Origin of the sequence: Nocardioides exalbidus, from assembly GCF_900105585.1 — a bacterium.
GTDB lineage: Bacteria > Actinomycetota > Actinomycetes > Propionibacteriales > Nocardioidaceae > Nocardioides > Nocardioides exalbidus.
Genome location: NZ_FNRT01000002.1, coordinates 624,950 through 736,774, shown reverse-complemented (window position 1 = coordinate 736,774; position 111,825 = coordinate 624,950). Strand labels below are relative to the sequence as shown.

At 71.7% G+C, this 111,825-nt stretch carries 112 protein-coding genes and 2 tRNA genes (2 of these 114 only partly in view); 72 read left to right on the top strand and 42 right to left on the bottom strand.

The annotated features are described in order from the left end of the window. A protein-coding gene (locus BLV76_RS03905; RefSeq protein WP_090967958.1) for an ABC transporter ATP-binding protein crosses the window boundary here: on the top strand, window positions 1–692 show its 3' portion. The gene continues 1,309 nt to the left of window position 1, outside the view; 692 of the gene's 2,001 nt are visible here — the last part of the coding sequence; its start codon lies off the left edge, out of view; the stop codon is at window positions 690–692. Between the two features lie 14 nt (window positions 693–706). Here BLV76_RS03905 and BLV76_RS03900 read toward each other — a convergent pair whose 3' ends face one another. Next, the gene (locus BLV76_RS03900; RefSeq protein WP_090967957.1) at window positions 707–1,597 is read right to left on the bottom strand and encodes a helix-turn-helix domain-containing protein; all 891 of its coding nucleotides are present in this window, start codon (window positions 1,595–1,597) and stop codon (window positions 707–709) included. A gap of 432 nt (window positions 1,598–2,029) precedes the next feature. Between BLV76_RS03900 and BLV76_RS03895 the strand changes: the two genes are divergently transcribed. After that, window positions 2,030–3,634, top strand: coding sequence for an MDR family MFS transporter (locus tag BLV76_RS03895; RefSeq protein ID WP_342711282.1), 1,605 nt, complete (start codon window positions 2,030–2,032; stop codon window positions 3,632–3,634). A gap of 17 nt (window positions 3,635–3,651) precedes the next feature. After that, window positions 3,652–4,119, top strand: a complete 468-nt coding sequence (locus BLV76_RS03890) for a MarR family winged helix-turn-helix transcriptional regulator (protein ID WP_175539559.1) — start codon at window positions 3,652–3,654, stop codon at window positions 4,117–4,119. 104 nt (window positions 4,120–4,223) lie between these two features. Here the strand turns inward: BLV76_RS03890 and BLV76_RS03885 are convergent, their stop codons facing one another. Together BLV76_RS03885 and BLV76_RS03880 are read right to left on the bottom strand one after the other, a co-directional pair. Beyond that, on the bottom strand, window positions 4,224–5,816 hold the full coding sequence (locus tag BLV76_RS03885; RefSeq protein ID WP_175539558.1) for a glycoside hydrolase family 13 protein: 1,593 nt from the start codon (window positions 5,814–5,816) through the stop codon (window positions 4,224–4,226). A gap of 45 nt (window positions 5,817–5,861) precedes the next feature. After that, window positions 5,862–6,659, bottom strand: a complete 798-nt coding sequence (locus BLV76_RS03880) for a hypothetical protein (RefSeq protein ID WP_217630254.1) — start codon at window positions 6,657–6,659, stop codon at window positions 5,862–5,864. A gap of 62 nt (window positions 6,660–6,721) precedes the next feature. On the opposite strand from BLV76_RS03880, the gene BLV76_RS03875 reads away from it, so the two are divergent. Next, complete coding sequence (locus tag BLV76_RS03875; protein ID WP_090967953.1) at window positions 6,722–7,402, top strand: iron-dependent transcriptional repressor DtxR; 681 nt, start codon at window positions 6,722–6,724, stop codon at window positions 7,400–7,402. A 48-nt stretch (window positions 7,403–7,450) separates the two neighbouring features. Here BLV76_RS03875 and BLV76_RS03870 read toward each other — a convergent pair whose 3' ends face one another. The 3 genes from BLV76_RS03870 to BLV76_RS03860 are packed head-to-tail and all read right to left on the bottom strand — an operon-like array spanning window position 7,451 to window position 10,450. Beyond that, window positions 7,451–8,284 carry a Sir2 family NAD-dependent protein deacetylase gene (locus BLV76_RS03870; protein ID WP_090967952.1) on the bottom strand — a complete coding sequence of 278 codons (834 nt, stop codon included), beginning with the start codon at window positions 8,282–8,284 and terminating at the stop codon, window positions 7,451–7,453. Next, the gene (locus BLV76_RS03865) at window positions 8,281–8,547 is read right to left on the bottom strand and encodes a DUF2277 domain-containing protein (RefSeq protein ID WP_090967951.1); all 267 of its coding nucleotides are present in this window, start codon (window positions 8,545–8,547) and stop codon (window positions 8,281–8,283) included. The genes BLV76_RS03870 and BLV76_RS03865 overlap by 4 nt, the downstream gene beginning before the upstream one ends. Before the next feature lie 31 nt (window positions 8,548–8,578). Continuing rightward, window positions 8,579–10,450: a beta-propeller domain-containing protein gene (locus tag BLV76_RS03860; RefSeq protein ID WP_090967950.1), complete on the bottom strand. Its 1,872-nt coding sequence runs from the start codon at window positions 10,448–10,450 to the stop codon at window positions 8,579–8,581. A gap of 62 nt (window positions 10,451–10,512) precedes the next feature. On the opposite strand from BLV76_RS03860, the gene BLV76_RS03855 reads away from it, so the two are divergent. Beyond that, on the top strand, window positions 10,513–11,673 hold the full coding sequence (locus BLV76_RS03855) for a saccharopine dehydrogenase family protein (RefSeq protein WP_090967949.1): 1,161 nt from the start codon (window positions 10,513–10,515) through the stop codon (window positions 11,671–11,673). Window positions 11,674–11,749: 76 nt separating this feature from the next. Here the strand turns inward: BLV76_RS03855 and BLV76_RS03850 are convergent, their stop codons facing one another. Continuing rightward, on the bottom strand, window positions 11,750–12,613 hold the full coding sequence (locus tag BLV76_RS03850) for a LysR family transcriptional regulator (protein ID WP_090967948.1): 864 nt from the start codon (window positions 12,611–12,613) through the stop codon (window positions 11,750–11,752). 126 nt (window positions 12,614–12,739) lie between these two features. Here BLV76_RS03850 and BLV76_RS03845 point away from each other — a divergent pair, with 126 nt between their 5' ends. From BLV76_RS03845 to BLV76_RS03780, 14 genes are all read left to right on the top strand, one after another. Next, a complete protein-coding gene (locus BLV76_RS03845; RefSeq protein WP_090967947.1) occupies window positions 12,740–14,083 on the top strand; it encodes an NtaA/DmoA family FMN-dependent monooxygenase in 1,344 nt (447 codons plus the stop codon). 66 nt (window positions 14,084–14,149) lie between these two features. Beyond that, window positions 14,150–15,715, top strand: coding sequence for an ABC transporter substrate-binding protein (locus BLV76_RS03840; protein WP_090967946.1), 1,566 nt, complete (start codon window positions 14,150–14,152; stop codon window positions 15,713–15,715). Next, the gene (locus BLV76_RS03835) at window positions 15,712–16,779 is read left to right on the top strand and encodes an ABC transporter permease (protein WP_217630253.1); all 1,068 of its coding nucleotides are present in this window, start codon (window positions 15,712–15,714) and stop codon (window positions 16,777–16,779) included. The genes BLV76_RS03840 and BLV76_RS03835 overlap by 4 nt, the downstream gene beginning before the upstream one ends. Then, on the top strand, window positions 16,776–17,678 hold the full coding sequence (locus tag BLV76_RS03830; protein ID WP_090967945.1) for an ABC transporter permease: 903 nt from the start codon (window positions 16,776–16,778) through the stop codon (window positions 17,676–17,678). Before BLV76_RS03835 ends, BLV76_RS03830 begins: the two co-directional genes overlap by 4 nt. Beyond that, window positions 17,671–18,669 (top strand): ABC transporter ATP-binding protein, encoded by a 999-nt coding sequence (locus tag BLV76_RS03825; protein WP_090967944.1) that lies wholly within the window; start codon window positions 17,671–17,673, stop codon window positions 18,667–18,669. The genes BLV76_RS03830 and BLV76_RS03825 overlap by 8 nt, the downstream gene beginning before the upstream one ends. Then, window positions 18,666–19,721: an ABC transporter ATP-binding protein gene (locus BLV76_RS03820; protein WP_090967943.1), complete on the top strand. Its 1,056-nt coding sequence runs from the start codon at window positions 18,666–18,668 to the stop codon at window positions 19,719–19,721. The genes BLV76_RS03825 and BLV76_RS03820 overlap by 4 nt, the downstream gene beginning before the upstream one ends. After that, entirely contained in the window at window positions 19,721–20,842 is a 1,122-nt protein-coding gene (locus BLV76_RS03815; protein WP_090967942.1) for an LLM class flavin-dependent oxidoreductase, read from the top strand. The genes BLV76_RS03820 and BLV76_RS03815 overlap by 1 nt, the downstream gene beginning before the upstream one ends. A gap of 33 nt (window positions 20,843–20,875) precedes the next feature. Beyond that, window positions 20,876–22,042 (top strand): LLM class flavin-dependent oxidoreductase, encoded by a 1,167-nt coding sequence (locus BLV76_RS03810; RefSeq protein WP_090967941.1) that lies wholly within the window; start codon window positions 20,876–20,878, stop codon window positions 22,040–22,042. Beyond that, the gene (locus tag BLV76_RS03805; protein ID WP_090967940.1) at window positions 22,032–23,210 is read left to right on the top strand and encodes a CaiB/BaiF CoA transferase family protein; all 1,179 of its coding nucleotides are present in this window, start codon (window positions 22,032–22,034) and stop codon (window positions 23,208–23,210) included. Before BLV76_RS03810 ends, BLV76_RS03805 begins: the two co-directional genes overlap by 11 nt. Beyond that, on the top strand, window positions 23,207–23,848 hold the full coding sequence (locus BLV76_RS03800) for an enoyl-CoA hydratase/isomerase family protein (protein WP_139306461.1): 642 nt from the start codon (window positions 23,207–23,209) through the stop codon (window positions 23,846–23,848). Before BLV76_RS03805 ends, BLV76_RS03800 begins: the two co-directional genes overlap by 4 nt. Beyond that, window positions 23,845–24,426 (top strand): cysteine dioxygenase family protein, encoded by a 582-nt coding sequence (locus BLV76_RS03795; RefSeq protein ID WP_090967938.1) that lies wholly within the window; start codon window positions 23,845–23,847, stop codon window positions 24,424–24,426. The genes BLV76_RS03800 and BLV76_RS03795 overlap by 4 nt, the downstream gene beginning before the upstream one ends. Window positions 24,427–24,472: 46 nt before the next feature. Continuing rightward, window positions 24,473–25,183: an alpha/beta hydrolase gene (locus tag BLV76_RS03790; protein ID WP_090967937.1), complete on the top strand. Its 711-nt coding sequence runs from the start codon at window positions 24,473–24,475 to the stop codon at window positions 25,181–25,183. Beyond that, complete coding sequence (locus BLV76_RS03785; RefSeq protein WP_090967936.1) at window positions 25,180–25,701, top strand: NADPH-dependent FMN reductase; 522 nt, start codon at window positions 25,180–25,182, stop codon at window positions 25,699–25,701. Before BLV76_RS03790 ends, BLV76_RS03785 begins: the two co-directional genes overlap by 4 nt. Before the next feature lie 14 nt (window positions 25,702–25,715). Further along, window positions 25,716–26,222 (top strand): flavin reductase family protein, encoded by a 507-nt coding sequence (locus BLV76_RS03780; protein ID WP_217630252.1) that lies wholly within the window; start codon window positions 25,716–25,718, stop codon window positions 26,220–26,222. 129 nt (window positions 26,223–26,351) lie between these two features. On the opposite strand, the gene BLV76_RS03775 is transcribed toward BLV76_RS03780, so the two are convergent. Together BLV76_RS03775 and BLV76_RS03770 are read right to left on the bottom strand one after the other, a co-directional pair. Next, window positions 26,352–26,427: transfer RNA gene (locus BLV76_RS03775), tRNA-Arg, on the bottom strand. Between the two features lie 65 nt (window positions 26,428–26,492). Next, a complete protein-coding gene (locus BLV76_RS03770) occupies window positions 26,493–28,004 on the bottom strand; it encodes a SulP family inorganic anion transporter (RefSeq protein WP_090967934.1) in 1,512 nt (503 codons plus the stop codon). Between the two features lie 53 nt (window positions 28,005–28,057). Between BLV76_RS03770 and BLV76_RS03765 the strand changes: the two genes are divergently transcribed. The 3 genes from BLV76_RS03765 (at window position 28,058) to BLV76_RS03755 (ending at window position 30,064) form a co-directional block, all read left to right on the top strand. Beyond that, complete coding sequence (locus tag BLV76_RS03765) at window positions 28,058–28,441, top strand: MerR family transcriptional regulator (RefSeq protein WP_090967933.1); 384 nt, start codon at window positions 28,058–28,060, stop codon at window positions 28,439–28,441. A 121-nt stretch (window positions 28,442–28,562) separates the two neighbouring features. Continuing rightward, window positions 28,563–29,867: an LCP family protein gene (locus BLV76_RS03760; protein WP_090967932.1), complete on the top strand. Its 1,305-nt coding sequence runs from the start codon at window positions 28,563–28,565 to the stop codon at window positions 29,865–29,867. Beyond that, a complete protein-coding gene (locus BLV76_RS03755; RefSeq protein ID WP_090967931.1) occupies window positions 29,864–30,064 on the top strand; it encodes a hypothetical protein in 201 nt (66 codons plus the stop codon). The genes BLV76_RS03760 and BLV76_RS03755 overlap by 4 nt, the downstream gene beginning before the upstream one ends. A gap of 86 nt (window positions 30,065–30,150) precedes the next feature. On the opposite strand, the gene BLV76_RS03750 is transcribed toward BLV76_RS03755, so the two are convergent. The 3 genes from BLV76_RS03750 to BLV76_RS03740 all read right to left on the bottom strand — a co-directional run bounded on the left by BLV76_RS03750 (window position 30,151) and on the right by BLV76_RS03740 (window position 31,602). Then, window positions 30,151–30,504, bottom strand: a complete 354-nt coding sequence (locus BLV76_RS03750) for an MscL family protein (protein WP_090967930.1) — start codon at window positions 30,502–30,504, stop codon at window positions 30,151–30,153. A 52-nt stretch (window positions 30,505–30,556) separates the two neighbouring features. Next, window positions 30,557–31,189 carry an SAF domain-containing protein gene (locus tag BLV76_RS03745; RefSeq protein ID WP_090967929.1) on the bottom strand — a complete coding sequence of 211 codons (633 nt, stop codon included), beginning with the start codon at window positions 31,187–31,189 and terminating at the stop codon, window positions 30,557–30,559. A 74-nt stretch (window positions 31,190–31,263) separates the two neighbouring features. Then, the gene (locus BLV76_RS03740; RefSeq protein ID WP_090967928.1) at window positions 31,264–31,602 is read right to left on the bottom strand and encodes an FmdB family zinc ribbon protein; all 339 of its coding nucleotides are present in this window, start codon (window positions 31,600–31,602) and stop codon (window positions 31,264–31,266) included. A 102-nt stretch (window positions 31,603–31,704) separates the two neighbouring features. On the opposite strand from BLV76_RS03740, the gene BLV76_RS03735 reads away from it, so the two are divergent. Next, window positions 31,705–34,329 (top strand): penicillin acylase family protein, encoded by a 2,625-nt coding sequence (locus BLV76_RS03735; RefSeq protein WP_090967927.1) that lies wholly within the window; start codon window positions 31,705–31,707, stop codon window positions 34,327–34,329. A 71-nt stretch (window positions 34,330–34,400) separates the two neighbouring features. Here the strand turns inward: BLV76_RS03735 and BLV76_RS03730 are convergent, their stop codons facing one another. Then, entirely contained in the window at window positions 34,401–35,015 is a 615-nt protein-coding gene (locus BLV76_RS03730; RefSeq protein ID WP_090967926.1) for a 5-formyltetrahydrofolate cyclo-ligase, read from the bottom strand. A gap of 22 nt (window positions 35,016–35,037) precedes the next feature. Between BLV76_RS03730 and BLV76_RS03725 the strand changes: the two genes are divergently transcribed. The 10 genes from BLV76_RS03725 (at window position 35,038) to BLV76_RS03680 (ending at window position 43,286) form a co-directional block, all read left to right on the top strand. Then, complete coding sequence (locus tag BLV76_RS03725; RefSeq protein ID WP_090967925.1) at window positions 35,038–36,441, top strand: UTP--glucose-1-phosphate uridylyltransferase; 1,404 nt, start codon at window positions 35,038–35,040, stop codon at window positions 36,439–36,441. Further along, entirely contained in the window at window positions 36,434–37,690 is a 1,257-nt protein-coding gene (glp, locus tag BLV76_RS03720) for a molybdotransferase-like divisome protein Glp (protein ID WP_090967924.1), read from the top strand. Before BLV76_RS03725 ends, glp begins: the two co-directional genes overlap by 8 nt. 52 nt (window positions 37,691–37,742) lie before the next feature. After that, the gene (moaC, locus tag BLV76_RS03715) at window positions 37,743–38,168 is read left to right on the top strand and encodes a cyclic pyranopterin monophosphate synthase MoaC (protein WP_217630436.1); all 426 of its coding nucleotides are present in this window, start codon (window positions 37,743–37,745) and stop codon (window positions 38,166–38,168) included. Between the two features lie 13 nt (window positions 38,169–38,181). Further along, a complete protein-coding gene (locus BLV76_RS03710) occupies window positions 38,182–38,667 on the top strand; it encodes a MogA/MoaB family molybdenum cofactor biosynthesis protein (protein WP_090972283.1) in 486 nt (161 codons plus the stop codon). Between the two features lie 5 nt (window positions 38,668–38,672). After that, a complete protein-coding gene (locus BLV76_RS03705) occupies window positions 38,673–39,284 on the top strand; it encodes a GNAT family N-acetyltransferase (protein WP_175539557.1) in 612 nt (203 codons plus the stop codon). A gap of 60 nt (window positions 39,285–39,344) precedes the next feature. After that, a complete protein-coding gene (gene sepX, locus BLV76_RS03700) occupies window positions 39,345–40,214 on the top strand; it encodes a divisome protein SepX/GlpR (protein ID WP_090967922.1) in 870 nt (289 codons plus the stop codon). Window positions 40,215–40,294: 80 nt separating this feature from the next. After that, window positions 40,295–40,367, top strand: a tRNA-Ala gene (locus BLV76_RS03695). 238 nt (window positions 40,368–40,605) lie between these two features. Next, the gene (locus tag BLV76_RS03690) at window positions 40,606–41,847 is read left to right on the top strand and encodes an acyl-CoA dehydrogenase family protein (RefSeq protein ID WP_090967921.1); all 1,242 of its coding nucleotides are present in this window, start codon (window positions 40,606–40,608) and stop codon (window positions 41,845–41,847) included. A gap of 27 nt (window positions 41,848–41,874) precedes the next feature. Further along, on the top strand, window positions 41,875–42,522 hold the full coding sequence (locus tag BLV76_RS03685; protein ID WP_090967920.1) for an AmiS/UreI family transporter: 648 nt from the start codon (window positions 41,875–41,877) through the stop codon (window positions 42,520–42,522). Window positions 42,523–42,617: 95 nt separating this feature from the next. After that, on the top strand, window positions 42,618–43,286 hold the full coding sequence (locus BLV76_RS03680) for a PAS and ANTAR domain-containing protein (protein ID WP_090967919.1): 669 nt from the start codon (window positions 42,618–42,620) through the stop codon (window positions 43,284–43,286). Between the two features lie 25 nt (window positions 43,287–43,311). Here BLV76_RS03680 and BLV76_RS03675 read toward each other — a convergent pair whose 3' ends face one another. Next, window positions 43,312–43,857, bottom strand: coding sequence for a sigma-70 family RNA polymerase sigma factor (locus BLV76_RS03675; RefSeq protein ID WP_245734525.1), 546 nt, complete (start codon window positions 43,855–43,857; stop codon window positions 43,312–43,314). 192 nt (window positions 43,858–44,049) lie between these two features. Then, window positions 44,050–44,277, bottom strand: coding sequence for a hypothetical protein (locus tag BLV76_RS21980; protein WP_139306460.1), 228 nt, complete (start codon window positions 44,275–44,277; stop codon window positions 44,050–44,052). Between the two features lie 287 nt (window positions 44,278–44,564). Between BLV76_RS21980 and BLV76_RS03670 the strand changes: the two genes are divergently transcribed. The 9 genes from BLV76_RS03670 to BLV76_RS03630 all read left to right on the top strand — a co-directional run bounded on the left by BLV76_RS03670 (window position 44,565) and on the right by BLV76_RS03630 (window position 53,501). Next, on the top strand, window positions 44,565–45,050 hold the full coding sequence (locus BLV76_RS03670; RefSeq protein WP_090967917.1) for an Asp23/Gls24 family envelope stress response protein: 486 nt from the start codon (window positions 44,565–44,567) through the stop codon (window positions 45,048–45,050). After that, complete coding sequence (locus BLV76_RS03665) at window positions 45,047–45,397, top strand: hypothetical protein (protein WP_245734524.1); 351 nt, start codon at window positions 45,047–45,049, stop codon at window positions 45,395–45,397. The genes BLV76_RS03670 and BLV76_RS03665 overlap by 4 nt, the downstream gene beginning before the upstream one ends. Before the next feature lie 109 nt (window positions 45,398–45,506). Continuing rightward, complete coding sequence (locus BLV76_RS03660; protein ID WP_090967916.1) at window positions 45,507–45,686, top strand: hypothetical protein; 180 nt, start codon at window positions 45,507–45,509, stop codon at window positions 45,684–45,686. Next, window positions 45,679–46,062, top strand: coding sequence for an Asp23/Gls24 family envelope stress response protein (locus BLV76_RS03655; protein ID WP_175539556.1), 384 nt, complete (start codon window positions 45,679–45,681; stop codon window positions 46,060–46,062). Before BLV76_RS03660 ends, BLV76_RS03655 begins: the two co-directional genes overlap by 8 nt. 57 nt (window positions 46,063–46,119) lie before the next feature. Next, window positions 46,120–46,773 carry a DUF6286 domain-containing protein gene (locus BLV76_RS03650; RefSeq protein WP_090967914.1) on the top strand — a complete coding sequence of 218 codons (654 nt, stop codon included), beginning with the start codon at window positions 46,120–46,122 and terminating at the stop codon, window positions 46,771–46,773. Between the two features lie 9 nt (window positions 46,774–46,782). Beyond that, window positions 46,783–47,364, top strand: coding sequence for an Asp23/Gls24 family envelope stress response protein (locus BLV76_RS03645; protein ID WP_090967913.1), 582 nt, complete (start codon window positions 46,783–46,785; stop codon window positions 47,362–47,364). A gap of 83 nt (window positions 47,365–47,447) precedes the next feature. Further along, window positions 47,448–47,621 (top strand): CsbD family protein, encoded by a 174-nt coding sequence (locus BLV76_RS03640; protein WP_090967912.1) that lies wholly within the window; start codon window positions 47,448–47,450, stop codon window positions 47,619–47,621. 514 nt (window positions 47,622–48,135) lie between these two features. After that, on the top strand, window positions 48,136–52,323 hold the full coding sequence (locus BLV76_RS03635) for an Ig-like domain-containing protein (RefSeq protein ID WP_217630250.1): 4,188 nt from the start codon (window positions 48,136–48,138) through the stop codon (window positions 52,321–52,323). A 74-nt stretch (window positions 52,324–52,397) separates the two neighbouring features. Next, window positions 52,398–53,501: an alcohol dehydrogenase catalytic domain-containing protein gene (locus BLV76_RS03630; protein WP_090967911.1), complete on the top strand. Its 1,104-nt coding sequence runs from the start codon at window positions 52,398–52,400 to the stop codon at window positions 53,499–53,501. Here BLV76_RS03630 and BLV76_RS03625 read toward each other — a convergent pair. Continuing rightward, the gene (locus BLV76_RS03625; RefSeq protein WP_090967910.1) at window positions 53,498–54,544 is read right to left on the bottom strand and encodes an alanine racemase; all 1,047 of its coding nucleotides are present in this window, start codon (window positions 54,542–54,544) and stop codon (window positions 53,498–53,500) included. The genes BLV76_RS03630 and BLV76_RS03625 overlap by 4 nt on opposite strands. After that, window positions 54,537–55,196 (bottom strand): Type 1 glutamine amidotransferase-like domain-containing protein, encoded by a 660-nt coding sequence (locus tag BLV76_RS03620; protein WP_090967909.1) that lies wholly within the window; start codon window positions 55,194–55,196, stop codon window positions 54,537–54,539. Before BLV76_RS03620 ends, BLV76_RS03625 begins: the two co-directional genes overlap by 8 nt. 211 nt (window positions 55,197–55,407) lie before the next feature. On the opposite strand from BLV76_RS03620, the gene BLV76_RS03615 reads away from it, so the two are divergent. Next, entirely contained in the window at window positions 55,408–56,607 is a 1,200-nt protein-coding gene (locus tag BLV76_RS03615) for a toll/interleukin-1 receptor domain-containing protein (protein ID WP_090967908.1), read from the top strand. Between the two features lie 6 nt (window positions 56,608–56,613). Here the strand turns inward: BLV76_RS03615 and BLV76_RS03610 are convergent, their stop codons facing one another. Further along, complete coding sequence (locus BLV76_RS03610) at window positions 56,614–58,251, bottom strand: RyR domain-containing protein (RefSeq protein WP_090967907.1); 1,638 nt, start codon at window positions 58,249–58,251, stop codon at window positions 56,614–56,616. Window positions 58,252–58,391: 140 nt separating this feature from the next. Here BLV76_RS03610 and BLV76_RS03605 point away from each other — a divergent pair, with 140 nt between their 5' ends. Continuing rightward, window positions 58,392–59,003: a hypothetical protein gene (locus BLV76_RS03605; protein WP_139306459.1), complete on the top strand. Its 612-nt coding sequence runs from the start codon at window positions 58,392–58,394 to the stop codon at window positions 59,001–59,003. A 17-nt stretch (window positions 59,004–59,020) separates the two neighbouring features. Here BLV76_RS03605 and BLV76_RS03600 read toward each other — a convergent pair whose 3' ends face one another. After that, window positions 59,021–60,256: an MFS transporter gene (locus BLV76_RS03600; protein WP_090967905.1), complete on the bottom strand. Its 1,236-nt coding sequence runs from the start codon at window positions 60,254–60,256 to the stop codon at window positions 59,021–59,023. An 83-nt stretch (window positions 60,257–60,339) separates the two neighbouring features. Here BLV76_RS03600 and BLV76_RS03595 point away from each other — a divergent pair, with 83 nt between their 5' ends. Beyond that, a complete protein-coding gene (locus BLV76_RS03595; RefSeq protein ID WP_090972277.1) occupies window positions 60,340–61,212 on the top strand; it encodes a LysR family transcriptional regulator in 873 nt (290 codons plus the stop codon). 75 nt (window positions 61,213–61,287) lie between these two features. On the opposite strand, the gene BLV76_RS03590 is transcribed toward BLV76_RS03595, so the two are convergent. Together BLV76_RS03590 and BLV76_RS03585 are read right to left on the bottom strand one after the other, a co-directional pair. Then, on the bottom strand, window positions 61,288–61,521 hold the full coding sequence (locus BLV76_RS03590; protein WP_090967904.1) for a hypothetical protein: 234 nt from the start codon (window positions 61,519–61,521) through the stop codon (window positions 61,288–61,290). Window positions 61,522–61,681: 160 nt separating this feature from the next. Further along, window positions 61,682–63,262 (bottom strand): dolichyl-phosphate-mannose--protein mannosyltransferase, encoded by a 1,581-nt coding sequence (locus BLV76_RS03585; protein ID WP_090967903.1) that lies wholly within the window; start codon window positions 63,260–63,262, stop codon window positions 61,682–61,684. A 169-nt stretch (window positions 63,263–63,431) separates the two neighbouring features. Between BLV76_RS03585 and BLV76_RS23000 the strand changes: the two genes are divergently transcribed. The 4 genes from BLV76_RS23000 (at window position 63,432) to BLV76_RS23270 (ending at window position 68,304) form a co-directional block, all read left to right on the top strand. Beyond that, entirely contained in the window at window positions 63,432–65,195 is a 1,764-nt protein-coding gene (locus BLV76_RS23000; protein WP_175539555.1) for a PKD domain-containing protein, read from the top strand. A gap of 13 nt (window positions 65,196–65,208) precedes the next feature. Beyond that, complete coding sequence (gene rsmI, locus BLV76_RS03575; protein ID WP_090972275.1) at window positions 65,209–66,039, top strand: 16S rRNA (cytidine(1402)-2'-O)-methyltransferase; 831 nt, start codon at window positions 65,209–65,211, stop codon at window positions 66,037–66,039. Continuing rightward, window positions 66,026–66,919, top strand: coding sequence for a TatD family hydrolase (locus BLV76_RS03570; RefSeq protein ID WP_090967901.1), 894 nt, complete (start codon window positions 66,026–66,028; stop codon window positions 66,917–66,919). Before rsmI ends, BLV76_RS03570 begins: the two co-directional genes overlap by 14 nt. Window positions 66,920–67,173: 254 nt before the next feature. Then, a complete protein-coding gene (locus BLV76_RS23270) occupies window positions 67,174–68,304 on the top strand; it encodes a resuscitation-promoting factor (protein ID WP_090967900.1) in 1,131 nt (376 codons plus the stop codon). Here the strand turns inward: BLV76_RS23270 and BLV76_RS03560 are convergent. Next, a complete protein-coding gene (locus BLV76_RS03560; RefSeq protein WP_090967899.1) occupies window positions 68,256–69,089 on the bottom strand; it encodes an alpha/beta fold hydrolase in 834 nt (277 codons plus the stop codon). The two genes, BLV76_RS23270 and BLV76_RS03560, sit on opposite strands and share 49 nt — an antisense overlap. 83 nt (window positions 69,090–69,172) lie before the next feature. On the opposite strand from BLV76_RS03560, the gene BLV76_RS03555 reads away from it, so the two are divergent. From BLV76_RS03555 to BLV76_RS03530, 6 genes are all read left to right on the top strand, one after another. Beyond that, on the top strand, window positions 69,173–70,507 hold the full coding sequence (locus BLV76_RS03555) for a condensation domain-containing protein (protein WP_090967898.1): 1,335 nt from the start codon (window positions 69,173–69,175) through the stop codon (window positions 70,505–70,507). An 11-nt stretch (window positions 70,508–70,518) separates the two neighbouring features. Then, window positions 70,519–71,394, top strand: coding sequence for a 16S rRNA (adenine(1518)-N(6)/adenine(1519)-N(6))-dimethyltransferase RsmA (gene rsmA / locus BLV76_RS03550; RefSeq protein ID WP_090967897.1), 876 nt, complete (start codon window positions 70,519–70,521; stop codon window positions 71,392–71,394). Continuing rightward, window positions 71,388–72,296, top strand: a complete 909-nt coding sequence (locus tag BLV76_RS03545) for a 4-(cytidine 5'-diphospho)-2-C-methyl-D-erythritol kinase (protein ID WP_245734523.1) — start codon at window positions 71,388–71,390, stop codon at window positions 72,294–72,296. Before rsmA ends, BLV76_RS03545 begins: the two co-directional genes overlap by 7 nt. Window positions 72,297–72,414: 118 nt before the next feature. Next, the gene (locus BLV76_RS03540; protein ID WP_090967896.1) at window positions 72,415–72,912 is read left to right on the top strand and encodes a hypothetical protein; all 498 of its coding nucleotides are present in this window, start codon (window positions 72,415–72,417) and stop codon (window positions 72,910–72,912) included. A gap of 66 nt (window positions 72,913–72,978) precedes the next feature. After that, window positions 72,979–74,523, top strand: coding sequence for a flotillin family protein (locus BLV76_RS03535; RefSeq protein ID WP_090967895.1), 1,545 nt, complete (start codon window positions 72,979–72,981; stop codon window positions 74,521–74,523). A gap of 205 nt (window positions 74,524–74,728) precedes the next feature. Then, on the top strand, window positions 74,729–76,531 hold the full coding sequence (locus tag BLV76_RS03530) for an ABC-F family ATP-binding cassette domain-containing protein (RefSeq protein WP_090967894.1): 1,803 nt from the start codon (window positions 74,729–74,731) through the stop codon (window positions 76,529–76,531). 8 nt (window positions 76,532–76,539) lie between these two features. Here BLV76_RS03530 and BLV76_RS03525 read toward each other — a convergent pair whose 3' ends face one another. Then, window positions 76,540–77,025 carry a MarR family winged helix-turn-helix transcriptional regulator gene (locus tag BLV76_RS03525; RefSeq protein ID WP_090967893.1) on the bottom strand — a complete coding sequence of 162 codons (486 nt, stop codon included), beginning with the start codon at window positions 77,023–77,025 and terminating at the stop codon, window positions 76,540–76,542. A gap of 101 nt (window positions 77,026–77,126) precedes the next feature. Between BLV76_RS03525 and BLV76_RS03520 the strand changes: the two genes are divergently transcribed. The 3 genes from BLV76_RS03520 (at window position 77,127) to BLV76_RS03510 (ending at window position 78,869) form a co-directional block, all read left to right on the top strand. Further along, window positions 77,127–77,918 carry a trans-aconitate 2-methyltransferase gene (locus BLV76_RS03520; protein WP_090967892.1) on the top strand — a complete coding sequence of 264 codons (792 nt, stop codon included), beginning with the start codon at window positions 77,127–77,129 and terminating at the stop codon, window positions 77,916–77,918. After that, window positions 77,915–78,295, top strand: a complete 381-nt coding sequence (locus tag BLV76_RS03515; protein ID WP_090967891.1) for a VOC family protein — start codon at window positions 77,915–77,917, stop codon at window positions 78,293–78,295. Before BLV76_RS03520 ends, BLV76_RS03515 begins: the two co-directional genes overlap by 4 nt. Window positions 78,296–78,398: 103 nt before the next feature. Beyond that, window positions 78,399–78,869 (top strand): hotdog fold domain-containing protein, encoded by a 471-nt coding sequence (locus tag BLV76_RS03510; protein WP_090967890.1) that lies wholly within the window; start codon window positions 78,399–78,401, stop codon window positions 78,867–78,869. Between the two features lie 86 nt (window positions 78,870–78,955). Here the strand turns inward: BLV76_RS03510 and BLV76_RS03505 are convergent, their stop codons facing one another. The 6 genes from BLV76_RS03505 to BLV76_RS03480 all read right to left on the bottom strand — a co-directional run bounded on the left by BLV76_RS03505 (window position 78,956) and on the right by BLV76_RS03480 (window position 84,260). Beyond that, the gene (locus tag BLV76_RS03505) at window positions 78,956–79,852 is read right to left on the bottom strand and encodes an amino acid ABC transporter permease (RefSeq protein ID WP_090967889.1); all 897 of its coding nucleotides are present in this window, start codon (window positions 79,850–79,852) and stop codon (window positions 78,956–78,958) included. Then, a complete protein-coding gene (locus BLV76_RS03500) occupies window positions 79,852–80,514 on the bottom strand; it encodes an amino acid ABC transporter permease (protein WP_217630248.1) in 663 nt (220 codons plus the stop codon). Before BLV76_RS03500 ends, BLV76_RS03505 begins: the two co-directional genes overlap by 1 nt. A 143-nt stretch (window positions 80,515–80,657) precedes the next feature. Further along, window positions 80,658–81,539: a glutamate ABC transporter substrate-binding protein gene (locus tag BLV76_RS03495; RefSeq protein WP_090967888.1), complete on the bottom strand. Its 882-nt coding sequence runs from the start codon at window positions 81,537–81,539 to the stop codon at window positions 80,658–80,660. A gap of 83 nt (window positions 81,540–81,622) precedes the next feature. After that, window positions 81,623–82,399, bottom strand: coding sequence for an amino acid ABC transporter ATP-binding protein (locus tag BLV76_RS03490; RefSeq protein ID WP_090967887.1), 777 nt, complete (start codon window positions 82,397–82,399; stop codon window positions 81,623–81,625). A 59-nt stretch (window positions 82,400–82,458) separates the two neighbouring features. Next, window positions 82,459–82,959 (bottom strand): 2'-5' RNA ligase family protein, encoded by a 501-nt coding sequence (locus BLV76_RS03485; RefSeq protein WP_139306458.1) that lies wholly within the window; start codon window positions 82,957–82,959, stop codon window positions 82,459–82,461. Window positions 82,960–83,036: 77 nt separating this feature from the next. Further along, the gene (locus BLV76_RS03480; protein WP_139306457.1) at window positions 83,037–84,260 is read right to left on the bottom strand and encodes a glycoside hydrolase family 16 protein; all 1,224 of its coding nucleotides are present in this window, start codon (window positions 84,258–84,260) and stop codon (window positions 83,037–83,039) included. 303 nt (window positions 84,261–84,563) lie between these two features. Between BLV76_RS03480 and miaB the strand changes: the two genes are divergently transcribed. Continuing rightward, window positions 84,564–86,102 carry a tRNA (N6-isopentenyl adenosine(37)-C2)-methylthiotransferase MiaB gene (miaB, locus tag BLV76_RS03475; RefSeq protein ID WP_090967884.1) on the top strand — a complete coding sequence of 513 codons (1,539 nt, stop codon included), beginning with the start codon at window positions 84,564–84,566 and terminating at the stop codon, window positions 86,100–86,102. 101 nt (window positions 86,103–86,203) lie between these two features. Here miaB and BLV76_RS03470 read toward each other — a convergent pair whose 3' ends face one another. From BLV76_RS03470 to BLV76_RS03425, 10 genes are all read right to left on the bottom strand, one after another. Continuing rightward, a complete protein-coding gene (locus BLV76_RS03470) occupies window positions 86,204–88,486 on the bottom strand; it encodes a PQQ-dependent sugar dehydrogenase (RefSeq protein WP_090967883.1) in 2,283 nt (760 codons plus the stop codon). 111 nt (window positions 88,487–88,597) lie between these two features. Then, window positions 88,598–89,326 (bottom strand): hypothetical protein, encoded by a 729-nt coding sequence (locus BLV76_RS03465; protein WP_175539553.1) that lies wholly within the window; start codon window positions 89,324–89,326, stop codon window positions 88,598–88,600. Between the two features lie 46 nt (window positions 89,327–89,372). Then, window positions 89,373–90,278 carry a sugar phosphate isomerase/epimerase family protein gene (locus BLV76_RS03460; protein ID WP_090967882.1) on the bottom strand — a complete coding sequence of 302 codons (906 nt, stop codon included), beginning with the start codon at window positions 90,276–90,278 and terminating at the stop codon, window positions 89,373–89,375. Further along, complete coding sequence (locus BLV76_RS03455) at window positions 90,275–91,450, bottom strand: dihydrodipicolinate synthase family protein (RefSeq protein WP_090967881.1); 1,176 nt, start codon at window positions 91,448–91,450, stop codon at window positions 90,275–90,277. Before BLV76_RS03455 ends, BLV76_RS03460 begins: the two co-directional genes overlap by 4 nt. Beyond that, window positions 91,447–92,586: a Gfo/Idh/MocA family protein gene (locus tag BLV76_RS03450; RefSeq protein ID WP_175539552.1), complete on the bottom strand. Its 1,140-nt coding sequence runs from the start codon at window positions 92,584–92,586 to the stop codon at window positions 91,447–91,449. Before BLV76_RS03450 ends, BLV76_RS03455 begins: the two co-directional genes overlap by 4 nt. An 81-nt stretch (window positions 92,587–92,667) precedes the next feature. Beyond that, on the bottom strand, window positions 92,668–93,426 hold the full coding sequence (locus BLV76_RS03445) for an ABC transporter ATP-binding protein (RefSeq protein ID WP_090967880.1): 759 nt from the start codon (window positions 93,424–93,426) through the stop codon (window positions 92,668–92,670). Then, a complete protein-coding gene (locus tag BLV76_RS03440; protein WP_090967879.1) occupies window positions 93,416–94,177 on the bottom strand; it encodes an ABC transporter ATP-binding protein in 762 nt (253 codons plus the stop codon). The genes BLV76_RS03445 and BLV76_RS03440 overlap by 11 nt, the downstream gene beginning before the upstream one ends. Continuing rightward, window positions 94,174–95,337, bottom strand: a complete 1,164-nt coding sequence (locus tag BLV76_RS03435; protein ID WP_245734522.1) for a branched-chain amino acid ABC transporter permease — start codon at window positions 95,335–95,337, stop codon at window positions 94,174–94,176. The genes BLV76_RS03440 and BLV76_RS03435 overlap by 4 nt, the downstream gene beginning before the upstream one ends. After that, a complete protein-coding gene (locus BLV76_RS03430; protein WP_090967878.1) occupies window positions 95,321–96,199 on the bottom strand; it encodes a branched-chain amino acid ABC transporter permease in 879 nt (292 codons plus the stop codon). Before BLV76_RS03430 ends, BLV76_RS03435 begins: the two co-directional genes overlap by 17 nt. A gap of 50 nt (window positions 96,200–96,249) precedes the next feature. After that, the gene (locus BLV76_RS03425; protein WP_217630247.1) at window positions 96,250–97,476 is read right to left on the bottom strand and encodes an amino acid ABC transporter substrate-binding protein; all 1,227 of its coding nucleotides are present in this window, start codon (window positions 97,474–97,476) and stop codon (window positions 96,250–96,252) included. 177 nt (window positions 97,477–97,653) lie between these two features. Between BLV76_RS03425 and BLV76_RS03420 the strand changes: the two genes are divergently transcribed. Both BLV76_RS03420 and BLV76_RS03415 read left to right on the top strand, forming a co-directional pair. Beyond that, complete coding sequence (locus BLV76_RS03420) at window positions 97,654–98,691, top strand: LacI family DNA-binding transcriptional regulator (protein WP_090967877.1); 1,038 nt, start codon at window positions 97,654–97,656, stop codon at window positions 98,689–98,691. Then, window positions 98,688–99,758, top strand: a complete 1,071-nt coding sequence (locus BLV76_RS03415) for a glycerate kinase (RefSeq protein ID WP_090967876.1) — start codon at window positions 98,688–98,690, stop codon at window positions 99,756–99,758. The genes BLV76_RS03420 and BLV76_RS03415 overlap by 4 nt, the downstream gene beginning before the upstream one ends. Window positions 99,759–99,820: 62 nt before the next feature. Here BLV76_RS03415 and BLV76_RS03410 read toward each other — a convergent pair whose 3' ends face one another. From BLV76_RS03410 to BLV76_RS03400, 3 genes are read right to left on the bottom strand one after another with little or no spacing between them, the layout of a single operon-like run. After that, window positions 99,821–100,114, bottom strand: coding sequence for a hypothetical protein (locus BLV76_RS03410; protein ID WP_090967875.1), 294 nt, complete (start codon window positions 100,112–100,114; stop codon window positions 99,821–99,823). Window positions 100,115–100,161: 47 nt separating this feature from the next. Then, window positions 100,162–100,629 (bottom strand): NUDIX hydrolase, encoded by a 468-nt coding sequence (locus BLV76_RS03405; RefSeq protein ID WP_090967874.1) that lies wholly within the window; start codon window positions 100,627–100,629, stop codon window positions 100,162–100,164. Between the two features lie 18 nt (window positions 100,630–100,647). Continuing rightward, window positions 100,648–100,869 (bottom strand): antitoxin, encoded by a 222-nt coding sequence (locus BLV76_RS03400; protein WP_090967873.1) that lies wholly within the window; start codon window positions 100,867–100,869, stop codon window positions 100,648–100,650. Between the two features lie 88 nt (window positions 100,870–100,957). Between BLV76_RS03400 and miaA the strand changes: the two genes are divergently transcribed. From miaA to secD, 11 genes are all read left to right on the top strand, one after another. Further along, entirely contained in the window at window positions 100,958–101,878 is a 921-nt protein-coding gene (gene miaA, locus BLV76_RS03395) for a tRNA (adenosine(37)-N6)-dimethylallyltransferase MiaA (protein WP_090967872.1), read from the top strand. Window positions 101,879–101,896: 18 nt separating this feature from the next. Beyond that, a complete protein-coding gene (locus tag BLV76_RS03390; protein WP_090967871.1) occupies window positions 101,897–102,418 on the top strand; it encodes a dihydrofolate reductase family protein in 522 nt (173 codons plus the stop codon). 77 nt (window positions 102,419–102,495) lie between these two features. Further along, window positions 102,496–104,349 (top strand): gamma-glutamyltransferase, encoded by a 1,854-nt coding sequence (ggt, locus tag BLV76_RS03385; protein ID WP_090967870.1) that lies wholly within the window; start codon window positions 102,496–102,498, stop codon window positions 104,347–104,349. A gap of 29 nt (window positions 104,350–104,378) precedes the next feature. Beyond that, on the top strand, window positions 104,379–105,164 hold the full coding sequence (gene dapF, locus BLV76_RS03380; protein ID WP_090967869.1) for a diaminopimelate epimerase: 786 nt from the start codon (window positions 104,379–104,381) through the stop codon (window positions 105,162–105,164). Window positions 105,165–105,209: 45 nt separating this feature from the next. Further along, window positions 105,210–105,986: an SDR family NAD(P)-dependent oxidoreductase gene (locus BLV76_RS03375; protein WP_090967868.1), complete on the top strand. Its 777-nt coding sequence runs from the start codon at window positions 105,210–105,212 to the stop codon at window positions 105,984–105,986. A 42-nt stretch (window positions 105,987–106,028) separates the two neighbouring features. Next, window positions 106,029–107,030 (top strand): thrombospondin type 3 repeat-containing protein, encoded by a 1,002-nt coding sequence (locus BLV76_RS03370; protein WP_139306456.1) that lies wholly within the window; start codon window positions 106,029–106,031, stop codon window positions 107,028–107,030. A gap of 28 nt (window positions 107,031–107,058) precedes the next feature. Continuing rightward, complete coding sequence (locus BLV76_RS03365) at window positions 107,059–107,940, top strand: hypothetical protein (protein WP_139306455.1); 882 nt, start codon at window positions 107,059–107,061, stop codon at window positions 107,938–107,940. A 135-nt stretch (window positions 107,941–108,075) separates the two neighbouring features. After that, complete coding sequence (locus tag BLV76_RS03360) at window positions 108,076–108,927, top strand: NYN domain-containing protein (protein ID WP_245734867.1); 852 nt, start codon at window positions 108,076–108,078, stop codon at window positions 108,925–108,927. Window positions 108,928–108,992: 65 nt separating this feature from the next. Then, window positions 108,993–109,784: a thrombospondin type 3 repeat-containing protein gene (locus tag BLV76_RS23420; protein WP_090967864.1), complete on the top strand. Its 792-nt coding sequence runs from the start codon at window positions 108,993–108,995 to the stop codon at window positions 109,782–109,784. Between the two features lie 146 nt (window positions 109,785–109,930). Further along, on the top strand, window positions 109,931–111,463 hold the full coding sequence (gene hflX, locus BLV76_RS03350) for a GTPase HflX (protein ID WP_090967863.1): 1,533 nt from the start codon (window positions 109,931–109,933) through the stop codon (window positions 111,461–111,463). A 104-nt stretch (window positions 111,464–111,567) separates the two neighbouring features. After that, window positions 111,568–111,825 carry the beginning of a protein translocase subunit SecD gene (gene secD, locus BLV76_RS03345; protein ID WP_090972266.1) on the top strand. The gene runs 2,025 nt beyond the window's last position, so 258 of the gene's 2,283 nt are visible here — the first part of the coding sequence; it begins with the start codon at window positions 111,568–111,570; the stop codon falls past the right edge of the window.

The window sequence follows — 111,825 nt, the reverse complement described above, 5'->3', positions numbered from 1 at the left end:
CCGGCCTGTCCCTGGTCGCGGAGCCGGGCAGCACGGTCGCGATCGTCGGACCGACCGGCGCCGGCAAGACCACGATGGTCAACCTGGTCATGCGGTTCTACGACCCGCAGTCGGGGCGGATCCTCATCGACGGCGTCGACATCACCTCGATCCCGCGGGGCGTGCTGCGCAGCCGGATCGGGATGGTGCTCCAGGACACCTGGCTCTTCGCCGGGTCGATCCGCGACAACATCGCCTACGGCCGGCCGGACGCCACGGAGGAGCAGATCCTCGAGGCAGCCCGGGCGACCTTCGTCGACCGCTTCGTGCACTCCCTGCCCGACGGCTACGACACCGTCATCGACGAGGACGGCTCGAACCTCTCCGCCGGGGAGCGCCAGCTGGTCACGATCGCCCGCGCGTTCCTGTCCGACCCGGCGCTGCTGATCCTCGACGAGGCCACCTCGTCGGTCGATACCCGCACCGAGCTGCTGCTCCAGCAGGCGATGGCCGCGCTGCGCTCGGACCGGACGTCGTTCGTGATCGCGCACCGGCTCTCGACCATCCGCGACGCCGACCTGATCCTCGTCATGGAGGACGGCTCGATCGTCGAGCAGGGGTCCCACGAGGAGCTGCTGGCGGTCGGCGGTGCCTACGCCCGGCTCTACCGCTCCCAGTTCGAGTCGGCCGCCGAGGAGGTCGTCGTCGGCTGACCGCTCCCAAGCGTCTAGCGGGCCAGCGGCTCCTCGGCGAGCATCTCGGCCACCAGCTCGAGGCACCGCACGCGAGCCGGGGAGAAGTCGTAGGGCATCTGCTCGACCGCCGCAAGGACGCCCGTCGAGCCCTGCCCGGACCCGGGTCCGGCGTCGACGTCGCCGGCCTGCGAGGCCTCCCAGGAGTCGAAGAACCTCTCTTCCTCCTCCGCCTGGCCGGACTCCTCGATGACGGCGTTCAGCGCCAGCTCGAAGGCGTGTCGTCGCTCGGCCACCTCTGCCACGCGGGGGTCGTCGACGTCGACGGTGTCGTCGAGCGCCTCCTCGGCGGCGTCCACGCTGTCGGACTCCTCCTGCAGGTCGGGGTGGGCGGCCAGGGCGACGAACCGGCCGGCCTGGATGGCCGCGCCGAGCGGACCGAAGATCCGTTCGGTGACCAGCAGGGTGTCCAGGTCCGCCTGGCGCAGTGAGCCCTCGGGGACACCCGCGAGCCGGGTGGTGACGAGGTCGGAGAGCAGGCCCCTCCTGCTGCCCGCGGCGAGCATGCGCTGCACGGCGCTCCGCTGCTCCCGCAGCTCGGCCTCGCGGGCGGCGAGGGTCCCCTCCAGCCGCTGCAGGATCGCTGCGAGCTCCTGGTCGTCCGTGCCGTCGGACTGTGCCGGAGCCGGATCGGTGAACGCGGCACGGATGTCGTCGAGCGCGATCCCGGCGTCGGCCATCCGGCGGATCCACAGCAGGCGGATCATGTCGTCGTACCCGTAGCGGCGGCGGTCGTCGCTGCCCCGCTCGGGCTCGGGGAGCAGGCCGATCTCGTGGTAGTGGCGGATCGCCCGGGGCGTGGTGCCGACGAACGCTGCCGCGTCACCGATCTTGACCTGGCGCGGGATCGCGAACGGCAAGCTCATGGGTGGTTCCTCTTTCCGTGTGGCTGGGGTGTGGGCGTGGGACCACCGGACCACATGACGCTGCGGCAGGTGCAAGTCCGGGAGTTAATGCGTTGAGCCCCCGTGCCTGCCGACGTACGCTCGAGGCACACAGAAGGGAGGTGATCCGAGGAATGAGTTCTTTTCGGATGAGTGAGGTGGCTGCCCGCTAGGCAGCCCGGTCCGCCGACAGCTGCCGGCGAATCCACTGCAGCCACCCGACCCGCAGGCGCCCGGTCTTCATCCACCGGGGCCCCTTCTCGAAGGGGCAGCACGCCTGCGGGTCGCTGCATGTCCGGGCGACGTCGGTGTGGGCCAGGTCTCGTCGTCGTCGGCTGGCCTGATGGTTGTCGGAGGCGTAAAGTTGTGGTCAACAACTATTGCGGACGGCAACCAAGAATCGTAGGCAACGCAGTGACCCAGGCTCCCACCATCAGCGCCGAGCAGAACGGCCAGATGACCCACCGCGAGGTGCTCGAGGCCCTCAGCGGCCTCCTCCTCGCGATGTTCGTCGCGATGCTCTCCTCCACGATCGTCAGCAACGCGCTGCCGACCATCGTCGACGACCTGCAGGGCAGCCAGACCGGCTACACGTGGGTCGTCGTCGCCACGATGCTCGCGATGACCGCGACCACCCCGATCTGGGGCAAGTTCGCCGACCTCTTCGACAAGAAGATCCTGGTGCAGTCGGCGCTGGTCATCTTCTCGATCGGCTCCGTCGTCGCCGGCTTCGCGCCCTCGATGGAGGTGCTGATCAGCGCCCGCGTCGTGCAGGGCCTCGGCGTCGGCGGACTCACCGCACTCGTGCAGGTCGTCATCGCCTCGATGGTCTCCCCGCGTGAGCGTGGCCGCTACAGCGGCTACATCGGCGCCGTCTTCGCCCTCGCGACCGTGAGCGGCCCGCTCGTCGGTGGCGTGCTGGTGGACACCGTCGGCTGGCGCTGGTGCTTCTTCGCCGGGCTCCCGGTCGCGGCCCTCGCCTTCGTGGTGCTGCAGAAGACCCTGCGGCTCCCGGTCGTCAAGCGCGACGACGTGTCGATCGACTACCTCGGCGCCTTCCTCCTGGTCGGCGGCGTCTCGATCCTGCTGATCTGGGTCTCCCTCGGCGGCCAGAACTTCGACTGGGTCTCCACGACCAGCGCCCTCCTCGTCGTCGGAGCCCTCGCGGTGATCGGCGCGGCGATCTACGTCGAGGCCAACGTGGCCAAGGACCCGGTCATCCCGCTGCGCCTCTTCAAGGACCGCACCCTCACCCTCGCCACTGTCGCGTCGGTGCTGATCGGTGTCGCGATGTTCGGCTCGACGGTCTACCTGAGCCTCTACTTCCAGCGCGCCAAGGACATGAGCCCGACCGAGGCCGGCCTGATGTCGATCTGCATGGTCGGCGGTCTCCTCGTCTCGAGCATCACGAGCGGTCGCATCATCTCCGCCACCGGTGTCTGGAAGCGCTGGCTCGTCGCCGGCATGGTCGCGGTCATCCTCGGCATCGGCCTGCTCTCCACGATCGACGCCGACACCCCGCTGTGGCACACCGGCATCTTCATGGCGGTCCTCGGCCTCGGCCTCGGCGCCACGATGCAGAACCTCGTCCTCGCCGTGCAGAACACCATCGCCCTCTCCGACATGGGCGCCGGCTCCTCGGTGGTCGCGTTCTTCCGCTCCCTCGGTGGCTCGGTCGGCATCGCCGCCCTCGGCGCCGTGCTCTCTACCCAGGTCGCCGACTCGGTGAAGGCCGGGCTGACCGAGCTGCTCGCCGCGCACCCGGAGTACGCCGACGCCGTCAGCCACAGCCAGGGCGGGATCCCGGACGTGTCCGGGATGCCGGCACCGCTCCGCGCGATCTTCGAGAGCGCCTTCGGTGACGCGACCGGCCACATCTTCCTGGTCGCCCTGCCGTTCGCGATCGGCGCGCTCATCGCCGTGCTCTTCATCAAGGAGGTGCCGCTGCGCACCTCGGTGAAGCGCGACGACGAGCTCATGGCCGAGGTCAGCCCCGTCTCACCCGCTTCTCAGGTGTGAGCACCACAATGACCGCCGTGAGCACCACGAGGAGCACGACCACCAGGTCCCGCTACGACGACCTCCGCGCCATCGAGGCCGAGGTCGGCACGCTGATCCGCCGCGTCAAGCGGGTCATCGGCGAGCGCGCTCGTGAGGTGCACCCCGACCTGCACCCGATGACGTTCTTCATCCTCACCCACCTGGCGAAGGAGGGGCCGATGCGTGGCGCCGACCTCTCCGACGCCTTCGGGATGGACAAGGGCGGCGTCAGCCGGCAGGTGCAGGCACTGGTCGACCTCGGCCTCGTCGTGCGGATGCCGGACCCCGAGGACCGCCGCGCCATCCTGCTCGACGCCTCGGACGAGGGCCGCACGCGCCTCGACGCGATGAGCCGTCGCCGCAGCGACCGGTTCGACGCGCGGCTGTCGGACTGGTCCGACGAGGACCTCGCGACGTTCTCCGCCCAGCTGTCGGCGTACAACACCGCGCTCAGCGACGACTGAGGCCACTCAGCTCGAGCACCGCACCCGCCTCCGGGCGATCTGTCATCTGAAGTCGCACTCATCTGCGCGGATCGGGATGACGGATCCCCGGGGGCGGAGCTGCGTCAGTGGAGCCAGGCGGCGGTGTCGGGCGGCAGCGTGCCGTCGACCGGACCGCTGGCGAGCAGCAGCTCGCCCTCGGGGAGCTCGACCGGGGTCGTGCCGCAGTTGAGCACGACGGTGACCGGGCCGCGGGTGAAGGCGACGACGTCGTCCCCGGCGTCCAGCATCGTCACGTCCTCGCCGGCCGTCCATGCGAAGTCGCGGCGGATCCGCAGGGCGTCGCGGTAGAACGCCATCGTCGACGACGGGTCGGCGGCCTGCGCCTCGACGGTGAGGGGCGCCCAGTCCGCCGGCTGCGGGATCCACGGCTGCGCGGTGCCCGGCCCGAAGGCGTACGGCGCTTCCGTGCCGCCCCACGGTATCGGCACCCGGCAGCCGTCGCGGCCGACCTCGCCGGTGCGCAGGTACGACGGGTCCTGCCGGTCCTCCGGCGCGACGTCGACCTGCTCGAGGCCGAGCTCCTCGCCCTGGTAGAGGTAGCTCGACCCGGGCAGCGCGAGCATGGTCAGCGTGGCCGCGCGGGCCCGCGCGAGGCCCTGCGCGCCGCCGCCGTAGCGAGTGACGTGGCGCATCACGTCGTGGTTGCTGAGCACCCACGTCGGGGCCGCGTCGATGCTCTCGACGGAGGCGAGCGTGCTGGTGATGACCTCGGAGAAGGACTCGGCCGACCAGTCGGCGAGCAGCCACGCGAAGTTGAAGGTCTGGTCGAGCTCGTCGGGTCGCACGAAGGCCGCCATCGACTCGACGGTCTGGGTCCACGCCTCGGCGACGGCCATCCGGTCCGGGCCGGCCTCGTCGAGGATCCGGTGCCACGAGCGGTAGACCTCGTGCACCTCGGGCTGGTCCCACATCGGCTCGTCGGTGACCTTGCGCTCGACCATCTCGCCGGCACCGCTGACGGGCGTCCCGCCGGGCTCGACGACCTGGTCGCGCAGCGAGGCCTCCTTGAAGAGGCCGTGGGCGACGTCGACGCGGAAGCCGTCGACCCCGCGGTCGAGCCAGAAGCGCAGCACGCCCTCGAACATCGCCGGCACCTCGGGGTTGCGCCAGTCGAGGTCGGGCTGGGAGGAGTCGAAGAGGTGGAGGTACCACTGGCCGTCGTCGACCTGCGTCCACGCCGGGCCGCCGAAGACCGAGCTCCAGTTGTTGGGAGGAGTGCCGGCGGGCTTGCCCTCCGGCGAGTCCCGGAAGAGGTAGCGGGCCCGCTCGGGGCTGCCCGGACCGGCGGCCAGGGCGGCCCGGAACCACTCGTGCTCGTTGGACGTGTGGTTGGGCACGAGGTCGACCACGACGCGCAGGCCGAGCTCGTGCGCGCGGGCGATGAGGTCGTCGGCGTCGGCGAGCGTGCCGAAGAGCGGGTCGACGTCCTCGTAGTCGGCGACGTCGTAGCCGTGGTCGTGCTGGGGAGAGGTGTAGAACGGCGTGATCCAGAGCGCGTCGACGCCGAGGTCGGCGAGGTGCGGCAGTCGCGCCGTGATGCCGGGCAGGTCGCCGATGCCGTCGCCGTCACTGTCGGCGAAGCTGCGGACGTAGACCTGGTAGACGACGGCGTGGCGCCACCAGTCGCTGCGGATTGGATCGTTCACATCAGCCATGCGCCCCATCGTCTCAAGTCTCGTCGAGGACGTCGAAACCCCGGCTCACCGGCTGGGAACCCGACCGCCGAACATCGCCGGGTCGACGGCGATCCAGATGTGCTCCGCGGTGGCGACGACGCGGCCGTCGGCGTCGTACAGCGTCGAGGCGGTGAAGGTCTTGCGGCCGTCCTGGCCGCGGCCCTCGCCGACCACGACGTGCGGCTCGCCGATCACCGGCAGGTCGTCGACCCGCGCGGTCATCCGCCCGAGCACCATCAGCCGCTCGGTGAGGTCGCCGGCCCAGCCGCCGATGCAGTCGAGCGCGGCCCAGGTCACCGCCACCGACGCGCGGGGGACGTCGTCAACGTAGGTGTGCCAGTCCTCGTGGAGGCTCGGGTGCGGCGTCCAGGCAGCAGCGACGAGGTCGCCGGCTCCCTCCTGCCCGGCGTCCCCCACCTTGCCGGGGAAGATCCGCAGCCCGTCGCCCTCCTCCCGCGCCGTGCCGCAGGCGAAGCAGGTGGGGAAGGGGTGGAACGTGAGTCCCGGATACGACGACGAGGCGGCGGCCGCGACCTCGGGGGAGACCGGCTCCACCTCGGCCAGGTCCCGGTCGCTGCGCTGCGCCGTCGCGATCGGCGTACCGCCGAAGGACGCCGTGGTCACTCCGCCGTCTTGGCCGACGAGGAGGGGCGTGTCGAGGGGCGGCGGCTGGCGCAGCGAGACCTCGATGGCGGGCCAGCTGTCGCACCGGTTGTCGGGTGAGTCGGGCTCGTCGAGGGCGGCCAGGGCACCCGCCGTCCAGCCCCCGTTGCCCGAGTCGGGAGGCCCGCAGAAACGTCGCGGCACGATGAGTTCGCTCACCCGGGCCACTGTGCCACGGGCGGGTGGAGCACCGCAGTTGCCGGATGGGACACAATGACCTCGTGAGTGACCTGATCGACACCACCGAGATGTACCTCCGCACGATCTACGAGCTCGTGGAGGAGGACATCGTCCCGCTGCGCGCCCGGATCGCGGAGCGGCTGCACCAGTCCGGCCCGACCGTGTCGCAGACCGTCGCCCGGATGGAGCGCGACGGACTGCTGACCGTCGAGGGCGACCGCCACCTCGAGCTCACCGAGGAGGGCCTGCTCCTCGCGACCCGCGTGATGCGCAAGCACCGGCTCGCCGAGCGGCTGCTCACCGACGTCATCGGCCTCGACTGGGAGCTCGTGCACGCCGAGGCGTGCCGCTGGGAGCACGTGATGTCGGAGACCGTCGAGCGCCGCCTGCTCGACCTGCTCGACCACCCGACCGAGTCGCCCTATGGCAACCCGATCCCCGGTCTCGACGAGCTCGGCGACACCGTCGGCGAGGACTTCATGGACAACGTGGAGCCACTCTCCGGCGCCGCCGTCTCCGAGGACCAGCGCGTCCACGTGAAGCGGATCTCCGAGGAGATGCAGAAGGACGAGGAGCTGATGGGCCTCCTCCGCCGCGTCGGCGCCCTCCCCGGCAAGACCGTCACCATCGCGAAGACCGACGAGGGCATCCTGATCGGCTCCGGCGGCGAGACCGCCGAGCTCGTGGTCGAGGCGGCCGAGCACATCTTCGTGCGGCGCTGAGCTGGCGCTGGAGTCACCGGATATCCGGTGACCGCCCCGCTTGTCGGCCTAGATCTCGGCCGACAAGCGGGAGACTCGGGTGCACAGCTCCGTCAGGAACTCGCTGCACCCCACCTCGAGCTTGTACGACGCCAACGCGTCGCCCCGGGTCTCACCGCGGTTGACGATGACGATCGGCGTGCCTCCCGCGGCCGCGCGCTTCACGAACCGGAGGCCGCTCATCACGGTCAGGGACGACCCGGCCACGAGCAGCGCGCCCGAGGTGCCGAGCGCCTCGACGGCGGCGTAGCAGCGGGCCACGCGGTCGGCGGGGACGTTCTCGCCGAAGAAGACGACGTGCGGCTTCAGCGGGCCGCCGCACCGGCAGCGGGGGACGACGAAGTCGTGGGTGTCGTCGAGGTCGACGTCGCCGTCGGGGCGGGACTCGACCCAGCCGTGCCGTTCGAGCCAGCCGGGGTTGAGGGCGTCCAGCTCGCGCTCGAGGTCGGCGCGCGAGGAGGTCGTCCCGCAGGAGAGGCACACGACCTCGGACACCCGGCCGTGGAGGGCGACCACGGACCGTGAGCCGGCAGCCTCGTGGAGGCCGTCGACGTTCTGCGTGATCAGCAGGTCGGGGTCGAGGGCGGCGAGTGCCCGGTGGCCGTCGTTGGGGAGTGCCCTCCCCATCCGCTGCCAGCCGAGGTGGCTGCGCGCCCAGTAGCGCTGCTGCGCCTCCGGCGTCGCGACGAACTCCTGGTAGGTCATCGGCGCCCGCGTCGGGGCGCCCGGGCCGCGGTAGTCCGGGATGCCCGAGTCGGTCGAGAGGCCGGCGCCGGTCAGCACGACGAGCGGCCGTGTGGCCAGCAGGTCGAGGGCCTCGGCACGGATCGGGGCGAGGGTCACGCGTACCGCGCCTGCGCGCGGGCCCGCGCCTTGGCCGCCTCGACCTCGCGGTTCTTCGGCGGCGCGGTGGTCACGAGGTCGTCGAGGAGGTGCTCGGTGATGTGCGCGATCTCCTTGACGGCGGCGTAGAACCTCTCCTCGTTGGCCTGCGAGGGCTTGGTCGTGCCGGCCACCTTGCGGACGTACTGCAGCGCGGCGGCCGTCACCTCGTCGCGCGTCGCGGGCGGCTCGAAGTTGTTGAGCGGTCGGATGTTGCGGCACATAGAGGTGAGGGTACGTCCGGAAGCGGCGCCGTCACAGGGCCAGGAACGAGACGTCCGAGCCGGTCACGAGCGCGACCTTGCCGGAGGCGAGCGGCACCAGGCGGACGTCGTACACCGCCTCCCCGTGCTCGACCTCGACCATCCGGTTGGTCATCCGCCCGTCGGCGAGGGAGAGGATCGAGACCCAGCCGGTCATCCCCTTCGCGCTGCTGCCGTCGACGACGGCGAGGGCGGTGCGCTGGTCGGGCAGCCAGGTGAACTGGCGCGGGTCGGAGCTCGCGCCGGCCCACGTGCCGGGGTCGTAGCGGACGACGTCGATCTGGCGGGGGTTCGCGAGGTCGGTGACGTCGAAGAGCGCGGCCTGCGCCCCCTGGACGAGTCCGTCCGCGGTGGCGTCCTGGCCGAGCCCGATGAGGCGGTGCTCGCCCAGTGGGTGGAGGTAGTCGGAGTAGCCCGGGATCTCGAGCTCGCCGAGCAGCACGGGCGCGGCCGGGTCGGTCAGGTCGACCGCGTAGAGCGGGTCGGTTTGGCGGAAGGTCACCACGATCGCGAGGTCGTCGAACCACCGCACCGACTGGATCGTCTCCCCGACGCCGAGGTCGTCGACGCGTCCCTCCTCGACCAGCGAGGAGCCGTCCTCGCGCAGGGTGATCACGGAGTTGGCCGTGCCGGTCGCCGCGCTCGGTCCGACGGCGACCCGGAGCGACCCGCCGACGGCGTCCATCGACCAGCGGTCGGCGATCGTGCCCGCGACCTCGCCGGAGGCGACGTACGACGCCTCCATCCCGTCGAGCGCGAAGGCGAAGATCGGCGTCGTGCCACGCGGCTTCTCCGGCAGGCCGACGCCGCAGTCGATGCACTCGCTCCACGGTCCCCACCACGCCGGCGCACCGGCCGCGAGGTAGAAGCGGTCGGTCGAGAAGTACGACGTGTCGGAGTCCGTCGCGACCGCCGTCGCCGTGCGGGTCGTGGGCGAGGCGGGGTCGAGCGCGAGCACCGTCGTCGTGCCGAGCGCGAGGTCCTCGTCGGCGGGCACCGCCACGTCGCCGCAGTCGACGACGGGCTGGCCGTCAACCGTCGGGAGCCAGTCGGCGAGCGTGGTGCCGCGCACCAGCGCGCGGTTGTGGAGCCGCGCCCGCAGCTCGCCGAGCGTCCCGTCCGGCGTCGAGAAGTCGAGCTGGGGCAGCTCGGTCTGCACGACGACGCGGACGACGTCGCCGGTGAGCCGCACGGCCGACGCGTGCCCGGTGACGGTGGTCGTGTCCACGATCGACGGCGACCGGGGGTCCGACAGGTCCACCGTGGTGATCGTCGTGCCCGTGTCGGTCGTCCCGAGGACGACCGCGCGGCCGTCGACGAGCAGCATCTCGCCGCCCGGGTCGTGGGGCCAGCCATGGCTGCGGGCCGCAGGCACCGGGGTCGTCGACAACAGCACGGGGGCGTCGCCGGAGACGTCGTACGCCAGCAGCTCGCCGTCGCGCACCCGCAGCAGGAGCGAGCCCGCGACCTTCACCACGTCGGCCTCGTCGACGCCGGCCTCCTGGACGTTGGTGCCGGACTCGTCGCTGGTCGTGCGCGACGTCGTCGGCATCGACCGCTCGACGCCTGCGCTCGAGGACAGCGGCATCGCCGCGTCGCCCTCCGCCGCGAAGACCCGCATCTCGCCGTCCCAGCCCCACGGGCCCACCTGCTCGACGGCCCGGTCGACGTAGGACTGCAGCAGCGCGTCGCACGAGCCGGGGCTGGTCAGGTCGGCGTTCGCGAGCCGGATGCGCGGGGACTCCGGGGTGCCAGTGGGGCCGGAGTCCTGCCCGATCGCGTAGCCCACGCCGACGGCGGCCGCGAGGCTGGTGAGAGCGGCGATGCCGGTGACGGTGGTGCGCAGTCGGAGCGGGGTGGCCATGTCGGGTGGGACGGCGCGTGCGGCCCACGGGTTCCGCGACCGCCGCGTGACACGATGGCGCGATGAGCGACAGGCCCTTCGACATCGTGCTGTTCGGCGCCACCGGGTTCACCGGAGGCCTCACCGCCGACTACCTCGCTGCGCACGCACCCGAGGGCCTGCGCTGGGCGGTCGCCGGCCGCAACGCCGACAAGCTCGAGGGCGTGCGCCGCCGCCTCGCCGACGCAGGTGCCGCGGTCGAGGTCCTCGTCGCCGACGCCACGGATCCGGCCGCGCTGGCCGACGTCGCCCGCCAGGCCCGGGTCGTCGTCACCACCATCGGCCCCTACCTCGCCAACGGCGGGGCGCTCGTCGCCGCCTGCGCGGAGGCCGGCACCGACTACCTCGACCTCACCGGGGAGCCGGAGTTCGTCGACCGGACCTATCTCGAGCACCACGAGACCGCCGTGCGCACCGGCGCCCGGATCGTCCACGCGTGCGGCTTCGACTCGGTCCCGCACGACCTCGGCGCCTACTTCACCGTCCAGCAGCTGCCCTCCGACGGGCCGATCACCGTGCGCGGCGTCGTCCGCGCCGGCGGCACGCCGTCGGGCGGCACGTTCCACTCGGCGCTCGACCAGTTCGCCCGCGCCAAGCAGATGAAGAAGACGTACGCCGACCGCCGCCGGGCCGAGGGGAAACCGGCCGACGGCCGCTCGTCACGCTCGGTCGGGGGCAAGCCGCACCGCGACCCGGTGCTCGGCTACTGGCTGCTCCCGCTGCCGACCATCGACCCGATCGTCGTGGCGCGCAGCGGCGCCGCGCTGCCGGCGTACGGCCCGAAGTTCCGCTACTCCCACTGGGCGGGCACGAAGACGCTGCGGTACGCCGCCGGCGGGGCGATCGGCGTCGGCGCGCTCACCGTCGCGGCGCAGGTGAAGCCGGTGCGCGACTTCCTCAAGGGCAAGGTGCCGCAGGGGTCCGGGCCGGACGCGTCGAAGCGGAAGAAGTCGTGGTTCACCGTCGACTTCGTCGGCGAGGCGGGTGGCGAGACGGTCCACACCCGTGTCTCGGGCGGCGATCCCGGCTACACCGAGACCGCGAAGATGCTCTCCGAGGCGGCCCTCTGCCTCGCGCTCGACGACAACCCGGAGACGTCCGGCCAGGTCACCTCGGCCGTCGCGATGGGCGACGCGCTGCTCGCCCGGCTCCAGGCGGCGGGGATCCGGTTCGAGACCGTCTGAGATCGGTCTGGCGCTACCGAACAGTCGCGGGGTGATCGGAGCCGATCGACACCCCGACTGTTCGGTAGCGAGCGGCCTAGGACGTGAGCGCGAGTCCCGAGCCGGCGAGCACGGCGGCGACGGCGTCCGCGGCCAGGGCGACGACGTCGTCCGCCAGCCCGGCGCGCGGGCAGACGTAGAGCGTCAGCGGCTCCGGCGTGGGCAGGTCGCTGACCGCGACGAGGCCGGGCGGCGGCTCGTCGAGCGCCATCAGGGCGACGCCGAGGCCGGCGCTGACCGCCGCCTGCACCCCGGCCAGCTGGGTCGCCTCAGCCCCGATCGTGGCGGGCACGCCGTGGTCGGCGAGGGTCTGGAGGGCCCGCTTGCGCAGCTCGCACGGGTTGTCGAACGCGACGACCGGCACCGGGTCGGGTGCGACGGGCAGCCGCCACGAGGCAGCGGCGTACCAGGTCAGCTCGAGCGCGCCGACGGGCACCGCCCCGGGGTGGTCGGCTGCGTTGAGGAGGAGGGCGAGGTCGACCTGGCCCGACGCCAGTCCCTCCCGGAGCCGGGCGCCGCGGTCGATGCGGTAGCGGAACGTCGTGCGCGACCCGGCGTCCTCGAGCGCCGCCGAGAGCGAGGGGAGCAGGCGCGCGGCCGCGTGCTCGGTCGAGCCGATGGTGACCTCGAGGTGGGCACCGGCGAGGTCGCGGAGCGCGTCGTCGTGGGCGGCCAGGATGCCGCGGGCCGACGCGAGCAGCCGCTCGCCCTCGGGCGTGAACCGCGAGCCGCGACCGTGCCGCTCGACCAGCCGGAGCCCGGTGGCCGCCTCGAGCCGCCGCACGTGCTGGCTGACCCCTCCCTGGCTCAGGTGGAGGTGCTCGGCAGCGCGCTGGAACCCGCCGTGGTCGGCCACCGCCACGAGGCTGCGGAGGGGGCCGATGTCGAGGATGCGTTCCATGTCGATCAGATTAGTCGACTATTGATCACGCGTCGTGATGACACGCATCACGGACCCGCGTTGGATCGTTCACGCAAAGTCGATTAACTTAGTAGAGAAAGGTGTTCCAACTGCGAGAGGGAGTCGATGGGCACGAGGCAGATGCACCTGGGAGCGGTGCCGTACGGCACGGGCGGACCGGGCAGCCACACGCTGTGGCTCGACCCCGAGATCCCGGGCGACGCGAGCGTCAACATCGACTGGTTCGTCGAGATGGCGCAGCTCGCCGAGCGCGGCAAGTTCGACCTGGTCTTCATCGTCGACAGCCAGTTCATCACCCCGTTCTCGCCGCCGCACTACCTCAACCGGCTCGAGCCGCTCACCCTGCTGAGCGCGCTCGCCACGCAGACCAGCCGCATCGGGCTGGTCGGCACGGCGACCACGAGCTTCAACAGCCCCTTCAACCTGGTCCGCCGCTTCGGCAGCCTCGACCTGATCAGCAAGGGCCGTGCGGGCTGGAACGTCGTGACCACCGGTGACGCCGGCACCGCCGGCAACTACGGCCTCGACGAGCACTACGACTACGACACCCGCTACGGCCGGGCGCAGGAGTACGTCGAGCTCGCCCGGGCGCTCTGGGACTCCTACGAGGACGACGCCTTCGTCCGCGACCGCGAGACCGGTCAGTTCCTCGACGCCAGCAAGCAGCACGTCCTCGACCACGAGGGCACCTACTTCGCCGTGCGCGGCCCGCTCAACCTGGTCCGCTCCGCGCAGGGCCACCCGGTGATCTTCCAGGCCGGCGACTCCGACCAGGGCCGCGACCTCGGCGCGAGCGTCGGGGAGGGGATCTTCACCCACGCGCCCGACATCCCGAGCGGGCAGGCCTTCTACGACGACATCAAGACCCGCGCCCGCGACAAGTTCGGCCGCAACCCCGACCACGTCGTCGTCATGCCCGGCATCAAGGTCGTGGTGGGCGACACCGACGAGGACGCCCGCGAGATCGAGGCGGCCAACAACGACCGCGACCACACCTTCGGCGCCGCCCTGCGGGAGTTCGGGCGTCCCTTCGGCTGGCACGACTTCACGCAGTACGACCTCGACGCACCGTTCCCGGCCGAGGCCCTCGTCCACGGGGAGCGCTCCTTCTACACGCAGGCCAAGGCCGTCACCCAGCGGGCGGCCGACAACGGCTGGACCCTGCGCCAGGCCGTCGAGGCCACCCGCGCCTTCCGCAAGAGCGAGTTCGTCGGCTCGGCCGCGACGGTCGCCGACAAGCTCGTCGAGTGGTGGGAGGCGCGGGCCTGCGACGGCTTCAACATCGGCCTCGACCACCCCGCCAACTTCCGCCGGATCGTCGACGAGGTCGTCCCGATCCTCCAGGAGCGCGGCGTCTTCCGCGCCGACTACGACTCCACCCACCTGCGCGGGCATCTCGGGCTGCCCGTGCCGGTCAACCGCCACACGGCGGCTCGGCAGGCCGGCTGACCCCGGCCGCAGCACCCACCCCCACCCAACCGTCGTACGACCCGAACCGAGAGGCACACGCCCACCATGACGCGCGCCAGCACCAACCCCGCCCTCAGCCCCGTCCTCACCCCGTCCCGCCGCGGTTTCCTCGGCCTGAGCCTCGCCGCCGGCCTCGTGCTCGGCCTCGAGGCCTGCGGCGGCACCTCCACCGTGGGCAGCAGCGGTGCCGCCGGCGGCACCGGCACCATCAAGTGGGCCTGGCAGCTGCCGACCACCTGGGACCCGGTGACGTCGTCCGCGGGCTCCGACGTGCAGATGCTCGCCCTCACCTACGACGCCATCACCGCCCTCGACGACCAGGGCAACGCCACCCCGTGGCTGGCCGAGAAGTGGGCCTACGACGACTCCGGCAAGGTGGTGACGTTCACCCTCCAGCCGGACCTGAAGTTCAGCGACGGCAGCCCGCTCGACGCCACCGCGGTCGCGAAGTCGATCGAGCGCGGTCGCACCCAGGACGGGTCGCTGATCGCGCCCCAGATGGCGACGATCAAGTCGGTGAAGGCGGACGGCGACCTCGACGTCGTCATCGAGCTGACCGAGGTCGACTACCAGTACCCGCTGCTCTTCGCCGGCAAGACCGGCATGGTCGTGAACCCGGCCGCCTTCGAGAAGGACGTCGACGCGCTGGCGACGCAGCCGGCCGGGTCGGGGCCGTTCACCCTGACGGCGTACGTCCAGAACGACCACGCGACGCTCAAGAAGAACCCGAACTTCTCCGCCGCCGACGAGATCAAGGTCGAGAACTTCGAGCTCTACCCGCAGCCCGACCCGTCGACCGCGGTCGCCGCGGCCCGCTCCGGCCAGTTCAACCTCGCCCGCCTCGGCGGCGCGCAGCTGCAGCAGGCCAAGGACGCCGGTCTCGACGTCCAGGTGATCAACACCATGTTCGTCAGCGTGCTCGACGTGAACGCGACCATGGCGCCCTTCGACGACCCGGCCGTCGTCGAGGCGATGAAGTACGCCATCGACCGCGAGAAGCTCAAGCAGGTCGCCGCCTTCGGCGTCGGCGACGTCAGCTACCAGCCCTTCCCGCCCGGCTACGTCGGCTACAACCCGGAGCTGGCGAGCATCTACGCCTACGACCCCGACAAGTCGCGCCAGATCCTCCAGGACGCCGGGCTCAAGACCCCGATCAAGGCGGTCTTCACCAGCAGCGGCCAGAGCGACGCGGCGGTCGAGCTGATCCAGGCGCAGCTGAAGGAGGTCGGCATCGAGGCGACGATCGACTCGATCCCGGCCACCCAGCACACGCAGCTGGTCTACCTCGAGCACTCCAAGGCGCTGGCCTACGACGGCTTCGCCGGGCGCGAGTCGCCGGTGCAGGCATTCCAGGTGCTCTTCGGCGCCGAGGGCCTGATGAACCCCGGCCGCACGACCAGCCCCGAGCTCGAGGCGCAGCTGGAGAAGGTCAAGAACACCCCGACCGACGACCCGGCCTACCCCGCCCTCCTCCAGGAGGCGACGAAGATCGCGGTCACCACCTTCCCGAACACCTTCCTCACGCTGGTGCCGGCCGTCATCGCCCGCAAGGGCGTCAGCGGGCTCCCGACCCGGCCGAGCCTGCGTCGCTTCGAAGGCGTCACGGCGTGAGCCTCACCGTCGCACCCGACACCGGCACGACCGCGCCCGACGCCCCGCCGCCCGCGCCCGGTCCGTCGACCGCGACCGAGGTCGTGCGCCCGCGCCGCGTCGTACCCCTGGTCCGTGCGGTCGCCGGCGGCCTCGCCGTCGCCGTCACGGTGCTGCTGCTCGCCTCGGTCATCGCCTTCGCGCTCGGCGCGCTCAGCGACAGCAACCCGGCCGCGGCCGTCCTCGGCGAGACCGCCACGCCCGAGGACATCGCCCGGATGAACCACGAGTTCGGCCTCGACCGCCCGTTGGTCGAGCAGTACGTCTCGTGGGTCGGCAGCGCCGTGCAGGGCGACCTCGGCCGCTCGTGGTTCACCACGATCCCGGTCGCCGACAGCATCAAGCAGGCGCTGCCGGTCGACCTGTCGATCGCGGCCCTCGCGCTGGTGCTCGCCATCCTCATCGGCGGCGGCTCCGGGATCGGTGCCGCGCTGAGCAACGGCGGCTTCTTCGACCGCGTGGTCACCCTCGTGTGCTCGGTGCTCGCCACCCTGCCGCCGTTCGTGATCGGCATGGCGCTGATCGTGATCTTCTCGGTCAAGCTGCAGCTGCTGCCCTCGGGCGGCTACGTGCCGATCGACCAGGACCCGGCGCAGTGGCTGCGCTTCTCGATCCTGCCGTCGCTCGCGCTCAGCCTCGACGTCGCCGCCTCGATCGCCCGCCAGCTCCGCACCTCGATGGTGACCGCGCTGGGGGAGAACTACGCGATCGGTGCGGAGATGCGCGGCTACGGCAGGTCACGGGTCCTCTTCGGACACGTGCTGCGCAACGCCGCCGCCCCGACCCTCGCCGTGATCGGCCTCGCGATCCCGCTCATCGTCGGCGGCGCCGTGATCACCGAGCGGCTCTTCGGCCTCCCGGGAGTCGCCCAGCTCGCCCTGCAGTCCGCCGAGCGGGGCGACGTACCGGTCGTCCTCGGCACGCTCCTGGTCACCGCCGTCGTGGTGGTCGTCGCGAGCTCGCTCGTGAACGTCCTGCAGAAGGCGCTCGACCCGACCGCCCGCCGAGAGGGGGCCCTGCGATGACCACGCTGCGCAACCTGTGGCGGATCCCGACGGCACGCTTCGCGATGGTCGTCCTGGCGGGCATCGCGTTCCTCACCGTCTTCGGTGGCGCGCTCGCCCCGCACGACCCGCTGCGGCAGTACACCGACCACGTGCTCGAGGGGCCGTCCGCCACCCACTGGCTCGGCACCGACTACGTCGGCCGCGACGTGCTCAGCCGGCTGATGTCGGGCACGCGGCTCTCGGTCGTGGGCGCCTTCGAGGCGGTCGTCATCGGTGCCGCCCTGGGCGTGCCGTCCGGCCTCGCGTCGGCCTGGCTCGGGCCGCGTCTCGAGTGGCTGTCGCTGCGCATCAGCGACACGCTCGTCATCCTCCCGTTCACCGTCTTCGCCATCGCCGTCGCCGGCACGCTCGGCAACGGCCTCCAGCAGGCGATGTTCGCGATCGGCGTGCTGATCAGCCCGATCTTCTACCGCGTGACCCGCGCGGTCGCCATGGGCATGCGCCGCCAGCAGTACGTCGAGGCGGCCGAGCTGATGGGCGCCACGGAGTGGTGGACGCTGCGCAAGCACATCTGGAGCAAGGTGCTGCCCAACGTGGCGGTCACCTCCGCCCAGGCCACCGGCTCGGCGCTGCTGGTCGTCGCGTCGCTGTCGTTCCTCGGGCTCGGCGTCTCGCCGCCGGCTCCCACGTGGGGCGGGATGCTCGCCTCCGACCTGGACTACCTCGCCCAGCAGCCGTGGGCGCCCGTCTTCCCGGGCCTGCTGATGATGGCGACGGTCGGCTCCCTCAACCTGCTCGCCGACGCGGTCCGCGAGGCGACCGGCGACGCACCCCGGCGGCGTACGCCGTCCCGTGCTGCTCGCGCTGCCACCCGCTCCGAGACCCGCGCCGCGCGGAAGGAGACCACCCATGCCTGACCAGACCTCCCGCCCGGGCAGCCCGGTCCTCGAGGTGAGCGACCTCCAGGTGTCGGTCGGCGACCACCTCGTCGCCGTGCACGACGTCTCGTTCACGATCGGCCGCGGCGAGTCCGTCGGCCTCGTGGGCGAGTCCGGCAGCGGCAAGACCCTCACCTGCCGCTCGGTGCTCGGCCTGCTGCCGAAGACCGGCGAGGTCGACCACGGCCGCATCGTGCTCGGCGGCACCGAGCTGACCGGCGCGAGCCGGCGCACGTGGAACGACGTCCGGGGCACCCGGCTCGGTGCGGTGTTCCAGGACTCGGCGTCGTACCTCAACCCGTCCCTGACCGTCGGCCACCAGCTCGCCGAGCAGCTGCGCGTGAAGCGCGGCCTCTCGCGGGCGGACGCGCACCACCGGGCCGTCGAGCTCTTCACCGAGGTCGGGCTGCACGACCCCGAGGGCGTCTTCCACCAGTACCCCCACCAGCTCTCCGGCGGCATGCAGCAGCGCGTGCTCATCGCCATCTCGGTCTCCTGCGAGCCCGAGCTGCTCATCGCCGACGAGGCGACCACCGCGCTCGACGTGGTGATCCAGGCCGAGATCCTCGACCTGCTCGGGAGGCTCCGCGAGAGCCACGGGCTGTCGCTCCTGCTGGTGACCCACGACCTCGCGGTCGTCGCCGAGACCTGCGAGCGGATCCTCGTGATGTACGGCGGCGAGATCGTCGAGAGCGGCACCACCGAGGAGGTGCTCGCCCGCCCGCGGCACCCCTACACGCAGGCGCTGATGGGCGTGGCCACGATCGGCACCTGGGAGCGGCGCTCGCTCGAGATCATCCCCGGCCAGCCGCCCTCGGTGGGGGAGCAGATGCCGGGCTGCCGGTTCGCCCCCCGCTGCCGCTTCGCCACCGATGCCTGCACCTCGGGACCGGTCCCGCTGGCCGACCTGGGCGAGGGCCGCGCCGCGCGCTGCGCCCGCATCGACGAGCTCGAAGGAGCGTTCGCATGACCGCCACCCGCGAACGCGCCGAGGCGCTCGACCACGCCGGGGCACGGGTGGTCCCGCTGCTGCGGGTCACCGACCTGTCGGTGTCCTACGCCCGGCCCCGCAAGGGCACGAACCTCGGCACCGGCGCGGCGCTCACCGACGCCAGCCTCCAGGTCCGTCCCGGCGAGATCGTCGGCATCATCGGTGAGACCGGCTCGGGCAAGACCACCCTCGCCCGGGCCACCGTGGGCCTCGTCCGCCCGCGGTCCGGCCGCATCGAGTTCGACGGCCAGGACATGGGCGCGCTGAAGGGACGAGCGCTGCGCGACTTCCGCCGATCCGGCCAGGTGCAGCTCGTCTTCCAGGACCCGCTGCGCTCCCTCGATCCCGACCTCACGGTCGCCGAGCTGGTCCGCGAGCCCCTCGACATCGCGGGCACCCTGTCGCGTGCCGAGCGGGACGAGCGGGTGGCCGAGTCGCTCCGCCTGGTCGGGCTGGAGCCGGAGTCGATGCTGCGACGCCGTCCCCGCCAGCTGTCCGGCGGCCAGCGGCAGCGCGTGTCGCTGGCCCGCGCCATCTCGACCCGCCCGCAGCTGCTCTTCTGCGACGAGCCCGTCTCCGCCCTCGACGTCTCCAACCGCAACCTGGTGCTCAGCCTGCTCGACCGGCTGCGCCGCGAGCTCGACCTCGCGGTCGTGATCATCGCCCACGACCTCAGCTCACTCGCGGGGATCGCCGACCGGGTGGCGGTCTTCTACCGGAGCCGCGTCGTCGAGCAGGGTCCGATCCAGGACGTCCTCGAGCGCCCCGCCCACCCCTACACGGGGCTGCTGACCGCCTTCGCCCCGAGCGTCACCCACGTCGACCGCCTGCGGCCCGACCAGCTCCGGCCGCCGGCCGGGGCGCGCGTGTGGACCTCGCCCGAGGCGTGCGTCTTCGCCAACCGCTGCCGCTTCGCCCACGACGCGTGCGCCACGCAGCCCCGTCCGGTCGCCCTGGCCGACGAGCGCGAGGCCGCGTGCCACGTCGCCGGCGAGTGGCGTGCCCAGATCACCGAGACCCAGGAGTCCTGATGACCATCGAGCTCATCGGCATCACCGCCACGCAGGAGACCAGCATCGCCCCGTCGGAGCACAACCGCGTCGACGGGATCTCGGCCCAGACCGAGGCCGGCGTCCCGGTCGGGCCGACCGTCAACCCGGCGTACGCCGCCCGGCTGGCGCAGGCGCACGAGGCCGCGGGCTTCGACCGGGTGCTCATCGCGCACTCCTCGGCGACACCCGACGGCTTCCTGGTGGCGTCCCACGTCCTCCAGTCGACGGACCGCCTCGGCGTGCTGCTCGCCCACCGCCCGGGCTTCCTCGCCCCCACCCTGGCTGCCCGCGCCTACGCCACCCTCGACGCCTTCCACCCCGGCCGGGTCGCGATGCACGTCATCACCGGCGGCGACGACGTCGACCAGGCTCGCGACGGCGACTTCTCCGACAAGACCACGCGCTACCGCCGCACCGACGACTTCCTCACGGTCCTGCGCCGCGAGTGGGAGTCGGAGGAGCCGTTCGACCACGAGGGCGAGTTCTACCGGGTGGAGGGCGCCTGGTCGGCCGTCCGCCCCGCGCCCGGCGGCATCCCGGTCTACTTCGGCGGCGCGTCCGAGGACGCCATCCGGGTCGGCGGCAAGCACGCCGACGCGTACGCCTTCTGGGGCGAGCCGCTCGACGGCATCCGCGAGCGCATCGAGCAGGTCCGCGCCGCCGCGGCGCCCTACGGCCGTGACCCGCGGTTCAGCGTCAGCCTGCGCCCGATCGTCGCCGACACCGAGGCCGAGGCCTGGGCGCGCGCCGAGCAGATCCTCGCCGCGACCCAGGAGCGCTGGGGCACCACCCGGCGGACCTTCGGCCTCGACGGCCGCAACGCCGTCGGGTCGCAGCGCCTGCTGGACGCCGCCGACAAGGGCGACGTCCACGACAAGCGGCTGTGGACCGCGCTGGCGAAGGTCACCGGCGCGACCGGCAACTCGACCGCCCTCGTCGGCACGCAGGAGCAGGTCGCCGACGCGCTGCTCGACTACGTCGCCCTCGGCGTCACCACCCTGCTCATCCGCGGCTTCGACCCCCTGGCCGACGCGACGTCGTACGCCCCCGTCATCGACCTGGTCCGCGCCGGCGCCGACCGGCGCCTCGCCCTCGTCTGAGAACGTCCGCGACCCCCGAGAGAAGGAACCACCATGACCACCTCGCCCACCCCCTCGCCCACCCCCGCGCCCACCCCCGCGCCCTACGACTCCGTCGAGATCCTCGGCATGATCGGCACCGCCGACTCCTCCGAGATCCGCCGCTCGTCCGGTCCCGTCGTCGACCCCGACTACACCGCGCGCTTCGCCCAGGCCCACGAGGACGGCGGCTTCGACCGCGTGCTCATCGGCTACGGCTCCGGCTGGTCCGAGGGCACCCAGGTGGCCGCGTACGCCGCCTCCCGCACCGAGCGCCTCGGCCTGCTCGTCGCGCACCGCCCCGGCGTCGTGCACCCGACCCTGGCCTCGCGCACCTTCGCCACCCTCGACCACTTCTCGAAGGGCCGTGTCGCGCTCAACATCGTCACGGGCGGCAACGACACCGAGCAGCGCCGCGAGGGCGACTACCTGCCGCACGACGAGCGCTACGCGCGCACCGACGAGTACCTCCAGGTCCTGCGCCAGTCGTGGGACACGACGGGCCCGCGCGACTTCCAGGGCAGCTACTACCGCTTCGAGGGCTTCGACCCGCAGGTCCACCCCTTCGAGGACCGCCACCTCGAGCTGTTCTTCGGGGGCAGCTCCCCGGCGGCCTACACCGTGGGCGCCAAGCGGGCCGACACCTACATGCTCTGGGGCGAGCCGCTCGCCGAGACCGGCGAGCAGATCGCCACGGTCGCACGCGAGGCGGCGGCAGCCGGACGTCCGGCGGCGCCGCGCATCTCGGTCTCCTTCCGCCCGATCCTCGGGCGGACCGACGAGGAGGCGTGGGAGCGCGCGCACGGCATCCTCGACACGATCAACGGTGTCGTCGGCCAGGCGTTCAAGGAGAAGGTCGGGCGGATCCACCCGCAGGGCCAGGGCCCGCAGAACGCGGGCTCGCAGCGGCTGCTCGCGGTGGCCGAGAAGGGCGACGTGCACGATCGCTGCCTCTGGACGCCGACCACGACGGCCGTCGGCGGTGGCGGCAACTCCACCGCGCTGGTCGGTTCGCCCGAGACGGTCGCGGCGGCGATCCTCGACTACGTCGAGATCGGCGTGAACACCGTGCTCATCCGCGGCTACGACCCGCTGCAGGACGCCGTCGACTACGGCCGCGACCTGCTGCCGCTCGTCCGCCAGGAGCTCGCCCACCGCGCCGGGACCGCCCGTGCCTCCTGAGGACCACCGTCTCCCGCTGAGCGGCGTCCGCGTCGTCGAGCTCGCGCACGTCGCAGCCGGCCCGTTCGCGGGGATGCTGCTGGCCGACCTCGGTGCCGACGTCGTCAAGGTGGAGCCGCCGACCGGCGACCAGATGCGGGCGTGGCCGCCGTTCGCGCGCGACGACGACGGATCGGCGTTCAGCCACAACTTCGCCTCGGTCAACCGCAACAAGCGCAGCATCACCGCCGACCTCAAGGACCCCGACCAGCTCGCGGAGGTGCGCGCGCTCATCGCCGCCGCCGACGTGGTGGTCGAGAACTACCGGCCGGGCGTGCTCGACCGCCTCGGCATCGGCTACGACGAGGTGTCCGCCGGGCACCGCGGCCTGGTCTACGCGTCGATCTCGGGCTACGGGCTGAGCAGCCCCTACGTCAACGACGGCGCCTACGACGTCGTGATCCAGGGCATGTCCGGCCTGATGAGCGTGACCGGCGAGCCCGACGGCAACCCGGTGAAGTCGGGCGTGCCGGTCGGTGACTTCACCGCGGGCCTCTACGCGGCCTACACGATCGCCGCGATGCTGCCGCAGGTCCGCGAGTCCGGCGCGTCGGTGCGGCTCGACGTCCCGATGCTCGACTGCCTCATCGGCGTCTCGGCCCTCCAGACGAGCGAGTACTGGGGATCGGGCCGCGAGCCGCAGCGCCTCGGCACGGCCCACCCGCGCAACGCGCCGTACCAGGGCTTCTCCGCGGCCGACGGCGACCTGACGATCGCCGCCGGCAACGACAAGCTCTGGGCCGCCGTCGCCGAGGTCGTCGGGCTGCCGCACCTCGTCCACGACCCGCGGTTCGTCACCCAGGGCGACCGGGTGGCGAACCAGCTGGAGCTCGCCGGGCTCCTCGGCGAGCAGCTCGCGCAGGAGAAGCGCCAGCACTGGCTCACCGAGCTGCGGGCACGCGGCGTGCCCTGCGGACCGGTCAACACGTTCGGCGAGGCCCTGGCCGACCCGCACGTCGAGGCGACCGGGCTCGTGGCCAGCGTGGACGTCCCGGTCGCGGGGGAGACGCCGACCGTCGTCTACCCGGTGCGGATCTCCGGCCTCGCGCCGCGGCTCGAGCGCGGAGCGCCCCGGCTCGGTGCGCACCCCGACGTCGTGCAGGAGTGGACAGAGGAGTGGACGGCATGAGCGTCATCGTCGACCGCGGCCCGGTCTGGACAGTCACCCTCGACCGGCCCACCCGTGCCAACGCACTGTCCGTCGAGCTCGTCGACGCGCTGCACGCGGTGCTCGACGAGGTCGAGGGTGCGCGACCCGAGGCGCTCGTGCTGCGCGGCAACGCCCGCCACTTCGCCGCCGGCTTCGACCTCGGCGGCCTGGTGGACGAGACCGACGCGACGCTGGCCCTGCGCTTCCTGAGGATCGCCGACCTGCTCGAACGGCTCATCGCCGCGCCGTGCACCACGGTCGCGGTGGTCGAGGGTGCCGCGGTCGGCGCCGGGGCCGACGTCGTGCTGGCGTGCGACCACCGGCTCGTCGACCCGGCCGTGACGCTCCGGTTCCCGGGCTCCGCCTTCGGCGTCGCGCTCGGGGTGGTCCGGCGCGCCGAGCTGGGTGAGGCCTGGGCCACCGGCGTGCCGGGCGACCTCGCCTCGGTGCTCGCCGCCGCGCGACCCGCCCGCCCCCACCACGACAGCGACGCCGAGGTGAGCGCCCTCGCCCGCTCGGTGAGCGCACCCGGGCTCCACGCCCGCATCACGGCGTACGCCGACCAGACCATGAAGGCCGCCCAGGCCAGGAACGCCAGGAAGAAGGAGTCCGCATGACCGCGCAGCAGGAGATCGTCCCGGTCCGCAGCGAGGTGCCCGCGATCGCGGACCTCGCCCGGACCGTCGAGGACCTCATCAGCCAGGGGCTCGACGAGCAGGCACTGACCGCCGCCGTCCGCACCGAGCTCGAGCGCGCCCTCGCCGAGGGCTTCGAGCTGCCCGCGGAGCAGGTGGCCCCCGACCCGGTGCGCTACGTGATGTACCCCTTGCACGTCGCCGCCGACGGCAGCTTCTCCATCGCCAGCGCGGTGTGGGACGTCGGCCAGGGCACGCCCGTCCACGGCCACGAGACCTGGGGCGTCGTCGGGATCTACTCCGGCGTCGAGGTCGAGACGCGCTACGAGAAGCCGAGCGTGCCCGACGTCCCGCTGGTGGGCCAGGGCACCGACGAGTGGGGTGCGGGCCAGGTGACCGTCTGCTGCACGACCGACGACGACGTGCACCAGGTCCGCTGCGGCGGCGACCAGCCCGTTGTCGGCATCCACGTCTACGGCGCGGACATCGGCACCCTCCCGCGCCGCAGCTACGACCCCGAGACCGGTGCCGTGCACTGGTTCACCTCGCGCTGGGCCTGAGCCCGCGCGACCTGCCTGACCTGTCGATCCGAGAAGGAGACCGATCATGACTGTCACTGCCTGGGACGAGCCCGCCGGCGCGACGCCGCGCGGCACGCTCGTCGTCCTGCCCGGACGCGGCGAGACCGACGCGTTTTACGCCCGCTTCGGCAAGCGCCTGTCCGCCGACGCCTACAAGGTGCGCGTGGTGGCCGTCGACCTCGACGACCTGACCGCCACGCGGGTGCGCGTCGAGAAGCTGCTCGCCGACGAGTCGCTGCCCTCGCCGAAGGTCCTCGTCGGCGCCGACACCGGAGCCACGCTGGCGGCCACCCTCGTGGGGGAGGTGGCCGCCGACGCGGCGGTGATCGCGGGCGTCGCGCTCCCGGGCTCGACCGCCGACGGCTCGTGGGAGGACCAGGTCGAGGCCCGGACCGCCTGTCCGGTGCACCGCTCCGTCCTCGACGCCGACGTGCTCCTCGACCGCGAGGCGCTCGACCGCCCGCTGCCGTGGACCACCGTCGAGCTGTCCGCGCCCGACAAGCCGGTGCTCGTCGTCCACGGGACCGCCGACCGGATCACGCCTGCGGCCGACGCGATCGCGTCGTACGTCGACGCCGCCGACGCGCGCGTGTGGCTGGTCGAGGGCGGTCGGCACGACATCCTCAACGACGTGTCGCACCGCTCCGTGGCGGCCACGATCGTGCTGTTCCTCGAGTCCCTGAAGCTCGGTGCGGGGCTGCCCCCGGTGCTGGTCCCCGCGGGAGCCGTCCGATGAGCGTCATCGCGGTCGTCGTCGGCAACCCGAAGCCGGGCAGCCGCACGCTCTCCGCGGCGACCTACGTGGCGACCGAGCTGGGCGGAGCCGAGCCCGACCTCGTCGTCGACCTCGCCACGCTGGGCCCGGCGATCCTCGACTGGGCCGACGCGGGTGTCGCCGACCTGGTGAAGCAGGTGGGAGCGGCCGACCTCGTCGTCGTCGCGAGCCCCACCTACAAGGCCGCCTACACCGGGCTGCTCAAGCTCTTCCTCGACCGGTTCGCCGGTGGCACCGGGCTCTCCGGCCTGGCCGTGCCCCTCATGCTCGGGGGCAGCCCCGCCCACTCGCTCGCGCCGGAGACGACGCTCCGGCCCGTGCTGACGGAGATCGGCGGGACGGTCCCCGGCCGGGCGCTCTACGTCGTCGACGCCCAGCACGACGACCCGGCGGCGTACGCCGACTGGCTCGCGGCCACCCGGCCGCTGGTCTCCACCTTCCTCGCCTCGACGTCCCCCACCACGAACGGAACCCCGTGACTGCCGTGCCCACCGTGAGCACCCACCTCACCACCAACCAGGACCTCGACCCGCGGCTGCTGCGCGACGCGTTCGGCACCTTCCCGAGCGGGGTCGTGGCCCTCGCGGCCGAGATCGACGGCCAGCCGGTCGGGCTCGCGGCGAGCTCGTTCACCTCGGTCAGCCTCGACCCGCCACTGGTCTCGGTCAGCCTCGCGACGTCGTCGAAGACGTGGCCCGACCTGCGTCGCTCCTCGCACCTGGGCGTGACGGTCCTGGCCGACCACCACGCCGAGGTGTGCCGGGCGCTGGCCGGTCCGGTCGAGCACCGCTTCGACGCGATCGCGTGGTCGACCACCACCGAGGGCGCGGTCACGCTCGACGACGGGCTCGCGAGCTTCGACTGCACGATCTACCGCGAGGTCGAGGCCGGCGACCACGTGGTCGTCCTGCTCGAGCTCCACGCCGTGCACCGCGCCGAGGACAACGCCCACCCGCTCGTCTTCCACCGCAGCGGCTTCGGCACGCTCCGCACGCTGTAGGCAGGGGCTGCCGGATCCGGACCTGCCGAACGACCTCGAGAACTGCGGCCGTACGACACCCGCCACCTGGGCGGACGTGTCGTCCGGCCGCAGTTCTTCGACGTGTGGCGGTGGTGCAACGGGTCCTGCTGGTGCCCCAGGCAAGAGTCGAACTTGCGACCTTTCGCTTAGGAGGCGGCTGCTCTATCCACTGAGCTACTGGGGCGTGCCGTGCGCGCACGGCGGAGAGCATCCTGCCACGACGACGTACGCCGGCGAACTCGATGCGGCTCAGAGCGACTGCAGAGACCCGCTCAGCCGCTGGTGGCGCTCGGCGCTGGAGGCGTTGAGGCCGACGATCTCGACGGTCGCGCCGCGGCGGGCGTACTTGGTGGTGATCGCGTCGAGCGCGGCGACCGAGGAGGCGTCCCACACGTGCGACGCGGACAGGTCGACGACGACGTGCGGGGGGTCCTCGGCGTACGCGAACTGGGTGTAGAGGTCGTTGCTCGAGGCGAAGAAGAGCTGGCCGGTGACGCGGTAGACCGCGGAGGCGGTGCCGTCGGCGGCCTCGACGAGCTCACGGTGCACCTCGGTCAGGTGGGCGACGCGGCGGGCGAACAGCGTCATCGCGACGAGCACGCCGACCCCGACGCCGATGGCGAGGTTGTGGGTGAGGACCGTGACGACGACGGTGGCGACCATGACGGCCGTCTCCGACCTCGGCATCCGACGCAGGGTGCTCGGTCGGACCGAGTGCCAGTCGAACGTGCCGACGGACACCATCACCATGACCGCGACGAGCGCGGCCATCGGGATGAGCGCCACGGCATCGCCGAAGCCGACGACCAGGACCAGCAGGAAGACGCCGGCGAGGAAGGTCGAGATCCGGGTCCGGGCACCGGAGGCCTTCACGTTGATCATCGTCTGGCCGATCATCGCGCAGCCGCCCATCCCGCCGAAGAAGCCGGTGACGAGGTTCGCGGCGCCCTGGCCCCAGGCCTCACGCGTCTTGTCGGAGCGGGTGTCGGTGATGTCGTCGACGAGCTTGGCGGTGAGCAGCGACTCGAGCAGGCCGACCAGCGCCATCGCGACGGCGTAGGGCCCGATGATCTTCAACGTGTCGAGCGTCCACGGGACGTCAGGGAGGAAGAGCGTCGGCAGGCTGTCGGGCAGCCGGCCCTCGTCGCCGACGTCGGGCAGACCGAGGCCGGCGAGGAGCGCGAAGCCGGTGAGCGCGACGATCGCGACGAGCGGGGACGGTACGACGGTGGTGATCCGCGGCAGGCCGACGATCAGGGCGATGCCGACGGCGACCATCGGGTAGACCGCCCACGGCACGTCGACGAGGTGGGGCACCTGGGCCACGAAGATGAGGATGGCGAGGGCGTTGACGAAGCCGACCATCACCTGGCGCGGGATGAACCGCATCAGCCGCGCCACGCCGAGCACGGCGAGGACGACCTGGATCGCGCCGCCGAGCAGGACGGTGGCGACCAGGTGGTCGATGCCGTGCTCTCGCATCACCGGGGCGATGACCAGGGCGATGGCTCCGGTCGCGGCGGAGATCATCGCGGGGCGACCGCCGAGGAAGGAGATGGTGACGGCCATCGTGAAGGAGGCGAAGAGCCCGACGCGCGGGTCGACGCCCGCGATGATCGAGAAGGAGATGGCCTCGGGGATCAGCGCGAGCGCGACGACGAGCCCGGCGAGGACCTCCGTGCGGAGCAGCTTCGGCGAGCGGAGCGCGGAGCGGACGGAGGGCTCGGCCGGCGGGCTCGTAGGGTCTGCGGTGTCAGGCACGTGGCGGAAACCTACCCTCACGTAAGGGTAGGGTTGAAATCGGAGGGGCGGTCATGGGCGAGGTCATGCAGATCGGCGAGGTCGCGACCCGCACCGAGCTGTCCCTGCGCAGCCTGCGGCACTGGGAGGAGGTCGGGCTCCTCAAGCCGTCCGGACGGACCGAGGGCGGGTTCCGGCTCTACACCGAGGCCGACGTCGACAAGATCCTCGTCATCCGCCGGATGAAGCCGCTCGGCTTCAGCATCGACGAGATGAAGGCCGTGATGTCCGACCTCGAGGTGCTCGACGACCCGGCCACCGACGCCGCCGGGCGAGCGGCGTCGCGCGAGCGCCTCGTGGCGGTCGAGTCGGACGCCGAAGAGCGTCGGGCGAGGCTCGCTCGCCAGCTCGAGATGGCTGACGAGTTCATCGGGCTGCTCTCCGCGCGACGCACCTGATCAGGCCTTTTCCGCAGCCTGCGACGGGTGGCTCGGTGGTGTCGCGGACACTGTGATCTTGCGCTCGTGAAGTAAGTTCAGTGCGGTCAGCACTGCCCGTCCCTGTCGAAGGTGAGCCCCCGTGTCCGATGAGTCGCGCCCGGAGCCGCCCGACGGCGCCCTCGACACGGCACCCAAACGACGGGGCAAGGCCAAGCGCAAGCACACGGTCGGACGGGTCGTCCTGATCAGCGCGCTCGTGCTCGCACTCATCACGGGCCTCAGCACGGTCTACTTCATCCGCCACCTCAACGGCAACATCGAGGGCGTCTCCACCGACGCGCTCGACGAGGATGCGCGGCCCCAGGAGGTCTACACCGGCAACGGCGAGCCGCTCGACATCCTGGTGATGGGCTCCGACTCGCGCGACTGCGACGGCTGCGGCATCGACCAGGAGGGCGGCGGCGGGTCCGACACCACGATCCTGGTGCACCTGTCCGCCGACCGCAGCCGGGCGTACGCCGTCTCCATCCCGCGCGACTCGATCGTGAACCGTCCCGAGGACGGGTGCGACTCCCCGGCGGTGACGGACGTGATCTGGAACGCCGCCTACAGCGTGGGCGGCCCGCTGTGCACGATGCGCCAGCTCGAGGAGAACACCGGCATCCGCGTCGAGCACTTCATCGTGGTCGACTTCGCCAGCTTCGGCTCGATGGTCGACGCGGTCGGCGGTGTGCCGGTCTGCGTGCCCGAGGACATCAAGGACCCGAAGCACAGCATCTTCGTGCCCAAGGGCAACCCGTCCGTGCTGACCGGCGACGAGGCCCTCGACTACGTGCGCGCCCGCTACGTCGGTGACCTGATCCAGCAGAACGACATCTCCCGCATCCGCCGCCAGCAGGAGTTCATCGGCGCCCTCGTGCGCGAGGTGCTCTCCGCCGGCACCCTGACCCGCCTCGACAAGGTGGTGCGGTTCCTCGACGCGGCGACCAAGTCGCTCACCACCGACGACGAGTTCGCCAACGTCACCCGGCTCGGCAAGGTCGCCATGCAGCTTCAGGGCATCGGCCTCGACAAGATCAAGTTCGTCACGCTGCCGACGGCCTACTACCCGCGCGACTCCGACTTCTGGGGCCGCGTCTACTGGACGGACCAGGCGACGCAGATCTGGAAGCTCATCGCGGAGGACAAGGAGCTCCCGGCCAAGCTGATCGGCGGCACCTCCGTCAGCGCCGAGGGCCCGCCCGGATCGTCGGAGTCGCCGAGCGCCGGGGGTTCCTCGACCGGCACGCCCGAGACGTCCACCGGCACGCCGACCGGGACGCCCACGGAGACCCCGACCGAGACGCCGACCGAGACGCCGACCGAGACCGGGACGCCCACCTCGCCGACCACGCCCACGGAGACCACGGATCCCGAGGACAAGATCTACGGCGTCTGCGCATGAGCGACCGCTCCGACGAGCAGGGTGCTCCGGAGCAGGAGCCCGAGGTCGAACCCCAGTGGAAGCGGCGCCGGCGCCTGGCCGCGGTCTTCGGCGACAGCACGCACGAGCAGACCTCCGACGACACCGACGCCCGCGAGGACCGCTCCGGCAAGGGTGATGCGTGGTACCGCGAGCAGGTGCCGCCGCACCACGGCTGAGCGCCTCGCCCCGGACATGACGAACGGCCCGCCTCCCTCCCGGGGCGGGCCGTTCGTGCGTGTGGAGCCTGGGTCGTACGACGCCCTCAGGCGGTGGGGCGCTGCGCCTTGAGCAGGTCGCGGATCTCCTCCAGGAGTGCGATGTCCGCCGGGGTGCCCTCCGGCTTGTCGGGGAAGAAGCGCTCCTTGGCCTTCGTGTAAGGCGTGATCACGAAGAAGTAGACGATCGCGGCGAGGATGAGGAACGAGATCACCGCGTTGAGGAAGGCGCCGAAGCTCTGGGGCGCGGTGCCGAAGACATCGGAGGTCGTGTCGGGCAGGAGTCCGGTGAGCCATTCGGTGAAGGTCGTGGTCACTGCTGCGAACGAGAGGGCCATGATCAGACCGGTGGCGATCTCGATCAAGTTGCCCTTGAGGATGAAGTTCCTGAAACCAGTCATGGTGCTCCCTCTTGCTAGGCCCCGAGAGGCCGACTGAGTGAATGGCAGAACGCTATCGCTCCCACGACACGGTCAGGAACTGTGACAGCGCCGCGGACGTGATCTCCACGGCTTCCTGGGCAGACGCACCGACCACGACGAGGGCGCCGCCGGAGCCGCCGGCCGGCCCCTCGGGCACGTCGCCGGGCGTGGCGAGGACGGTCACGTCGCGCGCGACGGTGGTGGCGGTGCCGGTCCCCGGATCGGTGGCGAGCAGGTCGACCACGTCGCCCGGCCTGAGGAGCGTCGCCATCCCGGCGTCGGGCAGCCGGACCGGCAGGACCGTGTCGCCGGGCTGGGCCTCGGCCAGTCCCGGGCCCACCACCCGGGCGTCGGTCAGCACCTCGCCCCGCCCGATCGGGGCAGCCAGGACGCGACCGACCGCCTCGCTGGCCGCTCCGGAGGGAGCGAGGTCGGCGGGGTAGTCGCGCCGGACGAGGTCGCGGTCGCCGAGCCGGGTGCCCGACGGGAGGTCACGAGCAGCGACCAGCACGGCCACGGTGTCGGGTGGCGGCGGCGCGACCGCACGGATGGCGGCGAGGGCCGCGATCCCGGTCAGGCAGGCGGCGACCAGCCGGCGACGGCGCCGCAGCTGGTGACGTACGGCCCGCAGCCGGCGTCGGGTCGGTGGGAGTCCCGGGAGCATCCGACGACGCTAGGCCGGACGGGCCTCGTGCCGCTCGGGCTCTCCACAGGGGCCCACCCGCAGGCGGTGGGCCGTCAGTCGGAGGAGGACGACGACGAGGACGACGAGGACGACGAGGTGGAGCTGCTGGTGGACGTCGACGACGAGGAGGAGCCGGACGAGTCGGAGCCCGTGCCGCTGGAGGAGGAGTCCGAGCTCTTCGTGCTCGACGACGCGGTGTCGGAGGACGAGGAGGTCGAGCGGGAGTCGGTGCGGTAGAAGCCCGAGCCCTTGAAGACCACGCCGACGGCGTTGAAGACCTTGCGCAGCTTGCCGTCGCACACGGGGCAGACGGTCAGCGCGTCGTCGCTGAAGCTCTGGAACTGCTCGAACGCGTGCCCACACTCGGTGCAGGCGTACTGGTAGGTGGGCATGTGGGTCCTTCGAGAGCGACAGGGAGGGACTCTGCCGGGGCCGGCGCGACGCGCTGGCACTCAGGCGGATCGACTGCCAATGGTACGGCACAATGCCCAGTGATGAGCGAGACGTCTGCCCCCGAGACCGACACCCCGCTGCCGCGGATCAACTGGTGGCAGACCTTCCGGCGCGCGCCCCGCGCCGTGCGCTGGACCGCGTGGACCGCCCTCGGGCTGGTGATCCTGCTGCTGGTGCTCGCGGCGGCTGCCGTGGTCGTCGTGCGCCGTCCGCTGCCGCAGACGTCCGGCGAGGTGGAGGTGCCCGGCATCACCGGGCCGGTCGAGGTGATCAGGGACGCCCACGGCATCCCGCAGGTCTACGCCGACACCGACGCCGACCTGATGTTCGCCCAGGGCTGGGTCCACGCCTCCGAGCGGTTCTTCGAGATGGACTTCCGCCGCCACGTCACGGCCGGCCGGCTCTCGGAGATGTTCGGCGACACCACGCTCGAGACCGACAAGATGATCCGCACGATGGGCTGGCGCCGGGTCGCCGAGCAGGAGTGGGCGCTCCTGCAGCCCGCCACGCGCGACGCGCTGATGTCGTACGCCGACGGGGTCAACGCCTACATCGCCGAGCGCTCGCCCTCGGAGCTGTCGGCGGAGTACGCCGTGCTCGGGCTGACCGGCCTCGACTACACGCCCGAGGAGTGGGACCCCATCGACTCCCTCGCCTGGCTCAAGGCGATGGCGTGGGACCTGCGCGGCAACATGGACGCCGAGGTCGACCGGGTGCTGCTCTCCCTCGACCACACCGACGCCGAGATCGCCCAGCTCTGGCCCGACTACCCCTACGACGAGCACCCGCCGATCGTCTCGGGCGGGGGCGTGGTCGACGGCGTCTTCGAGCAGAACGCGACGTCCAACGGGACGCGCAACCCGCGGCGACCGGCGTACCCCCAGGGCGTCGTCGAGGCGCTCGAGCGCGTGCAGGAGAGCGTCGAGGCGATGCCCGACCTGCTCGGCAAGGGCCGCGGGCTCGGCAGCAACTCGTGGGTCGTCGACGGCGAGCACAGCTCCACCGGCATGCCGATCCTGGCCAACGACCCGCACCTCGGCGTCAGCCAGCCGGGCATCTGGATGCAGATGGGCCTGCACTGCCGCGAGGTGTCCGACGACTGCACCCTCGACACCGCGGGCTTCACCTTCTCCGGCGTGCCCGGCGTGATCATCGGCCACAACGCCGACATCGCCTGGGGCTTCACCAACCTCGGCCCGGACGTCACCGACCTCTTCCTGGAGAAGACCGAGGGCGACGACCGCTACGTCCGCGACGACACCACCGAGCCGATGCAGGTGCGCACCGAGACGATCGAGGTGCGCGGGCAGGACGATGTGTCGCTGCGGGTCCGCGAGACCGTGCACGGGCCGCTCATCAGCGACGTGTCGTCGGAGTTCGCGACCGTCGGTGCCAACGCGCCCGCCGACGACGACGGCGACCGGGGGAGCGGGTACGCCGTCGCGCTGGCGTGGACCGCGCTCGATCCGGCCCCGACCGCCGACGCCATCCTCGAGCTCAATCGCGCGAGCGACTGGGACTCGTTCCGCGACGCGGCCGCCGACTTCTCGGTGCCGTCGCAGAACCTGGTCTACGCCGACCGCGACGGCCACATCGGCTACCAGGCGCCCGGGCGGGTGCCGATCCGCGGCGGCGGCAACGACGGCACGCTGCCGGTCGAGGGCTGGAACAGCGCCAACGACTGGACGGGCGAGGACATCCCGTTCGACGGCCTGCCCAGCGTCCTCGACCCGGAGGAGGGGTTCATCGCGACCGCCAACCAGGCGGTCATCGACGAGCGCTACCCCTACCTGCTCACCAAGGACTGGGACTACGGCTACCGCTCGACGCGGATCCGCGACGTGCTGACCGAGGAGGGTGAGCTGTCGGTGGCCGAGATGTCGGCGCTGCAGCTCGACACGACCAACCCCATGGCCGAGACCCTGGTGCCCTACCTGCTCGACCTCGACGTCCCGGGCGGCTACTACCGCAACGCCCAGGACCTGCTGCGCGACTGGGACTTCACCTCACCGGCCGACAGCGCGCCCGCGGCGTACTTCAACGTGGTGTGGCGCAACCTGCTCGACCTCACCTTCCACGACGAGCTGCGTCAGCGCACCTGGCCCGACGGCGGGGACCGGTGGTTCCTGGTCGTCGGCCGGATGCTGACCGAGCCCGCCGGGCCGTGGTGGGACGACGCCGGGACCGACGAGGTCGAGACCCGCGACGACATCCTGCGCCAGGCGCTGCTCGACGCCCGCGACGAGCTCACCCGCCGCCAGGCGCGCGACCCGCAGCTGTGGGAGTGGGGCCGGCTGCACCGGATGAACCTCCACAACGCGACCCTCGGCGAGTCGGGCGTCGGGCTCGTCGAGCGGCTCTTCAACCGCGACGGCTGGAAGGTCGGCGGCGGCTCCTCGATCGTGGACGCGACCTCGTGGAACGCCGTCGACGGCTACGACGTCACCGCCGCGCCGTCGATGCGGATGGTCATCTCGATGGCCGACTTCGACGACTCGCGCTGGATCAACCTCACCGGGGTCTCCGGCCACCCGGCGTCCTCGCACTACTCCGACCAGACCGAGCTCTACGTCGACGGCGAGACGCTCGCCTGGCCGTTCAGCCGCGACGCGGTCCTCGCCTCGGCCGAGGACACCCTCGTGCTGACGCCGCTCGTCGCCGAGTAGCGGCGGCGGTCACCGGATATCCGGTGACCACCCCGCTTGTCGGCCCAGATCTCGGCCGACAAGCGGGAGTCTCACCGGATATCCGGTGACTCCCGCAGAGGTACGACGCCGCCCGCCGTCAGCGCGAAGTCGACCGGCAGGTCGTGGGGCTCGGTGGGCACGACGACCCCGACCTCGTCGTCGTACAGCACCACGGCGACGGGGGTCCCGGGCGTGATCCGGGTGAGCGCGCGGTCGTAGGACCCGCCGCCCTGGCCCATCCGCTCGCCGGTCGAGGAGACGGCGAGCCCGGGGACGAGCACCATGTCGGCAGTTCGGATCGCGTCGAGGCCGAGTCGCGCTCCGCTCGGCTCGTAGAGACCGCGAGCTGCCTTCATGATGCTGTCAGGACCGGTGTAGACACCCCAGTCGAGGTCGTTGTCGGGCATGAGGACCGGCAGCAGCACCCGCTTGCCGGCGGCGACCAGCGCGTCGAGCAGGAGGCCGGTGCCGGGCTCGCTGCCGACGGAGACGTAGGCAGCCACGGTCGCGGCCCGTCGTACCTCCGACCACTCCGTCGCGACCTCCGCGACGGAGGCCGCGAAACCGGCCGCGGCCTCGAGCGGGCGGCGCTTGCGGGCAGCGCGCAGCTGGTCGCGCAGGGCGTCCTTGGTGACCGTGCTAACACCGGGATGTGGCGAGTCCACCCCAGCAGCCTACGATCGAAGCATGGGAAGCAAGGGCAATGCCCAGGGCCTCGCCCTGGCGCGCGAGAAGATGCGTGCGGCCGGGGTGGACGAGGTCGCGATCGACACCTTCGCGCACTACTACCGGCTCCTCGAGCACGGTGAGACCGGCATGATCGCCGAGGACACCATCGACCCGCTCGACATGGAGGCGCTGGCCGACGTCGAGGTGCCCCACGACGTCGCCGCCGACGCGATCCGCAAGACCGCCGTCATCAAGCTCAACGGCGGCCTCGGCACGAGCATGGGCATGGAGCGCGCGAAGTCGCTGCTCTGCGTGCGCCGCGGGCTCAGCTTCCTCGACATCATCGCCCGGCAGGTGCTCCACCTCCGCCAGGAGTACGACGCGACGCTGCCGCTGCTGTTCATGAACTCCTTCCGCACCTCGGCCGACACGATGGCCGCGCTCGAGCGCTACGACGCGCTGCCCGTCGACGGCCTGCCGCTGGAGTTCCTACAGAACAAGGAGCCCAAGCTCCTCGAGGCCGACCTGATGCCGGCCGCCTACCCCAAGGCCCCCGACCTCGAGTGGTGCCCGCCCGGCCACGGTGACCTCTACACCGCGCTGAGGGGCACCGGCCTGCTCGCCCGGCTGGTCGACCAGGGCTTCCGCTACGTCTTCGTCTCCAACTCCGACAACCTCGGTGCGGTGCCCGATGCGCGGGTCGCCGGCTGGTTCGCCCAGAGCGGCGCGCCGTTCGCGATCGAGGCGGTCCGGCGCACGCCGTCGGACCGCAAGGGCGGGCACTTCGCGCGCCGCAAGTCCGACGGCCGCATCGTGCTGCGCGAGTCCGCCCAGACGCTCGAGGCGGACAAGGAGGCGCTGGCCGACCTGAGCCGCCACAAGTTCTGCTCGACCAACAACCTCTGGTTCGACCTCCAGGCGATGTCCGACGCGCTGGACGCGCGCGGCGGGATCCTCGGCCTGCCGCTGATCCGCAACGTGAAGAACCTCGACCCGGCGGACGCCTCGACCCCGAAGGTGATCCAGGTCGAGACCGCGATGGGCGCCGCGATCGAGGTCTTCGAGGGCGCGCGCACGATCGAGGTCGGCCGCGACCGGTTCGTCCCGGTGAAGACCACCGACGACCTGCTGGTGCTGCGCTCCGACGTCTACGACATCGGCAAGGACTTCGTGCTCGACCAGACCGGCGACGAGGTTCCCTACGTCTCGCTGGACGGTGAGTTCTACAAGCTGGTCGGCGACTTCGACAAGCGGTTCCCCGAAGGTGCCCCGTCCCTGCGCGAGGCCGACTCGTTCACCGTCGAGGGCGACTGGACCTTCGGCCACGGCGTGAAGGTCGTCGGCGAGGTCACCCTCAACGCGAGCTCCGCCCAGCGCGTCGAGGGCGGCACGATCCTCGACGAGCAGGAGCAGCATGGCTGAGCCCGACTTCCCGCCGGCGCAGCCCGGGCTGCTCCCCGTCGGGGACTACCTCGACCGCATCCTCGCCACGATCTCCCCGCTGCCGGCCTTCCCGCAGCCGCTGATGGAGGCGCTCGGCCTGGCGCTCGCCGAGGACGTCGTCGCCCCGATCTCCCTGCCGAGCTTCGACAACTCCGCGATGGACGGCTACGCCGTGGTCACCGAGGACGTCGCGGGCGCCACCGAGGACGACCCGGTCGTGCTGCCGGTCGTCGGTGAGATCGGCGCCGGCCAGTCCTCGATCCTCGCGCTGTCGCCCGGCAGCGCCGTGAAGATCATGACCGGTGCGCCCGTGCCGGCCGGCGCCACCGCGATCGTCCCCTACGAGTGGACCGACCGCGGCGTGGCGCAGGTCCGCATCGCGCAGGCACCCAGCGCCGGCCAGCACATCCGTCCGCTCGGCGACGACATCGCCGAGGGCGACATGCTGCTCGAGGAGGGCACGGTCCTCGGCCCGCGCCACCTCGGCATGCTCGCCGCGGTCGGCCGCGCGACCGTGCGGACCCGTCCCCGGCCGCGCGTCGTCGTCATCTCCACCGGCTCCGAGCTCCGCGACCCCGGCACCCCGCTGGGCCACGACTCGATCTATGACGGCAACTCCTACCTCCTGGCCGCGGCAGCCCGCGCCGCCGGTGCCATCGCGTACCGCGTCGGCATCGTCCCCGACGAGACGCACGCCTTCACCGAGGCCCTGAGCGACCAGCTGGTCCGCGCCGACCTGGTCGTCACCAGCGGTGGCGTCAGCGAGGGCGACTTCGACGTCGTCAAGGAGTCACTGTCCCAGCACGGCACCATGTGGTTCGGCGGCGTCGGCATGCAGCCCGGCAAGCCGCAGGGCTTCGGCACGGTCGGCGACGACGCCACCCCGGTCTTCACGTTGCCCGGCAACCCGGTCTCGTCCTACGTCTCCTTCGAGACCTTCGTGCTGCCCGCGATCCGCCGGATGATGGGCAAGCTGCCCTACGTCCGCCCGACCAGCCGCGCGCGCCTCACCCACGGCCTCTCCTCGCCCGACGGCAAGGTGCAGATGGTGCGTGGGCTCTACGACTCCGACCGCGGCGGCACGTTCGTGTCCCCGGTCGGCGGCCACGGCTCGCACCTGATAGGCGACCTCGCCACTGCCAACTGCCTCATCGAGGTGCCGGCCGACACGACCGCGATCGCGGCCGGCGAGATGGTGGCGATCCGCAAGCTGGACGAGGAGTTCTGACGTGACCCCGGGGGATCGCCTGACGCACGTCGACGCGAGCGGTGCCGCCCGGATGGTCGACGTGGGCGACAAGGCAGTCACGGCGCGTACGGCGTCCGCGTCCGGCCGCGTGCTCGTCAGCCCCGCGGTGGTCGAGCTGCTCCGCGGCGAGGGCGTGCCGAAGGGTGACGCGCTCGCGGTGGCCCGCATCGCCGGGATCATGGGCGCCAAGCAGACGCCGGCGCTGATCCCGCTGTGCCACCCGCTGGCCATCTCCGGCGTGACCGTCGACCTCGAGGTCACCGACGAGTCGGTCGACATCACCGCGACCGTCCGCACGACCGACCGCACCGGCGTCGAGATGGAGGCGCTGACCGCCGTCTCGGTCGCCGCGCTCGCCGTCGTCGACATGGTCAAGGCCGTCGACAAGGCCGCGGTCATCACCGACATCCGGGTCGAGACCAAGACCGGCGGCAAGAGCGGCCCATGGACGAGGTGACACTGTGGTCGCGATGAGCTCCGGGAGCCTGCGCGCCGCCGTCGTCGTCGCTTCCAACCGCGCCGCTGCGCGGGTCTACGCCGACGAGACCGGTCCGCTGATCGCCGACTGGCTGCGCGGGCAGGGCTTCGAGTGCGGCGACCCCGCGGTCGTGCCCGACGGCGACCCGGTGCGCGAGGCGATCTCCGCAGCGGTCGCCGACGGCGTACGCCTCGTGCTCACCACCGGAGGCACCGGGCTGACCCCGACGGACCGCACCCCGGAGGCGACCCGGCCACTGCTCGACCGCGAGGTGCCGGGCATCGCCGAGGCGATCCGGGCCGCCGGCGTGGCCAAGGGCGTGCCCACCGCGATGCTCTCGCGCGGCATCGCCGGCATCGCCGGGCAGTGCCTCGTCGTCAACCTCCCCGGCTCCCGCGGCGGCGTGAAGGACGGGCTCGCCGTGCTGGAGCCGGTGCTCCGCCACGCCGTCGAGCAGGTCGTCGGGAGCGACCACTGAACGCCTTGCCGGGCACGTCGCCCGGCTGGCCCGCGCACCTGGAGTCCGAGGGCGTCGTCCTGCGCTCGCTGCGCAAGTCCGACGCCGACGCGTGGCAGGCCGTGCGCCAGCGCAACCACGACTGGCTTCGGCCGTGGGACGCGACGGTCCCGCCGGGCTCCGCGCCCCGCCCGTCGTCGTACAAGCTCGTCACGAAGTCGCTGCTGCAGCAGGCCCGCCAGGGGGCGTGCCTGCCGTTCGTCATCGAGGTCGACGGGAAGTTCGCCGGCCAGGTGACGGTGAGCAACGTGGCACGCGGCTCGGCGCAGTGGGCCTCGATCGGCTACTGGGTCGCCGCGGAGGTCGCCGGTCGCGGCGTCGCGCCGCGTGCGGTGGCGCTGGCGATCGACCACTGCTTCGGCTCGGTGGGGCTGCACCGCATCGAGATCTGCGTGCGCCCGGAGAACTCCAACTCCCTGCGCGTGGTGGAGAAGCTCGGCCTCGAGCAGGTCGGCTACGCCCCCCGCTTCCTCCACATCGACGGCGAGTGGCGCGACCACCGGGTCTTCGCGGTGACGGTCGAGGAGGTGCCACGGGGCATCCTCGCGCGGCTCTCGACACACCAGTCACACCAGTAGTTCTGCGACACACCACTTGACATCCGCCCCGCTCGTGCTCCGCGCTCCTAGTCTCGGTGCGTGGACCTGAGCGCTCTCATCTTCGTCGCCCTTGCCGTGGCGTGGGCCGTCTACCTGATCCCCAAGGCCCTCAAGCACCACGACGAGGTCGTCCGCAGCCGCTCGGTCGACAAGTTCTCCCACACGATGCGCGTCCTGGCCCGTCGCGAGCCGGTCGACCGCCGCAGCGCCCGCCTCGTCGTGTCGCCGATCCGCGCCGCGCTGCGCCCGCCGGTCGAGACCAAGAAGCACGTGGAGCCCGAGCCCGTCGTCGCGTCGCGTACGACGTCGCCCGCCGCGCCGCGACCCGGCGAGCTGCGGGCGTCCGCGCGCCGCGCCGCGAAGCGCCGCCGCAACGTGCTCGCGGTCGTGCTGCTCGCCAACGCCGTCGTCATCGGCCTGGCCGCCTTCTCGGTCGTCACCTGGCCGTGGGTCGCCGCCCCGGCCGCGGTGCTCGTGGCGTGGCTGGTCGCCTGCCGCCTCTCGGTCCGGGCCGAGCGCGCAGCCCGCTCGGCGATCGAGGTCGGCGAGCCGGCGCGCGTGGCAGGTGCTCCCGAACAGGAGGACCTCGACCTCACCGGCGAGATCGCGGTGACCCCCGAGGCGCCGCGGATCCCGGTCGAGGTTCCCGTCGTCGACTCACCCACCGTCGAGGCCGCTGTCGTCCCCGAGCCGGTCGCCGGTGGCTGGGACATGGTTCCCACGACGCTCCCGACCTACGTCAGCAAGCCGGCCGCCCAGCGTCGTACCGTCTCGACGATCGACCTCGACTCCACCGGCGTCTGGTCGAGCGGCCGCAACGACGAGGACTCCGCCCTCGCCCGCTCCGCCGAGCAGTCCGCCAAGGCCGCCCGCGAGGACAGCGAGAGCCGCCGCGCCAGCGGCGCCTGAGCCTCCCCGTCGATCGGCCGGGCCGATTGGGAACGCCGCCGACGGCTCGTGTATCTTTGCGACGCGCCGTGAGGCGTGGAGGGGCTGTGGCGCAGTTGGTAGCGCGTCTCGTTCGCAATGAGAAGGTCAGGGGTTCGAATCCCCTCAGCTCCACCGAAGACAGCTGATCAGGGCCGTGCCCGCCATCCCCACGAGGGAGGCAGGCGCGGCCCTTCTGCATCTGGCGAGGCACCGGCAGACGACGGGCCTGTTCGGAAGACCCTGGGTGCTCCGTTTCTCCGATGAGGCCACCGGCAGGCACGCGCAGCCGCGTCGTTGCTGAAGCGCTTTAAGTCAATAAACTCAGTAGAGATTAGTTGACGTCGCGACCCCGTCGCCGAAGGAGCCACCTATGAGCACCCAGACCGATGACCACACCGCGCTCGCGAGAGAGTCGGCGCACACCTCGCCCGTGAAGCCGGGCTCGCCCGAGCTGACCGCACTCCTCGACCGCATCTCGGTGGACGCCGACCTGCGCGACCGGGACCGGATCGCGCCGTTCGAGCAGATCGCCTGGGCCAAGCAGGCGGGGCTCGGACGCCTCCGCGTCCCCACGGCGGAAGGCGGCGGAGACGCCAGCGTGCGCGAGTTCTTCGCGACGCTGATCGCGCTGGCAGAGGCCGACTCGAACGTCGCCCACATCCTGCGCACGCACTTCTGGTTCGTCGAGCAGCAGCTGGTGGCCGTCGACCCCGGGGCCCGGGCCCGCGGCATCCGGCTGATCACCGACGACAAGCTCGTCGGCAACGGTTTCAGCGAGCAGAGCAAGCATGCGGTGGGCCTGCACTTCGACACCACCATCACGGCCCAGCCCGGCGGCGGCTACCGGCTCAACGGCGAGAAGTTCTACTCGACCGGCACCCTCTACAGCGACTACACCCAGATCTGGGCCAGGTCGGGTGACCAGAGGATCGCGGGCGCCGTGGTGCCCGTCGACCGCGACGGTGTCACAGTCGAGGACGACTGGGACGGGTTCGGCCAGCGCCTCACGGCCACGGGCACGACGCGACTCGACGACGTCGAGGTGAGCGAGGACGAGTTCTTCGACCTGGGTGACCCGGACGACCAGCCCACCGGCTACATGGGCGCCTTCCTGCAGCTCTACCTCCAGGCCGTGACCGTCGGAATCCTGCGCAGCGTCCGCAACGACGCAGTCGCCCTCGTCCAGCGCCGCGCCCGCAACTTCAGTCACGCTGCGACCGGATCGGCAGCCGAGGACCGGCAGGTCCTGCAGGTGGTCGGCGAGATCTCCGCCGACGCCTTCGCCGCGGAGGCGATCGTGCTCGCCGCGGCCGGCGCCATCCAGGTCGCCTACGACTCGGTCGTCGACGGCGCTCCCGACCCCGCCCTGGCCGAGGCCGCGCAGCTGGCTGCCGCCCAGGCCAAGGTCGCGATCGACCGGTTCTCCTACGCCACCGCGGCGAAGCTCTTCGACGTGGGCGGCGCGTCCGCGACGCAGAAGGTGCACAACCTCGACCGACACTGGCGCAACGCCCGGGTGGCATCGACGCACAACCCGACGTTCCTCAAGGCCTCGGCCATCGGCGACCACCACGTCAACGGCGCGTCCTTCCCGGGCAATGCGTACTTCTGAGCCGCGGACGCTGGAGGAGGAGAACTGATGTCATCCGTGGGACTGCTCTTCGTCGGAGCCGCGCTCTTCGTCAACGGCCTGCTGTTCCTGGGCCAGGTGGATGCCAAGACCGCCGGCGTCTTCAACCTCTTCGTCGGGGCGCTGCAGGTGGCGATCCCGTTCTACGCGATCGCCACCGCCGACGACCCCGACCAGGTCCTCGCGGCCGCCGGCGTCTTCATGTTCGGGTTCACCTACCTCTACGTCGGCATCAACAACCTCGCCGGCTACGAGGGCACCGGCCTCGGCTGGTACTCGGCCTGGGTGGCCCTGATGGCCGCCGGCTTCGCCGTGGTCAACGCCGTCCGGTTCGACGACGTCGCCTCGGCGTTGCTCTGGGCGCAGTGGTCCGTGCTGTGGGCCGCCTTCTTCGTCGTCATCGCCCTGGGCAAGGCGCGCTGGACGGCACTGGTGGGGTGGCTGACGCTCATCATGGCCTTCACCACCTGCACGATCCCGGCGTTCGTCTACCTGCTCGGGGAGACGGTGCCGGCCTGGGCGGTCGGCCTGTCCATCGTCGCGACGGTCCTCGCCCTCGCGCCCCTCGCGTTGCGGACCGCGAAGGACGGCGGGTCCATCACCCCTGCTGGCGTCGTGACGACGTCGCCACCGGAGTCGGTGGTGGCTCGCTCGTGATCACCGGCGGCGGGCGTCGCGCGACAGGTAGTCTCGCTCAACGCTCGTCGTCGGTCACGGGCAGTCGGTCATGACGAGGGAGACACGCACTGCTCGTGGACATCCATTCCTTCCCGGGCGAGCGCTCGCCCGGCATAGTCGCTCCCTTCACCTACGACGTCGCGGGTGACCGGTGGGACTGGTCGGACGCCCTCTACCAGCTCCACGGCTACGTGCCACGCGAGATCCCGGCCACGACCACGGCACTGATGCACCACAAGCACCCTGACGACCGGGAGCGTGCCGCCGGCGTCTTCGCTGCGGTGATCCGCGACGGCGGGACCTACAGCTGCTACCACCGCATCGTGGACCGCAACCAGAAGGTCCTCTCGGTCGTCAGCGTCGGCAGCTCGCACCTCGACACCGACGGTCGGACCTTCGAGGTCCAGGGGTACTACATCGACCTGACGCAGGCACGTCGCGACGAGACCCAGGCCGACGTCGAGGACGCCCTGACCAAGAAGGCAGTGGCCGGACCGGTCATCGAGCAGGCCAAGGGCATGATCATGCTGGCCGAGGGCTGCACCGCCGACGAGGCGTTCGCGCGGCTGCGGCTGAGCTCCCAGCTCGCCAACCGCAAGGTCGCCGACGTCGCTCGGACACTGCTCGAGCGGGCCGACCGTGGGACGGGCGCCGGTGACGGGGTCGCCGAGGCCTTGGAGCGAGTCGTGCGCGAGGCTCGAGCAGGCACCGACGTCGCGCCGGGGCAGCACACGTCCGCCTGACGGGGTTTCCGGCCGGGGCGGATGCTCACGTGGTGACCAGGCTCGGGTTCTCCATGTGGGCCCTCAGGGTGTGCAGCGCGGTCCGGATCCGCGTCTTGGTCGTGCCGACAGGCGCCTGCATCATCTGCGCCACGGTGGAGTACGTGTGCCCGTCCAGGTAGGCGAGCTCCAGCGCCCGCCGCTGCGGTGCGGGAAGGAGGGCCAGTGCCTCGCGCACCGACAGTGCGTCGAGATGTGCTGCGGCCAGCGCGGCCGTCGAGTCGTGGGAGGTGGCGCTGTCGTGCTCGCGGTGCCACGTGGTGTCCCGCTGCCGGACGGAGCTGTGCGATCGGACGCGGTCCACGGCCCGGCGGTGGGCCATCGTCAGGATCCATCCCTGGGCCGATCCACGCACGACGTCGAAGCTGGCTGACGTGCGCCAGACCTCGACGAACACCTCCTGGGTGACCTCCTCGGCATGGTGGTGGTCGCGCAGCACGCGCAGGACCAACCCGTGCACCCGACTGGACATGAGGTCGTACAGCTCGGCGAAGGCTTCCTGGTCACCTGTTGCTGCGCGGCTGAGCCGCATTGCGACCGGGTCCTCGGTGCTGGGTCGGGCAGGTCGGTTTCGGCGTGGGGGAGGGGGCATGGCGCTGCTCCGTCGAGTCATGGCTCGCGGTCAAGACCCCATTGCTTGAGAGCTTGATCTGTCCACGTTAACGACGCTGGATCGCCCGCGAGGCGTTTTCGCGCACAGGTCACCTGTAGGGGTGCTCGCGCTCTAGTCGTCCATCCGGGCCCGCGCGTCGTCCCTCCGGGCCCGCGCGCGACGCACGAGGAGCACGGCGCCTGCACCGAGGCCGGCGGCCACCAGTCCGATCGACATCACGGCGGAGCCCTCCATCGCCTCGCGCCAGGTCACGCGACTCCTGGTCGAGAACGCCCACGCATCCCGCAGCGGACGGATGTCGCCAGGGCGACGCGGTGCACGGTGGGCCTCGTGGGGCATGGGGCGTTCCTCCGGTTCGGACGTGACGGGAAGGGGCGGGATGCGTCGCGACGGCCGGGTCATCCCCACGGCCTCAACCGTCGCGACGCACTTCGATCCCCCTCGGTGTGAGACGTGGTCGGGTCGCCGATCCTCACGCTGCGCCTGCTGTGACGTGCGCCACGTGCAGACCGGCGTGACGATCGGGAATCCGGTCTCGTCTCACCTTCGAACGATCGGCGTACACACATCACGCCGGCAGGAGCGTGCACGAGCAGTGCACCGGAGCATGGAAGAGGACTGATCACGTGAGCGAGAAGAGCATCGCGAAGACGGCCGCCACCAGCACGACTGGTGGGGAGCTGGAGTCGACGCAGGGTCGTACGACGATCGCGGACACCGTGGTGTCGAAGATCGCGGGCCTGGCGACCAAGGAGGTCTCCGGTGTCTACGCCCTCGGTGGCGGCACGGCGCGTGCGGTGGGTGCGATCCGTGAGCGGATCCCGGGCAGCTCGACCAACCACTCGCAGGGCATCTCGGTCGAGGTGGGCGAGAAGGAGGCCGCGATCGACATCCAGCTCGTGGCGGAGTACGGCGTGGCGATCGCCGACCTGGCTGCGGGGATCCGGTCGAACGTGATCGCTGCGGTGGAGCGGATGGTCGGCCTGCGCGTGGTCGAGGTCAACATCGAGGTCCAGGACGTCCACATCGACTCCGACGACGACCACGCCGACGCCACCGGCGCGGGTTCGGGCACGGGTTCGGGTGCCGGCAGCGAGCCGCGGGTCCAGTGACCGCACCCGACCTCCCCACCGGGACCGATGTCCCGACCCAGAGCTACGGGGGTGAGGGGACCGCAGCACCCGACGGCACGACCGCCGACGTGGTGGCTGCTGCGGTGCTCGCGGTGCCGGGGGTCACTGGCCTGCACGGTGGCGCGTTCGGTGAGGTGGGGACCTACCTGCCGGGTCGTCGCGTCAGCGGGGTCAGGCTCGGTGCCTCGACCCAGGTGCACGTCACCGTGGCCATGGGCTCCGACGTCCTGGCCGTCGCCGGGCAGGTCCGCGACACCGTCTCGACCCTGCTCGGGGGGCCTGTCGAGGTGGTCGTCGAGGACATCACCCCCACCACACCACGCTGAACGCGACGGGGCTGAACCCCCGTCCCACGACACGCCCGAGACGCACCAGCGGGCAGCCGCACACACACCAACGGACTCGGTCACCGAGTCCACCGACAAGGAGCACACCATGACTACTTCCACCGTCGGCCTCATCGCCGGCCTCCTCCTCGCGATCGCCGCCGCCGCCGGCGGGTTCGCCGGCTTCCTGATCGCCCTCGTGCTGGGCACGGTGGGCTACCTGATCGGCGGGCACTTCGACGGGGAGGTCGACCTCTCCGCCCTCGTGGGACGTCGTGACCGTGGCTGACACCTCGCTCACCGCCCCCACGGCACCCGTGCCCGCCGCCGAGCGTGGCCGCACCGTGATCGCCGACAAGGTCGTCGAGCGGGTCGCGTCCATCGCGACCTCCGAGATCGAGGCCGTCATCGACACGCGCACGGGGTGGACCAAGCTCATCCGCAAGGGACTGCCGCACGCCGAGGCCGTCGTCGCGGGCGGCACCTCGAAGATCACCGTCGAGGTCGCCGCGACCTGGCCCACGCCGTTGGACCGGGTCGCCGCCCAGGTCCGTGAGCACGTGACCCGCCAGGTCGCCGACCTCACCGGCGTCACCGTCACCCGGGTCGACGTCACCGTGGCCGACGTGGTGCACCTCGAAGCCGCTGACGCCCGGGTGCAGTAGCCCGCTCCCGGCTCGATCCGATCCGAGACGGAGCCTCACTAGCAGAAGGAAGAACCGATGACCGCCACACCTGACACCCCCACCCGCAACGCCGCGGACGCGCACCCGGGACCAGCCCCGACGTCCGACGTCGCGGCCCCCGCCGCGCCGGACGTCGGCGCCGAGGACGCGCTGCGCGCCGCCAAGCCCCCCGTGGGCACCGGTGCCTCACCGCTCTTCGCGCAGCTGATCGCGCTCGCCCTCATCGGGCTGGGTGTCGTGGGGATCCAGGCACTCCTCGTGTCCTTGGGTGCCATCACGGACACGGCATGGATCTCGTCGGCGATCGAGGCCGGCGACGGCATCGAGGGTGACTCCGTCCTGGTCCTCCTGGCCGGGATCGTCGCGGTGGTGCTCGGCCTGCTGCTGCTGCCCGTCGTCTTCAGGCGGAGGCCTCGCAAGGGTCTCGCGCTGAGCGCCAACACGGGCGTCCACCTGCGTCCTCGTGACCTCGCCGCCGTCCTGGGATCGGCGCTGGAGGGGACCGACACCCTCACCGACGTCCGCGTCAGAGCCACCCGTCGCAAGGTGCGCGTCACGGCCACCTCGGTGGCTGCCAAGGACCGCAACAGCCAGGTCGAGGACGACATCGACGCACGTGTCGCTCCCGCCCTCGACGCCCTGGAGCGTAGGCCACGACTCGCGATCTCCATCTCGAACGAAGCAAGCTGAGGTACCGCCATGACAACGCGCAAGACTCTCCTCATCGACCGCATCGCGACCCTCCTGCTGGCGCTCGTGCTGATCGTCGGCGGCGCAGCATCCATCTGGTGGTGGAGCGGGGTCACCATCGCCGGCCGCCGACCGGTCGCCACGAGCGACACCAGCCGGGTGGCCGAGGTGGTCGACGCCGCGTGGTTCCCCTGGGCCGCCGCCCTGGTGGGCATCGTCCTGGCCCTGATCGGGATCCGGTGGATCGCCTCCCACCTGACCAGCGCACGCGTGAAGCACCTCGTCCTCGACGGCTCCGACGCGACGGGCCGACTCGACGTGGCCGGCTCCAAGGTGGCCGACGCCGCTGCCGACGCGCTCGCGACCACCGTCGGGGTCCGCTCGGCCCGGGGCGCCGTCGTGCGTGACCGTGGTCAGCTCGTGGCCACCCTCAAGGCCGTCATCGAGCCCGAAGCCGACCTGGCGCACCTGGCCCGCCGCGCGGACGAGGTGTCGGCCCAGCTCGCCGGTGCCCTCGGCCGCGACGACCTCCACTGCAGCGTGCAGTTCCGCGTCGCCCCGTGGGGCCGTTCGCTCCCGCGCGCCAGCTGACGCACGCGGTACACCGACTTCCCCGGCAGGGCGCCGGGGTGGAGCAACACCGCATCACCCGACCCGGAAGAAGGAGAAATCACATGGGAATCGCAGACAAGGCCAAGAACGCCGCCGAGGACCTCGTGGGCAAGGCCAAGGAGGTCGTCGGCGACGCGACCGACAACGACAGCCTGAAGGCCGAGGGCAAGGCCGACCAGACGAAGTCCGACGTCAAGTCGGCCGGCGAGAACGTCAAGGACGCCTTCAAGAAGTAGTGCCCACCGCGTGACGTGTACGGCGGCCGGCCTCGTCCGGCCGCCGCACCCGCTCCCCAGCTCGACGGCGCCGTCCGCGCCGCGACGACACCAGAAGGACGGAAGGCAACCATGGCTCGCACCAAACGCAATCTCTTCGCCCTGCTCGGATGGGCGGTCTGGAAGCTCCTCGCCCTGGTGGGACTCCCGCTGGCCAAGAAAAAGCTGAACGAGCAGAACAGCACCCGCAGGTCATAGCCGGTCGGTCCGGATCGACGCAGGGGCGAGGAGGGCCCGGATCGTCGATCCGGGCCCTTCGCGTCCTCCTGGCCCTCCGCGGGTTCCCGACTCGTGAGGGCGTTCGGCCCAGCCGACCACTCGTAACACAAGGACGCCGAACGGGGCTTCCACCGAAATAACCGGGCAACACCACCGCAACCGAGCGACCCTACTTTTCACCTGTCGCTCGGGTGCGAGTCCTCGGGCCGCGCCGTACGTCTGACGAGCGCTCACCCCCGAAGAGACAGGACATCCCGTGAAGCAACCCCGTTCGGCGCGCCTGCGCGCGCTGGCGGCGCTGCCGCTCCTCGCAGCGCTGGCATCACCAGTGACCGCCGCAACCCTGATCGCTGCGCCCGCCCGGGCGGCAGCGACCACCTCGGTCGACGACCTCCCCGACCCGACCGCCAGGGGCAGCTACACGCCTCGCACGATCCAGGAGGTCAAGCTCGGCACCACCCCGCTCAACGAGCCGGACTCCGCCGGTGGTGCACCGACCGCCGGGTCGGTGGCCGCGCCGGAGGACATGGAGATCCGCGGCGCGCTCTACCACCCCGACTTCACCCAGCGCACGGAGCCGTCCCCGCTGATCGTGCTCGTGCACGGCAACCACGGCTCGTGCGACGGCAACACGAACAGCGCGGGCCTCACCTGCGTGACGGCGTTCAAGCGCAACGAGGCCGGCTACGCCTACCTCGGCGAGAACCTCGCGAGCTGGGGCTACACGGTGTTCTCCCTGTCGCAGGACCAGCTGATGATGCGCCAGGACAACGCCAAGGGGAAGGGCATGCACCAGCGTCGCCTCCTCATCGCGGCGACCCTCGACGCGCTCAGCGCGGGCAGCAGCACGGGCCTGGTCAACGACGCGCACACCACGCTCGGTGACACCCTCAAGGGCAAGCTCGACATGACGCGCATCGGCCTGATGGGCCACTCGCGCGGCGGTGACGCGGTCACCAGCTTCATCGACTACAACCGCATCCGGACCGACGGACCTCGCTACCCCCTCCGCGGCGTCATCTCGCTGGCGCCGGTCGACTACGAGCGCAAGGCGCCCTACGGCACGCCGTACATGACGATCCTGCCGATGTGCGACGGCGACGTGTCCAACCTCCAGGGCGCCCGCTTCTTCGAGCGCAGCCAGTACGTCAACGGCGACGACCCGTTCCCGCGCATCCAGGTGACGCACCTCGGGTCGATCCACAACTGGTACAACACGGTCTGGTACGCCGACGGCGGTGCGGACGGCCAGAACAACAACGACGCGGCCTGCGGCAACTCGACGCCGTTCTCGACCACCGCGGCGACCAACGTCCACCCCAACAACCTCCGGCTGAGCGGCGCCGCGAGCTACACCGACGACGCGCAGAACTACAAGATCGACAACTCCGACACCTTCAACCCGCTGGTCAACACCAAGATCTCCGGCGACCCGGCGCGGATGGGCGACCAGGAGAAGCTCGGCCTCGCCACGATGGCTGCCTTCTTCCGTCGGTACGTCGGCGGCGAGGGCGCGTTCGAGCCCTACCTGACCGGTGAGCTGTCCGACACCGACTCGCACCTGCAGATCCCGGCCTCGGCCTGCCCGACCAGCGTGTCCGGCACCCGGATCGGGTGCGAGGAGTACGCCTCGACGACCTACTTCGCCCCGCCGGCGCAGCGGGTCGACGTGATCCGTCCCGAGATCGAGAACCCGCTCTCGCTCAACGCCCTCGGCGGCACCCTGAGCGGTAGCGGCTTCGCCTACCCCTACCTCGACAACGGAGCCGTCGCGCTGCCGAAGAGGACGGCGGGCGGCTACGACTGGTGCAACCCGGAGCCCGACGACTTCGCCCCGGCCCAGCTCGGCAAGCCCACCCAGCCGACGGGCGCCAAGGCCTGCCCGCTGCCCGGCAAGGCGGCCCTCGGCGGACAGAACGGCATCCGCGAGAACGCGCCGGTCAACCACTCGTACGGCCGCCAGCTGGCCCTCGCGTGGGAGAGCGGCAGGACGGCCGAGCTGACCGCCCAGATCCCGGCGGCCAGCCAGGACATGAGCGGACTCGAGGCCCTCGTCGTCGACGCGGACGTCAACTTCTTCGACCTCCGCAACCCGGGCGCCGACAACCGCGGCGACAACACCCGGACGGGCACCAGCCCGAACTGGGAGTACCCCAACGAGAAGCCGACGTCGTACGACCCGGCGAGCACGACGCAGGACTTCGTCATCGCCCTGCGCGACGAGGCCGGCCACGAGGCCACGGTCCGCGCCGGCGACGAGCGGTGGGGCAACGCCCTGCACATGTCGACCGGCACCAACACGCCCAACACGCACATCGTGCTGGAGCAGATCCGTGTGCCCCTCAGCGAGTTCGCCGCCCAGGGCGTCGACCTCAGCACGCTCGACGCGGTCGAGCTGCGGTTCGGCGAGGACGGCACGCCGGCCTCGGGGTCGATCCAGCTGGCCGACCTCCGCTTCCAGGAGTCGACCTCTGCGTCCGACATGGTGCTCTCCGACGGTGACGTCGCCGACGGTGCCGGCAGCGGCGCCCCGGCCACCGGGCCCGACCCGGCGACGTTCCTGACGTCGTCCGACAACACCCCGGGCAACGTGAAGCTGGACGACCAGGTGGGCCACGAGTACAACGACACCGCCTGGGTCGTCGACGACGACCGGGTCCAGTGCCCGACGGCGTCGTTCACCTCGATCCAGGACGCCGTCGACTTCGCGGCTCCGTGGGACACGATCGTGGTCTGCGAGGGCACCTACCAGGAGTCCTCGACGCCCTTCACCCACGCCGCCAACCCGGTGGCCGCGGGCGCGACCAACGGCCTGACCATCACCAAGCCCCTGAAGATCAAGGGCGCCGGTGCCGGCAAGGTCACCATCGAGCCCGACCAGTCGCTCCGCACCCTCGCCGGCGCGGCGCCGTACCTGCGTGACGGCGGCGGCAACGTCATCACCGTCTCGCGCCAGTCGCTCGGTTCCACCGACACCAACGAGATGTTCGTCGACATCTCCGGCGTCACCGTCACCTCCGGCAGCACCTGGGCCGAGGCGGGCATCGCCTTCTTCGGTGCGGCGGGCCGGGTCTCGGAGAGCGTGGTCGGGCCGATGAAGGTCGCCACGAGCGCCGCGGAGCTGGCGGAGAACCCGCACGGATGGGGCATCGTGAAGACCGGCCTCATCCGGGGCTCCGGCGCCGGCACGGTCGAGAACGAGGTCACCGTCGCCAACAGCGTCGTCACCGGCTACCAGTCCGGCGGCATCCTCTTCGACGGCGCCCGCGGTCGCGACGGTGCGGCGGACAACGTCGTCCGCACCGGCATCGAGCAGCACGGCTACGTCAGCAGCACGGTGGTCAAGGGCACGCCGAACTCGGTCTACCCGCAGACCGGCGTCAAGTTCACCAGCGGCGCGGACGGCTTCGTGAAGGGCAGCCGGGTCACCGGCAACTACTTCAAGGCCGACCCGGCGAAGTCCTACGGCATCCTCGCCACCGACGCGGGCACGGGAACCCTGTCGGTGTCCGGCAGCATCCTGACCGGCAACGGCTTCGCGGCCTACAACGCCAACGCCGACAACACTGCCGTCCGGGTGGGCGCCCCGCTCGCCGTCTCGGGCAGCTACGTCGGCTCGACGGCACCGGTGGCGGGTGGTCCCGCCGACCCGAGCACGGGTGTCGAGGCCATCTCCGGCACCGACGTGAACGGGGCGGCGTCGATCACGCTGACCACGCGTGCGACCACCGCGGTGGCGGGCGTGCCGACGACGGTCGGTGCCGTCGCCGACAACGCCCCGACGGCTGCGGTCGTCGACCCCGGCAACGGCACGAAGATCGACGTCGGCGAGACCGTCTACCCGCTGCTGCGCGGCTCGGACGACTTCGCGGTGAAGTCGGCCACGCTGCTCGTCGACGGGTCGCCGGTCGGCACCGCCACCACGGCGCCGTACCTCTTCGGCTGGACGCCGAGCGCGACGTACGCCGGCAAGGAGGTCCGTCTCCAGGCGGCCGTCACCGACTCGTCGGGCAGGACCACGACATCCGAGGCGCTGACCCTCGTCGTCGCGGAGGAGCCCGAGGAGCCGACGACGCCGCCGACCACGCCCCCGACCACGCCGCCGACCACCACTCCGCCGGTCGTCCCGCCGGTCGCTCCGGTGACGAACCTGGTGGTCGAGGTCGGGACGGCGAAGCCCAACACCCGGCGGGGCACGGCCGTGCTCGGGGTGACGGTCAGCGCGGCCGGCACGCTCAGCGTCACCGGTCCGAAGGTCCGCAGCGTCACCAGGACCGCCTCGGGCGCGACGACGCTCAAGGCCAAGATCGAGGTGACCGGGAGCAAGCTGAAGAAGCTCAGGAAGAAGGGCAGGGTCGGTGTCACGCTGACGATCAGGTTCGTCAGCACCACCGGTGCGACCTCGGTGACCACCACGCGCGTGGTGCTCGTCAGGAAACGCTAGCAGCATCCGAGCGGAGGGGCGTCCCGGTGACGGGGCGCCCCTCCGTGCGTCCACCCGTCGCTAGTGTCGACGGGGTGAAGATCACTGCTGCCGTCCTCGAGGTGCTCGGGGCCAAGAGGCCCTACGCGAGCAGTACGCCGCTCACGGTCGCTGAGCTCGACCTCGAGCCGCCGACCGGGCGCGAGGTGCTCGTCCGGATGGAGGCGGCCGGCATCTGCCACAGCGACCTGTCGGTCGTCGACGGGAACCGGCCGCGCCCGGTGCCGATGCTCCTCGGGCACGAGGCGTGCGGCCGCGTCGAGGCCGTCGGGCCGGATGCCACCCAGGTGATGGTCGGGCAGCGCGTGGTGATGACCTTCCTGCCGCGCTGCGGCGAGTGCGACGGGTGCCGCACCGACGGCATCCGGCCGTGCGTGAGGGGCAGTGCGTCCAACGAGGCAGGGCACCTGATCGGCGGCGGATCACGTCTCTCTCGGGGCGGCGAGCCCGTCAGCCACCACCTCGGCGTCTCGGGCTTCGCGACGCACGCGGTGGTCGACGAGCGCTCGGTCGTGCCGGTCGACGACGACGTACCTCCCGGGGTTGCAGCGGTGCTCGGCTGCGCGGTGCTGACGGGCGGGGGAGCCGTTCTCAACGCCGGTCGGCCGCGTCCCGGCGACACGGTCGCCGTGGTCGGGCTCGGAGGCGTCGGCATGGCCGCGCTGCTGACGGCGCTGTCCGTCGACGACGTCACCGTGGTCGGGGTCGACGCGGCCCCCGACAAGGTCGCCGCGGCGCGGGACCTCGGAGCGCACCGCGCACTCGCTCCTGCCGAGGCGGTCGAGCAAGGGCTTGCCGCCGACGTCGTCATCGAGGCGGCCGGCAACGTCCGCGCCTTCGAGACCGCCGTCGAGGTCACCGGTCCGGGCGGCCGCACCGTCACGGTCGGCCTCCCCCCGGCTGCCGCACTGGCCAGCATCTCCCCGCTCCGGCTCGTCGCGGGGGGCCGGTCGATCATCGGCAGCTACCTCGGCTCGGCCGTGCCGTCGCGTGACATCCCGGCGTTCGTCGAGCTCTGGCGCGCGGGGCGGCTCCCGGTCGAGCGGCTGATCACCTCGACCATCGCGCTCGCCGACGTCAACGAGGGGATGGACGACCTCGCCGATGGCCGGGCCCTCCGCCAGGTCATCGCCTTCTAGGTGTTGCGACCGCGTGCGGTGACCGGCCAGGGCCCGTCGCCGGTCGTCGGCCACAGCTCGTCGGCGAGGTTGACCGCGGTGCAGCAGTGGTTCGGCACGACCAGCACCCGGCTGCCGAGAGCGGGCAGGGGCCTGGACATCTCGACGACCGCGTGGTGCTCGGAGAGCAGCACGATGCGCGCGTCGGGGTGGTCGAGCAGCCGCCCGAACCCGGTGGCGTACGCCGCCCGGTCCGCGCCGAGCACCTTCGAGCCGGCGTCGAGCACGACACGTCCGCCGGCGTGGCTGACCACGGTGGCCACGGCCGACAGGGCGATGTCGCCGGGCGCCATCGCGCCGAGCTCCCACTGCTGGGCGTCGCCGAGGACGTAGACGCCGGGCCGCACCTCGGTGAGCACGGAGGCGTCCGCGTGCTCCAGTGACGGGGTCGACCCGCCGCTGACGACCCGTGCCGACATGCCGGCGGCGGCGAGCGACGTACGCGCCGTGGTGAGGGCGAGCGACTCGTCGCGGGCAGCGGAGGCCCGCCCGTCGAGGGAGTAGGAGTGCCCGGGGAAGGTGAAGACGCCGCGGACGCCGAGGGGAGAGGCGGCGAGCGCGACCTCGGCGGCGGACGCCGGGTCGGTGCCGCTGCGGTGGTGACCCGAGTCGACCTCGACCACGACCTCGACACCCGAGCCGGCCAGCAGCGTCGCGGTGGTCCGGGCGCCGTCCACCGAGTCGACCCCGATCGCGAGCCGGGCGCCGCCGTCGGCGAGCGCTCCGAGGCGGGCGGCCAGCGCGTCGGTCAGCCACAGCGGGTAGGCGATGAACAGGTCGGTGCACCCGGCGTCGGCGAACGCCTCTGCCTCACCGACGGTCGCGACGGTCAGCCCGACGGCGCCCGCCTCGAGCTGTAGCCGGGCGATGTCGGCCGACTTGTGGGTCTTGGCGTGCGGCCGGATCGCGACCCCGGCGTCCGCGGCGGACGCAGCGGCGCGCACGACGTTGGCGCGCAGCCGCTCGACGTCGACGCGGAGGTGGGGCGTGGCGCGCTCACCCACCGAGCTGCCGCCACTCGCCCTCGGAGACGACCTCGACCCGCTCGCCGTCGACCAGGACGGCCGATTGCTCGTCGAGGGCGTAGGCGGCGTTGCCGAGCCCGGCGGCCCACTCCTTGGCGATCTCGAAGGTGTTGCCCGGGAAGAGCCCGACGTGCGGGAAGATCGAGAAGTCGACGACCCCGAGCGCCTCGTCGCCCTGCTCCGGCTCCCACTCGACGAACAGGTCGCCGATCCGCGGTGCCAGCACCATGCTGCCGGCGCTGACGCCGACCCAGACCGTGTCGTCGAGCTCGGGCAGCACGTCGAGGAGGCCGGACTCGCGCACCCAGTGGGCGAGGTACGTCGCCTCCCCGCCGTCGACGAGCAGCACGTCCGCCTCGCGGACCCAGGGCTCCCAGCGCTCGCGGGCGATCGTCGGGAGGGCGGTGAGCTCGAGCATCCCGACGGACCTCCAGCCCAGGCCGGTCATCGTCGGGGGAGTGCCGTCGGTGACGAACCGGCGCAACGACCCCGGCCCGCACATCGGGTGGCCCCACTGGGCGGTCGGGATGCCGAGTGCGGCCGACTCCTCGATGGGCTTGCCGAGCAGGTCGACCAGCGCGGCCCGGATGCTGGCGTTGGTGACGCCGCCGGAGGTCAGCAGGAGCTTCATGCCCGCATCGTCGCAGAGACGGGTGCCGTAGCATTGCGAGCCATCGCGAGATGTCACCGCGGGGCCTGGCATCGCAGGATTGGCATGCCAGCAAGTCGTCGCGTTGTTAGTGTGCCGCCGTACTCAGTCGCAGCGTCGTCGCCTTCACTGCCTAAGCGGGCATACGGCGCTCGGCAGCGCCACATAAACTGATGGGGACGGAACACGGGGCATGCAGGGCGCACAGCGCATATTCATCTCCTATCGGCGAAGTGACGCGCAGTCACAGGCGAATGGTCTGAACGACGGCCTACGGAATCGCCTTCCAGGCGCGCAGATTTTCATGGACATCGACTCGATCCCTCCAGGTGCTGACTTCGAAGAGCACATTCGCGGAGAAATCGCCCAGTGCGACGTCGTCCTGGTCATGATCGGCGACCAGTGGCTGGACGTCCGTCCCGGGACCGCGGTGCGGCGCATCGACGAACCCCAGGACTTCGTTCGCCTCGAGGTACAGAGCGCTTTGGAGACTGGTCGGGTTCGCGTGATTCCAGTTTTGGTCGAGGGAGCGCAGATGCCTGGTGCGGCAGAGCTGCCCGACGACATCAGCCGGCTGGCACGACTCAACGCGTTCGAGCTCTCGGACACCCGATGGACGAAAGACATCGAGACCCTGTCTGGCATCCTGCGTGGAAGTGGGCCCACCCCTGCGCCGGGTGCGCCCAACACGCCGACCGTGTCCTTCGACGATCTCGACCTCGATGCGGTGAAGTACGCCGTATCCCAGTTGCCGCGACAGTTCGCGACCAAGGACGTCTCCACGCATCCTGCGATGCTGGCAACCCACGACGGAGTGGCCAGCCGCGCGAATTACCACACGATGGTCGGCCGGTTCCTCATGAAGCACCGGGCCGAGCTCGGACTGGGTTCGCCGAACTCTCCAGTGGACGATCGCGGGTCGCGATGGGTCAAGGCAGCGGCGCAAGCATCGCAAGCCGGGCCGCCGGCCACCGCAACTCCGACGGGTTGGTACCCGCCTCCCGTGAGCGGCGCGCCCACAGCACCTCAGACAGCCCCCACACCGGCAGCCTGGTACCCGCCTCCCGCACCCGTCGGTCCGCCGAACGGTGGCACCAAACGACCAGGGATTTGGGTCATCCTTTTACCCCTGTTCACGGTCGGACTACTGGCCTTCATCCCTCCGCTCTGGTTTTCTGGGCGCCTCAAGCACGATCTCGCTCGCAGGAAGCGGATGCTGACCTTCGCAGGTGCCCTCGGCGCAGCTACCGCTGTCGCATTCATCTTGATCGGGGTAAGCCCGACGGATGCGCAGGGAAATGCCAGTGGACCGCTCTCCGATGCCGGGGCTTGGATTGCATTCGCCTGCCTCATCGTGGGTGTCGTGCTTGGCGTGAATATCCGCAAACGCTGACCGCGTCTACCGCTCCGGCTGTAGCTCGAGCCCGACTAGCGCGAGCATGTCCGGGATCGACCGGATGCTGTCGCGATCTTTCTCGCGCTCTGGCTCCGACAGGTCTGCCCAGTCGACCAACAGAGGGTGAGTCTTCGCCTCAGAATCCTTCGGACCGGCTCCCCACCGCCAGCCCTTGCGGACGAGGTCTCGCATCCAGCGATCGTGCTCCCCGCGTGCGAGCAGCTCCAGTTGGTCGTCGTTAAGCGCGGCGCCACCTTCCGGCATGCCTCGCAGTGCCGTGAGGGTGAGAGGCAAGCCCTCCACCAACGTCGCTATGGACCTGGCGAAGTCTCGGTTCGACTCCTTGAGGGGCTCGGGCAAGTCAAGCCACGGGACGATCGAGGGATTGGTCGCGGGATCCACCCCGCGTTGAACCTCGAAGGCGCAGTAGATCTGATGACGCGAACGGGCAAGGGTGTCCACCCACGAGTGCGACAGGAGGCTCCCCGGACTCAGGGCGAGCGATCCGGCGGGAACGACCCTTACTGCCGAGCCTCGCTGTGCGAGCGACTCACCGACGGGGAGATCGGTTAGGACGAACACCTCGGATGTCGGGTGCGCCGATGCCAGACGCAGGGCTGTACCGAGCGCGTTACCGTCCGAGCCGTCCACGGCGACCAAGCACACGCCAGGCGTCCTCGTTCGGGTGTTGTTGGAGCTCAGCGCGTCGCCAATCCACGGCGCTTCCTCCAACGCCGGGCGCACCACCGACTCCCGAGTGGCGTCGTCGACGGAAATTGCTCCGACTATTCCCAGCAGCAGGTTGCGACGCGCCAGGTGGACCAGAGTGCGGCGACCACGGACTCCGGTGCCAGTGAACTGGAGGACGGCTGATGCAAGTGACGAGGCGGAACTGGTCGTCACTGTCTCGATAAATGCGGCGGCTTCGTAATCGGCGCGATGGACGAAGTCGATGGCCGGCCCGGTCTCGGCTCCGGCCGTGAACTCAGTCCGCGCGAGCTCCTCGTGCAGCCAGTAGTCGTTGAGCAACACGTGAACCGTCGCGTCCCTCGAGTCTGTCATCAAGCGCATGGCGAGCTCAGCTGTACGCAGGTTGCGGCCGTCGTCACCGGTACTCACGACCACCCGACGGCTTCGCTCGATGCGTGCCCGCTGTTGAGCAGGTTCCCGCGACGCATCGCCAACAATCACCAGCGCTCCGGACTGCCGAACGGCGTTTAGCCTCGGATGGTCGCCCGCAAGTTCGACGACGACGACAGCCTGCCCGTGCTCGAGAAGCGAGTTGACGAACTCGACCGAGTTGTCGCTGAGTCCGAGAACGACCACGTGCTGGTCGACGCGTCGCAATCGCCACGAGTGCCGCACCGAGGTGCCGGCTAGCGCCGCCACTGCGAGCACCGAGGCCATTGCCAGTGCTAGGGGCGCAGTGAAGCGAGCGATACCGATCGCGACGGAATCCGAAGCCAGATCGCGTGGTGCGTCCAGCGCGAACATCTGCAATGTGCCGAAGAAGGAGTCGAGCGGGGTTAGGCCAAGAGTGCGGTAGCCCACGTACCCCAGAAACAGCGAAAGTCCTGTGAGGACCAGCGCCCCGATGGATGACGCACGCAGGATCCGTCGGTCTGCGTCTACCTCTGACACGGGTGGTCCTCCTCGGGTGTACGTGCAGGTGGCACGTCCGATTATCGGGTGTCGCGTCGGGGGCCGGGCTGATATCCCGCAGACATCGCTTCCGCAGAGCGAGTGCGGCGCGGGTGGCCCGACGGGTCTACGGTCAGCACGTGACCGACTACCAGCGGATCCTCGTGGTCAGCACGCAGGCCGCGGACGGCGACCTGGCGAAGGTGCGTGGGCGCCTCGGCTCCTCGGCGGTCGTGCTGACGGCCCCGACCGGCGACGCGAAGCGGGTGGTGCAGGCACTCGGTCGCGGCGCGCGGCCCGAGGTAGTGCTCGCACCCGTGCGGTTCCCCGACGTCGACCGCGGCCACCGCCTCGACGAGGTCGTCCGCCGCCACGCCGTCGCCGACCGCTTCCGCGACGTCGTCGTGGTGGCCGACCCGGCCACGATCACCCTGCTGCTGCGCGTCCTCGCGCCCGACCAGCTCCCGGAGTCGGGTCCCGTGACGGAGGTCGGGCTGCGCCGCGGCACGCGGCCGGTCCCCCTCGGGCCCGCGGTGGCCGCCGGGGTGGGCCTCGCGGTGGTCGCGGGCCTGCTGTCGGCCGTCGTACCGGTGTGGGTGCTGCCCCTGCTCGCGCTGCTCGCCGGGCTCGGCCTCCTCGCAGCACCGGCCCGTCGGCACGTCGGCCAGACGCTGCTGATCGCGACCGGCGTCGCGCTCGTCTTCAGCCTCCTGGCGATCGCCGGCTCGTCCCGCTTCCCCGGCTCGTGGTGAGCCGGGTCCGGTGATCGTCAGGCGGGCTGCGGGAGTGCCGGGGTCCGCCGGAGCACGACGACCATCGCGCACACGGTGAGCAGCAGCGCGGACGCCAGCGCGACCACGCCGTCCCAGCCGGCGTGGCTCCACGCGACGCTGCCCAGGTTGCCGAAGACCGAGGCGCCGACGTAGTAGGTGAAGGTGTAGAAGGACGCCGCCTGGCCCGTGCTCACCCCGGCCAGGTGCGCTCGCGAGGTGACCCAGCCGCTGGCGAGGCCGTGGATGCAGAAGAAGCCGACCGTCAGCGCGGCCATGCCGAGCACGACGAAGACCAGCGAGCCGCTCAGGGTCAGCCAGACCCCGGCGAGCGCGAAGCCGCAGCCGACCGGGATCGTCGCGCGGCGCCCGATGCGGTCGGCCACCCGGCCGGCCGTCGCCGAGCTGACGCTGCCGAGGGCGTACACGAGGTAGACCAGGCTGACCGCGCCGGCCGAGAGCCCGTAGGGCGCCTCGCTGAGCCGGAAGCCGAGGCCGTTGAACACCGCGACCATCGTGCCGATCCCGCAGCCGCCGAGGACGTAGAGCGCGACCAGGGCGGGGTCGCGCACCGCGTCGCGCGCACCGCTGACGACGCTCCCGATCCCGGCGGGGCCGGGGGAGAAGTGGCGCGACGCCGGCAGCAGCCACGCCACGAGCGCCGCACAGAACAGGGCGAAGGTGCCCGCCGCGGCCAGGCCCCACCGCCAACCGGCGAGGTCGGCGACCGGGGCCGTGACGAGGCGGCCGGCCATGCCACCGAGCGCGGTGCCGGCGATGTAGAGCCCGAACGCGCGGCCGTGCGCGGAGTGGTGCAGCTCCTCGCGGAGGTACGCCGTCGCGACCGCGGGCAGCCCGGCGAGGGTGATGCCCTGGAGGGTCCGCAGCGCCAGCAGCCACTCCCACGACGGTGCGACCGCGCAGGCGAGCGCCACGACGGAGGCCGACCAGAGGGACAGGTGGATGAGCCGCGTGCGGCCGACCACCTCGGACACCGGGCCGGCGACGAGGAGCGCGACGGCCAGGGCCGCGGTGGTCAGCGAGAGCGCGAGCGTCGCGCGGGCCGGGGTCACGTCGTAGGCCCGGGCCAGGTCGGGGAGCAGCGCCTGGACGTCGTACAGGACGACGAAGGTGGCCATGCCGGCGAGGAACGTCGCGACCATCAGGCGGCGGTAGCCCGCAGTCCCGGGGAGGTGGGTCCCCGGTTCGGCGTCGAGGGCGTGGGCAGTGGTCATCGGACGATCGTGCGACCTCGCGGTGACATGCGTCCAATGTCGTTTGCAGTGTCAATCCATACGTGATGCGTATGATGCCGGACGTGCTGATCCGCGACCTCGAGTGGCTGCTGCAGGTCGGCGAGCTCGGCCACGTCACGGAGGCCGCCTCCGCCCTCGGCACCAGCCAGCCGACGCTCTCGCGGGCCCTCGGCCGGCTGGAGGACGAGCTGGGCGTGCGGGTCTTCGAGCGGCTGCCCACCGGCGTCGAGACGACCGCCGACGGGGAGCTGGTGCTCGAGGCCGCGCGCGACCTCGTCGCCCGGCACGACCTGCTGCGCGCCACCCTCGCCAACCGGGTCGATCCCGACACCGGCCTCGTACGGCTGGCCTTCCTCGACTCGATGGCCACCACGCTCGTGCCCCGGATGCTGCGCGCCTTCCACGCGCACGCCCCGGGCCTGAAGGTCGCGCTGAGCCAGGAGCCCGCGCACGAGATCCGCCGCGACGTCGACCGGGGCGCGGTCGAGCTCGGTCTCACGATGGACCGATCCGACGACCTCGCGTGGCTGCCGGTGCGCCGCGAGCGCCTCGTCGTCGTGGTGCCGCCGACCCACCGGCTGCGCGGGCGCAAGCGGGTCGACCTCGCCGAGCTCGCGGACGACGAGCTCGTCACCACCCCGGTCGGCTACGCCCACAGCGTGATCGTGCAGGCGCTCTTCGCCGAGGTCGCCGTCGTGCCGCGGATCTCCTTCGAGAGCGCCGACCTCGCCACGATCGAGGGCCTCGTCTCCGCCGGCCTGGGCGTGGCCGTCGTCCCGGAGGCCTTCGCCGGCCAGTCGGGGTCGGTGGGACTCGCGCTCTCGTCGCCGGGTGCGACGCGCACGATCGGCCTCACCTGGCGCACCGACCGGCCCCTCGCGCCGCCGGCGCAGCGGTTCGTCGACTTCGTCCGCGGACGGGCCTGGGACGACTGACGTACGACGGCCCCGTCCGGTATGGGGCCGGACGGGGCCTGTCGGTCGGTGGCGGCGTCGTGGACGCCGGTCGGGTCAGCCCTTGCGGGGCCCGAGGAGGAGGTTGCCGATCGCGCTGCGCGGGCGCGGGATGGCCGGCGCCGGCCACCAGCCCATGGTCGAGTGCGCCGGGCGGGAGGCGTTGAAGCCCTCGCGGTAGACGAAGTTGCCCCCGCACTCGCAGATCCACCGGTCGCCGGCCTCGTGCTCGCCGTCGGCCCTCGGCGCCCCCGCGGTCTCGAGGCAGATGTGCAGCATCGTGGAACCCATCGCGCACCCCTCACTGTGCTCGGCCCGAGTGGTCTGTCCCACTCATGGTGCGCCCGGTGCAGGCGCAGCGAAATGGTCGAGATGCGAATTCCGGGTCATCTTGAGGAAAACTCGGAAGATCGTGCCGACTTGCCTGCGCTCGAGAGACGGTTTCCGCAGGTCAGATCCAGCGACGGAACCAGATCCGCGCGTCCCACTCCGACTTGGTCAGCAGCACGTCGGTCCAGATCGGCCAGAACCACGCGAACGCGATCAGGGCCAGCACGGTGTAGCTGCCGGCGACGACCACCCCGAACGTGCGCCGGGGGGTGGGCTCGTCGGAGGAGCCGAGCAGGTGCCCCATGGCGAGCGCGATCGAGAGGACCATGAAGGGCAGGCAGGCGATGGCGTAGAAGAAGAAGATCGGCCGGTCGTCGTAGAGGAACCACGGCAGCCAGGTGCTCGCCAGCCCGACGACCGCGACCCCGTGGCGCCAGTCGCGTGCGCCGATCCAGAGGAGGAGCGAGGCGATCATCGCCAGGCACCCGCCCCACCAGATGACGGGGTTGCCGAGCAGCAGGATCTGCCGGATGCAGGTCGAGCCGCTGGCCGCGTCGCAGCCCTGCGAGCCGGGCTGGATGTCGGTCTGTGCGTCGACGCCGACGGGTCGCCCCATCACCAGCCAGGTCGACGGCTTGGAGGCGTAGATGTGGGTCGAGTCGTTGAGGAAGTGGCTGTGGAACACGTAGACGTCGTGGTGGTAGTGCCACAGCGACCGCAGCGACTGGGTGACCTCGCCGAGGCCCTCCGCGTCCGGCTCGGTCGCGGTCGGCCACTGCTTCCCGCCCTCGTACGTCGTGTACTGCGTGTTGCTGAGCGTCTGCTCGTAGGCGTCGGCGTGGATCAGCCAGCCGGTCCACGAGGCGACATAGGTCACCAGCGCGACGCCGACCAGCGCGAGGAAGGCGGGCGCGCCGTCGAGGAGGATCGAGCGGAGCAGCGGTCGCCGCTGGCCGAAGGCCCGGCGCGCGCCGGCGCTCCACAGCCAGGCGAGCAGGCCGAAGACCGCCAGCGTGTAGGCGGCCGACCACTTCGTGCCGCAGGCCAGACCGAACATCAGCCCGCCCAGCAGGAGCCACGGCCGCCACAGGCCGAGCGCGCGTCCGTGCCGTCCGGACGCGAGGCGGTCGCGCAGCCACTGCCGGTCGGCGACGACGCAGTGCACGCCGCAGAGGATGAAGAAGGCCAGGAAGATGTCGAGCAGCGCCAGCCGCGAGAGCACCAGCTGGAGGCCGTCGATGCTGATCAGCAGGCCGGCGACGAGTCCGATCACGGTCGAGCCGGTGACGCGCCGCACGAAGCGGCACATCACCAGGACCATCAGCGAGCCGACGATCGCCGAGGCCATCCGCCAGCCGGTGGGGTCCATGCCCCACGCCTTGATGCCCAGCGCGATCAGCCACTTGCCCACCTCGGGGTGGACGATCATCGACGGGTCGTCCTTCCACAGCCCCATCACGTTGCCGTTGAGGATCGTCTTGTCGGCGTCGTCGACGTAGCCCAGCACGTAGCCGTGGTTGAGCAGCGACCAGGCGTCCTTGGCGTAGTAGGTCTCGTCGAAGGAGAACTGGTGCGGCGTGCCGAGGTGCCACCGGCGCAGGAAGAAGGCCAGCGCGGCGAGGCAGATCGCCCCGACCCAGCCGAGCGCCGGGTCCTCCGAGCGCCAGCGCGGCCGGTTCCGCTCGGCGGCAGTCGGAGTCACGCGGGAACTCTAACCAGACCTCCGCGCGCGGGGACCGACCCGCGCGGCCACGCTCCCGTCCCACGTCGGGCGGTCCGGCCTTGACGTGACGGTGGCCACACCGGAGACTCGTCCCACTGATTCAGACATGCGAACTCCGTTCGACAGGTCGCCCCGACGAGAGGTCTCCATGCCACGCGCCGCCCGGTCCGCCGCACGTCCCACCTCGAGGACGCGCACCGTCCTCACGGTGCTCGCGCTGGTCTGCGCGGTCCTGCCCGGGGCCTGGGTCGCCGCGACGGCCTCGACGGGCTCGACGAGTGCCGCGGCCGCGGGTCGCACCTGGGTGGTCGACGCGATCGACCCGGCCACCGGGACGTCCGGGCTCAACCGCTGGGAGTCGGTCGACACGGGCAGGAACATCGTCACGATCGCGGTCGGCGACACCGTCGAGTGGCAGTTCGACCGGGCCAGCCAGGCCCACGACCTCGTCTCCCTGCCTCCCCGCGACCCCTGGGACGAGGCATGGGACTTCTCGGCGGACTGGGCTCCCGGCGACGGCAGCGACACGACGTTCACCCACACCTTCGACGAGGTCGGCACCTACAACTACTGGTGCTCCCTGCACGGCACCACCATGTCGGGCACGGTCGTCGTCACCGACGACGCGAACAACACGGCGCCGACAGCGAGCCCGGTCGTCGCGCTCGACACCGTCACGACCAACGTCCTGCACGCGACCGCGAACGCGACCGACGCCGACGGCGACCCGCTGAACATCTCCTGGGACTTCGGCGTCGCCGGTGCCCGCTCCTCCGACAACCACGCCATGCACGACTACGTGGCCCCGGGCCAGTACGTCGTCCGGCTGCGCGTCAGCGACGGGCGCGGTGGCCTCTACGCCCAGGACTTCCCGATCACCGTCACGGGCGGCGGCGGCACCACTGAGCCGCCGGCCGACGACGCGCTCCCCGAGATCGACGCGCTCGCCGCCGGCGGCCCGTCGCTGACCGCCGCCTTCTCCACGCAGGTGACCACCCGCGGGACCCTCGCGCCCTTCGCCGCCTGGACGTCCGCCGACGGGCCCCTGGCCGGCGAGGCGACGATGGTGCGCCGTCGCGTGTCGACGTACACCTCACTGAGCGTGACCGGAGCCAAGCCGAGCACGTCCTACAACCAGGTCCACGTCCACGAGCAGCCGTGCGGTGTCGGCGACGGGGGAGTGCACTACCGCTTCGACGAGACGCAGCCCTTCGCCGAGGTCAACGAGATCTGGCCGCTCTTCACCACCGGTGCCGGTGGCGCGAGCGGGCTGGTCGAGGTCACCAAGCCGGTGCGGGCGAGCGCCAAGGCCGTCTCGCTCGTGGTCCACGACCCGGCCATGGCGTCGCGCCGCCTCGCCTGCGCCGACCTCGCGCCGAGCACCTCCGACCTCGTCTACGTCTGGAGCTTCGGTGACGGAACGACCGCGACCGGTGCCGACCCCGACCACACCTACGCCGCGCCCGGCACCTACACCGCGACCGTCACCGTGACCCACGGCTCCGGCGCGCACGCCGGTCACACGTCGGTGAGCGACAGCGTCCAGGTCGTCGTGGGAGGCGGCAGGCCCACCCCGACGCCCCCGCCGGTCCCGCCGGCCGTGCCGGTCGTCGACTCCACCCCGCCGCGGATCTCGCAGCTCGGCCCGAGGGGGACGTCGGCCAGCGCCCGACCGACCATCCGGGTCCGGGTACGCGACCGCGACTCGGCGGTGCGGAAGAAGGACGTCGTGCTCCGCGTCGACGGCCGCAAGGCTGCGGGGCTGAGGTACGACGCGAAGCGCGGGCTGGTGACGTGGAGGTCGACGAAGGCCCTCGCGCCCGGGCGCCACGTCGTCCGCCTCGTGGTCCGCGACACCGCGGGCAACAAGGCGACGAAGACCTGGTGGTTCAAGGTGCGTCCTCGACCCTGAGATGATCGGACGCATGTCAGGCGTCCTGGTCCTCGCGGGCACCCCGATCGGGCAGGCCGGCGACGCCCCGCCGCGGCTCGCGGCCGAGCTGTCCGGTGCCGACGTCGTCGCGGCGGAGGACACCCGCCGCCTCAAGCGGCTGTGCGCCGACCTCGGGATCACGCTGTCCGGCCGCGTCGTGTCGTACTTCGAGGGCAACGAGCAGGCCCGCACCCCCGCGCTGCTCGAGGCGCTGCTCGCCGGCGACCGGGTCGTGCTGGTCACCGACGCCGGAATGCCGAGCGTCTCCGACCCGGGCTACCGGCTGGTGGCCGCGGCGGTCGAGCACGACGTCCGCGTCACCGCCGTCCCCGGCCCCAGCGCCGTGCTCACCGCCCTCGCCGTCAGCGGCCTGCCGGTCGACCGGTTCTGCTTCGAGGGCTTCCTGCCTCGCAAGGCGGGGGAGCGCGGTCGCCGGCTCGCCGCGCTCGCGGCCGAGGAGCGCACGATGGTCTTCTTCGAGGCGCCGCACCGCACCGAGGCCGCGCTCGCCGCGATGGCCGAGGCGCTCGGCGACGACCGGCCCGCCGCCGTGTGCCGCGAGCTGACCAAGACCCACGAGGAGGTGCGCCGCGGCCCGCTCGGCGAGCTCGTGGCGTGGGCGTCGGAGGGCGTGCGCGGCGAGGTCACCATCGTCGTCGAGGGCTCGAGCGGCGCCCCCGCCGTGGAGAGCGACCCGGGCTCGCTGCGCGCCGCGGTCGCCGGGCTCGAGGAGTCGGGCTCGACCCGCAAGGAGGCGATCGCCGAGGTCGCCAGGCGTGCCGGGCTGCCCAAGCGAGAGGTCTACGACGTTGTCCACCGGTGAACCGACCCGCTCGCGCGCTGCCACGGAGGAGAAGTCCGGCGCCCGCCGTGACCGGGAGCGTCCGCCGGCGCCCGAGCCGCTGCCGCACCCGGTCGTCGACAACCACTGCCACCTCGACATCGCCGACGGTGACTGGATCAGCACCGAGGACGCGATCGCCGCGGCGGCCGCGGTCGGCGTACGCCGGATCGTGCAGATCGGTTGCGACCTGCCCGGTGCGCGGTGGGCGGTGCAGGCGGCCGCCGACCACGACGCCCTGGTCGCGGGCGTCGCCCTGCACCCCAACGAGGCCCCGCGGCTGGCCGCGACCGGCGACCTCGAGGCCGCGCTCGAGGAGATCGAGCGGCTGGCGCAGGCCCACGACAAGGTCCGCGCGGTGGGGGAGACCGGGCTCGACACCTTCCGTACCGGTGACGACGGCCGGGCCGTGCAGGAGGAGAGCTTCCGGCGCCACGTCGACATCGCCAAGCGGCTCGGCAAGACCCTCGTCATCCACGACCGCGACGCCCACGACGACGTGCTCCGCGTCCTCGACGAGGAGGGTGCGCCCGAGCGCTGGGTGATGCACTGCTTCTCCGGCGACGCCGACTTCGCGCGCCGGTGCCTGGACCGCGGCGCCTTCCTCAGCTTCGCCGGCACGGTCACGTTCAAGAACGCCCAGCCCCTGCGCGACGCGCTCGCGATCACCCCGGTCGACCGGGTGCTCGTCGAGACCGACGCGCCCTACCTGACGCCCACGCCCTACCGCGGCCGGCCCAACGCGTCCTACCTCGTCCCCCTCACCGTCCGGGCGATGGCCGAGGTCCTCGGCGCCGACCTGGAGACGCTCTGCCGGACGATCGACGCGACCACGGAGACCGCCTTCGGGGGAGCCTGGTAGGTCGCCCGACAGGGATTTCCGAGGTCGAATTTCGTCGTTCGAGTTTGCGACACGGGGTCACGTCGTTATCGTCTTGTGATTGTTGGCCGGGATCGGGAGCGATCTACGGCAGCACGGGGACCGGATCGGGCCGGTCTCGCGAGACCCCCGCTCGCACGTCGTACGGCACCACCCTGCTTCACCGGTGCCTGCTGCGCAGGCTGGTCGGGGGGTGCTGCCGCCCGAGGCCCGGGGAGTACGACGTTCGGAGAACCGTGCGCTCTCGATTCGCACAGCTCAGCAGGTCCACGGCGGTCCTGGCGACCCTCTCGGCGGTCGCCGTGGCGGCCGTCGCGGGCACGACGGTCGGCTACGCAGCCCTCAGCAAGGACGTGACCCTCTCCCTCGACGGTCGGACGTCCCACGTCTCGGCCATCGGCTCGACGGTCGGCGACGTGCTCGCCGCGGAGGGCATCGAGGTCACCGACCGGGACCTGGTCGCACCGGCGGTCGACGAGACCGTCACGGACGGGTCGGCCATCGCCGTCCAGTTCGGGCGCCCGCTCGAGCTCTCCGTCGACGGCGACACCCACACGTACTGGGTCAACTCGACCAACGTCGCCAGCGCGCTCGGCGAGATCGGCCGCCGCTTCGACGGGGCCGACCTGTCCACGAGCCGCAGCGCCTCCATCGGCCGCAGCGGCCTCACGCTCGACGTCGTCACCCCGAAGGTGCTCCACATCAAGCTCGGCGCCCAGGACATCGAGAAGCAGAGGGTCGCCGCGCTCACCGTCTCCGACGTGCTCGACTCGATGGGCATCGAGCTCGGCAAGCACGACAAGGTCAGCCCGGCCCTCGACACGGAGATCGCCGACGGCGACAAGGTCGTGCTGAAGGAGATCCGGATCGCCACCAGGCGCGTGGCGCGCGAGGTCGTCGACGCACCCGTCGTGGAGCGCGAGGACCCCGAGATGTACGAGGGCGAGGAGGAGGTCGTGCGCGAGGGCCGTGACGGCGTGCGCAACGTGACCTACCGCCTCCGCTTCGTCAACGGCGAGCTCGTCGCCCGCAAGGTGGTCAAGGCGTCGGTGCAGGTGAAGGCCGTCGCGACGATCGTCAACGTCGGCACCAAGGAGCAGCCCACCTCGAACTTCGCCGTCGGCGACACCGTCTGGGACGCCCTCGCGAAGTGCGAGTCCGGCGGCAACTGGGCGATCAACACCGGCAACGGCTACTACGGCGGCCTCCAGTTCAACCTCGGCACGTGGCGTGCCTACGGCGGCGCCGGCTACCCGCACCAGGCCTCCCGCGAGACGCAGATCGCCGTGGCGACCCGCCTGCGCGACGCCACCGGGGGCTACGGCTCCTGGCCGGGCTGCGCGGCGAAGCTCGGCCTGCCGCGCTGACCCTCGCCGTCGCGGTGCACGTGCTGCGCCACCATCCCCGGCCAGAGGCGTACGTCGGGGTGCGTCCGCGCGACGACCAGCTCGCTGCGCGGTAGCAGGTCGTGCAGCTGCTCGGAGGTGCTCACCGGGTGGGCGGGGTCCTCGATCCACGCGAGGATCAGGGCCGGCACGTCGAGCCCGGCGAGCACCGAGCGGTCGGGCAGGTCGGTGAGGGCCGCGCCGCGGAACACCGTCGGCAGCAGGTCGATCGCGACGTCCGGCCACGTGACCGGCTTGTCGGGGCGCTCGGCGGGCGGGTGCGGGGCGGCGCGGCCCGCCTCGACCAGCGCGTCGACGCCCTGGGTCTCGACCACCACCGCGCAGTCCTCGTAGGCCGCGCCCTGCGCCACCCGCGTCTCCCAGACGGTCGGCGGGATGCAGAGCGTCAGCCCGGCGAAGCGCGCCGGGTCCGTCGGCGCCGCGTGGAGCAGCGTGCCGCTGCCCATCGAGCTGCCGACGCCGTGCACCGGCTCACCGGGGAACACGTGGTCGAGCAGCGCGAGGAGGTCGTCGGCGAGCCTCGGCCAGGCGTACGCCGCCGCGTCCCGCGGGCCCGTGGACCGGCCGTGCCCGCGGGCGTCGTAGCGCAGCACGCGGCAGCCGGTGAGCTCGCCCACCAGGTCGACGGCGATGAGGTCCTCGCGCGCCCGGCTCGAGGTCAGCCCGTGCAGCTGGACGACGGCGGGGCCGGTGTCGCCGCGCAGGTCGAAGTCGAGGGCGGCGTCGCGTCGGCGGAGGACGGGCACGGTGCTCCTCGGAGGTGACGGGAGGGCGAACAGCCGGGGTGCTCATCCTAGGAGCGTCGACGGGCTGCCTACACTCCGTCGTGATGCGGCTCACCATCGTGGACCAGGTGCACCTGCCCGAGGGGCAGCTGCGCAGCCACGTCCTGAAGCGGAGCGGCGGCGTCGGCCACACCCGCGAGCTGCCGGTCTCCTTCGACCAGCGGCGCCACGTGCTCGAGGGCCAGCGCCGCGGGTCGTGGATGGCCGTCGCCTTCAGGCTCCCCGAGCCGGTCGACGACGACCGCCTCGCGCAGGCCTGGGAGGCGGTCGTGCAACGGCACGGCACGCTGCGGTCGGCCTTCGTCGCGCGACCGCCGCGCTCGGTGGTGCTCCACGAGATCGAGCTGCGCCGCGGCGGCTGGGTCGACCACCCCGCCCAGCCCGGCGTCGGCATCCGCGACCGGCTGCGCGAGGTCCTCGACGAGGCGTGCGCGCCGTTCGCCCGTCCCTCCCACCGCCTCTGCGTGGTCCAGCCCGCCGACGGCCCGCCGTCGATCGTCATCGCCGCCGACCACTCGCACGTCGACGCGTGGTCGCTGCTCGTGCTCGTGCGCGACCTGACCACCTGCCTCGACGACCTCACCGCCGGTCGCGCCCCCGGCGCGGACCTGCCGCCCGCACCGGCCTTCTCCGACCACACCCACGAGCTCGCCTCGCGGCCGCCGGTCCCCGAGGACGTGGTCGCCCGCTGGCGCGAGATCCTCGACGCCGGCGACGGCGCCATGCCGACGTTCCCGCTGTCGCTCGGCGACCTCAGCGAGCCGCGCACCGCCGTGGTCGAGGTGCACGACGTCCTCGACTACGAGCAGCTCGCCCGCTTCGAGGAGCACTGCCGGGGGATCGGGGCCAGCATGCTGGCGGTCTCCCTCGCCGAGTCGTGCGCGACGGCCGACGACCTGGCCGGGGCGCCCGCGCCGCTGCGGGCGATCTTCCCGGTGCACAGCAGGTACGACGACCGCTGGCACGACTCGGTCGGCTGGTTCATCACCAACTCGGTCATCGAGGTGCCCTCGCCCGACCCCGCGGCGTGCCACCGCGCGGTCAAGGAGGCGGTGGTCCTCGGCTCGCACCCGCTCGAGCCGATCATGGCGCCCTACGGCGGGATGCCCATGACGCCCGGCAACTTCGCCGTCTCCTGGCTCGACAACCGCCGGCTCCCCGTCGCCGTACCTCCCGGGCTCGAGCCCCAGCACGTCTCCGCCGTGGTGCGCACCGACGGCGTGATGATCTGGTTCGTGGTCAACGCCACCGGCCTGCACCTGCGCTGCCGCTACCCCGGCACGCCCGAGGCCCGCCGCAGCGTCGGCGACTGGCTCGACGGCGTACGCCAGCGGCTGCAGGCCCGCGTCGCCTCCTCCGTGGGACCGGTCCCCGACTAGGCTTCCGCTCCATGACGACCAACCCGGGCCCGAGGCTCCTCGGGCCCGCCGAGGTGCGTCAGCTGGCCGCCGAGCTCGACCTCCGCCCGACCAAGCAGCGCGGGCAGAACTTCGTGATCGACGCCAACACCGTCCGCCGGATCGTGCGCGAGTCCGGCATCACCGGCGACGACGTCGTGGTCGAGGTCGGTCCCGGCCTCGGGTCGCTGACGCTCGCCCTCCTCGAGGTCGCGCAGCGCGTCATCGCCATCGAGGTCGACCCGCTGCTCGCCGAGCGGCTGCCGGCCACCATCGCGTCCTACGCCCCCGGGCAGGCTGACGGCTTCGAGGTCGTGCTGGCCGACGCGATGCGGATCGAGGCGGTCCCCGGCCCGCCGCCGACCGCCCTCGTCGCCAACCTGCCCTACAACGTCTCCGTCCCGGTGCTGATCCACCTGCTCACGCTGCTGCCCTCGCTCGAGCGCGGGCTGGTGATGGTGCAGGCCGAGGTCGCCGACCGGCTCGCCGCGCGCCCGGGCTCGAAGACCTACGGCGTGCCCAGCGTGAAGGCGGCGTGGTTCGCCGACGTACGACGTGCCGGCGCGATCGGTCGCAACGTGTTCTGGCCGGCGCCCAACGTCGACTCGGGGCTCGTCGCCTGGACCCGGACCGACCCGCCGCGGACCACCGCCACGCGCGAGCAGGTCTTCGCCGTCGTGGACGCCGCCTTCGCCCAGCGCCGCAAGCAGGTGCGCGCCGCGCTGCGCGGCCTGGCCGGGTCGGCCGAGGCCGCGACCGCCGCCCTGGAGCAGGCCGGCGTCGACCCGACCGCCCGCGGAGAGGTGCTCGACGTCGACGACTTCGCCCGGATCGCCGAGGGCCTGACGGAGGCGGGCATCGCGTGGTGACCCACGACCTCACCGTGCGTGCTCCGGCCAAGATCAACCTGCACCTCGGCGTCGGCCGGGCGCGCGAGGACGGCTTCCACCCGCTCGACACGGTCTACCAGGCGATCTCGATCTACGACGACCTCGCGGTCGCCGAGGCGGCCGACGTGCAGCTCTCCATGCGCGTGGCCGACTACGTCGACCTCGCCGGGCTGACCGACGGCGACGACAACATCATCCGCAAGGCGGTCGCCGCGATGGAGCGGCACCACGGCCGCGAGCTGCCCCTCGACCTGGTGCTCGACAAGTCGATCCCGCTCGCCGGAGGGATGGCCGGCGGGTCAGCCGACGCGGCCGCGGCGCTCGTCGCCGTCGACCGCCTGCACGACCTCGAGACCAGCGACGACGACCTCCTGGCCCTGGCCGCCGAGCTCGGCAGCGACGTCCCCTTCTCCCTCGTGGGTGGGACGGCGCGGGGCGTGGGTCGTGGCGAGATCGTGACGCCCGTCGACGACGCCGGCCCGTGGTGGTGGGTGGCGGTGCCGTCCGCCGAGGGGCTGTCGACGCCCGCCGTCTACCGGCACTTCGACGCGATGCGACCCGACGCCCCCGAGGTCCCGCTGTCCGCCGACCTGCTGCTCGAGGCGCTCGCCACCGGTGAGGTCGTGCGCGTGGCCCGCGCGCTCCACAACGACCTCCAGGAGCCCGCCATCGACCTGCGCCCCGAGCTCGGCGACCTCATCGACCTCGGTGAGTCCGAGGGTGCGCTGCGCGGCATCGTCAGCGGCTCCGGCCCGACGGTCGTGTTCCTGTGCGACTCCGCCGACGGCGCCCACGCGACGGGCATCGGGCTGGCCGCGGCCGGCCACCGCGTCGTCCTCACCGCGACGGGTCCGGTCGCCGGCGTGCACGTCGTCGGGTGACGCCTCCCGCCCGCCGACAACGGGGTCCGCACCGGGTGGCATGAACCGGTCCGGACGGGGAAGAGTGCCGCTATGTTGTGCGCGGCAACCATGCCGCTGGTGACCTGGGGGAGGCATCGTGACCGTGTTCCTGGTGGTCGGCGCCGTCGGCGTCGTGCTGCTGCTCGTGGCGCTGGTCGTCGGTGACATCTTCGACGGCGCCTTCGAGGGACTGAGCGCGGGCTTCTTCTCGACCGAGGCCCTCGCCGGCTTCCTCGGCGCACTCGGCTTCGGCGGCGCGATCACCCTGTCGGTCACCGGCTCGACCTCGGTGGCCGTGGTCGTCGGCCTCGTGCTCGGCATCCTGCTGGGCTGGGGCGCGGCGAAGGCGTCGGCGTTCCTGCACGGCGACGGCGAGACCGACACCGTCCGCACCTCCGACATGGTCGAGAAGATCGGCCGGGTCGTCAGCGACATCCCCGAGGGCGGCCTCGGCGTGGTGTCCATCAGCGTCGGCGGGCACCTCACGAGGCTCAACGCGCGCTCCAGCGTGCCCGTCCCTGCCGGCACCCAGGTCAGCGTCACCCAGGTCATCTCGCCCACGGCCGTGCAGGTCGAGCCGCTGTTCCTCCCGTGAACCACCCCGATCCACCCCTGAACCCCCGTGTGTCCGCGTCCCTCCGCATCTCAAGGAGCCCTGTCCATGCTTGATCTGTCCCCGGTCGTCACCTCGGTGATCGGCCTCGTCGTCCTCCTGGTGCTGCTCGCGCTGCTGGTCACCACGCGCTACAAGGTCGCCGGCCCCAACGAGTCGTTCATCATCACCGGACGCAAGGGCAAGGGTGAGGTGCGCAACCCGGAGACGGGTGAGATCTCCACCGACCTGTCCGGCCAGAAGGTGGTCATGGGCGGCGGCGTGTTCGTCATCCCGTTCGTGCAGCGGCTCGCCACCCTCGACCTCTCCTCGCGCCGGATCTCGGTGCAGATCCGCGGCGCCGTGTCGGGCCAGGGCATCAAGCTCAACCTCGACGGCGTCGCGCTGGTCAAGGTCGGCGGCAACGAGGACTCGATCCGCGCCGCCGGTCAGCGCTTCCTGTCCCAGCAGCAGGAGATCGAGACCTTCACCCAGGAGGTGCTCGCCGGTGCGCTGCGCTCCATCGTCGGCTCGATGTCGGTCGAGCAGATCATCCGCGACCGCGCGGCCTTCGCCCAGCGCGTCGCCGAGGAGTCCGAGTCGTCGCTGACCGGCCAGGGGCTCGTGCTCGACACCTTCCAGATCCAGGACATCACCGACGACGGCTCCTACCTCGCCGACCTCGGACGCCCGGAGGCCGCCAAGCTCAACCAGCTCGCCTCCATCGCCGAGGCCAACGCCCGCCAGGCCGCGGAGCAGGCGCGCATCGCCGCGGAGCAGGAGATCGCGATCACCCAGCGTGCGCTCGCGCTCAAGAGCGCGGAGATCAAGGCCGAGACCGACGCGGCCAACGCCCAGGCGTCCGCCGCCGGACCGCTCGCCCAGGCCGACCGCGACCAGGCGATCCTGCTCGAGCAGGAGAAGGTCGCCGTGCGGCAGGCCGCGCTCAAGGAGCGCCAGCTCGACACCGAGGTCCGCAAGCCCGCCGACGCCGAGCGCTACCGCGTCGAGACCGAGGCCCAGGGTCGCCGCAGCTCCGAGATCCTCGAGGCCGAGGCGCGCAAGGCCTCCTCGATCGCCAACGCCGAGGCGGAGGCCGAGAAGGCCCGCCTGACCGGTGAGGGTGAGAAGTCCCGTCGTTCGGCGCTCGCCGAGGCCGAGGCCATCGAGGGTGCCAAGCGCGGTGAGGCCGAGAAGGCCCGCCGTGTCGCCGAGGCCGACGCCACCCGCGCCGAGGGTGAGGCCAGGGCCGCCGCGATCCTCGCCGCCGGAAACGCGGAGGCCGAGGCCATGGACAAGAAGGCCGCCGCCTTCGCCGGCTACAACGAGGCCGCCGTCCTGCAGATGCTCATCGAGGTCATGCCCAAGGTCGCCGCCGAGCTGGCCCGCCCGATGTCCGGCATCGACAAGCTCACCGTCATCTCCGCCGACGGTGCCGGCGAGCTGCCCAAGCAGGTCACCAACAACTTCGTCCAGACGATGGAGCTGCTGAAGACCACCACCGGCCTCGACGTGGAGGCACTGATCCAGAAGTACGCCCGCACCGAGGCGCCGTCCCTGTCGGAGGCCACGCCGTCGACCCCCGCGCCGGCGTCGGGCGAGCCGCTCAGCTGATCGTCCGGTGGGCGGTGAGTGAGCCACATTCCCGGCGCCCGGGACGTGGCCCACTCACCGCTTGCCAGCGTGTCGTCGTACGCCACCGCCGCGGGCGGTGGCACAGCCACCTTGGGCGCCAGCAGGATGTGGGTCACGCACCGCTGCACCCGGGACGTACGCCGATCCGCACCCGCTGGGTGCCACCTGAGAGGATCGGCCGGTCATGGCGAACCTCATCAACCTCGAGCGGGTCTCGAAGTCCTACGGCGTCCGGCCGCTGCTCGACAACGTCTCCCTCGGCATCTCGGTCGGTGAGCGGGTCGGCATCGTCGGTCGCAACGGCGACGGCAAGACCACGCTGCTCGAGGTGATGGCCGGGATCGAGGAGCCGGACGCCGGCCGCGTGTCGCGCACCCGCGGCGTCGAGATCGGCTACCTCCACCAGGGCGACGAGCTCGTCGACACCCACACCGTCCGCGAGGCCGTGCTGGGCGGGCGCCAGGACCACGAGTGGGCGGCCGACCAGACCACCCGCCAGGTCGTCGAGGAGCTGCTCGAGGGCGTCGCGCTCGACCGCGCCGTCGTCGGGCTCTCCGGCGGCGAGCGCCGGAGGTGCGCCCTCGCGGCGCTGCTGCTCTCGCGCCACGACCTGATCATCCTCGACGAGCCGACCAACCACCTCGACGTCGAGGCGGTCGCCTGGCTCGCCTCGCACCTCGTCGACCTGCCGAGCGCGTTGATCGTGGTGACCCACGACCGGTGGTTCCTCGACGCGGTCTGCCAGACGACGTGGGAGGTCCACGACGGAGCGGTCGACTCCTACGAGGGCGGCTACGCGGCCTTCGTCCTGGCGAAGGCCGAGCGCCAGCGCCAGGCCGCCGCCACCGAGACGCGCCGGCAGAACCTCGCCCGCAAGGAGCTCGCCTGGCTGCGACGCGGCGCCCCGGCGCGTACGTCGAAGCCGAAGTTCCGCATCGACGCGGCCAACGCGCTGATCGAGGACGTGCCCGCCCCGCGCGACCGGATGGAGCTCCAGCGCTTCGCCAGCCAGCGCCTCGGCAAGGACGTCGTCGACATCGAGGACGTCGACCTCGCGCGCGGCGAGCGCGTGCTGCTCGACCACGCCACCTGGCGGATCGGCCCGGGCGACCGGATCGGCATCGTCGGCGTCAACGGCGCCGGCAAGACCTCTCTCCTGTCGCTGATCGCGGGGACGCTCGCGCCCGACGTCGGCAAGGTCAAGCACGGCCGAACGATCCAGATGCAGCACCTCACCCAGGCGCTCGACGACGTCGACCCCGGGGGCCGGGTGCTGCCGACCGTCGAGTCGATCCGGCGGGTGACCAAGACGCTCGACGGCCAGGAGCTCAGCGCGACGTCGCTGCTGGAGCGGTTCGGCTTCACCGGTGACCGGCTGACCGCCCGGCTCGGCGACCTGTCCGGCGGCGAGCGGCGCCGCTTCCAGCTGCTCAAGCTGCTGCTGACCGAGCCCAACGTGCTGCTCCTCGACGAGCCCACCAACGACCTCGACATCGACACCCTCAACGTCCTCGAGGACTTCCTCGACTCCTGGCCCGGCACGCTGATCGTGGTGTCGCACGACCGGTACTTCCTCGAGCGCGTCACCGACTCCGTCTGGGCCCTCCTCGGCGACGGCCAGGTCTCGATGCTGCCGCGCGGCGTCGACGAATACCTCGAACGTCGCGCTGCCCAGCAGGCCGTCGAGGATCCGTCATCCGGACCGGCACTGATGGCCTCCGGTCCGGATGACGGACCGGGAGCCGGTACGACGCCCAAGTCGCGGCCCGGGTCCGCCGAGGACCGTGCCGCCCGCAAGATCCTCGCCCGCGTGGAGAAGCAGCTCGAGCGCATCGCCGAGCGCGAGGCGGAGCTGCAGGCCGAGATGGAGGCCAACCTCAGCGACTACGATCTCCTCGCGCGGGTCGGCGGCCAGCTCGGCGAGCTCGCGGCCGAGAAGGAGGAGCTCGAGCTCGAGTGGCTCGAGGCCTCGGAGCTTGTCGAGTAGCGGGCGTCCTAGCTGAAGGGCGCGAGGAGCGAGCGGAGGAGCCCGGCCAGCTGGGTGCGCTGCTTGTCGGGCAGCTCGGCGAGCAGGTCGGCCTCGGCGGCGAGCAGCGCCTCGAAGGCGCCGTCGACGGCGGCCTTGCCCTCGACGGTGAGCCGCACGAGCACCCCACGCCGGTCGTGCGGGTCGGGCAGCCGCTGCACCAGGCCGCGGTCGGTGAGCCGGTCGACGCGGTTGGTCATCGTCCCGCTGGTCACGAGCGTCTCGCGGAGCAGGCGTCCGGGGGAGAGCTCGTAGGGCTCGCCGGCCCGCCGCAGGGCGGCCAGCACGTCGAACTCCCACGACTCGATGCCGTGCGCGGTGAAGGCGTCGCGCCGCGCGAGGTCGAGGTGGCGGGCCAGCCGGCTGATGCGCGAGAACACCTCGACGGGGGCGAGGTCCAGGTCGCCGCGTTCGCGACCCCAGGCCTCGACCAGGTCGTCCACCTCGTCGCGCATGGCGGACATCCTGCCAGATCGAGAATCTTGACATCAAGACGAATGTGGGCGAGGGTGAAGGTATCTCGACATCAAGATACTTCGACTGCGAGGATGAAGCGATGGCACACACCTGGGACCCCGACCGCTACCTGCAGTACGCCGACGAGCGCGGGCGCCCGTTCGTCGACCTGGTCGGACGGATCGACGCCGACGCCCCTGCCACGGTCGTCGACCTCGGGTGCGGCCCCGGCAACCTCACGCGGCTGCTCAAGGAGCGCTGGCCGGACGCGAAGGTTGCCGGCGTCGACAGCAGTGCTGAGATGATCGAGAAGGCCAGCGAGATCGACGGCATCGCCTGGCAGGTCGACGACCTCCGCACGTGGGCCACGCCCGACCCGCTCGCGCTCCGCGCCCCCATCGACGTGCTCGTCTCCAACGCGACCCTCCAGTGGCTGCCCGAGCACCTCGACCTCCTGCCCGGCCTGCTGGACCGGGTCGCGGCCGGCGGCTGGTTCGCCTTCCAGGTCCCCGGCAACTTCGACGAGCCCAGCCACACGATCCGCACCGAGCTCGCCGCGCAGGAGCCCTACGCCGAGCTCACCCGCGACGCCCGCGTCCCGACGAGCCACGCCCCGGCCGACTACGCCCGCCTCCTGCTCGACCTCGGCTGCGAGGTCGACGCGTGGGAGACGACGTACCTCCACGTCCTCACCGGCGACGACCCGGTCTTCACCTGGGTCTCCGGCACCGGTGCGCGCCCGACGTTGCAGGCGCTGCCCGACGACCTGCGCCCGCGGTTCGAGGAGGAGTTCAGGGCGCGGCTGCGCGAGGCCTACCCCGCCGACGCCGACGGTCGCGTCATCCTGCCGTTCCGCCGGATCTTCGTCGTGGCGCGCAAGCCGCAGCGATGAGGCTCCACCACGTCCAGGTCGCCTGCCCGCCCGGCGGCGAGGAGGGCGCGCGCCGGTTCTACGCCGACGGGCTCGGCATGACAGAGGTCGACAAGCCCGCCGACCTGGTCGCACGCGGCGGGTGCTGGTTCCGGTCGTACGACGACTCGGGTGCGGTCGGCGCCGAGCTGCACGTCGGCGTCGAGGACCCGTTCTCACCGGCCCGCAAGGCGCACCCGGCGTTCGTCGTGGACGACCTGGCTGCGACGGCACAGCGGCTCCGCGGGCTCGGGTTCGAGGTCGACGAGGGCCAGCGCGACTCGTTCCCGGGGCACGTCCGGTTCCACACCTTCGATACCCATGGCAACCGGGTCGAGGTCCTCCAGTCGACCTCGTGAGCGAGTTGCCGACTTCTCGGTGCTCGCAAACCCCGAGATGTCGGGGTTTCCCCGGCTAGCCGGGGAAACTGGAAGAAGGTTACCGGCTGGTAATGTCATCGCCATGCCCGCCGTCCTGGACCTCTGGAAGAAGACCTCCGCACTGCCGCTCGGCAACCGGGTCTTCTCGCTCGCCTTCAGCCAGAAGGCGCCCTACTTCGCCACCATCCGACCGCGGTTCACCGTGATCGAGCCCCACCGCGCCGAGCTGGTCATCCCCAAGCGCCGCGGGGTGCACAACCACATCGGCACGGTGCACGCCATCGCCCTGTGCAACGGCCTCGAGGCCGCGATGGGCGCGCTGGCCGAGTCGACGATCCCGCCCGACCGGCGCTGGATCCCAAAGGGGATGGTGGTCGCCTACACCGCCAAGGCGACGACCGACATCACCTGCATCGCCGAGACCGACCCCGAGCAGTGGACCGGTGAGGTCGGTGAGGGGTACGACCTCCCCGTGCGCGTCCGCGGCGTGCGAGCCGACGGGACGACCGTCATCGAGGGCGAGATCCGGCTCTCGGTGACTGAGAAGGGCTGAACGGAGTGAAGCCCCCTTCGACGTCTTCAGCGCGGCCGAGCCCGCGAGGACGCGACCGCTCGAGAAGCGCTGGACGGAGTGAAGCGCTAGACGGGTCCGCCGCCGGTGTCGCCCTTGTAGAAGGGCGCCGACGCGCCGACCTTGTCCTCGCCGACCATGCCGACCTCGAGGATCTTCCGCTCACCGACGAGCTTCTTCTGCACCCACGTCGCGAGCCAGGTCAGCAGCAGGTTGACGACGATGTAGATCGCGGCGATGACGATGATCGTCGGCACGTGGTTGGCGAACTGCGGGTAGATCGCCTTGGCGACCCGGGTGAGTCCGAGTCCGGCGACGACGTAGCCGAGGCTGGTGTCCTTGAGCGCCACGATCATCTGGCTGATGATCGCCGGGATCATGATCTTCACCGCCTGCGGGAGCAGGATGAGCGACATCACCTGGTACTTGCGCATGCCGAGGGCGTACGCCGCCTCTGCCTGGCCCTTCGGCACGGCGTTGATGCCGGCGCGGAAGACCTCCGCGAGCACGGCGCCGTTGTAGAGGGTCAGCGCGATGACGACGGCCCAGTAGGTGCGGCGCGAGAGCTCGTCCATCCCGCTGACGACGGAGTAGAAGACGAAGACGATCAGCAGGATCACCGGCACGGCGCGGAAGAACTCCACGACGAGCCAGCAGGGCCACCGCACCCAGGCGTGGTCGCTCAGCTTGCCGATGCCGAAGATCAGTCCGAACACGATGGCGCCGACGATCGCGCTGGCAGCCATCTGGAGGGTGACGAGCAGGCCGTCGACCAGGATCGCCTGTATGTAGCGCGGGGTGACGAACGGCTCCCACTTGGCGTACTCGAACTGGCCGGTCTCGCTGAAGCGCCAGAGCACCCAGCCGAGGAGGACGACGAGCGCGACGACGGTCGCGATGCCGTAGGCGCGGTGACGGGCCCGGGTCGCCGGACCCGGCGCGTCGAACAGGACTCCGGCGGCCATCAGGCGATCCTCCAACGACGCTCGAGGAAGGTCGCGACCACGGAGACGATCTCGACCAGGACGACGTAGCCCAGCGCGAACATGATGAAGATGCCGGTGCGCTCGCTGGCGAAGTCGTTGGTGTACGACTTCATCTGCGCGGCGGCCTCGATCACGCCGAAGACGCCGGCCACGGAGGTGTTCTTGAGGAGGGCGATCAGCGTGCTCGCCAGCGGCGGCACCGAGGCGCGGAAGGCCTGCGGCAGGATCACCTGGCGCATCACGCCGGCGAACGGCAGGCCGATCGCGCGGGCGGCCTCGGCCTGGCCGAGGGGTACGGCGTTGATGCCGGCGCGCAACGACTCGCACACGAAGCAGGACGTGTAGAGCGTCAGCGCGACCACGGCGGCGGAGAAGAACGAGGTGAAGTCGTAGGTCCCGATGTGGATGTCGACCCAGGTGAAGCGCAGCGTCTGGAACACCTTCGGTGCGCCGAGCTGGAAGAACAGGAAGATCATCACCAGCGGGGTGTTGCGGACCGTCGAGATGTAGACGGTCGCGGCCTTGCTCAGCACGGAGACCGGGCCGACGCGCATGGCGACCAGCACGGTCCCGAGGATCACCGAGAAGAGCCCGGAGACGAGGAACAGGAACACGGTGTAGCCGAAGGCCTTCAGGTACACGTCCGGACTGTCGAGTACGGCGTTCACGCGGCTCCTTCCGGGCTGGTGGGGTGGGCGGCTGGCAGGTCGTACGAGGTGTGGCTGGTGTCGAGCCGGGGCCCGGGCGGACCCGGGCCCCGGCTCGGGGATCGTTCAGCGAGACGTCACGCGCAGGCGTCCATCTCGGGGAGCTCCGGCACCTCGACGCCCGAGGGGCCGAGCGTGGCGTTGAACGCCTCCTCGTACTTGCCGTCGTCGTAGGCAGCGGTGATCGTGTCGACGATCCACTGGCACATCTCCGGACGGTCGATGGCGTAGCCGACGCCGATGCGCTCCTCGGAGAACGGCTCACCGACGACCTTCAGCTGGCCCTCGTTCTGCGCGGCGTAGCCGGCGAGGATCGTGCCGTCGGTGGTCATCGCCTCGACGGTGCCGTCGAGCACCTTCTCCACGCACTCGGAGTAGGTGTCGAAGCCGACGGGCTTCATGCCCTCGGCCTTCGCGTTCTCCAGCGACGTGGAGCCCGTCACCGAGCAGACCTCCTGGCCCGCGAGGTCGGCGGTCGACTCGACGTCGCTGTCCTCGGGCACCAGCAGCTGCTGGCCGGTGAGGAGGTAGGGGCCGGCCTGGCCGACGACCTTGCGGCGGTCGTCGGTGATCGAGTACGAGGCAAGCACGAGGTCGACGGTGCCGTCCTCGAGGAAGGGCTCGCGGTTGTCGGAGATCGTCTCGACCCACTCGATGCCGTCGCCGGTGATGCCGAGGCTCGCGGCCAGCTGCTTGGCCATCTCGACGTCGAAGCCGGTCGGGGTGTCGGACGCTGCGTCCTTGAACCCGAGGCCGGGCTGGTCGTACTTCACGCCGATCTTGATGGTGCCCGCGTCGGCGAGCTCCTTCATCCGGGTGCCGTCGTCGAAGCTGTCGGACGCGTTGTCGGCGACCTCGACGTCTGCTCCCTCGGAGTCGCCGCCGGCGTCGCCGCAAGCGGCGAGCGACAGGGCCAATCCCGCCGTGGCGATGATCGCCTTGGTCCTGGTGAATCTCATCCTTGCTCTCCTTCGTTGGGCGGCCCGAGGCCGTCTGGGGTTTCTGGGGATGGGGTGGTGCGGTGTTCCCGAGACGAGGGAGCTCAGTGCTTGAGGATCTTCCCGAGGAAGTCCTTCGCGCGGTCCGAGCTCGGGTGGGTGAAGAACTCCTCCGGGGTGTTCTCCTCGACGATCGCGCCGTCGGCCATGAAGACGACGCGGTGCGCGGCGGTGCGGGCGAAGCCCATCTCGTGGGTGACCACGACCATGGTCATGCCCTGCTCGGCGAGGTCGACCATCACGTCGAGGACCTCCTTGATCATCTCCGGGTCGAGCGCGGAGGTCGGCTCGTCGAAGAGCATCACCTTCGGCTCCATGGCCAGGGCGCGGGCGATCGCCACGCGCTGCTGCTGGCCGCCGGAGAGCTGCGCGGGGTACTTCTCCGCCTGGTGGCCCACGCCGACGCGGTCGAGGAGCTCGCGCGCCTTCTTCTCCGCCTCGGCCTTGCCGACCCCGCGCACCTTGATCGGCCCGAGCGTGACGTTCTCCAGGATCGTCTTGTGGGCGAAGAGGTTGAAGCTCTGGAACACCATGCCGACTTCGGCACGCAGCGCCGCGAGGGCCTTGCCCTCCTGCGGCAGCGGCTGCCCGTCGAGGGTGATCGAGCCCTCGTCGATGGTCTCGAGCCGGTTGATCGTGCGGCAGAGCGTCGACTTGCCGGAGCCCGACGGACCGATCACCACGACGACCTCGCCGCGCTTGACGGTGAGCTCGATGTCCTTGAGGGCGTGCAGCTGTCCGAAGTGCTTCTGGACTCCGCTCAGCACGACGAGGGGCTCACCCCGGCCGGCACTGACGGGGGCCGTTTCCTGCGCGGTCATAGGAGGAACCTATCGGCAGGTCAGCGCGAAGGGCCATTGAGCATGGTCACAACGGGCTATTACAAAAAGGTGACGATTCCGGCGTCCGGATCCCAGTGGCGCAGCGAGGAGAGGGTGATCGTGACGTCGCCGCGGGCGATGACGGAGAAGGCCCGCGCCACGTCCGACCGGTCGAGCCGGCGGGCCAGCGTGATGTGGGGGAGCCACCCGAGGTGCTCGACCGAGGGCATCGCCGAGCGGAGCTCCAGCGCGGAGCGGGTCAGGGCGTCGGGCACCGTGACGAGCCGGACCAGCGTGACGCGCTCTCCGCCGCCGAGGAGTGCGATCCCGGACGTGCGCACGCCGGTCGGCAGGAGGTCGGTGAACAGCGCGGCGGCGAGCTGCCGGGTGTCGGCCTCGATGCCGGGGGCCGCGGCGAGCGTCACGTGCGGGCTGTTGGTGGAGCCGCGGTGGTCGAGCTGCGAGGGCAGGCCCGCGTCGCGCAGCGCCTGCCAGTCACGACGTACGACGTCGCAGCCGGCCTCGTCGGGCAGCAGCTCGAGCGCGTGCAGGCGGGGCATGGCCGCGAGCCTAGGCGCCGGCAGGAGCGGACGGCCGACAGGAGGCCGGACCGGGTGGATCGGCTGCGTCGTCATGGTCAGGCGATCCTGCGGCCGACGGTGACCTTCGACGCGGCGCGCGAGGTGGCGTCGAAGACGCGCACCCAGTCGACCTGCGCGGTGTCGCCGAACTTGTCCGCGCTCAGGTTCTTCAGCTCGTAGTCGGAGGTGAGGTTCGAGAAGACGAGGTACTGCGGGACCTGCGAGACGGCCTTCGACTCGCGGTAGTACTCGCGGCCGTCGACGCGGAAGATGTACTCGTGGGCGGTCCACTCGACCGAGAACACGTGGAACTCGTCCCACCAGTCCTTGCCAGAGGTGAGCGCGCGGCGGGCGGTGGGGAAGTAGTCGCCCAGGCTGACCTTGGACCAGTTGGCCTCGTAGTAGTGGACGTGCGAGCCGATGGTGTCGGTGCCGCGGCCGGACTCGCCGAAGAACTCCATCACGTCGATCTCGGTGCCACCGGCGGGCTGGCCGTCGACGTACTTCGTGCCGTTGGGGAGCAGCCAGAAGCCGGAGTGCATGCCCTTGGAGCGCTGGGGCTTCATGCGGGCGGCCACGATGCCGTGGCGGAAGGAGCGGGTGTACTCGGTGGCGACCTGGCTGTTGAGCATGTAGGTGCTCTGGCCGGCGACGCCCTTGGAGACGTAGTCGCAGGTCTGGCCGGCGTAGGCCGGGTCGGCGGCGACGCCGAGCTTGAGCACGCCACCCTCGACGCGGCGGGCGGCCGGGTCGGTGCGGGCGCAGGTGCGGGGGGCGTAGACGCTCTCGTGCTCGCGCTTCTGGTCGTTCCACACGGCCGGGTCGAGGCCGGCGCCGGAGAAGGTGTCCTCGAACTCGGGGGTCCAGCGCTTCGTGGTGACGGTGCCGGTGACCCACATGCGGCCGCCGGAGGTGGTGTACGCGCGGTAGGTGCCCTGGCGCGGCGCGAAGGCCGCCGAGCCCCAGGCGTCCTCGGTCGCGGTGGCGTACGTCTTCCAGCCCTTGGCCGTCCTGCGCTCGAGGGTGACCTTCTGGCCGGGGTTGGCCGGGGTGAAGGTGGCGAGGATGCTGCCGGTGTTCTGCGGGGCGGCGGCGGTGGCGCCGGGCTGCACGATGGGCGGGAGCGAGGCGAGCGTGCCGCGGACCGCGATCTGGCGGTCCTTCTTGCCCTGCTTCGCGGAAGCGTGGGCGGTGCCCGGGAACAGGCTGAGGAACAGGACGGTAACAACCAGTCCGATCAACGTGGAGACCGCGATCCGTGCGGTGTTGGAACGGTCCACTGCGCATCCGTGCGTCATGGCTTCTCCCGGGCGGTGATGGCTCAGTGCTCGCGGGCCCGGATCCCGTGGTTCACACTGTTACCGATTTGTGGATTAACAAGACGATCTTGAGGGACGGTTGTGGCGAAACGCCCGTGAGTCTGTTCCAAACCACTCGAATGGACTACGTAACAACCCTCATGGACTAGACCGCGCCCACCTGTCGGGGGGAGAAATGACCACGGAATCCGCGGTCCACCCCGCGCATCGGGATCCCCTCGGGATTCCTGCCGCCTCCGGAGCGCGCCGTACGCTGGTCCGGCCATGACCTCCACCGCTGAAACCACCGCCGAGACCGCTGCCGAGACCGCCGCCGACGCTCCTGCGCGCACCTACGAGGTGAAGACGCACGGCTGCCAGATGAACGTGCACGACTCCGAGCGCCTCAGCGGGCTGCTCGAGGACGCGGGCTACGTCAGGGCCCCGGCGGACGAGCAGGCCGACGTCGTCGTGTTCAACACGTGCGCTGTGCGGGAGAACGCCGACAACAAGCTCTACGGCAACCTCGGCCACCTCGCCCCGGTCAAGGCGAGGAACCCGGGGATGCAGATCGCCGTCGGCGGCTGCCTTGCGCAGAAGGATCGCGACACCATCACCCAGCGGGCACCGTGGGTCGACGTCGTCTTCGGCACCCACAACATCGGCTCGCTGCCGGTCCTGCTCGAGCGGGCACGGGTGCAGGAGGAGGCCCAGGTCGAGATCCTGGAGTCGCTCTCGGTCTTCCCCTCGACGCTGCCGACCAAGCGGGAGTCGGCCTACGCCGCCTGGGTGTCGGTGTCGGTCGGGTGCAACAACACCTGCACGTTCTGCATCGTCCCGGCGCTGCGCGGCAAGGAGAAGGACCGCCGGCCCGGCGAGATCCTCGCCGAGGTCGAGGCGCTGGTCGCCGAGGGCGTCACCGAGGTCACCCTGCTGGGCCAGAACGTCAACGCCTACGGCGTCGAGTTCGGCGACCGCCAAGCGTTCTCGAAGCTGCTGCGTGCGTGCGGCGGGATCGAGGGCCTCGAGCGGGTCCGCTTCACCTCACCGCACCCGGCGGAGTTCACCGACGACGTCATCGAGGCGATGGCCGAGACGCCCAACGTGATGCCGTCGCTGCACATGCCGCTGCAGTCCGGCTCCGACAAGGTGCTGCGCGACATGCGCCGCTCCTACCGCCAGTCGAAGTACCTCGGGATCATCGAGCGCGTGCGCGCCGCGATCCCCGACGCCGCGATCACCACCGACATCATCGTCGGCTTCCCGGGCGAGACCGAGGAGGACTTCCAGGCCACCCTCGACGTGGTCCGCGCCGCCCGCTTCTCGGCCGCCTTCACCTTCCAGTACTCCAAGCGCCCCGGCACGCCTGCCGCCGTCCTCGACGACCAGGTCTCCCCGGAGGTCGTGAAGGATCGCTACCAGCGGCTCGTCGAGGTCGTCGAGGAGATCTCCTGGTCGGAGAACAAGGCGCTCGTGGGTCGCACCGTCGAGCTCATGGTCGCCGAGGGCGAGGGTCGCAAGGACTCCGCCACCCACCGGCTCTCCGGTCGCGCCCGCGACAACCGGCTCGTGCACTTCGCCGCCGACTTCTCCGCGGTCGATGCCGACTCGGTGCGCCCCGGCGACATGGTGACCGTCGAGGTCACCTACGCCGCGCCGCACCACCTCGTCGCCGACGGCGCGATCCGGTCCGTGCGCCGCACCCGTGCCGGTGACGCCTGGGAGCGGCGTACGTCCGCACCTCCCGCCGCCTCGTCCGTCGGCCTCGGCATGCCCGCGGTCGGCGTGCCGGCTCCGCTGCCGCCGGCGCCCGCCTGCGGCTGAGGCTCCGCCCGCCGGTCGAGCAGGGCGCCCTGCGCCCGTGTCGAAACCGAGGCCATCGTGCGACCTCGGTCTCGACACGCTCGCTGCTCGACCAGCGGTGATCAGCGGAGGTAGCGACGGTACTGGCGGGCCACCTCGGACGCGGAGGCCGCGTCGTCGAGGAACATCAGCGCGTCCATGCGGCAGTTGCACGGGTTGCGCTCGGTGCCGTTCTGCGGGAACGAGCCGCCGATCTTGATGCCCCGCGGGTTGGTCGCCGACGTGCCGGTGCCGTCGACCGCCCACGGGTCGGTCGCGGTGTAGGCGCCCTTCACCTTCTTGCCGTTGCGGTAGAGCTGCATCGAGCCCTTGGCGAAGTCGAAGGTCGCCGCGAGGTGGACCCACTCACCCTGCGGCAGCAGCTCCTGCCACGGCTGCGAGGCGGCGTACGTCCACGAGCTGCCGTCGTCGAGGCGACGACCCAGCGCCACGAGCCTGAGCTCGCCGTCGACCTGGATCAGCTCCAGCAGGGCCCGGACGCCGTGGCCGTCGGAGTTGCCGGCGAGCACGCCCGCCAGCCCGATGGCGTTGTAGCCGGCGGTCGGGTTCTGCCCGGTCATCTTGAACCAGCCCATGACGGTCGTGCCCTTCGCGTTGCTGAAGCGCGAGAGCGAGGCGACCCCGTCGGCGTCCGCCTCGTAGACACCGGCCTTCCACGCCGTCCCGGTCGGCGACTCGGCGGCGCTGTGCACCTGGAGCGAGTTGTTGGACCCCGGGTAGGCGCCGTCGTCGATGCGCATCCGGTCGCCGCCGTTGATGAGCTGGACGAGGGTGCGGCTGGCGCCCTGGTCCTCCTCGTAGGCATCGTTGGCCGCGAACGGGTGCTCGAAGTCGTAGGCCGCGACGACGTGCTTGCGCAGCGCCGGCTCAACCTCGTCGGGCCAGGGCGACCGCGTGGTGTCCACGACCTTCCAGATGGTGCCGTTGGCCTTGGAGAGCAGGTAGAGGTTGCGCTCGGAGTCGGTGCCGAAGCGCAGGTCGATGCGACCGTCGCCGACCAGGTCGGGCATCCGCACCCGCCGGCCGTCGGTCGTGAAGAGCTGCATCTCGTGGATCGTGGCCTCACGGTCCCGGTCGTCGCTCATCTGCGAGGCGACGGTGTAGAAGACCTTGCCCTCGACCAGGTCGCCGAAGACGTACTTGCCCTTCAGCCCCGGCAGGTCGCCGCGGTGGACGAGGCCGCCGGAGATGGCGTGGCCGGAGTCGGCGTTGCAGCTCCAGTTGGCGGGGGTGTCGTGGGCGTAGGACGCGACCGGGAAGTCGTAGCCCTTCGCCGCCTGCTCCGGCGTCATCGGGTCGAGCCGGCACTGCGTCTCGTTCTGGTAGTCCAGCCGCGACTCCACGTCGGGCCAGCCGAAGTCGTCGCCGGCGTCGGCCTGGTAGACCGCCTCGATGGCGCGCTGGCCGATGTGGCCGACGTACATCTCGTTCTTGCCGCCGAGGTCCCAGCTGAACCGGTGCGGGTCACGCATGCCGATCGCCCAGATCTCGCCGATGGCGCCCTCCTCGCCGGCCCACGGGTTGGTCGCCGGGACGCCGTACTGCCCGTTGGGGCCGTCGGTGCCGAAGGGGTCGATCCGCAGGATCTTGCCGGCGGGGGAGGAGAGGTCCTGCGGCTCGTCGCTGCGGACGCCGTTGCCGCCGTCACCGACCGCGAGGTAGAGCAGGCCGTAGTCCTCGTCGCCCGGCTCCGCCGTCGGGTTGAAGTCGATCTGCTGGATCGCGTGGATCTGCTCGGTGAAGCCGAAGCGGAAGATCTCGCGCTGGGTGCCGGTGAAGGTGTCGGCGGCGGGGTCGTCGGCCGTCCACTCGGTCACCACGCTCTGCACGAACGCGTTGGGCTGGTTGGGGTAGGTCGGCGTCTTCGTCGCGATGGCGTCCTGGTTCTCGGAGTGGACGGTGTAGAACTTGCCGTTGTCCGCGAACTCCGGGTGGAAGGTGACGAAGCCGAAGCCCGAGCCCATCCCGCGGCCGGAGAAGAAGTCGGGGAACCGCGCCTTGATGTCGAGGTACGTCGTCTCCTCGCCGTCGCGCAGCAGGTAGAGCGGGCCGTTGAGGTCCGGCACGTAGAGGCGGCCGGAGCCGTCCGGCACCTCGCCGACGTAGTTGATCCGGTTGTGCCGCACGAGGCGTGGGTCGGTCGGCGCGGGCGTCGGCTCCGACGTCGGCAGCTGGGCGTACTCCTCGAGCACGAGGCCGAGGCTGGAGGGCCTCGGGTCCGGCGGGATCGGGGGAGCGCCGGGTCCGGACGAGCTGCCGGCCGTGGCCGGGGTGGCCCAGGGGGAGAGGGCCGCTGCCACCAGTGATGCGGTGGCTGCAGCGACCCATACGCGGGTGGTGCGCATGGTGGTGTCCCTATCGTTGAGGTGGTTGGAGACAACTGCTGCCGCGATTCCTTGCCCGGTGCCGTGGCAGCCCTCGTCGGTCCCCCGGCACGGCCGGGGGACCGACGGGGATCAGGGGGCGACGAGGCCGACGGCGCCGACGTGGCGCACGCGGCCGAAGTTGTCGAACGAGCCGAAGCCGATCCGGCCGCGGGTCAGGGTCGTGTCGGTCGCCGTCATCAGCGGCTCGCGGGCGCCGTCGAGGCGGACCTCGATCCGCCCGGTGCGGGTGTCGTGGGTGACGAGCACGTCGTGCCACTCGGCGTCAGTGATTGCGGGCGCCGCACCTCGCGAGGCAGCCGGGTCCCACTGGTCGTCGAGGCGCAGCCGGTCCGCGTCGGCGACGACGAAGATCCCGTTGTGGGGGTAGATCGTGTTGTCGGTCGACAGGTGCGCGTAGTGGAACCTCGTCGGTGACTGGTAGTTCCACACGATGATCACGTCACGGTTGGTGACCTCGACGGCCTCGTCGATCCGGACCTGTGCGGAGATCGCGACGGACGACAGCTCGGGGCCCTTGGTCACGACGGCGTACTCGAACGGGCGGCGGGGACCGGACGGCGCGGTGCCCGGCTCGGTCAGCACGACCTGGTTGCCGTCGAAGGACCACTTGTCGTCCGTCAGCGGGTCCCAGTGGCGCGGGGACGCACCCGGTACGACGACCGCGACCCGCGGTCCGTGGCGAGCGAGGTCCGACTGCTCCGGCGGGGCGGCGCCCGCTCCGGTGGCGACGGCGGGCGTGAGCCCGGCGGCCAGGGCGAGGACGGCGCCGGCGGCGGCGATCCGGTTCTTCGGGTGCATGATCCACGAACCTTTCCGAGTGCGAGGGTGGACGGTGCGGAGCTGCCTACAGGTGCGGCTCCACGAGCTCGACGTAGCGTCGGGCGAGGGTGTCGACGACCGCGCGGCCGTCGGCGGCCCAGACGTCGGCGTTGAAGATCTCGACCTCGACGTCGCCGGTGTAGCCGGCGGCCGCGACGAGGGAGGTGAGCCGGGGGAAGTCGATGTGGCCGTCGCCCATCATCCCGCGTGAGAGCAGCGCGTCGGGCGGGAGCGGGGTGATCCACTCGCACACCTGGTAGGACGCGATGCGCGCGCCGGCGCGGGCGATCTGGTCCTCGACGCCGGGCTCCCACCAGACGTGGAAGGTGTCGACCACGACGCCGACCGCCTCGACCGGCAGCGGCTCGGCCATGTCGAGCGCCTGGCCGAGCGTCGAGACCACACCGCGGTCGGCGGCGAAGATCGGGTGCATCGGCTCGATCGCCAGCCGGACGCCGACGTCGAGGGCGTGCGGCACGAGCGCCTCGACCGCAGCCGCGGCGCGGGAGCGGGCGGCCCCGAGGTCGCGGTCACCGGCGGGCAGGCCTCCGGGAACGAGCACCAGGCAGGGCGCACCGAGGGCGGCGGCCTCGTCGAGCGCGCGCCGGTTGTCGTCGTGCCGCGCGGCCTGCGACAGGTCGCCGGCGCCGGTGAAGAAGCCGCCGCGGCACACCGAGGAGACCCGCAGGCCAGCCTCGCGCACCCAGCGGGCGGCGGTCTCGAGGCCGACGTCGGCGACGGGCTCGCGCCAGGTGCCGATCGCCGGCAGCCCGGCCGCGACGCAGCCGTCGATGGCCTCGCGCAGCCCCCAGCCGTCGACCGTCTTCTGGTTGAGCGAGAGCCGGGCCAGCCGCGGGTCGCCGGGGGCGGGAGTCTCGACCCGCGCGGGCGCACCGGAGGGGACGTCGAGCTCGGTCGTCACGGCGGTCATCGGGCGAGCCCCGCTCCGTCGAGCCAGGTCCGCATCCGGTGCGCGGCCAGCTCCGGGTCGGGCAGCAGCCGGGCGTCGTTCGCGAGCGCGAAGAGCCGGCCGAGGTGGACCGCGCTGCGCGCCGACTGGAGCCCGCCGACCATCGCGAAGCCGGGCTGGTGGCCTGCGAGCCACGACAGGAACGCGATGCCGGTCTTGTAGTAGTAGGTGGGTGCCTCGAAGACGTGGCGGGACAGCGGCAGCGTCGGCGCCATCTCGGCGTCGTAGGTGGCCAGGTCGCCCTCGTCGAGCGCGGTGAGCGCCGCCGACGCCGCGGGCGCAACGGCGGCGAACGCGCCGAGCAGGGCGTCCGAGTGGTGCGTGCCGTCGCCCCGGATGAGCTCGGGGTAGTTGAAGTCGTCGCCGGTGTAGAGGCGCACTCCTGCGGGGAGGCGGGCGCGCAGCCCGGTCTCGTGGTCGGCCGACAGCAGCGACACCTTGACCCCGTCGACCTGGTCGGCGTGGGCGGTGACGAGGTCGAGGAACGTCTCGGTCGCGGCGTCGACGTCGGTCGAGCCCCAGTAGCCCGCGAGCTGCGGGTCGAATGCCTCGCCGAGCCAGTGCAGGATCACCGGTTCGCGGACCTGGCCGAGCAGCCCGGAGTAGACCGACAGGTAGTCGTCGGGTCCGGCGGCGACGGCGGCCAGCTGGCGCGAGGCCATCAGGATCACCTGCGAGCCGGTCGACTCGACGAACTCCACCTGCTCGGCGTAGGCCGCGCGCACCTCGTCGAGCGAGCTCGCCCCGGGGGCGTGGTCCGTGCCGGCGCCCGACGCGATGCGGGCGTCGTACTCGCGCGCCTGCTCGGCGCTGCGCCGGACGAGCTCCTGGACGGCCGGCCAGTCGAGGCCCATGTTGCGCTGGGCGGTGTCCATCGCCTCGGCGACCCCGAAACCATGGCGGAAGAGCTCGCGCCGGAAGGCGAGCGTGCCCTCCCAGTCGACGACCGCCGGGGCGCCCGGGACGTTCTCGCCGCGCGGGTCGGCGACCACGTGAGCGGCGGCGAAGGCGACCCGCTGCTCGAAGGCCTGGGGGTGGTCCTTCCACTGCCGGGGCTCGTGGAGCCTGACCGTCTCCCACCCGCCACCGGCGAGGGGCACGTCGACCGACGCCCCCAGCAAGGAGGCGCTCATCGCAGGGTCACCCGCCGGCCCTCGCGGGAGGACTGCAGGCCGGCGTCGACGAGCTCGAGCCCGCGCACGCCGGCGGCGAAGTCGTAGCGGTGCGGCCGACCGGCGTGGACGTCGAGCAGGTATTGCTCCCACTGGGCGCGGAAGCCGTTGCCGAACGCCTGGTTGTCGGGGATCTCGCGCCACTGGCCGCGGAAGTCCTCGGTCGTGGGGAGGTCGGGGTTCCAGACCGGCATCGGGGTGGACTCGCGCGGCTGGATGCGGCAGTTGAAGAGACCGGCGACCGCCGAGCCGTCGGTGCCGTCGACCTGGAACTCGACGAGCTCCTTGCGCTCGACGCGCACCGCCCAGGAGGAGTTGACCTGGGCGATGATGCCGCCGGCCAGCTCGAAGATGGCGTAGGCCGCGTCGTCCGCCGTGGCGTCGTACCGCTCGCCCTGCTCGTCCCAGCGCTCCGGGATGTGGGTGACAGCCTTCGCGGTGACCGCCTCGACGGCGCCGAAGAGGTTCTCCAGGACGTAGTTCCAGTGGCAGAACATGTCGAGCACCATCCCGCCGCCGTCCTCGGCGCGGTAGTTCCAGCTGGGCCGCTGGGCGGGCAGGTAGTCGCCCTCGAAGACCCAGTAGCCGAACTCGCCGCGGACCGAGAGGATGCGGCCGAAGTAGCCGGAGTCGACGAGGCGCTTGAGCTTCATCAGGCCCGGCAGGTAGAGCTTGTCGTGCACGACCCCGTTGATGATGCCGGACTTCTCGGCGGCGTCGACGAGCTCCTGGCCCTCGGCGACGGTCTCGGCGATCGGCTTCTCGGTGAAGACGTGCTTGCCGGCGGCGGCCGCCTTGAGGATCGCCTTCTTGCGCTCGCTCGTGACCTGGGAGTCGAAGTAGATCGGGGCCGGGTCCTCGGCGAGCGCGGTGTCGAGGTCGGTCGACCAGTCCGCGATCTGGTGCTGGTCGGCGAGCCGCGCCAGCTTGTCGGGGTTGCGGCCGAGCAGCACCGGCTCCACCTGGAGCCGGGTGCCGTTGGGCAGCGGGATGCCGCCGTCGTCGCGGAGGGCCAGGATCGAGCGCAGCAGGTGCTGGCGGTATCCCATGCGGCCGGTGACGCCGTTCATCAGGATGCGATAGGTCTGGTCAGGCATGTGGGGTCCTCACGTCGAGGTCGGACTTGTCGGGTCGGTGGTGGGGTGCGGTTGGGCTGGCGGCTGGTCGGCGCGCGTACGTCACGTGGTGGGCGCCGCGGCCGGACGGCCGCCGAGGTAGAGCTCGGCGAGCTGGGGGTCGCGGAGGAGCTCGTCGGCCGGACCGGAGATGTGGACCTTGCCGAGGTCGAGGACGCAGCCGAGGTCGGCGGTCTCCAGGGCGCGACGGGCGTTCTGCTCGACGAGCAGCACGGCGGTGCCGGCGTCGCGCATCCGCACGACCTGTTCGAAGACGGTCCCGGTCGCCTTGGGGTCGAGGCCCATCGACGGCTCGTCGAGCAGGACGACCTGCGGGCTGACCATCAGCGAGCGGGCGAACTCCACCTGCTTCTGCTGGCCCCCGGAGAGCGCGCCGGCCAGCGCGCCCCATCTCTCCGCGACCACGGGGAAGAGGGTCTTGACGAAGTCGATGCGGTCGTTGACCTCGCCCTTGTCCTTCACCGAGTAGGCGCCGAGGCGGACGTTCTCCTCGACCGTCATCTCCTTGAAGACGCTGTGGCCCTGCAGCACGTGGGAGAGCCCGGCCGCGAGCATCTGCTGCGGGGAGTTCTTCGTGACGTCCTTGCCGGCCACGCGGATCGTGCCCGAGCGGGGCGTGAGCATGCCGCTCGCGACCTTCAGCACGGTGGACTTGCCGGCACCGTTGGGCCCGACGAGGCAGACGACGGTGGCCGGCGGGACCTTCACGGTGAGGCCACGCAGCACGAGGGCCGCCCGGCCGTAGCCGGCCTGCACGTCGTCGAGCTCGAGCAGGTAGTCGGTGGCGTTGTCAGATGCCAAGGTAGGCCTCCAGGACTCGGGGGTCGCTCTGCACGACCGACGGGGTGCCCTCGCAGATCGGGCGGCCGCGGTCGAAGACCACGACGTGGTCGGAGAGGCCCATGACCAGCTCCATGTTGTGCTCGACGACGATGAACGTCTTGCCCTCGGCGTTGAGCGAGCGGACGAGCGTGGCGATCCGGTCGATGAGCGCCGGGTTCACGCCGCCGGCGGGCTCGTCGAGCATGATCGTCTCGGGGTCGGCCATCAGCACGCCGGCCAGCTCGAGCAGCTTCTGCTGGCCGTAGGAGATGTCGCGGGCCAACGAGTGCTCGAGGTGCTCGATGCCGACGCGGGCCAGCAGGCCGCGCGCCCGGTCCAGCTCCTCGGCGTTGCGGGCCGACGACAGCTGGCGGCGCAGCGACGTCGAGCGCACGGCGACCAGCATGTTCTCCATGACCGTCATCCGCGGGAAGACCCGGCACAGCTGGAAGCTGCGCCCGACACCGGCCCGTGCGATCCGGTGCGGCGCCTTCCCGGTGATGTCGGCGTCGCGATAGGTGACAGTGCCCTCGTCGGGCCGGATCATCCCGGTGACGCAGTTGAAGAAGGTCGTCTTGCCCGAGCCGTTGGGCCCGATCAGGGCGTTGACCTTGCCGTGGTGGAAGCTCACCGTGGCGCCGTCGACGGCGGTGACGCCGCCGAACCGCTTGGTGAGCCCGACGGTGGCGAGGCTGGTGGTCTCCGGGCGCGCGGGTGCCGTGGCGGTCATGACCGGGCTCCTTCCGTGACGGTGTCGTCGGCGCTGCGGTCCGGGGCGTCGTCGTCCGCCGGCGCTGCTGCCTCTGCGGACGTCGTACGACGCTGCTCGGCGAGCTCGGCCTGCGTGACCTCGCGGATAGAGGCCTGCTGGGGGCGGAACCGGTCGACCAGGTTGGCCACGGCCGGGATGATCCCGTCGGGCATGAAGAGCACGACGAGGGCGAGCAGGACGCCCATGGCGACGAGGTGGAACTGGGTGTCGCCGTACTGGTTCTTGAAGTACTCGACCGCGTAGCCCACGATCACCGCGCCGAGCAGCGGGCCGAAGAGGCTCCGGATGCCGCCGAGCAGGCTCATCAGCACCATGTAGGAGCCGACCAGGATCGAGAACTGGAAGATCGGGTCGAGGAAGCCGAACCACAGGGCGTAGAGCCCACCTCCGAGGGCGGTGAAGAACGCCGAGACCACGAAGGCGATCAGCTTGTAGGTGAAGGTCGGGACGCCGAGCGCCTGCGCCTTGTCCTCGTCCTCGCGGATGGCCTTGAGGCCCATGCCGAAGCGCGAGCGGTCGATCAGCCACCACACCAGCAGGGCGACGGCGAGCAGTGCGGCGTGCAGGTAGAAGAACCGCTCGTGCTGCTCGGGACGGAGCACCTCGGGTCCGAAGGGCCGCGGCACCCGGAGGCCGTTGGAGCCGCCGGTGAAGGAGCCCCACGACTGGAAGACCAGCAGCAGGATCAGCACCAGCGCGATGGACACGATCACGAACGACGCGCCCCGGACGCGGAGGCTGGCGATGCCGATGGGCACCGCGAGGGCCGCGACGACCAGGCCGGCGAGCAGCATGCCGAGCCACGGGTTGATGCCGGTGTGGATGACGAGCAGTCCGGTGGCGTAGCCGCCGAGACCGGAGTAGGCGGCATGGCCGAGCGAGATGTAGCCGGTGAAGCCGCCGACGAAGTTCCACGAGGTCGCGAGTACCGCGTAGCTCATGATCACGACGCCCACCGAGAGGATGAACGGGTTGGCCGCCACGGACGGGAAGGACAGGACCGCGGCGGCCAGGGCGACCAGGCCGACGGCCTTGAGGACGAGTGACGTACGACGGGTGCCGGCCCTGGCGGGCACGGTGGTGGGCACGTCGTGGCTGGTGTCAGAAGCGCTGGGCAAGACGACCTCCGAAGAATCCCTGCGGTCGCACCATCAAGGTGGCGAACAACGCGATGTAGAAGAACGTCTGGGCCCACGTCGTTCCGAGCGGGATCTGCAGCAGGGCCTGGCCCATGCCGAGCACCATCGCGGCGATGGCCGCACCCGGGATGCTGCCGAGGCCGCCAACGACGATGATCGCCATCAGGGGCCCGATCCAGTGCCAGTGGAGCGAGGGGTAGAACGTGGAGTCCAGGGCGAGCGCGGTGCCGCCGATGGCGGCGGTCGCGAGGCCGAGGCCGAAGCCGTAGCCCGCGACGCGCTCGGTGTTGATGCCGATGAGCCGGGCGGCCTCGGGGTGCTGGATGGTGGCCCGCAGCGCCTGCCCGAACTGCGTCTTCTTCATCAGGAGGAAGAGCGCCGCGAGGGAGACGACGGCGAGGCCGAAGGCGATCAGCTTCACGACGGCGACGTTGGCGCCGAGCACCTCGAAGTTGGCGCCGCCGTAGTCGAGGCGGATCCGGCGCTGGGTGCCGCTGAAGACGAAGCCGAGCGTCCCCTCGATCACCAGCGCGATCGAGAAGGTCAGCAGCACCGACATCATCGTCAGCGTCGCGGGGCGGAGCCGGCTGATGAGCACCCGCTGCATGAAGACGCCCATCCCGAAGAAGAGCGGCACGGTCAGCGCGAGCGAGAACAGCGGGTCGAGGCCGGTCTGGTTGGTGAACCACCAGGCGAGGTAGGCCGCGAGGATGAGGAACGCCGAGTGCGCGATCATCACCACGCGCATCACGCCGAAGTAGAGGGTGAGGCCGGCTGCCAGCAGGGCGTAGAGCCCACCCAGCAGGATGCCCAGCACCAGGCTTTGGACGAACAGGGACATCGAGGTCGCCTAACGGTCGGGGACGTGTGCGGGAACGTGGGGGTCGCGGGTCACCAGCTCGGCTTCGCCACGATGAGGTCGGCCTCCTTGGCGTCCTCGGGCAGCACGATGCGGATCTTCCCGTCGACGTACTGCTGGATCAGGTGCGCGCCCTGCGGCCGGCCCTCGGCGTCCCACGTCAGCGGGCCGACGACGGTCTCGACCTCGTTGTCGCGCAGCCAGTCGATGAGCTGGCCCTGGCACTCGGGGTCGGGGCTGGCGCACTCGACGGCCTCGACGGCGGCGGCCACGACCTGGCCGGTGGTCCAGGCGTTGGCCTCGTCCTCGGCCGGCGGGTTGCCGTGCATCTCGGTGTAGTAGTCGACGAACTCCTGGTTGGTGGGGTAGGTCGCGTCGGGGGTGTAGCCGGTGGGGGAGAGGATCCCCTCGGTCTTGCCGATCGCCTCGGGGAACTCCGGGTTGGTTGGCGCGGTCGAGAAGGCCGCCATCTTCGGCTGGTAGTCGAGCTGCTGGAGCGCGACGATCATGTTGACGGCGTCCTGGTACTGCGTGCCGCCGACCACGACGTCGGCGTCGCTGTCCGCGATCTTCGCCGCGATCGACCCGAAGTCGGTCGTGTTGGGCGGGTAGACCTCGTCGACGACCGTCTCGACGCCCATCTCCTCGAGACGGTCCTTGAGGCCGTAGGCGGTGCCCATCGCGAACGGGTCGTCCATCGAGGCGTAGGCCGCGGTCTTCGGCCGCTCGGCCTCGGGCATAGCCTCGATGGCGTCGGCGAGGTAGTCGTAGTGGTCGTTGGCGACCGCGGGCGCGGCGTAGAAGAGGTTGTCGAAGCCCTGGGTGAAGACCTCCTCGGCGGCACCGGCCGGCTCGACGAAGAGGAAGCCGTAGTCCTGCGCGACCTGCGCGGCCGGGACGACGAGGCGGGTGGAGAAGGGGCCGAAGATCAGGTCGACGCCGTCGGAGTTGATGAGCTTCTCGTAGTCGGCGGCGACCCGGTCGGCGTTGGACTGGTCGTCGAGGATCGTGAGCTCGACGTCGCGGCCGAGGAGGCCGCCGTTGTCGTTGACGTAGGCGGCCCAGGCCTCGTAGCCGCGCTGCACGCCCTTGCCGGGCTCGGAGAAGTCTCCCGTGAGCGGGAGCGAGATGCCGATCTGGATCGGACCGGTGCCGTCATCGGCCGCGTCGCCGCCTGCACCGGAGCTCATGCAGGCGCTCAGCGCGAGGCAGGAGGCCATCGCGAGTCCGGCCACGCGGTAGGGGGTCTTGACCTTCATGTCACTCCTCGTGTCCAACGCGTAAGCGCTTTCGTAAGCGCTTTCGGCTACTGTAGGCACGACGCCGGAGATGTGGCAAGGGTCACATCCGGAACTGTCCGGATCCGGTCCGGGCCCACTCCGGGCCCACTCCGGGCCAGGGGCGCGACGATCGGTGCAGCGTCACGAGGGGGACGGATGAGCAGCAGGGAGCGGGCAGCGACGCTGCGACTCCAGGACGTGGCCGCGGCGGCGGGGGTCTCCATCGCGACCGCCTCGCGCAGCCTGTCCGGGTCGCCGGGTGTCAGCGCGACCGTGGCCCAGCGGGTGCGCGACGTGGCCGCCGACCTGGGCTACGTCGCCAACATGCACGCGCGCAGCCTCGCCGGTGGTCCGACGCGGTCCGTCGGGCTCGTCGTGCACGAGATCGGCGACCCCTACTTCTCCGAGATCGCGAGCGGGGTCCTCGGCGTCGGCGCCCGCGAGGGCCTGACCGTCCAGATCTGCCACACCGGTCGTGACCCCGAGCGCGAGCTGGCCCAGCTCCGGACGCTGATCGCCAACCGGGTCGGCGCGATCATCATCGCCGGCTCCGGCCTGGTCGACCCGAGCCTGCAGGCAGCGGCGAAGGTCGAGCTGCAGGCCTTCCGGCGCTCGGGCGGGCGGGTCGCGGTCATCGGGCGGCACCACCTCGGCGTCGACGCGGTGCTCCCCGACAACACCGAGGGTGCCCGCGCGATCGCCCAGCACCTGCTCGACCTCGGCCACCGCCGCATCGCCGTGGCCACCGGCTCGCTCTCGCTGACGACGGTCGCGGACCGCATCGCGGGCGTGGGAGAGGCGTTCGCCGCGGCGGGCCTGGCGTTCGGCGACGTGCCCGTCGTGGAGGCGGACTTCACCCGCGCCGGCGGCAAGGTCGCCGTCGAGGAGATCCTCGACGAGCACCCGGGGACCACTGCAGTGATGGCGCTCAACGACGACATGGCGATCGGCGTGCTCTCGGCGCTCCGCGCGCGCGGCATCTCGGTGCCCGGCCAGGTCTCGGTCACCGGCTTCGACGACGTCGCCGTGGCCGGCGACCTCGCTCCCTCGCTCACGACCGTCCGGTTGCCGATGGGCGAGATGGGGGAGCAGGCGCTCCTGCTCGCGCTCAAGGAGCCGGGCGCCCGGCCGCGCCGCCGCACCGTCGGTGCCGAGCTCGTGGTGCGCGACTCCTCGGCGGCGCCGCCGGCATGACGCGCGTCCTGCTCGCCCCCGACAAGTTCAAGGGCTCGCTGTCGGCCGAGGGCGTCGCCGCCGCTCTCGCGTCAGGACTGCGGCGCGTCCGTCCCGACGCCCGGATCGACTGCCTGCCGGTCGCCGACGGTGGGGACGGGACCGTCGACGCCGCCGTCGCGAGCGGCTTCGCGCGGGTCGGCGTCGAGGTCCGCGGCCCGACCGGCGAACCCGTGGCGACCTCCTACGCACGCCGGGGGTCGGTGGGCGTCGTCGAGATGGCCGACGCCTGTGGGCTGGTCCGGCTGCCCGGCGGGGTGCCGGCCCCTCTGGCTGCGTCGAGCCGCGGGCTCGGCGAGGCGATGGTGGCCGCGCTCGACGCCGGGTGCCGGGAGCTCGTGGTCGGGATCGGCGGCAGCGCGAGCACGGACGGCGGCCGGGGGCTGCTCGAGGCCCTCGGTGCCCGCACCGATGACGGTCTCGACCTGTCGGGTCTCCATCCGGCGCTGGCCGCCACGCGGGTGGTCGTCGCCTGCGACGTGGACAACCCGCTGACCGGCCCCGAGGGGGCCGCGGCGGTCTACGCCCCGCAGAAGGGTGCGACCCCCGAGGACGTCGCGGTCCTCGACGCGCGGCTCGGCGAGTGGGCCGACCTGGTCGCCGCCGCGACCGGCCGCGACCTCCGCTCCGTGCCCGGTGCCGGCGCGGCCGGCGGCGTGGGCTTCGGTCTCGTCGCGGTCCTGGGCGCCGAGCTCCGGCCCGGCATCGAGCTGATGCTGGACCTCCTCGGCTTCGCCGACCGCGTCGTCGGCACCGACCTCGTCGTCACCGGCGAGGGCTCGCTGGACGAGCAGAGCCTGCGCGGCAAGGCTCCGGTCGGGGTCTCCTCGGCCGCCGGCCTGGCGGGTGCACCGGTCGTCGCCGTCTGCGGTCGCCGCCTGCTCTCGCCCGACCAGCTGGTCGCCGCCGGCATCGGGTCGGCGTACGCCCTCACCGACGTGGAGCCCGACCTCGACACCTGCCTGCGCGAGCCCGCCCGCCTCCTCGCGGACCTGGGCGAGCGGCTCGCACGCGAGCACCTCGGCTGAGGTTCGGCGCGTGGAGTCCCGGCGGCTGCTGCCGCGGGGACGGCGAAGGGGAGAGGCGGACCTCAGGCAGGAGGCTCCGGCGACCCGTCCTCGGCCTCCTGGCCGGCGGAGGGCGACTCGGTCGTCCCCGACTCCTCGTCGTCGGAGCCGTCCGGCTCCTGCGTCTTGTCGTCGGCCTCGGCGACCTCCTCCGGGAGCACGTCGTCGACCGCGGGGTTGTCGTCGGGGCTCAGGTCGCGCCCGAGCCCGTCGTCGGCGGGGTCGGTGTGCAGCGCGTCGGCGTCGACGCCGCCGGGCAGCAGCTGCGGGTCCTCGCTGGCGGGCGTGGGCATCGGGGCCAGGTGCTCGTCGCTCATCCCGCGATCCTGCCGCGCCCGGTCAAGCCTGACCACCCCCGAGCGGGTCAGACGGGGTCAGACGGGGAGGACCAGCCGAAGGTGAGGTACGCCGCTCCCGACCCGAGCTGTGAGAGGGCGTACGCCTCGTGCGGCACCGTCGGCTCCGGGAGCGAGGCGAGCGGGAACCACTCGATCGCCGCGCACTTCTCCGGCTCCATGATCCGCGGCTCGCCGCTCCACGAGCGGGCGGTGAAGAACCAGTCGACGCGCTCGTCGATCGCGTCCGCGTGCGCGGTGCGCTGCATGGTGAAGGCGAACTCGAGGGCGACGTCGCCCACGCCGAGCTCCTCCAGCGCCTCGCGGCGCGCGGCGTCCCAGGCCGTCTCGCCGCGCTCGACGTGTCCGGCAGCCGCCGCTGCCCAGTGACCGGACATGTAGGGCGTGCCCTGGCGCAGCTGGAGCAGGACCTCGGTGTCGGGGCCCGAGCCCCGGAGGAGGTAGACGTAGGAGGCCGGGACGAGGGAGAAGCTCACCCGGCCGACCCTAGGGACTCAGGGAGCCGGCGTCGCCGGCGGGATGTCGTCGTCCTTGCCGTCCAGCTTGTCGAGCGCGTCGCGCGCCTTGCCGGTGGCCTGGTCGATCTTGTCGGCGTGCTTGCCGCCGGTCTTCTCGTTGGCGAACGCGCCGGCCTTGTCGATGCCGTCGGCGATCTTGTCGCCGTGGTCGTCGACCGCCTTGGTGAGCTTGTCCTTGGCCTTGTCCAGGAACGACATGTGCTGCCTCCTCGAGGGATGCCGGTCCGCCCCCACGGGACGGTGACTCCGACGTCCAAAAGGGTAGCCAGACATGGACAATGTGCCCATGCCCCAGCCCATCGTCGCCCTCGTCGGGGCCACGGCGTCGGGCAAGACGGGCCTGTCCCTCGACCTCGCCGAGCGCCTCGGCGGCGAGGTGGTCAACACCGACGCGATGCAGGTCTACCGGGGCATGGACATCGGCACGGCCAAGCTCCCGGAGGCCGAGCGGCGCGGCGTCCCGCACCACCTGCTCGACCTGAGGGAGGTCACCGAGCCGTCCACGGTCGCGGAGTTCCAGGGCCTCGCCCGCGACGCGATCGCCGACATCCGCGAGCGCGACCGCGTGCCGGTCCTGGTCGGTGGCTCGGCGCTCTACACCCGCGCCATCGTCGACCGCTTCGAGTTCCCCGGCACCGACGAGTCGCTGCGCCGTGAGCTCGAGGCCGAGCTCGAGCGGATCGGCAGCCACGCCCTCCACGAGCGGTTGGCGGGCGTCGACCCCGAGGCGGCCGCCGCGATCCTGCCCGACAACGGGCGCCGCGTCGTACGCGCCCTGGAGGTCGTCGCGCTCACCGGCCGGCCCTACAGCGCGAGCCTCCCGAGGCTCGAGTACGCCGACCCGCTGACCGTCCAGGTCGGCGTCGACATCGACCGGCCGACCCTCGACGCACGGATCGAGCAGCGGGTCGAGGAGATGTTCGCCGACGGGCTGGTCGAGGAGGTGGAGGCGCTGCTGGCGAGGGGGCTCCAGGACGGTCGCACCGCGAACCGCGCGATCGGCTACCGCGAGGTCGTCGGATTCCTCGCCGGCGACCGTTCCCTCGCCGAGGCGGTCGAGCAGACCAAGGCCGCCACCCGTCGCTTCGCGCGCCGCCAGGACGCCTGGTTCCGCAAGGACCCCCGCATCGTCTGGGTGGCCCACGACGACCCCGACCGCGCCGACAGGGCCGCCGAGGCGGTCCGGGCGGCAGCGCCGACGGCCTGACGGTGCCACGCTTGCGCCATGGCGACGATCTACTACACCGCAAGCTCCCTCGACGGCTTCATCGCGACCACCGACCACTCCCTCGACTGGCTGCTCTCGCGCGACATCGACGAGGCGGGACCGATGCACTACACCGCGTTCCGCGAGCGCATCGGCGCGAGCATCATGGGCGCGACGACCTGCCAGTGGGTCCTCGACCACGACGACAGCGACCAGCCGTGGGGCACGCTGCCCAACTTCGTGATGACCCACCGCGACTTCGCCCCCCTGGCCGGTACGACGTTCACGCAGGCGCCGATCGCCGAGGTCCACGCGCAGGCCGTCGAGGTCGCGGGGGACAAGGACGTGTGGCTGGTGGGCGGCGGCGAGCTGGTCGGCCAGCTCGTCGACCTCGGACTCCTCGACGAGGTCTGGATCCAGTACGCCCCCTGCACCCTCGGGGCGGGCGCACCGGTGCTCCCGCGGGCAGTCGACCTGCGGCTCGAGGAGGTCGCCCGCAACCGCGACTTCATGTGCGGCCGCTACACCGTCGCGGGTTGAGACACCTCCCGACGGTCGTGGACAGCGCGGCCTCCGGACGGCAGGGTGGACGGATCGCACCCTCGGGAGGGAAGAACATGCAGCTCCGCACGCCCATCGCCGCACTCGCCGTCACCGGCGTCCTCGCCGGCCTCGTCGTCGCCACCCCCACCTCGGCGGCACCCGGCGCCGGTCCGTCCGACCGGGCCGGTGACACCGTGGCCCGGCCCACCGCCAAGAAGCCGACCGCCATCGGCAAGGGCGGCGCCGTCACGACCGTCGACCCCGAGGCGACAGCGGCAGGTCTCCGGGTGCTCAAGGCCGGCGGCAACGCGGTCGACGCCGCGGTCGCCGCGGCCGCGACCCTCGGCGTCACCGAGCCCTACAGCGCTGGCATCGGCGGCGGCGGCTACTTCGTCTACTACAACGCCAGGTCCGGCAAGGTCCGCACGATCGACGGCCGCGAGACCGCGCCGAACAAGATGCCGCAGGACGCGTTCATCGACCCCGCCACCGGGGCGCCGTACACCTTCACCCCCGACCTGGTGACCAGCGGCGTCAGCGTCGGCACCCCCGGCACCCTGGCGACCTGGGACAAGGCCCTGGCCAACTGGGGCACGCTGTCGCTCGGCGACGCGCTCGCCCCGGCCACGAAGGTCGCCCGTCGCGGCTTCAAGGTCGACCCGACCTTCCGCCAGCAGACGCTCGACAACCTCGTGCGCTTCACGGCGTTCCCCGACACCAAGAAGCTGTTCCTCCCCAAGGGCGACGCCCCGAAGGTCGGCTCGATCTTCCGCAACCCCGAGCTCGCCGACACCTACGACCTGATCGCCGACAAGGGCATCTCCGCGTTCTACCGCGGCCCGCTCGCCCGGCTGATGTCCGACGTGGTCCGCAAGCCGCGGACGACGAAGAAGACGAAGCTGCCGGTGCCGAAGGGGTACCTCACGGCGCGCGACCTTCGCGACTATAAGGTCCGCTCGCAGAAGGCCACGAGGTCGACCTACCGCGGCCACGACGTCTACGGCATGGCGCCGTCGTCGTCCGGCGGCACGACCATCGGCGAGGCGCTCAACATCCTCGAGCGCTACAACCTCGCCGCGATGACGCCCGAGGCCGCGCTGCACCACTACCTCGAGGCCAGCGCGCTCGCCTTCGCCGACCGCGGGAAGTACGTCGGCGACCCCGCCTACGTCGACGTCCCGGTGAAGCGGCTCCTCGACAAGAAGTACGCCGCCGAGCGGGCGTGCTCGCTCGACCAGACCAGGGCGGCGGTCAAGCCGGTCGCGGCCGGCGACGTGACGTCCTACGACGGCATCTGCGGCCCCGCGGCCAGGCAGGGCGAGGTCGAGGAGGACACCGAGAACATCTCGACGACCAACCTCACCGTCGCCGACAAGTGGGGCAACGTCGTGGAGTACACCCTCACGATCGAGCAGACCGGCGGCTCGGGCATCACCGTCCCCGGCCACGGCTTCCTGCTCAACAACGAGCTCACAGACTTCTCGACGGTCTACGACGCCGCCGACCCGAACCGGATCCAGCCGGGCAAGCGCCCGCGCAGCTCCATGTCGCCGACGATCATCCTCAAGGACGGCAAGCCGTTCCTCGCGCTGGGGTCGCCCGGCGGCTCGACGATCATCACGACCGTCCTGCAGATGATCGTCAACCGGATCGACCTCGGCATGACGATCGAGGAGGCGATCGCCGCGCCGCGCGCCAGCCAGCGCAACACCGCGAGCGTGACGGCCGAGCCGGCCTTCATCGACGCCTACGGTGCCGCGCTCACCGCCCTCGGCCACACCCTCGCACCGGCCGGCGACGCCTTCACCAGCGCCGCGGAGATCGGTGCGGCGACGGCGATCGAGTTCGGGCCGAAGTCGTTGCTGACCGCGGTCGCCGAGCCGACCCGACGCGGCACGGGATCCGCCGCGGTGGTCGACAAGAAGTAGCCGTCCGAGCGCCTGCCACACTGGAGGGCGTGAGCTATCCCTTCCTCAAGGGCCACGGCACCGAGAACGACTTCGTGGTCCTGCCCGACCCCGACGGCACGGTCCACGGCGACCTGTCGGTGGAGCGGGTGCGCGCGCTGTGCGACCGCCGGGCCGGCCTCGGCGCCGACGGGGTGCTGCGTGCGGTGCGCCAGGACGGCGGCTGGTTCATGGACTACCGCAACTCCGACGGCTCGGTCAGCGAGATGTGCGGCAACGGTGTCCGGGTCTTCGCGCGCTACCTCCACGACCACCAGGGCGAGCCGTTCCCGATGCGCATCGGCACCCGCGACGGCGTGAAGGTCCTCGACCGTGCCGGCGACGAGCTCACCGCGGACATGGGTACGCCGGAGGTGCTGGGCGAGACGAAGGTGTCGGTCGACGGCCGGAGCTGGGCCGCGCAGCACGTGTCGATGGGCAACCCGCACGCCGTCGCGTTCGTCGACGACCTCGCCGACGCCGGCCACCTCCTCGAGGCGCCCGAGCACGACCCCGAGGTCTACCCCCACGGGGTCAACGTCGAGTTCGTCGTCCGGCGCGGCGAGCACCACGTCGCCATGCGCGTGCACGAGCGCGGAGCCGGCGAGACCCGCTCCTGCGGCACCGGCGCCTGCGCCGTCGCGGTCGCGACTGCCCTCGCCGACGGCGCGCCGCGCGGGACGGCGTACCGCGTCGACGTGCCCGGTGGCACCCTCCACGTCACCTGGACCGAGGACGACCGGGTCCTGATGACCGGTCCCGCGGTGCTCGTGGCCGAGGGCGAGACCGACCTCTGAGGGCGAGCGCCGGAGCCGGAGATCGGACGTCCTAGGATCCGGGACATGGACATCACCGGATCGACCGCCATCGTCACCGGCGGCGCGAGCGGCATCGGTGCCGCCGTCGCGCGCGCCCTCGCCACGAAGGGCGCCGTCGTCGTGGTCGCCGACCTCAACGCCGAGAAGGGCGAGGCCCTGGCCTCCGAGATCGGCGGCGTCTTCGCGTCCGTCGATGTTACGAGGACCGACCAGGTCACCGCGGCCGTCGAGGCGGCCGCCGAGATCGCGCCCCTGCGTGCCTGCGTGAACTCCGCCGGCATCGGCTGGGCGCAGCGCACCATCGGCCGCGACGGTCTGCTCGAGCAGGCCCACGACCTCGACGCCTTCCGCAAGGTCGTCGAGATCAACCTGATCGGCACCTTCGACATGACCCGCCAGGCCGCCACCGTGATGAGCCGCAACGAGCCCGACGCCGACGGCCAGCGCGGCGCGATCGTCAACCTCGCCTCGGTCGCCGCGTTCGACGGCCAGATCGGGCAGGCGTCCTACTCCGCCTCCAAGGGCGGCGTCGTCGGCATGACCCTCCCGGTCGCACGCGACCTGTCCGCCGCCGGCATCCGGCTCAACACGGTCGCACCCGGCCTGATCGACACCCCGATCTACGACGCGTTCCCCAACCCCGACGAGTTCAAGGCCAACCTCGGCGCCAACGTGCTCTTCCCCAAGCGCCTCGGCCACGCCGCGGAGCTCGCCAGCATGGTCGTGGAGTGCCTCACCAACTCCTACATGAACGGCGAGACCATCCGCGTCGACGGCGGTATCCGGATGCCACCCAAGTGAGCTGACGTTTCCACCCGGCGCGCCCGGGGTAGTCGGGCTGTCATGGGGACGTCGACGCGAGCGAGTGCAGTGCTGGTGCTGCTCGGGGCCGGCCTCGCCGGCGGCGTCGCGACCAGCCCGTCGGCGTACGCCGCCCCGGTGCCGTGCACCCAGACGTTCCCCGCGGTGTCGACCTCGGGCAGCACCATCGCTCCCTACGGCCGGGCCGTCTTCCGCGTGCAGGTGAACGGGGGCTGGAGCGAGCAGGCGCGGGTCACGGACGTCGACGTCCATCTCGGGCTCGACGTCCAGGCAGCCGACACGTCTCTCGTCCTGACACTGCAGCACTCCCAGGGCCCGACGAGCACGCTGATGTCCCGACCTGCCTCGCCCGGCGGCTACGACATCACCCTCGACGACGAGGCCGGCCCGTGGCCGCTCGGTGCCACGGGCGGGCGCTACCAGCCGGAGCAACCCCTCGCTCGACTCGACGGCCTCAGGGCCGGCAGCCTGTGGGTCCTGGAGGCCAACAACTACGGCGGCGGCCCCGTCGCCACGAGCAACATGCTCGTCACGGTCACGAGCGACAGGTGCGACACGGACGGCGACGGCGTCGAGGACACGTCCGACAACTGCCCGAGCGCCGCCAACGCCGACCAGGTCGACTGGGACGGCGACGGAACCGGCAACGTCTGCGACCCGACCCCGGGCACCGCACCCGTCGTGTCTCCGCCGCCGGTCACGGGGGTCCCGACCACTCCGGGGTGCTCGGCGTCCTGCGCCTACCCGCGCACCGTCGACCTCGACCACCGCTCCAAGAAGAAGCGCCTCGCCGGCACGGTCTCCTCCGTCGCGGTCGGCTGCCGCCGCGAGGTGCCGGTCACCATCTGGCGCCAGCGCACGGGCACGGACCGCAAGGTCCTCGTCGTCACCACCGGGCGCACCGGGCACTACGTCGTCCGGGCACCGCGGCGGCCGGGTCGCTACTACGCCACGGTCGGCTCGGCGGCCGAGCCGCTGTGCGGCACCGACCGTTCACGAACGGTTCGGGTGAAGCATCGTTGAAGTCGGCCGTCCGGACTAACCTGACCGCGTGGTCGGGGGACGGACGGTGCTCGCGGTTGCAGCGGTGACAGCCGCTGCGACGCTCTCCAGCGCCGGTACGACGCCGACGGCGCGCGCCACGGTCCCCTGCACGCTGGCGCAGCCCGCCCTGGTCGCTGCGACGGACGTGCAGCCGGGAGAGACCGTGGGACGCTCGTTCACGCTGGCACCTCCGGACGGCCGCACGGACCTGTCCATCGCCGACGTCGACGTCGCCTTCTCCTTCGACGACTACACCAGCGGCCCGGAGATCCACATCGCTCACGGGGGTGTCAACCTCCAGCTGATGGGGCCCTACACACCCAGCCCGGCGGGCGGTCCGTTCTCCCTGACCTTCGACGACGAGGCTGCTGCGCCCCTGGCTCCGGACTCGTCGTCCGGGGGCCGCTACAAGCCGCCGCAGGTCGACGGTTTCCTGCCGCTCGCGGCGTTCGACGCAACGCCGGTGGGCGGGGCGTACTCGATCTCTGTCACCAACTACTCCTCGGCTCCGGTCCGGCTCCGTGACTGGACGCTGGTCATCACCCCGAGCGCCTGCGACGCCCCACCGCCGACCACCACGCCGCCGAGCTGCACGGTGGCGTGCGCGTATCCCCGCACGGTGGGGATCAAGCACCGGCGCAAGACGCACCGGTTGACCGGCCGGGTCGCCTCCGTCGCGACCGGCTGCAGCAGCCGGGTGCCGGTCACGATCTGGCGTGTCGGTCGGTCGAAGGACCGCAAGGTCCTCGTCGTCACGACCCGGGGGAGCGGGGCGTACGCCACCAAGGCGCCGCGGCGGGCCGGCCGCTACTACGCGACGGTCGGGTCAACGATCGAGCCGCTGTGCGGCGCCGACCGCTCGCGGACGGTCCGGGTGAAGCGTCGCTGACCCTCGACCCGGTGGTCTAGCCCGAGGCGAGCAGTTCTGCCGTTTTCGGCGTGTCCGCTATACGAACGGTGCATGGTCATGCAGGGAGAGGCGTAACGCCCGCCACATCGAGTCGGGATCGGGGGAGTGAGCACCATGACGCAGTCGCTCGACGCGACGTTCCACAGCGACGCCGCCGGCGTCCAGGCCGCCGACGACGGCGAGCTCGCCTCGCTCGTCCGGCGCTGGATGACGGCCGGCCGCCAGGAGCGCCTGCGTCGTGACACCGTGCTGCGCGTGGCACCTCCCGTCGAGGATGTCGAGCCCGTGCTCGAGGCCGAGGCCGACCTACAGGTGGAGGTCGAGGTGGAGGTGGACGCACCGCAGGCCGCGCTCGAGGCCGACGTCGAGCACGACGCCGTCGCCGAGACCGAGGTCGTGGCCGAGGCACCCGTCGACGCCCCCACCGCGCCGGCGGCACCGTCGCTCCAGGCACCCGCCCCCCGTACGCCGCCGCTGCCGTACCGCCCGACGGCGGAGGAGACCGAGCACGCGCGGCGCATCGCGGTGCTCATCGACGCCCGACGGGTGGACGACGACGTCGCTGCCGGACTGCTCTCCCGCCTCGGCGAGCGCGGCACGGTCAACGTGTGCCGCGCCTACGCCGACTGGAGCCGATCGGACCTCGGGGCCTGGGTCGGCCGGATGCGTCGGCAGGGCCTGCACTCCTTCCACCAGTTCGCCGACGACGACGAGCAAGCGCTGGTCGCGATGGCGATCGACGCCGTCGACATCGCCCGCGACGCCGCGATCGACGAGATCGTCATCGTCGGTGACATGACCTCGATGCTGCCGCTGGTCCACCGCCTGCACGCTGCCGGCGTACGTGTCGTCGTGGTCGGCCCCGGGCACACGCCCCACGACGTCCGTGGCGCGTGCGACGAGTTCATCGACACCGCCCTCGTGAGCACCCACGAGATCGCCCCGGTGGGTCGACACCGCGCCTGACGGGCGGTCGTTTCCTTTACCTTCGCGGTGGTTTGGCGCTTCGGCGCCGGGGGAACGGGCCACCCATGGGACAGCACCTCGGGAGCAAGGTCTTCGTCGGCACGGCGCTCGCGGTGGTCGCCGCGCTCGGCATCACCCAGCCCGGCGCATCCGCCCAGTCGGCGCCCGCACCGAGCATGCTGCCACCCACGACGGTCTGCCCGATCGCGCCCGAGCAGCCGACCGACGGCAGCGCGCAGTCGATCCCGCAGGACCCGTGCGAGCCGCCCATCTACGACTCCGACGGCGACGGGTGGGAGGACTACGCGGACAACTGTCCGCAGGTCCCGAACCCCGGCCAGGAGGACACCGACAGCGATGGCTTCGGCGACGTGTGCGACCCGACGCCGACCGGCGAGCCCACCACGCCACCCACGTCGAACCCGCCGACGTCCGAGCCGCCCACGACTCCGCCCACGACCAACCCGCCGACCACGCCCCCGACCAGCACGCCGACCAGCACTCCCACGGTCCCGCACCCGAGCCCCACGACGGCTCCGATCGCCCCGCCCGTCGCGATCCCGGGCTGCGTGACCGGCTGCCTCTACCAGCGCGAGGTCGGCCTCGAGGTCAAGGGGTCCAAGCTCCGCGGCACCGTCACCTCGCCGGCGTCGGGGTGCCGCACCGGAGCGACGGTCACCGTGTGGCGCGTGCACAAGAAGGCCGACCGTCGCCTGGTGGTCGTGTCGGCCAAGTCCAACGGTGCGTTCGCCACCAAGCGCCCCGCGAAGGCGGGCAAGTACTACGTCACCGTCACCTCGCCCGAGCAGCCGATGTGCGCCCCGGCGACCTCGCCCCGGGTGAAGGTCAAGCGCTGACGCCACCCGCGCCCTGTTCGCCCACGGCACTGCTCGGTTGTTCGCCGTCGGCGCTCGCTTGATGTTCGCCTTCGGCACTGCCCTGTTGTTCGCCTTCGGCGAAGTCGTTCGCGCAGGTCAGGCGGGCGACCTACCCTTGAGGGCATATGACGAACGCACCTGACCTCCCCGCGGCCGACTTCACGCTGCGTGACGCCCTCGACGCGACCCGCGCCTGGGACGACGACACCATCGAGCTCGACGACCAGCTCCTCGACGACACCTCCGACGAGTGGGGTGAGTCCGGCTACGCCGACGACGGCGATCCCGAGGAGCTGACGGTCGGCGCCCAGGAGCTGGCCGAGCGCCACGCCCTGCGCCGCGTCGCCGCCCTGCGCACCGAGCTCGAGGACATCACCGAGGTCGAGTACCGCCAGCTCCGGCTGGAGAAGGTCGTCCTCGTCGGCGTCTGGACCGAGGGGTCCGTCACCGACGCCGAGAACTCGATGGCCGAGCTCGCGCTGCTCGCCGAGACCGCCGGCTCGGAGGTCCTCGAGGCCGTCTTCCAGCGCCGCCAGTCGCCCGACCCCGCCACCTACATCGGCCGCGGCAAGGTCGAGGCGATCCGCGAGATCGTCCAGGCCACCGGCGCCGACACGGTCATCTGCGACGGCGAGCTCGCGCCCAGCCAGCTGCGCAACCTCGAGGACCGGATCAAGGTCAAGGTCGTCGACCGCACCGCGCTGATCCTCGACATCTTCGCCCAGCACGCGAAGAGCAAGGAGGGCCAGGCGCAGGTCGAGCTGGCCCAGCTGCAGTACATGAAGCAGCGCCTGCGCGGCTGGGGTGGCAACCTCTCCCGACAGGCCGGCGGTCGCGCCGCCGGCGGTGACGGTATCGGTGGCCGCGGCCCCGGTGAGACCAAGATCGAGACCGACCGCCGCCGGATCAACACCAAGATCGCCAAGCTGCGCCGCGAGCTCAAGGACCTGCGCAGCACCCGCGACGTCAAGCGCCAGTCGCGCCGTCGCAACCACGTGCCGAGCGTCGCCATCGCCGGCTACACCAACGCCGGCAAGTCCTCGCTCCTCAACCGGCTGACCGACGCCGGCGTGCTCGTCGAGGACGCGCTCTTCGCGACCCTCGACCCCACCACGCGTCGTACGACGACCTCGGACGGTCGCGTCTACACGATGTCCGACACCGTCGGGTTCGTCCGCCACCTCCCGCACGACCTCGTCGAGGCGTTCCGCTCGACGCTGGAGGAGGTCGCCGACTCCGACCTGCTGCTCCACGTGGTCGACGGCTCGCACCCCGACCCCGAGGGCCAGATCGCCGCGGTGCGCCAGGTGCTCGCCGAGATCGGCGCCAACAAGGTCCCCGAGATCATCGTGATCAACAAGGCCGACGCCGCCGACCCGCTGGTGATCAGCCGGCTGCTGGCACGAGAGCCGCACAGCGTCGTGGTGAGCGCGAGGACCGGGGAGGGCATCGAGGCCGCGCTCGCCACCATCGAGTCCGAGCTGCCGCGTCCGCAGGTCGAGTTCGACGTGCTGCTGCCATACGAGCGCGGCGACCTGGTGAACCGGATCCACCAGGAGGCCGAGATCGGCTCGATGGAGCACACCGGCGACGGCACGGTGGTCGCCGGTCGCGCCAATGCCGACCTGGCGGGGGAGCTGGCGGCGTACAGTCGCTGACGTTTTGCGTCCTCGGGCGTGCGGAACCTTCGGGTGAAGTCACCCGTTGACGTCTCCGGCGCCCGATTTCGGGCGACCGTCACCCCTAAGGAAGTATGTCGCGCATGTCACGTGGTGTCTGGATCCGCTTCTTCCTCGTGCTCGGCCTCCTGGTCGGGTGCGCGGCACTCGCGATCAACGTCAAGCCCAACCTCGGTCTCGACCTCAAGGGCGGCGCGCAGTTCGTCTTCCAGGCCGAGGGCACCGACGCCACGCCAGCCACGGCCGAGAACGTCGACAAGACCCTGCAGGTCCTCCGCGGGCGTGTGGACGCGCTGGGTGTCGCGGAGTCGACCGTCATCCGGCAGGGCGAGAACCGCATC

Coding starts and splice junctions, on each gene's coding strand:
- BLV76_RS03515 (WP_090967891.1), top strand. CDS start 77,915: ATGAGGCTCCACCACGTCCAGGTCGCCTGCCCGCCCGGCGGCGAGGAG.
- BLV76_RS03825 (WP_090967944.1), top strand. CDS start 17,671: ATGCCTGACCAGACCTCCCGCCCGGGCAGCCCGGTCCTCGAGGTGAGC.
- BLV76_RS03900 (WP_090967957.1), bottom strand. CDS start 1,597: ATGAGCTTGCCGTTCGCGATCCCGCGCCAGGTCAAGATCGGTGACGCG.
- BLV76_RS03765 (WP_090967933.1), top strand. CDS start 28,058: ATGGGCGAGGTCATGCAGATCGGCGAGGTCGCGACCCGCACCGAGCTG.
- BLV76_RS03865 (WP_090967951.1), bottom strand. CDS start 8,547: ATGTGCCGCAACATCCGACCGCTCAACAACTTCGAGCCGCCCGCGACG.
- BLV76_RS03795 (WP_090967938.1), top strand. CDS start 23,845: ATGACCGCGCAGCAGGAGATCGTCCCGGTCCGCAGCGAGGTGCCCGCG.
- BLV76_RS21980 (WP_139306460.1), bottom strand. CDS start 44,277: ATGCCCCACGAGGCCCACCGTGCACCGCGTCGCCCTGGCGACATCCGT.
- miaA (WP_090967872.1), top strand. CDS start 100,958: ATGCCCCAGCCCATCGTCGCCCTCGTCGGGGCCACGGCGTCGGGCAAG.
- BLV76_RS03485 (WP_139306458.1), bottom strand. CDS start 82,959: ATGCCCCGCCTGCACGCGCTCGAGCTGCTGCCCGACGAGGCCGGCTGC.
- miaB (WP_090967884.1), top strand. CDS start 84,564: ATGACCTCCACCGCTGAAACCACCGCCGAGACCGCTGCCGAGACCGCC.
- BLV76_RS03845 (WP_090967947.1), top strand. CDS start 12,740: ATGGGCACGAGGCAGATGCACCTGGGAGCGGTGCCGTACGGCACGGGC.
- BLV76_RS03460 (WP_090967882.1), bottom strand. CDS start 90,278: ATGACCGCCGTGACGACCGAGCTCGACGTCCCCTCCGGTGCGCCCGCG.
- BLV76_RS03660 (WP_090967916.1), top strand. CDS start 45,507: ATGACTACTTCCACCGTCGGCCTCATCGCCGGCCTCCTCCTCGCGATC.
- BLV76_RS03690 (WP_090967921.1), top strand. CDS start 40,606: ATGAGCACCCAGACCGATGACCACACCGCGCTCGCGAGAGAGTCGGCG.
- BLV76_RS03375 (WP_090967868.1), top strand. CDS start 105,210: ATGGACATCACCGGATCGACCGCCATCGTCACCGGCGGCGCGAGCGGC.
- BLV76_RS03615 (WP_090967908.1), top strand. CDS start 55,408: ATGCAGGGCGCACAGCGCATATTCATCTCCTATCGGCGAAGTGACGCG.
- BLV76_RS03400 (WP_090967873.1), bottom strand. CDS start 100,869: ATGTCGTTCCTGGACAAGGCCAAGGACAAGCTCACCAAGGCGGTCGAC.
- BLV76_RS03830 (WP_090967945.1), top strand. CDS start 16,776: ATGACCACGCTGCGCAACCTGTGGCGGATCCCGACGGCACGCTTCGCG.
- BLV76_RS03590 (WP_090967904.1), bottom strand. CDS start 61,521: ATGGGTTCCACGATGCTGCACATCTGCCTCGAGACCGCGGGGGCGCCG.
- BLV76_RS03490 (WP_090967887.1), bottom strand. CDS start 82,399: ATGACCGCGCAGGAAACGGCCCCCGTCAGTGCCGGCCGGGGTGAGCCC.
- BLV76_RS03755 (WP_090967931.1), top strand. CDS start 29,864: ATGAGCGACCGCTCCGACGAGCAGGGTGCTCCGGAGCAGGAGCCCGAG.
- BLV76_RS03370 (WP_139306456.1), top strand. CDS start 106,029: ATGGGGACGTCGACGCGAGCGAGTGCAGTGCTGGTGCTGCTCGGGGCC.
- BLV76_RS03645 (WP_090967913.1), top strand. CDS start 46,783: ATGACAACGCGCAAGACTCTCCTCATCGACCGCATCGCGACCCTCCTG.
- BLV76_RS03810 (WP_090967941.1), top strand. CDS start 20,876: ATGACCACCTCGCCCACCCCCTCGCCCACCCCCGCGCCCACCCCCGCG.
- BLV76_RS03885 (WP_175539558.1), bottom strand. CDS start 5,816: ATGGCTGATGTGAACGATCCAATCCGCAGCGACTGGTGGCGCCACGCC.
- BLV76_RS03525 (WP_090967893.1), bottom strand. CDS start 77,025: ATGCGCGACGAGGTGGACGACCTGGTCGAGGCCTGGGGTCGCGAACGC.
- BLV76_RS03790 (WP_090967937.1), top strand. CDS start 24,473: ATGACTGTCACTGCCTGGGACGAGCCCGCCGGCGCGACGCCGCGCGGC.
- BLV76_RS03455 (WP_090967881.1), bottom strand. CDS start 91,450: ATGAGCGCCTCCTTGCTGGGGGCGTCGGTCGACGTGCCCCTCGCCGGT.
- BLV76_RS03360 (WP_245734867.1), top strand. CDS start 108,076: ATGACGCAGTCGCTCGACGCGACGTTCCACAGCGACGCCGCCGGCGTC.
- BLV76_RS03850 (WP_090967948.1), bottom strand. CDS start 12,613: ATGGAACGCATCCTCGACATCGGCCCCCTCCGCAGCCTCGTGGCGGTG.
- rsmI (WP_090972275.1), top strand. CDS start 65,209: ATGTCAGGCGTCCTGGTCCTCGCGGGCACCCCGATCGGGCAGGCCGGC.
- BLV76_RS03860 (WP_090967950.1), bottom strand. CDS start 10,450: ATGGCCACCCCGCTCCGACTGCGCACCACCGTCACCGGCATCGCCGCT.
- BLV76_RS03555 (WP_090967898.1), top strand. CDS start 69,173: ATGCGGCTCACCATCGTGGACCAGGTGCACCTGCCCGAGGGGCAGCTG.
- BLV76_RS03505 (WP_090967889.1), bottom strand. CDS start 79,852: ATGGCCGCCGGAGTCCTGTTCGACGCGCCGGGTCCGGCGACCCGGGCC.
- BLV76_RS03685 (WP_090967920.1), top strand. CDS start 41,875: ATGTCATCCGTGGGACTGCTCTTCGTCGGAGCCGCGCTCTTCGTCAAC.
- BLV76_RS03420 (WP_090967877.1), top strand. CDS start 97,654: ATGAGCAGCAGGGAGCGGGCAGCGACGCTGCGACTCCAGGACGTGGCC.
- moaC (WP_217630436.1), top strand. CDS start 37,743: ATGGTCGACGTGGGCGACAAGGCAGTCACGGCGCGTACGGCGTCCGCG.
- BLV76_RS03650 (WP_090967914.1), top strand. CDS start 46,120: ATGACCGCCACACCTGACACCCCCACCCGCAACGCCGCGGACGCGCAC.
- BLV76_RS03735 (WP_090967927.1), top strand. CDS start 31,705: ATGAGCGAGACGTCTGCCCCCGAGACCGACACCCCGCTGCCGCGGATC.
- BLV76_RS23000 (WP_175539555.1), top strand. CDS start 63,432: ATGCCACGCGCCGCCCGGTCCGCCGCACGTCCCACCTCGAGGACGCGC.
- BLV76_RS03800 (WP_139306461.1), top strand. CDS start 23,207: ATGAGCGTCATCGTCGACCGCGGCCCGGTCTGGACAGTCACCCTCGAC.
- BLV76_RS03600 (WP_090967905.1), bottom strand. CDS start 60,256: ATGACCACTGCCCACGCCCTCGACGCCGAACCGGGGACCCACCTCCCC.
- BLV76_RS03820 (WP_090967943.1), top strand. CDS start 18,666: ATGACCGCCACCCGCGAACGCGCCGAGGCGCTCGACCACGCCGGGGCA.
- BLV76_RS03450 (WP_175539552.1), bottom strand. CDS start 92,586: ATGCCTGACCAGACCTATCGCATCCTGATGAACGGCGTCACCGGCCGC.
- BLV76_RS03410 (WP_090967875.1), bottom strand. CDS start 100,114: ATGAGCGACGAGCACCTGGCCCCGATGCCCACGCCCGCCAGCGAGGAC.
- BLV76_RS03465 (WP_175539553.1), bottom strand. CDS start 89,326: ATGCACCCGAAGAACCGGATCGCCGCCGCCGGCGCCGTCCTCGCCCTG.
- BLV76_RS03675 (WP_245734525.1), bottom strand. CDS start 43,857: ATGCGGCTCAGCCGCGCAGCAACAGGTGACCAGGAAGCCTTCGCCGAG.
- glp (WP_090967924.1), top strand. CDS start 36,434: ATGGCTGAGCCCGACTTCCCGCCGGCGCAGCCCGGGCTGCTCCCCGTC.
- BLV76_RS03725 (WP_090967925.1), top strand. CDS start 35,038: ATGGGAAGCAAGGGCAATGCCCAGGGCCTCGCCCTGGCGCGCGAGAAG.
- BLV76_RS23420 (WP_090967864.1), top strand. CDS start 108,993: ATGGGACAGCACCTCGGGAGCAAGGTCTTCGTCGGCACGGCGCTCGCG.
- rsmA (WP_090967897.1), top strand. CDS start 70,519: ATGACGACCAACCCGGGCCCGAGGCTCCTCGGGCCCGCCGAGGTGCGT.
- BLV76_RS03470 (WP_090967883.1), bottom strand. CDS start 88,486: ATGCGCACCACCCGCGTATGGGTCGCTGCAGCCACCGCATCACTGGTG.
- BLV76_RS03620 (WP_090967909.1), bottom strand. CDS start 55,196: ATGAAGCTCCTGCTGACCTCCGGCGGCGTCACCAACGCCAGCATCCGG.
- BLV76_RS03855 (WP_090967949.1), top strand. CDS start 10,513: ATGAGCGACAGGCCCTTCGACATCGTGCTGTTCGGCGCCACCGGGTTC.
- BLV76_RS03640 (WP_090967912.1), top strand. CDS start 47,448: ATGGGAATCGCAGACAAGGCCAAGAACGCCGCCGAGGACCTCGTGGGC.
- BLV76_RS03745 (WP_090967929.1), bottom strand. CDS start 31,189: ATGCTCCCGGGACTCCCACCGACCCGACGCCGGCTGCGGGCCGTACGT.
- BLV76_RS03535 (WP_090967895.1), top strand. CDS start 72,979: ATGCTTGATCTGTCCCCGGTCGTCACCTCGGTGATCGGCCTCGTCGTC.
- BLV76_RS03815 (WP_090967942.1), top strand. CDS start 19,721: ATGACCATCGAGCTCATCGGCATCACCGCCACGCAGGAGACCAGCATC.
- BLV76_RS03740 (WP_090967928.1), bottom strand. CDS start 31,602: ATGCCCACCTACCAGTACGCCTGCACCGAGTGTGGGCACGCGTTCGAG.
- BLV76_RS03750 (WP_090967930.1), bottom strand. CDS start 30,504: ATGACTGGTTTCAGGAACTTCATCCTCAAGGGCAACTTGATCGAGATC.
- BLV76_RS03430 (WP_090967878.1), bottom strand. CDS start 96,199: ATGTCCCTGTTCGTCCAAAGCCTGGTGCTGGGCATCCTGCTGGGTGGG.
- BLV76_RS03415 (WP_090967876.1), top strand. CDS start 98,688: ATGACGCGCGTCCTGCTCGCCCCCGACAAGTTCAAGGGCTCGCTGTCG.
- BLV76_RS03530 (WP_090967894.1), top strand. CDS start 74,729: ATGGCGAACCTCATCAACCTCGAGCGGGTCTCGAAGTCCTACGGCGTC.
- BLV76_RS03440 (WP_090967879.1), bottom strand. CDS start 94,177: ATGACCGCCACGGCACCCGCGCGCCCGGAGACCACCAGCCTCGCCACC.
- BLV76_RS03390 (WP_090967871.1), top strand. CDS start 101,897: ATGGCGACGATCTACTACACCGCAAGCTCCCTCGACGGCTTCATCGCG.
- BLV76_RS03495 (WP_090967888.1), bottom strand. CDS start 81,539: ATGAGATTCACCAGGACCAAGGCGATCATCGCCACGGCGGGATTGGCC.
- BLV76_RS03520 (WP_090967892.1), top strand. CDS start 77,127: ATGGCACACACCTGGGACCCCGACCGCTACCTGCAGTACGCCGACGAG.
- BLV76_RS03425 (WP_217630247.1), bottom strand. CDS start 97,476: ATGAAGGTCAAGACCCCCTACCGCGTGGCCGGACTCGCGATGGCCTCC.
- BLV76_RS03710 (WP_090972283.1), top strand. CDS start 38,182: ATGAGCTCCGGGAGCCTGCGCGCCGCCGTCGTCGTCGCTTCCAACCGC.
- ggt (WP_090967870.1), top strand. CDS start 102,496: ATGCAGCTCCGCACGCCCATCGCCGCACTCGCCGTCACCGGCGTCCTC.
- BLV76_RS03840 (WP_090967946.1), top strand. CDS start 14,150: ATGACGCGCGCCAGCACCAACCCCGCCCTCAGCCCCGTCCTCACCCCG.
- hflX (WP_090967863.1), top strand. CDS start 109,931: ATGACGAACGCACCTGACCTCCCCGCGGCCGACTTCACGCTGCGTGAC.
- BLV76_RS03785 (WP_090967936.1), top strand. CDS start 25,180: ATGAGCGTCATCGCGGTCGTCGTCGGCAACCCGAAGCCGGGCAGCCGC.
- BLV76_RS03510 (WP_090967890.1), top strand. CDS start 78,399: ATGCCCGCCGTCCTGGACCTCTGGAAGAAGACCTCCGCACTGCCGCTC.